The sequence below is a fragment of the Paraburkholderia sp. CI3 genome, from assembly GCF_050436505.1.
GTDB classification, from domain to species: domain Bacteria; phylum Pseudomonadota; class Gammaproteobacteria; order Burkholderiales; family Burkholderiaceae; genus Paraburkholderia; species Paraburkholderia tuberum.
Genome location: NZ_JBNDMI010000002.1, coordinates 571,693 through 687,035, shown reverse-complemented (window position 1 = coordinate 687,035; position 115,343 = coordinate 571,693). Strand labels below are relative to the sequence as shown.

The following is a 115,343-nucleotide window of genomic DNA, read 5'->3' as shown; positions in this document are numbered from 1 at the left end:
ACGGTCAGACCTACTCCGCGCATCCGGTAAGCGCCGCCATCGGGCTCGAAGTACTGCGTCTCTATCAGGAGGGCGGTCTGCTCGCGAACGGCATCGCGCAGGCACCGCGCTTTGCCGCCGGGCTCGACGCGCTGCTCGCTCATCCGCTGGTGGGCGACTCGCGTCATCGCGGACTGCTCGGCGCGCTGGAACTGGTCGCGGACAAGAACTCGCGGGCACGCTTCGATCCGTCGCTGAAGCTGCCGGACCGGATCACGGCCGCAGCCTACCGCAACCGCCTGGTGTTCCGCGCATTCGGCGACAGCATTCTCGGTTTCGCGCCCGCGCTGTGCTTCGGCGAGGCCGAGTTCGAACAACTGTTCGGCCGTCTGCGGCGCACGCTCGACGACGTGCTCGAGCAGGCGGAGGTGCGTGCCGCATTGCACGGCGCGAGCCGCGCGGCCGCCTGAGCGCGTGATAACATCGGCCTGCGCGTTGCTTGACCAAGGCGAAGCGCAACGAAGCGAAAAGCAGAACCTTCGACGGGCAGACCGATACATGACGACAAGCGGCGACACGAAGCTGGACCGGATCGACCTGCGTATTCTTTCGCAACTCCAGAAGAAAGGCCGTATCACGAACGTCGAGCTTGCGGACGCCGTGGGGCTCTCGCCGAGCCCCTGTCTGATTCGCGTGAAAAGGCTTGAAAAAGCCGGCTATATCGTCGGCTACGGCGCACATATCCAACTGCAGAAACTCGGTGACGTGCAGATCGTGTTCACCGAGGTCACGCTCGCCGACCATCGTCGCGAAGACTTCGCCAAGTTCGAGGCGGCGATCCGTCCTGTGGACGAGATCATTGAATGCCATCTGGCGAGCGGCGGCTACGATTACCTGCTGAAGTTCGTCACGCGCAGCGTCAATCATTATCAGAGCGTGATCGAAGGGCTGCTGGAGCGCGACATCGGCATCGAGAAGTATTTCAGCTACGTCATCATCAAGACGCCATTCGTGAAATCCGAATACCCGCTGGAAACCCTCTTCTCGCAGCAGCATCAATGAGGCGGTGGTGGTTTCGGCTGCGCGCGCCGGCCCGATCGGGTCGAATGCGTTCGAGGCCACCGGCGCGACGCCGGTGGCCTGTCGACTTGCAGTCAACCATTCGCGCTCAGCCATTCCCCCGGCGTTCTGCCAAGCACACGTTTGAAGTGCCGGCATAGATGGCTTTGATCGAAGAAGCCCACCTCGGTCGCGACGATCGACGGCGGCAAGCCTCGTCGCAACAGGCACTGCGCATGCCGTACGCGCACCAGCCGCACATATTGCTGCGGCGACACGCCAATCTCCGCGCTGAAGCGCACCGCAAACCTCGAAATGCTCAACTGCGCGACGGCAGCCAGTTCGGACAGGCTGATTGGCTCGGCGAAACAGGCATCGATGAAGTCGAGCGCACGCTGCACGGCGCGGCTCACGCGATTCGGCGCGCGCGTCGGATGACGGCTCGCGCCCGCAAGCTCAGGCGCGGATGATGATGAGGTTGGGCTCAGGCTCAGCATCGACGCTCCGCTCACGCAACGCGCGACGTGGGCGGCACTGTCGGTGCCGTCTCCCGACCGGTCGCGAAGCGGCGGATGTCGAACGGCTCGAGCGGCGTGCTGGTGGCGCCGGTGTCGATCAGTTCGGCCATCGCGTCGCCTACGCCCGGACCAAGCTGAAAACCGTGGCCGCAAAAACCGAACGCATAGAACAGTCCGCCGGTCGTCCCGCTTGCACCCATGATCGGTTTGTCATCGGGCATATAGCCCTCCACGCCGCTCCACACCCGGATGATGCTCAGTTTGCGCAGCATCGGCGCGACCCGCTGCAGCTGTCTGAACTGCAGCAACGTACTTGACGGGAGAACCTTCGCGCGACGCTCGTCGAGATACGCAGGCGCACGCGCGCAGCCGCCGATCACGATATTGCCGCGCGCGACCTGGCGGAAATACACCACCTCTTCGATCTGTGGCGACGACACCCCGACCACCGGCTGGATTGCATACGGCACGGGTTCGGTAACGGCCATCTGTGGACCGTTGACGGCGATCGGCACCGCTTCGCCGAACTGCTCCGACAGCAGGTTGCCCCACGCACCCGCCGTGATCAGCAGCACGGGCGCATGAAACGTGCGGCCGTCGGCGCTCGTGGCGCGAAACTCGGCGCCCTCTTTTTCCACCGTCACGACATCGCAGTTTTCGACGATCCGCGCACCGAGCCGAGCCGCGGCGCGGGCGAACGCGGGCGCCGCGAGACGCGGATTCGCGTGCCCGTCCATCTGCGAATAGGAGCCCGCCAGCACCTCCGCACCGAGAAACGGAAACCGCGCGCGCAGCGCGTCGCCGCGCAACAGGTCGAGCTTGAGACCGTAGTGCGCGGCCTCCTTCGCATAGGTTTCGAACTGGTCGGCCTGCTCTTCGCGATAACAGACGCGGACATGGCCCGACATCAGAAACTCGGCGTCGTGCTGGATCAATTCCGGCAGACGCCCCCAGATTTCGCGCGACCGGTTCGCGAGCGGCAATTGCGGCAGAAAGCGCCCTTGACGGCGCACGTTACCGAAGTTGGTGCCGCTCGCCTGCTGCCCGACGAGCTGGCGCTCGAGCAGGATCACCGAGCGGCCCCGCTGCCTCAGAAAAAATGCGGCGGACGCACCCATGAACCCGCCGCCCACGATCAGAACATCGGCTTGTGCACGGTTCACTCGGTATCCTCCACGGTTGCGATGGTCAGCGGCTTGACCGGCGCCTGTCCACGAAGTCTGCCAACCTGCTCGAGCGGCACGTTCGCCGCCGCCGCGATCACCTCCGCGCCCGCATGGCCGCAGTAACGTCCCTGACAGCGCCCCATACCGACACGGCTAAAGGCCTTGGCACGGTTCGCTTCCTGCGCGCCTTCATCGCGCACCACGCGGCGCAGTTCGCCCGCGGTGATGCCTTCGCACCGGCAAACGATCGTATCGTCGGACAGACGCGCCGCCTGCGCGGCAGGCCACGCAAACGCCTCCACGAGACCGAGTCGGAAGCGATCCATTTTGCGCTGTTCGCGCGTCAACGCGTCGAGCGTGGTCGCCGCAACGGGCCGCCCGAGATCGCTCAGCGCAGCGTGAGCCGCGAGCCGTCCGGCGACCTCGGCGCCGTCCGCGCCGAGCACGCGCGCGCCATCGCCCGCGATATAGACGCCCTTTTCGCTACTGCGACCGAGTTCGTCGATTTGCGGCACCCATTGCCGCGTGATCGCGTCGAAACGGAACGCACAGCGCGCGAGATCGGCAAGCTGGGTTTCCGGCCGCAGGTGATAGCCGAGACCGACCGCGTCGCAATCGACCTGCGCGACGTTGCCGCGCGCCTCGCGAAAGCGTACGCCAAGCACGCCGTCGTCCGGAGTGCCGAGAATTTCGAGCGGCTCGATGCCGTTTTCCACCCGCACGCCTGAGCGCTTCAATGCGGTCACGAGCGCGCGGCCCTTGCGCAATACGTCGACGCGCGCCAGCAATTTGGGCAGCGCGCGCAAGCGCGCACCGGTCTTCGACGTGTCGAGTACCGCCGCTACCCTGGCGCCCGCCTGCACATACTGGTTCGCGACCAGATACAGCAATGGGCCGGTACCCATGAAAACGACCTGACGGCCAATCGCGCAGGCCTGCGACTTCAGCGCGATCTGCGCGGCACCGAGGCTGTAGGTGCCGGCGAACTGCCAGCCTTTGACCGGCATCAACCGGTCGGTCGCGCCGGGGCACAGGATCAGCGCGTCGTAGCGCAACACGCTCGCGTGTCCTTCATGCACGATATGCAGCTTGCCTTGCGCGACGTTCCACGCCAGCGTCTGCGGACGGTAATCGATCTGCGGGCGCAGTCGCTCGAAAGTTTGATGGAGGTTCTCCGCGCGCGCGGCTTCCGTGCCGTACAGCTTCGAATACGGCCGCGTGAAGCCATCGGGCTGACGCCGGTAGATCTGGCCGCCATCGCGCCTGCCTTCGTCGACGACGATCGGGCGGATGCCGGCCGCCAGCAGCGCTTCCGCGCAGCGCACCCCTGCAGGCCCTGCGCCGACGATTACGATGCGAGGTTCGGCCATTGCGCCTCCGGTTGCGTCGTGACGACGCGCATGCCTGCTTCGACCACCGTGGTGCAGGCGCGCAGCCGCTCGCCGTCCGCGGTCCATACCCAGCAGTCCTGACACGCGCCCATCAGGCAAAAGCCCGCGCGTCGTTCCGCGCCGAACTCGGACTGCCGCACATGCCGCACCGAGCACAGCATCGCAGTGAGCAGCGTGTCGCCGGCCAGCGCTTCGACCGGCTCGCCGTTGATCTTCAGTTCGACTTTGGCGCGAACCGTCTCGCCTACGCGTACGAATCTGCCGTTCATGCCGCGGCTCCTGCCATACCGTCGGGCGCGACGTGAGCGTCGCTGCGATTGGTCAGCACGTGGCGCAGGAACTCGCGGGTGCGCGCCTCGCGCGGCGAGCCCAGCACCTGCTGCGCCGTGCCCTCCTCGATGATGAGCCCCGCGTGCAGAAAACACACCCGGTCTGCCACCTCACGCGCAAAGCCCATTTCGTGGGTGACCACCAGCATCGTCATGCCTTCCCGTGCGAGGGTGCGCATCACGCCGAGCACTTCGCCGACCAGTTCCGGATCGAGCGCCGAGGTCGGCTCGTCGAACAGGATCGCCTTCGGCTTCATCGCGAGCGAGCGCGCAATCGCCACCCGTTGCTGCTGCCCGCCCGAAAGCTGATGAGGATAGGCGTGCAGCTTGTGGCCGAGCCCCACCTTGTCGAGCAGTTCAGACGCTTCGCGTTGCGCGTCCGCGCGCGCGAGGCGCTTGACATGCACCGGCCCTTCCATCACGTTCTCGAGCGCCGTACGGTGCGGGAACAGGTTGAAGCGCTGAAACACCATGCCGACCTGGGTGCGCAACTGGTTGATGTTACGCGCGCGCTGTTCGACGCGCTCGCCGAGCAGACGAATTTGGCCTTCGTCGTATGACTCCAGCGCGTTAATGCAGCGCAGCAGGGTTGACTTTCCCGAGCCCGACGCACCGATCAGGCAGACCACTTCGCCCTGGCGGACCTTGAGCGAAATGCCCTTGAGAACGGGTACGGTGCCAAAACTCTTGTGCACATTCGTGATTTCGATCATCGCATCCTCACTTCGCACTTATCTCGCCCTGTGCCGACCGAAACGTCGTTCAAGCGTGCGGGTCATGCTCATCAGCGGCAAGCTCATCGCGAGATAGCCGAGCGCGACGAGCGTATATACCGTCAGATTCTGAAACGTCGACGACGCGATCAGTTGGCCTTCGCGCGTCATTTCGGCGACCGTGATGGTCGACGCGAGCGATGAATCCTTCAGCATCATCACGAGCGTGTTGCTGTACGGCGGCAGCGCGACCTTGATCGCCTGCGGCAGGATCACCCGTATCATCGTCTTCACGCGGCCCATGCCGATCGACTGCGCGGCTTCGTACTGGCCCGGATCGACTGCCTCGATACCCGCCCGGAAAATTTCCGCGACGTAAGTCGAGTAACCGAAACCAAGCCCAATGATGCTGGCCTGCAGCGCCGACACCTGGATGTGGATTTCCGGCAGCACGAAGTAGATGTAGAACAGCAGCACGATCATCGGCAGGCCGCGCACGACGTTGATCATCGTGCTCACACCGCGTACGACGAGGGGATAGCGCGACATCTTCAGCAATGCCCAGGTCAGGCCGAGCACGGTGCTCAACACCAGACAACCCAGCGTGATGACGATGCTCATCACCGCGCCTTCCAGCAAAATCGGTACAAAGTCGGCTATATCTTGCCAGTGCATGTCGTGCCTTCCATTGCTCTTCGTATTCGTTCAGTCCGCCGCGCCGCTGCGCGACGGACCTGGCAGGACGAGTCCCGCGTCGCCGCGGGCACGGCTCTTTTCACGCGAAGCCAATCAGCTCACCAGGTGCCACTTTTTGAGGATCGCGTCGAGCGTGCCGTCGGCCTTCATCTTCGTCAGCGCGTCGTTGATCTTCGCCATCAGCGCGCTGTTGCCCTTCTTCACCGCGATCGCGATGTCGAACTTTTCCATCGGCACGTACGCGTCGTCGACCCGCGTCCCCGCCATCGCGCCCGCTGCTTCCTGGGCCTTCAGGATCGGATAGTCGTTGAAGCCCGCGACGATGCGGCCAAGCGCGACATCGCGCGTCATGTCGGCGGGGCTGTCATACATCTTCACTTCGGTGAAGATGCCGAGTTTCTTCAACTGATCGCCGTAGTCGGTACCGGTCGGCGCCCCGACCGTCATGCCCTTCAGGTCCTGCACCGAGTGATAGACCGCCTTGTTCGTGTCCTTCACGATGATGCCTTCGCCAAACGCCGTCACCGGCTGCGAGAAATCGACCACTTCGGCGCGCTTCGGCGTCGGCGTCATGCCGGCAACGATGATGTCGATCTTGCCCGCTACCACCGACTGGATCAGCGCCGAGAACGGCACCGCGTCATACGACACGTTAAAGTTTTCGCGCCTGCCGATCTCCTTGACGACATCCGGCATCAGGCCTTCGATCTGCTGCGTCTTCACGTTCATGAACGTGGTCGGCGCGCTCGACGGCGGCGAGCCCGCGGTGAGCGTCGCCGTTTCGGCAGCGTGGGCGGCGCCGAACATCATCGTCATCGCGAGGCCCGCGCCGGCGGCAAAGCGCTGCACAGTGTTGAAGCGGACGGCGGCTGCAGGCTGGAACATGAAACGCAACATGGGGATTTCCTCTGGGAATAGTGATTTTCAATCTACGCGCTGCCCGACCATCTAACGGTAGCGATCAGTCGATCCATTCAATGCAGTACATCCTGCAACCTGTAATACGCGCCGACGAGCGGCAGAAACCACGCGCGTCCAAAATGTCCTGGAATCGCGGGCCATTCCAGCGTTCGCCACGGATTGCGCGAGGCGGCGCCGAACATCACGTCGGCCATCAGACGGCCCATGTGCACGGACATCTGCACACCGTGGCCGCTGTAGCCCATTGAATAGAACAGTCCTTCATGCTGGCCTGCGCGCGGCAGCCGGTCGGCCGTCATGTCGACGAGGCCGCCCCAGCAATAATCGATGCGCACGTCGGCCAGTTGCGGGAAATAGCGTGCGAGCCCATCACGCAGAATCCGCCCGCTTTTCTCGTCCGAACGCGGATTCGACATCGCGAAGCGCGCGCGGCCGCCGAACAGCAGACGCTCGTCCGGCGTCGCACGAAAATAGTTGCCGATGTTCAGCGTCGTCACATACGAGCGGCGCGTCGGCAACACCGCATCGAGGCGCGCCTTGCCCAGCGGCTCGGTTGCGACGATGAAGCTGCCGACGGGCGCGATGCGGCGCCGGAACCATTGCAGCGGACCGACCTGCGACGCGCCGGTGGCAATCAGCACGCGCTCGGCGCGTACCGTCCCGAGCGGACACTGCACGTCGAACGCGTTGCCGCCGAGCGGCTTGAGGTTCGTCACCGGCGTGTTCTCGTAGATCTGCGCCCCACGCCGTGCCGCTGCCGTGCCGAGACCCACGCCGAATTTGCCCATGTGCATCTGCATGCCGTTGCGTTGCACGAGGCCGCCGAAAAAGCTGTCCGACCCGATCTCGTTGCGAATCTGCTCGGGCGGCACGAGTTCGACATCGGAATCGACTTCGCGCCGCAACACCTCGTACGACTTCGCGAGCGACGCGAAATGCTGCGGTTTCGCGGCGAGTTTGATCTTCCCGGAGTGGCGCAGATCGCAATCGATCTGCTCCTCCCCGATGATCGTTTTCACCGTTTCGACGGCGCCGGCATATGCACGGTAGAACTCGGACGCGCGTTCGCTGCCGATGCGCGCGGACAACGCGGCGTAGTCCTGCGCGACGCCCGTATTGCAATGGCCGCCGTTACGGCCCGATGCCTGCGCCGCGAGTCGGCCCGCCTCGAACACGATCACCGACCTGCCACGTTTGGCCAGCTCCAACGCAGCCGACAGCCCGGTGAAGCCGCCGCCGACCACCGCAACGTCCACCCGCTGCGGTAGCGGACCCTGGACGCCGCTGGTAAAGCGTGGCGCAGTGTCGAGCCAGTAGGAGTCGAGCTTCATCGTGATGCGTTCCTGTCGGTTGGTTGCGCCGCTTTCAGCGGCGCGCGGGAAGCGATGTCGTGAGAAGGCCGGACGTGCGAATCAGAGGCCGAGCAGCGATGCCAGTTGCGGGATGCCCGACACTTCGTTGACGCCGTAATACGGGTTCAGCGGCTCGTGCCTGCGGTTGACGAACGCCTTGTGTTTGATGCCCATGTCGTACGCGGTCATCAGGTCATAGCGGAAGCTCGACGACACATGCAGCACGTCTTCCGGATTGCAGTCCAGTTGCGAGAACATGTACTCGAAGGCTTTCTGCAGCGGCTTGTACGCCTGTGCCTGCTGGGCGGTGTAGACCTTGTGGAACGGCGCGCCGAGCTTGTCGACGTTGCTGTGGATCTGGTCGTCCGACGCATTCGACAGGATCACGAGCTTGTACTTCGAGGCCAGTCGCGACAGCCCTTCCGGCACGTCCGCGTGCGGGCCCCAGCTCGGCACGGCCTCGTAGATCTTCAGTGCGGTCGCTTCGTCGAACGGCACGCCGGTGCGTTCGCAGGTGCGGCGCACCGAGTTCACGACCACGTCGCGATAGGGCTTCCATGCGCCCAGCACTTCGTCGAGGCGGTAGCCACGGAAGAACTCGACAAACTCATCCATCTTCGCCTTGTCCAGCTTGTCGCCGTAAAGCTCGCGCGCGGTCTGGCCCATCTGGAAGTTGGTCAGCGTGCCATAGCAGTCGAAAGTGATGTACTTCGGCTCGAAATCGATCATGGTCAACATCCTGTCGTCGTGGCGAACCTGGTTGCAGGCTCGGGGTTCAGTTTCGGGTTGAATCGGTGCGGTTGATGCTTGCGTATATCCGGTGTAAAGCCGTGCTTCACAGCGTTTCGAAATCGATCAGCACACTCTTGTGCCGCATGCTCGCCACCATCGCTTCGCGGCCGAGATCCTTGCCGATACCGGACTGGCCGAAGCCGCCCGTCGGAATGATCATGTCGCCGCTGCGGCCGTAACGGTTGATCCAGATGGTGCCCGCGGCGATGCGGCGCATCGCCCGCAGCGCCTGACCGATGTCGCTGCTATGGACCCCCGCCGCGAGACCGTAGATCGGATGCGCGGCGAGCGCGATGCCCTCTTCCTCGTCGGCGAATGTCTGTACCGTCAGCACCGGGCCGAATAGTTCCTCGCGCACGGCGGGCGTCTCTGAAGTCACCTTGGCGAGCAGCGTCGGGCGGTGGAAATAGCCTTCGTCGGTGCCTTCGAAAAAGCCGCCGCCGAAGATCACTTCCGCGCCGCTCTCGCAGCTCTGCCCGATAAGCGCTTCGATGCGTCGCGCCTGGGCGCCACTGATGATCGGCGAATAAGCGGTGCGGCTGTCCCACAGCGGGCCGGGCTCGATCGGCTGCAGTTGCCGTTGAATGGCGGCGATCAGCGGTTCGGCAATGCGCTCGTGCACGATCAGCCGCGTGCCGGCCACGCAGGCCTGGCCGCCGTTGGCCGTAAAGCCGCGGGCGACACAGCGCGCCGTATGCGCGAGATCCCGCACATGTTCGAACACCAGTTGCGGGCTCTTGCCGCCGAGTTCCAGCGTGACGGGCTTGGTGCCGTGCATCGCGGCGTCGCTCATGATCGCGGCGCCCGTGCGGGTCGAACCGGTGAAGCTCATCTTCGAGATGCCTGGGTGACGCGTCAGCGCGGCGCCCGCCGTCGCTCCACGGCCATTCACCACGTTGAAGATGCCGGGCGGAATGCCGGCTTCGATGGCGAGTTCCGCGAGACGCAGCGTCGAGAACGGCGTCATTTCCGACGGTTTCATCACGACCGCGTTGCCCGCCGCAAGCGCGGGACCGCACTTCCATGAACACATCGACAGCGGAAAATTCCACGGTGTAATCGCACCGATCACACCGTACGGCTCCGATGCAACAAAACCGAGACTGTCGCGTCGCGTGGCCGCGATATCGCCACCGAGCTTGTCGGCCAGCTCCGCGAAGAAGCGGATCGCCTCCGCGGTGAACGGCACATCTGATGTATAGCTTTCCGTCACCGGACGCGTCGAGCTGACCGTTTCGAGTTGGGCGAGACTCACCGCATCGCGATCGATCAGATCGGCCCAGCGGCTCAGCACCTTCGCGCGCTCGCGCGGAGAGCGGGTGCCCCAGCCGCTCGTCTTCCATGCAGCTAGCGCATTGCTGACTGCGTGATCGACGGTGGCGTCCGACGCGTCCGGCACATGGCCAAGCAGCGCGCCATCCGACGGCCGGTGAACGGCGATCTGCGCTTCGGCCGCCGAATAGTACGCACCGCCAATGAAATGCCCCTGCGGCAACGGCACGGCGGAAGGATCGAAATCGAGTGACGGAGTGGACATGTCCGGCCTGATCAGTAGGTTCAAGTGTGTGGTGCCGCGTGCGCTCACGCACTGATGACTGCTTGCACCACTCGGCACTGCTGTTCGCCATCGCGACCACCGAATGAACGAACATCGAATGAAGTTCATTTTAATGAACACCAAATGAAATACTAGTGGTCAAAAATAAACTTTTGTGAACAGTTCGTTGTGCGCTGCGATACATTGCCTGCCTCGGAGAGCACACCGCCGCACTGGTGGGCACGGGCCGCAAGCCCACACGGCTGGGGCGCGCACGAGCGAGGCGACGCGACACGCCTGTTCCGTCGTGCAACGCAAAACCGAAAGGCGAATGAGAGAAAGAAAGGCGTTGACGTCAGCCGCCGTCCGTGCGAGCCGGACGCGACGCGTCAGAGCGAGCGAGGAAAAGAGAGGGAAGACAGCGCCGCTTGCCACACGACATGCGGCTCCGGTACAACAAACAGATCAAAGATGAATGACGGGCGGCTGCGTGTTCATGATCCACAGCAAACGAGCAGCCTTCCTGCTTTCGTTACGCACGCTATGCGGTACCGTGCTCTTGAACTGGAAGCTGTCTCCCGCGCGCAGTTCGGAGCGCCGGTCGCCGACATTCAGCACGACCGTGCCTTCCAGCACCAGGCCCGCCTTCTCGCCGATGCCCACCAGCACCTCTTCGGAACCGGAGCCGGCCGGCAGCATGATGATCATCATCTGCAAATCGTGATCGCCATGCGGCGACAGCAATTCTTTCTGCATGCCGTTCTTGCCGACTTCGAACAGCGGCCGCTCGGCCGCCTTGCGCACGAAATCGCCGGTGATCGGGTCCGAGACCGCGTCGTCTTCTTCGAGCAGCGCGGTCAGCGGAACCTCCAACGCCAGGCGCAGGCGCTCGAGAATACGCACCGACGGATTGGCCTTGTTTCGCTCGACCTGACTGACGGTGCCGACCGACACGCCCGCGCGCATCGCCAGTTCGTTGATCGACAGACCCTGCGCGACGCGCAGCGCGCGCAGACGAGCGCCGACGTCGCCGTGACCCGGGTCGGCCGTGCGCTTCTTGCTGAGCTCCGTTCGCTGCATGTGTTTCCCGTTGATGACGCGGCGGCCGGCTGCCTATGTGCCGCCGGTGCGGTTGTTGTGCTGGGCGCGCACGGTCGCATCCGATGAGGCGCCAGCCGCTTCGTTACAATGAACGCCCATTCAATTTTTCAGCATTATATTGAATATAGCACCCGCGGGGTGAACGCCAAAAATACCTGTGCAATTGCGTTGCGCGTCGCTGCCGCCGTGAAGCAGACCCGACCACACACCGGCCCGAATAACAAAAAGATCGTCCTATGAAGCAGGCACTGGTAATGCCACAGTCTAGGCTGATCATGCCGCCAGCAGGAGTTTGCAGTGTCCGAATCAACCGTGAAGAAATCACTGACCTATCGCCGCTTCACTTCCGATGACATCGCCGCCGCGCACGGCCTCTCGGTTGCGGTGCGCTGGCCGCACCGCGCCGATGACTGGCGCTTCATGTACGACGCCGGCACCGGCTTCGTCGCCGAAGACAATGGCGCCGTGATCGGCACCGCGCTCTGCTGGAAATTCGGCGCGGACCGCGGCACGCTCGGCCTCGTGATCGTCTCGCCGGACGAACAGGGCCGGGGCATTGGCCGCAAGCTGATGGAACTGGTGCTCGAAGAACTGGGCAACCGCGTGACCTTCCTGCACGCAACGGTCGCGGGCAAGCCGCTTTACGAAAAGCTCGGCTTCGTCAGCTGCGGCGGACTCACCCAGCATCAGGGCACGCTCGGCAGCGTGGCCGCTGTCGCGCCGCCGCCCGGCGAACAGTTGCGTGCCGCGAGGCCGGACGACACGCCGAAGCTGATCGAACTCGCGTCGCGCGCGAGCGGCTTCGACCGCAGCGCGACGATACCGGCGCTGCTCGGGTTCGCGCAAGCCGTGGTTCTCGAACGTGACGGCGAAATGGTCGGTTTCTCGCTGTTCCGTCCGTTCGGACGCGGCTACTCGATTGGACCGGTGGTCGCGCAGCATGGGTCCGACGATCTGCGTGCCCGCGCACTGATTTCGTACTGGCTCGCGCAGCACGCCGGCGACTTCGTGCGGATCGACGTGCCGGACGACGCCGGCATCAACGACTGGTTGACCCATGTCGGCATGCCGCGCGTCGACTCGGTCGAAAAGATGGTGCGCAACGCGCCCACCGACTTGCGCGAGGTGGCCCCGGACCCGGGCTGGCGCGCGTTCGGCATCATCAATCAGGCGATGGCGTAACCGCCAATGACCGTCCTCTACAAAGCCGATCCGGTGCGTGGAGCGCTATGGGCCGAGCGCTTCGCGCAGCTGGCGCCCGAGGTGCCGTTCCGGGTGTGGCCGGACATCGGCGATCCCACGGCCGTGCGCTATCTGGTCGCATGGCAACCGGGAGACCTCGCGCTCACGCTGCCGAATCTCGAAGTGGTGTTTTCGGTCGGCGCGGGAGTCGATCAACTGGATCTGTCGCAGATTCCGGCGCATCTGCCGGTGGTGCGGATGCTCGAGCCGGGCATCGTCGAAGGCATGGTCGAATATGTCACCGAGGCGGTGCTGGCGATTCACCGCGATCTGTTCGATTACGGGTTGCAGCAGCGGGCGCGCGTCTGGCAGCCGATGCCGTTGCGCGCCGCCGCGTCCCGTCGAATCGGCGTGCTCGGCCTCGGCATGCTTGGCCGCGCGGTACTGGAGCGTTTGCGGCTGTTCGGCTTCGCCTGCGCGGGCTGGAGCCGCTCGAAGCATGCGCTCGAAGGGATCGACTGCTATGCGGGCGAGGCCGGGCTCGATGAGTTGCTTGCCCGTGCCGACATCCTGATCTGTTTGCTGCCGCTCACGGACGCGACGCGCGGCCTGCTCTGCCGGCGGGTATTCGACATGCTGCCGCGAGGCGCGTCGCTGGTTCACGTCGGCCGCGGACCGCAACTCGTCAGCGCCGATCTGCTCGACGCGCTGCAACGCGGGCAGATTCACAGCGCGGTGCTCGATGTCACCGACCCGGAGCCGTTGCCTGCTGACGATCCGCTGTGGGCGCAACCGCGCGTGCGCATCACGCCGCATATCGCGAGCGCGACGCGGCCCGAACCGGCCGTCGATGCGGTACTGGAAAACCTGCGCCGCTATCGCAGCGGCGAGCGGATGAACGGCTTGATCGACCGGACGCGCGGCTACTGATACCCATGCGCGGCCCGGCCCCCGAACGCAACCCCATTTCGCCATCCGCGCGGCGTCAGCAGACGGCGCGCGATCACGGCAAGGAGAGAGACGTATGACCCGCAAATACCGCATTGCCGTGATTCCCGGCGACGGCATCGGCACCGAAGTGATGCCCGAAGGCCTGCGCGTGCTGGACGCCGCATGCAAACGCTTCGACATCGGCATCGACTACCGCCATATCGAATGGGCGTCGTGCGACTACTACGCGCAACACGGCCAGATGATGCCCGACAACTGGAAGGCGCAACTGCAGGACTGCGATGCGATTCTGTTCGGCGCGGTCGGCTGGCCCGACAAGGTGCCCGACCATATTTCGCTGTGGGGCTCGCTCCTGAAGTTTCGCCGCGAATTCGACCAGTACGTGAACCTGCGCCCCGCGCGGCTGTTCGAAGGCGTGCCCTGTCCGCTCGCCAACCGCAAGCCGGGCGATATCGACTTCATGATCGTGCGCGAAAACACCGAAGGCGAGTATTCGTCGGTGGGCGGCACGATGTTCGAGGGCACCGAGCGCGAAGTCGTGATGCAGCAGTCGATCTTCACGCGCCACGGCACCGAGCGCGTGATGAAGTTCGCGTTCGACCTTGCACGGCGTCGGGCGAAAAAACTCACGGTTGCAACGAAGAGCAACGGTATCGCGATCAGCATGCCGTGGTGGGACGCCCGCGCCGATGAAATGGCCGCCCGCTACCCCGATGTGAAGATGGACCGTCAGCACATCGACATCCTGTGCGCGCGCTTCGTGCTGAACCCGGATCGCTTCGACGTGGTGGTCGCATCGAACCTGTTCGGCGACATCCTTTCCGATCTCGGGCCGGCGTGCACGGGGACGATCGGCATCGCGCCGTCGGGCAACCTGAATCCCGATCGGCGCTTTCCGTCGCTGTTCGAGCCGGTGCATGGCTCGGCGCCCGACATCGCCGGCAAGGGCATTGCCAATCCGGTCGCGATGATCTGGTCGGCCGCGATGATGCTCGACTTTCTCGGCCACGGCGCGGGTGTCGAGCGCGATGCGCACGACACCATCGTCGCCGCGATCACGCGGGTGCTGAAGGAAGGCCCGCGCACGGGCGACCTGGGCGGCAGCGCATCGACCACGGAGGTCGGCGCGGCGATCGCGGCTCGGGTCGCCAACCCGTCCTGATCACTCACAGAGCAGGCAGCACTGACTGCCCGGCGCGCGTCGGGCGCTCTGCCATCGCATGCCAACCGGCACGGAGACCTCATATGAGCACGAATCTCGAACAACAGGCCCGCGCGCTGATCCGCACGGAGAACTTCATCAACGGCGAGTGGGTCGCCGCCGCGAGCGGTCGGCGTTTCGCGGTCACCGATCCGGCGACCGGCAAGCTGATCGCGGAAGTTGCCGACAGCGGCCCCAGCGACGCGCGAGCGGCCACGGACGCCGCCGCCAAAGCGCTGGCCGCGTGGCGCGCGAGGCTGGCCAGCGAGCGCGCGGCGGTACTGCACCGCTGGCACGCGTTGATCGTCGCGAATCGCGACGCACTCGGTGCGTTGATCTCACTCGAACAAGGCAAGCCGCTCGCCGAAGGACGCGCCGAGGTGAACTATGGCGCGTCGTACGTCGCGTGGTTCGCCGACGAAGCCACCCGCATCTACGGCGACCTGATTCCGCAGCAGCAGCGCGGCAAACGGATGAGCGCGATCAAGGAACCGATCGGGGTCGTCGGGGCCATCACGCCGTGGAATTTTCCGCTTGCGATGATCGCGCGCAAGATCGCACCCGCGCTCGCGGCGGGCTGCACGGTGGTCGCGAAACCCGCGGAAGACACGCCGCTCACCGCGATCGCACTGGTGATGCTGGCGCACGAGGCGGGCGTGCCGAACGGCGTGCTCAACCTGATCTCGGCTTCGCGTGCGGCGGCGGCCGAGACGGTCGGCGACTGGCTCGCCGACAGCCGTGTCCGCAAGATCACGTTCACCGGATCGACGCCCGTCGGCAAGCATCTCGCGCGCGAATCGGCGGGCACGCTGAAGAAGCTCTCGCTGGAACTCGGCGGCAATGCGCCGTTCATCGTATTCGACGACGCCGACCTCGATGCCGCGGTCAACGGCCTGCTGGCCGCGAAATTCCGCAATGGCGGGCAGACCTGCGTGTGTCCGAACCGCGTCTTCGTGCAGCGCGGCGTATACGAACGTTTCTCCGCGCTGCTGTGCGCGAAAGTGGCCGAACTGCGGGTCGGACCCGCCAGCGACCCCGCCTCGCAGATCGGGCCCATGATCAATGAGCGCGCTGTGGACAAGATCGCTCGTCATGTCGAGGACGCGCTCGAGAACGGCGCGCTCGTGCTGACGGGCGGACGACGGCTCACCGAGCTGGGACCGCACTACTACGCGCCCACGGTGCTCGGTAACGCCACGTCGTCGATGGTGTTGTGCGGCGAGGAAACCTTCGGCCCGGTCGTGCCGCTGTTCCCATTCGACAGCGAGCAGGAAGCGGTGCAGGCCGCCAACGACACGCCGTTCGGGCTCGCCTCGTACTTCTACAGCGAGAACATGCGCCGCATCGAGCGTGTCTCGCGCGCGCTGGAAGCTGGCATCGTCGGTATCAACGAAGGCGCGCTCGCTTCAGAAGCGGCGCCGTTCGGCGGTGTGAAGGAATCCGGCTACGGTCGCGAAGGATCGAAGTATGGTCTCGATGACTACCTGTCGATCAAGTATCTGTGTCAGGGAGGTCTGGAGTAAACATGGAAGCCTATCCGATCGAACTCGCATTTCCGGACCTCTCGGCGCACGCCGACGGCAATACCGGCATTGCATACGTGCACTCGTTCGACTCCGGCCAAGCCGGGCCGCACGTGATGATCAATGCGCTCACGCATGGCAACGAAGTGTGCGGCGCGATCACCGTCGACGCGTTGTTGCGCAGCGGCCTGCGCCCGCGCCGCGGCAAGCTCACGCTATCGTTCGCGAACGTCGCCGCGTATGCGCGGTTCGATCCCGCGACACCAGACCAAGCGCGTTTCGTCGATCAGGACTTCAACCGCGTCTGGACCGCCGCGAAGCTCGACGATCTGGCGACCCGCTCGTCGGAACTCGATCGTGCGCGCGCGATGCGGCCGGTGATCGACACAGTGGATCTGCTGCTCGACCTGCATTCGATGCATGAAAAAAGCGCGCCGCTGATCGTCGCGGGGCCGCTGCGCAAGGGAGCCGAACTGGCCGAGCGGCTCGGCACGCCCGCCACCGTGATTCAGGACGAAGGCCATCCCGAAGGCCGCCGAATGCGCGACTACGAGGGCTTCGGCGACGACACGAGTCCGAAGAATGCCCTGTTGATCGAATGCGGCCAGCACTGGGAAGCCAGCGCGGTGACGGTTGCGCGCGACTGCACCGCACGCTTTCTGTTGCTGTCGGGCATCGTCGACGCAGCCGACCTGCCGCCCGGCTGGATCGCGCCATTGCCCGACGAAATGCGCATCGTGCGCGTGACCGAACCGGTCGTCGCCAGGAGCATGGATTTCCGTTTCGCGGGTCCTTATACAGGCCTCGAGACGTTCGACAAGGCCGGCACCGTGATCGCATGGTCCGACGGTCAGCCAGTCTCGACTCCGTACGATGACTGCATGCTGGTGATGCCCTCGCTGCGCCAGTTGCGCGCCGGCGTCACCGTGGTCCGGCTAGGCCGGATCGAACGACGTATCGACCTCCGCTCACGACAACAGGAAACAGCGCAATGAAAGTTCAGCAGATCAGGCAAGCCGCGGAAGTCTCCGCACTGGAGGATTGGGGAACCGCGGGCCTGCCCGGTACCGAACCGTCGCGCGTATCGGGACGCCAGTACGTCATTCCCGGTCACGAAGCAATCGATACCGGCGTGTTCGAGTGCTCGCCCGGCACCTATCGGCGCTCCGTCAAGCAGGCGGAGGTGATGCATTTCATCAAGGGCAGCGGCACCTTCACGCCCGACGGAGAAGACACGGTCCCCTTCGCCGCCGGCGACACGCTATTTTTCCAAGCCAACACGGAAGGACTCTGGAACATCGATGAAACGCTGCGGAAGATCTATGTGATCTTCTGACAGCGTACGCACCCGGTATCCGGCTGCTCATGTCAATCATGGTTGCTCAAACATGCTAAGAATCGACGAAGTCCCGAATAGCGAGGGGTTCCCCGATCGCTGCGACGTAGCCGTGATCGGCGGCGGCATTATCGGCGTCAGCACCGCTTACGAGCTGGCACGGCGCGGCGTATCGGTCGTGCTGCTCGAAAAAGGCATCATTGGCGCGGAGCAGTCGGGGCGCAACTGGGGTTGGGTGCGTCAGCAGAACCGCGACCTTTACGAGTTGCCGCTCGCGATGCAGAGCCTGAAGCGTTGGGGCGAGTTGAGCGACGAACTCGGCGAGGACATCGGTTTTCGGCGCAGCGGCATTCTGTACGGAAGCGAGCAGTCTGCCGATGTCGCCCAGTGGGAAGCATGGCTCGGCAAGGCGCGCGCGCTCGGCTTCGACAGTCAGCTGCTGTCGGCTCGAGAACTGGCCGCGCGCGTTCCGCATAGTCGGGCAAAGTGGGCGGGCGGCGTGTGGTCGCATTCCGATGGACGCGCGGAGCCGTCGCGAGCAGCGCCCGCCATCGCAAGAGGCGCGCAACGACTCGGCGCGCGCGTGCATCAGACCTGTGCGGTTCGCGGACTCGACAGCAGCGCGGGTCGAATCTCCGGCGTATGGACCGAGCGCGGCCGGATTGGCGCGAGCAGCGTCGTGCTGGCCGGCGGCGCGTGGAGCGCCCTGTTCTGCCGGCACCATGGGATCGATCTGCCGGCGGTCAATGTGATCGGCACCGCGCTGCGCACGGCGGAGGCGCCGGCCGTGATAGACGGGTGCTTCTCCGGCCCGAACTTCGCGTTGCGGCGGCGGCTGGACGGCGGCTACACGATCGCGGTGCCGGGCTATGGACGCATGGAGATCGCGCCACAGAACCTGCGGCACGCGGTCAAGTTTCGCCAGATGTTCCGCAGCAAACTCAACAAGAAGCTCAAATTCCGGATCGCGCAACCTTTCTTCGGCGGCCCCGAAGGAAGTGCGGACTGGCGCAACGACGACATCTCTCCGTTCGAGGTGACGCGGGTTCTCAATCCCGTGCCCGATGCCGAGTGGCCGACCCGTGCACTGCAAAACGTTGCGACGGTCTTTCCCGAACTGTCGGGATTGCGTATCGCTCATGCTTGGGCAGGCGCGATCGACACGATGCCCGATCTGGTGCCGGTGATGTCACGCGTGGAGAGCAAGCCGGGCCTTGTGATCGCTTCGGGGTTCAGCGGTCATGGATTCGGGCTGGGACCGGGAGCCGGCATGCTGGTTAGCCGCATCGTGACGGACGACGCGACTGGGATCGAGACACAGCCATATCGATTGACGCGCTTTAGCGATGGCACCCGGCTGGCGAAACCCGAGATGATGTAACACCTGACGTCGCCCCGCGAAAGCGGGCCTTCAGTGCTGTACAGCCGCACTCAGCGTACCCCGCGAAATCTCATGTTTATGGCTTGCGATCGATGAACGGTTGATCGCGCAATCGTGGCAAACACTGACCATCAAACCATTGCAGTTGAGTGCCGACCACGCTTGATCCAATCTGCGCCAGCGCATGACCGATGACACGCGGGAATCGGCTTGTAATATCCTGCTAAAAAGGTCATCCGCGAGCGGCTTTGGGCAACCCCAATCGACCTCGACGGAGCCCATGGGGGGAACAGCATGAAGGGCTTCCTTCTGGCGTTGGCTTGCGCGTGTGTGCTGTCGGCCGCCGCCGCGCAGGATTTATTGCCTGGCCCTGCGCCCGGAGCCCCGGTCGCCGCGACGGACTTCCTGGCCCTGGCCAGGCGAGTGGTCGACGCCGCTTCGCGACCCGCTGCACCCTGGAACGGGCCACGCAACGGGCCACCTGCGCAATCTGGAAAACACATCGCGGTCGTCGCCGAGGATTTGCGCAACGGCGGCATCCTCGGTGTGGTCGATGGTGTGCTGGAGGCGGCCAAAGTGATCGGCTGGCGCGTGAGGATCTTCGATTCCGCGGGTGCGGCCGACCTGCGTCTGAAGATGCTCGCGAATGCGCTGGCAAGCCACCCCGACGGTCTGATCCTCGCCGGCGGCGACGCACGCGCGCTGCTCCCCGCGCTGCGGCCGTTTGCCGAGAACAACATCCCGATCGTCGGCTGGCATGTCGCGGCCCAGGCCGGACCGGTGCCCGGCACGCCCGTGGCGATGAACGTGTCGACGGATCCGCTCGAGGTCGCGCGCGTGACCGCGCTGGCGGCCATCGTGCAGTCCGGCGGGCATGCGGGCGTCGTCATCTTCACCGATTCCAATTTCCGAATTGCGCAAGGCAAGGCGGATGAAATGGCTGCCGTCGTTCGCGCGTGCAGTGGCTGTACCCTGCTTGAAGTGCGCGACGTGGCGATTTCGCGCAGCCGGGAACTGGTGCCGGGGACGACACGCGCCCTGCTCGCGCGTTACGGCCCGCGCTGGACCTGTGCGCTGGCGATCAACGACATCTACTTCGACTACGCCGCCCCGGTGTTGACCCAGGTGGGAATGCCGAACGCTGCAATGATCATGCTGTCGGCTGGCGACGGCAGCGAGTCCGCCTTCCTGCGCATCCGCACCGGCACGTTCCAGACCGGCACCGTGGCCGAACCCCTGAATCTGCACGGCTGGCAACTGGTCGACGAAATGAACCGACTTTTCGCGGGCGTTGGCGTCACGGGTTACGTGACGCCGGTGCATCTCGTGACGGCGGACAACGTCGCCGCGGACGGCGGCGATCGTCTACTCTACGACCCTGACAACGGCTATCGCGACATTTATCGTCAGATCTGGCAACGACCGTGAAACTGCCTTTCCCACAATCGCTCACCGCTCAATTTGCGCTCGTTGTTTCGTGCCTGGCCGCGCTGGTGGTCGTCGTCGGAGCCACGACGATTTACTCGTTGACCGGTTCGGCCCACTCGATCCGTCAGCTGGCCGAAGAGCGGCTCACGCGCCTCGCGGATGCGCAGGATCTGGTACAGCACACGCTGACCATTGAACGCCTCGCGTTGCAGTTGTCTCGCGACGATACGATCGATGCCGTGCGCGAGACCCATCGGCATGTGCTCGAACAGCTGGCATCCTTCGACCGCCTGGTTGACCGCCTGGCCTCCGCGGCCGCAAGCGACGACCCAGGGGTCGACGCGCTGACGCTTTACCGGTCGAGCCAACGCTTTCGCAACATCGTCAACATCGAGGCGCAGGTGCGCGAGACCGCGCTCGGCCCCCGGGCTGCGCCGGCGGATGGGCAACGGCCGGGCGTGTCGCTGACCAGCCTCGACAGGGACCTGCGCGGCGCGGCCGAGGCTCTGGCCGTCGCGGCGCAACGGCAGTCCGATTATTTGACGCGCGACTACCGCGAAGCAGTCCAGGATCTGGCCGTTAGCGCAGATCGCACACGCAAATGGGTGGCGGGTGGAGTCGCGGTGAGCCTGCTGCTCACCTGGCTAATCGCCCGCGAATTCCTCGGGCGCCATGTCGTGGCGCGCCTGCGCCGCGTCAGTCACTTTCTGCGGCACGGCGATGCCGGGAGCACGCAAGCCGGAGTCCCCGTGCACGGCGGCGACGAGATTGCCGATATGGCGCGCGCAGTCGAGCAGTTCCTTGAAGACCGGCGCCAGCGCCGCGCGGCCGAGGATGCGTTGAAGGAGCTCAATGCCGGACTGGAGGCGCGCGTCGCACAGCGCACGGCCGAACTCAGTACGGCGCTTGCGGGTCAGGCGGCCGAGATCGCCGAACGTCAGCACGCTGAAGACGCCGTCCGGGAAAGCGAGAACTTTCTTAACAGCATCATCGAAAATATCCCGGACATGATCTTCGTCAGGGAGGCCGCGACCTTGCGCTTCGTGCGCTGCAACAAGGCGACAGAGCAACTTCTCGGTTACCGGCGCGAGGAGATCCTCGGCCGGTCCGTCCACGACCTGTTTCCCACCGAGGAGGCTGAATTCTTCGCGCTCAAGGACCGGGCCGTGCTGGAGTCGCGACACATGATCGACATACCGGAAGAGCGGGTTCATACGCGACATGGCGTACGCCTGCTGCACACGATGAAGATCCCGATCGCCGATGTGCGCGGCGTGCCGCAGTTCCTGCTCGGCATCTCACGCGACATCACGGAGCACAAGCATGCCGAAGCGGAATTGCGGCGCTATCGCGAGCACCTCGAAGACATGATCCGCGAACGGACAGCGGAACTCGCCGTGGCCAAGGAACATGCAGATACGGCCAACCAGGCAAAAAGTGACTTTCTCGCGCACATGAGCCACGAACTGCGTACGCCGCTGAACGCGATTCTTGGTTACGCTCAGATCCTCACACGCGACACGACTCTCGATCAACGCCAGATCGACGGACTCGCAGTCATCCAACGCAGCGGCGAACACCTGCTGATGCTCATCGACGACATCCTGGATATAGCCAAGATCGAAGCTGGACGAATGGAACTCAATCTTTCCGACGTTCCGCTCGAACAGTTCGTCTACTTTGTCGCCGAGACGATGCGGGTCAAGGCAACGGAAAAGGGACTCGCCTTCGCTTGCGAGATGCAGCACGATCTGCCCGCGGCTGTCCGGGTGGACGAAATACGGCTGCGTCAGGCGCTGCTCAACCTGCTTTCCAACGCGATCAGATTTACCGAGCAGGGGAGCGTGCATCTGAGCGTCGCTTTTATGCCGCCCGCGCGACTATGTTTCAAAGTGCAGGACACCGGCATCGGGATCGATGAAGGGCGCCTGGAGGAAATCTTCAGGCCTTTCGAGCAAGTGAGCGACGACCGGCACCGCTTTGGCGGCACGGGGCTCGGGCTCGCCATCAGCCGGCAACTCGTACGCCTGATGGGCGGCGAGATCCATATCGAGAGTCGTCGCGATATCGGCAGCGTCTTCTCGATCGAACTGGATGTCCAGGTGGTGGCGCCCCCGGCGGCTGTCGCCGCGTCCGGACGGATCGTGAGCGGCTACAAGGGGCCGCGCAAGGCTATCCTGGTCGCGGATGACGTGGCGGAGAACCGTGCCGTGATGGTCGATATGCTGGGGCCGCTCGGATTCGACATGGCGCAGGCTGGCAACGGATCCGAAGCTCTGGAGAAAACCCGCTCCCTGCATCCTGCGCTTGTCCTGATGGATGTGGTCATGCCCGGCATGGACGGGCTCGAAGCCACGCGTCGCCTGCGCGAGATGCCCGAGTTCCGGGATCTGCCCATCGTCGCAGTCTCCGCAAGTGCCTCGGGGACCGATGCGGCGCAAAGTCTCGCGGCCGGCGCAAACGCTTTTCTTGCCAAACCGATCGATTTCGGCCGGCTATTGTCCCATGTCGCATCGCTCATGAATGTCGAGTGGATCGACGAAGCGACCAAGGCGCAAGTCACTGGCGCGGACCACACGGCTGTACCCGCTGCCGCTCCTTTTACCGGGCCCTTGATGGCACCGCCGCAGGGCGAGATCGAAGCGCTGCACTACCTGGCGCGACTCGGCGACATGCGTGCCATCGTGCAACACGCCCAACACTTGAGCGAGCTCGATGAGCGCTATCGACCCTTCGCTGACCACCTTCGCCGGTTGGCGAAGGCTTACCGGTCCAAGGCGATCCTCAGCTTCGTCGAGCAATATCTGGAAAGGAGGCTACTGCGGTGATTCGCGCCTCAGAACGCGAACCGCATCATCCTTCGTTTTCTACTCGACGATCATGCCATGCCGGATCGCGTACCGGATCACCTCAGCGTTGTTGGAAAGCCCGAGTTTCTGCATCAACCGCATCTTGTGTGTGCTGATCGTTTTCGCGCTGAGGGCACATGCCTGGGCAATTTCATTGATGCTCCTGCCTGCCGCGAGCATCTGCAGGACCTCGAATTCGCGGTCCGACAGTACTTCATGCGGCGGCACGTCGCCGCGCTGTGTATCGAACACCATCGCATCGACGAGCTTCGGATCGATGAAACGGCCGCCGTCCGCGAGCTTGCGGATTGCCGCGAGCAGCACCTCCGGGTCACTGTCCTTGGTCAGATATCCCGTTGCTCCCGCGCGCAGCGCGCGAGACGCGACCTGAGCCTCGTCGTGAATGCTCAGCACCAGCACCGGCAACGAAGGATGTTCCGCCCGTACCCTGCGGATCAGAGCGACGCCGCTGATGCCGGGCATCGTCATGTCGAGCAATAGAAGATCGAGCGCGCACGAGCGCAGCTTGTCGATCACTTCCGCTCCTTGCGCCGCTTCCGCCGCGACGACGATATCGCTCGTGGTCGCGATGATCTGTCTGAGTCCGCCACGGACTATCGCATGATCGTCCGCAATGAGTATCCTGATCATGTTCGAGCTCCGCCATCGAGCGGAATATGAATCGAAACCATGGTGCCCGCGCCCGGCGAGCTGTCGATCGAAAGCGATCCGCCGATCAGCCGCGCGCGCTCGTTCATGCCGAGCAGGCCATATGAATAGTCGCGACTCACCACTTGCTGATCGAAGCCGCATCCGTCGTCACGCACATGCAGCAAGAGCTGTGCAGCCGTCGAAACAAGCGTCACCTCGACACGTGTGGCGGCGGCATGACGCGCGACGTTCGTCAGCGAAGCCTGTGCAATGCGGAACAGGGCCGTTGCATGGGCGTCGGACAGCGCGGGTTCGCCGCCTTCGATGCGCAATTCACACGCAATGGCATTGCGGCGGTTGAACTCGTCGACAAGCCATTCGAGCGCAGACACGATGCCGAAGTTAAGCGCCGCGGGCCGCAGATGGCTCGCGACATTGCGCACCATCGAGATCGTGCCTTCGACCAGTTGGCGCATATCGTCGGCTTTTTTTGTCGCTTCCGCGTCGTGCGCGATGCGCATTTTGAGCAGAGACACGTCCATCTTGAGCGCGGTCAGCAATTGCCCCAGCTCGTCGTGAATTTCCATCGCAATGCGCTTTCTCTCCTCCTCGCGAATCGCCTCCATGTACGCGGACAGTTCGCGCTGCTGCTCGCGCGATTCGACGAGTTCCTGTTCCATCTGCTTGCGCCCCGTAATGTCATTCAGGCCCACATAGATCGCCGGAGAATCGTCGTAAGTCGCGGCGCGCGCCGTCGCCATCGCCCAGAACCGGGTACCGTCCTGGCGCCGGAACTGTATCTCCGTGTTGCGCAAGCCACCCTTGGTCCGCAGATGTTCGATCAGACGCTCGCGCTCGCCCCGCTCGGCGTAGAAATCCGCGATATTGGCGGACGAGCCTTCGTCCATGCCGAAGAGTTCGCGCAGCGGCGGGTTTGTGTACAGGATGTGCCCATCCGGCATCGAGGTGATGCACAGCGGCACCGGACTCGTTTCGACAATCGCGCGAAAGCGAGCCTCGCTTGCCTGCAGGCGCGCGTCCGCGCGCCGCCGCTCGTCGATCTGCGCCCGCAAGTTGGCGTTGGCGCGCGCCAGCTCTTCGGTGCGCAATGCGACACGTCGCTCCAGATCGTCGCGCGCTTGCGATAGCGCGGCCTCCGTTTCCTTGCGCACGGCGACTTCCGCCAGCAGTTGCCGGTTCTGCGCGAGAACCTGCTTGTGCATCACCCGCAGCTCGAGGTGCACGCCAACGCGCGCGACCATCTCATCGACGCGCAATGGCTTGGTCACATAATCGACACCGCCCACCAGAAAGCCTTCGACGCGGTCCTCGTTGTCCATCAGCGAGGTCATGAATATGACGGCGATATCGCGCGTGCGCTCATCGCGCTTGAGGCGCCGACAGGTCTCGAAGCCGTCGATGCCCGGCATCTTCACGTCGAGCAGGATCACATCGGGCTGCGAGAAGGCTGCGCGCTCCAACGCTTCGATACCGTCGAGCGCCACCAGCACGCGAATGCCGCGCGCCTCGAAACTGTCGACAACCACGCCAAGATTCCCCGGCGTATCGTCGACGATCAGAATCGTGCCCGTATACGCGACCGGAGCGGCGAGATGGCTCATGATGCGGTGTTCCCTTCGAGATACCGCTCAGCGGGTTGCAGGAGCCCGCTCCACCATGCGTCGAAAATGTCGAGCGCCATATATCCCCGCGAGTGCCGCCGTTGTGGTCGTCCTATTCTGCACTCGATGCCGGCGCCTGGTCCATCACGCCCGCTCCGGGTTTCAAACGTCCGATGAAACGGCGCGCCCCGTGGCCTCACAGCCGCCGCATGCGTGCCTGTAAGCAGTTGCGCGCCTGGCCGGCGTTGCCGTTCGCTAGTGCGACACCTCGCCCGCCACCGCGATCAGTCGGACCGTGCGCGGCAAGGTCAGTTCGTCGATGAGGTCGGCCACCTCGCACAGCGCGCGAAAGTCATACTCGTCGATCTGGTCCGCGTGATTGCGCCGCAACTCGCGCATGGTTTCGCCCAGACGCCTGAGCGCGTTGGTCGTGCTGTCTATCAACGGCCAGCAGTGCATCAAATACGCAAGCGATGTCACGCTGCGCGTCTCGCACCAGGTGTCGAACAGTCGCAGACATATCGCGTCGATTTGCTCGATGACGTATTCCCGCTCCGATAGATAGCCGATCATGTTGCATCAATTCGACATTGCATTTCGATGGCTCATCATCTACGAGCAGAACGTGTGTCGCATTCAGCGCCCGCTGGAAAATCAGGGTGTGACTTCCTGATTCGCGTGTCAGGAAATCCTTAGTGTCATTCATGGCGAAAGCCCCCGCAGATGGGCAAGGACGCTTAAATGCCGTTCTACATGCTGTTCCGGTTCAGGAAGTCCTGACGGCTGAAACCAGTGATTCCTGAAACGACATTCCGGCCGGCGCCGATTGGACGCATGCACCGATCGCCATAGCATCGAATCATCGGGCATCGCGGGGAAAATCATGGCGGGGAACACATCGCTGCGTTCTCAGGTCGAAAAACTCATTGGCCCGACGGGGCCACGAGGGGCGCGCGTGCGTCTGCTGAACCGCTCGCGCTCGGGTGGAACATGCCGGGTGCGCATTCAAATCGATCTGCCGACCGGGGCGTTTTCACTCTTCTTCTTTCGCCATGCCGACGGCACATGGCACGTGTTTCCGCCGGGCCAGCGCCGTCCGGAAATGGGGATAGGCCGCATGGCGGCCTGATCGTTCAGCCAGCCGGGGAAATGCACATGCACGACGATGCTTCGAACACACTGCCGCAGGACGTGATAGAGCTGCGCGCGTGGCTCAACGACTGGTACGACCATGCATTCGCCGTAGGCTACGTCCATCCGCCCTTCACGCTCGATGAAGCGACAGCCGACCGGCTCGAAGGCTACTTCAAGGCGGGCCTGACGCCGGCCGAAGGCGCAATTTTGTTCTTTGGCGTCGTGCATTGAGAGGCGAGCGATGAAGGCGAAAGACGGTGAAGTCAATCAATGAAACATCACATTGTCGGGCGTTATCGCGGATTCGTCATCGAAGCGCACATTGAGCCGCGGACGGCCCGTTTGTCCGATGGAATCGCGCTGACATATCGCGTCACGTGGTCGTTGCGCAGAAGGACAAGAAAACAGCACGTCACCGGTGACTTAGCCGATGCCGTTACCTACGGGTCGGAAAGTGTTGCTCTCACGTGCGTCGACCGCAAGGCTCGCGCTCTTATCGATGCCATGCTGGCGAATCAGGAAGCGTTGAAAACCGTGGGGCTGTAACCCTGATGCCTGGAAGTCCCGCGCCTCGCGCAGCGTCACGCGGACTCGAATGGTCATGCAAGAAAAACGGCTCGACTAGCCGCGGACATCCCTGCCGAGATACGCAGCGACCGCGCCTGTCACGGCGAAGCCAGACAATTGCTCCGGCGACGCCAGATGCGCGGCGACGATCTCGCGATTATCGAGCCGCAGTTCGGGTAGGCAATCGAGGCGCAGTTCGAAGAAATGTACCCGGTCTCTTCGCCCGTCCCACATGCCGGCGGCGCTGCCTGCCGGCAGTAAGGGGTGAGACGCAAGTCCGATCTCCTCTTCCATCTCGCGCAGCGCCGCAGCAGCAGGTGTCTCACCGGCCCGGATACTGCCGCCCGGAAACCCCCATTCGGCGCGGTACGACGACTTCAGCAGCAGCAGCGACTGACCGACGTAGATTGGGCGGATTCAACCGGTCGATGCAACGCAATGAACGCCGGATGAGCGGCTCTCGGTGCAGAGGAAAACATGAGCGGACCTACGAGTAGGCGATGGACCTTCTCATGGCCGCAGACTTCAATGTGAGAGCTAGTCAGGAAGATTGGAAAGCAATTGGTCGCGCTGGCCAAACGTATCGTTGCGGCTCGCTCCGACCGGTCGGCGAGTTACGATCCACATACGTTTTCGCCCCGGCGCCCGCGTACGAGAGAAAGAGCGGCTTCATCATCGGTTGTGAGCAGGTTTGCTCCCACGAGCTTTTCCCTACAGACGGCTTTAGCCATGCTCTGACCTCGCTTCTGCATGAGCCATCGGATAGGCCACACCCGCGCGGTCTGATCCGCGGACGCAGTTACCACCCGCTGGCCGTCCAGGCTGAAGGCGGCGGAGAAAACCGGTCCCTGATGTCCGGTGAGCTTCGCGATCACCTCGCCGGTCGCCGCGTCCCACACCCGCGCGGTCCCGTCCGCGGACGCGGTCACCACGCGCTGGCCGTCCGGGCTGAAGGCGGCAGAGAAAACCGGTCCCTGATGCCCACCGAACTGGGCGATCTGTTTGCCGGTGGCCACGTCCCACACCCGCGCGGTCCCGTCCGCGGACGCGGTCACCACGCGCTGGCCGTCCGGGCTGAAGGCGGCAGAGAAAACCGGTCCCTGATGCCCACCGAGCTGGGCGATCTGTTTGCCGGTGGCCGCGTCCCACACCCGAGCGGTCCTGTCCGCGGACGCGGTCACCGCGCGCCGACCGTCCGGGCTGAAGGCGGCGGAATAAACCAGATCCTGGTGCCCGCTGAGCTGCGCGATCTGTTTGCCCGTGCTCGCGTCCCACACCCGCGCGGTCCTGTCCCGGGACGCGGTCACCACCCGCTGGCCGTCCGGGCTGTAGGCGACGGAATCAACCGGGCCCTGATGACCGCTGAGGAGCAAGATCTGTTTGCCGGTGGCTGCGTCCCACACCCGCGCGGTCCCGTCCCGGGACGCGGTCACCACCCGTTGGCTGTCCGGGCTGAAGGCGACGGAATCAACCGGGCCCTGATGACCGCTGAGGAGCAAGATCTGTTTGCCGGTGGCCGCGTCCCACACCCGCGCGGTCCGATCATGGGACGCGGTCACCACCCGCTGGCCGTCCGGGCTGAAGGCGGCGGAAATAACTGACCCTTGATGCCCTCTGAGCAGCAAGATGCCCATCGCCGCGTCCCACGCGCGCGCGGTCCTATCACGGGACGCAGTCACCACCCGCTGACCGTCCGGGCTGAAGGCGGCGGAATTCACCGGCCCCTCGTGTCCGGTGAGCTGCACGATCACCTGGCCGGTCGCCGCATCCCACACCCGCGCGGTCTTGTCATCGGACACGGTCACCACGCGCTGGCCGTCCGGGCTAAAGGCGGCGGCGCTCACCGGTCCGCGATGCCCAGTGAGCTGCAGGATCGCCTGGCCGGTCGCCGCGTTCCACACCCGCGCGGTGTTGTCATCGGACGCTGTCACCACGCGCTGGCCGTCCGGGCTGAAGGCGGCGGAGAAAACCGCTCCCCGATGCCCTATGAGCTGCGCGATGACCTGGCCGGTCGCCGCATCCCACACCCGCGCGGTCTTGTCATCGGACGCGGTCACCACGCGCCGGCCGTCCGGGCTGAAGACCGCGGAGCTTACCGGTTCCCGATGCCCGGTGAGCTGTGCGATCACGTGGCCAGTCGCCGCATTCCACACCCGCGCGGTCCTGTCCGCGGACGCGGTCACCACGCGCCGGCCGTCCGGGCTGAAGGCGGCGGAAAAGACCGGTTTCTGATGCCCGCTGAGCTGCGCGATCTGTTTGCCCGTAGCCGCGTCCCACACCCGCGCGGTCCTGTCCGCGGACGCAGTCACCACGCGCCGGCCGTGCGGGCTGAAGGCGGCGGAATAAACCAGATCCTGATACCCGCTGAGCTGCGCAATCTGTTTGCCCGTAACCGCGTCCCATACCCGCGCGGTCCTGTCCGCGGACGCAGTCACCACCCGCTGGCCGTCCGGGCTGAAGGCGGCAGAATAGACCAGATTCTGATGGCCACTGAGCTGCACAATCTGTTTACCCGTGGCCAGGTCCCACACCCGCGCCGTCCCATCCCAGGACGCGGTCACCACCCGCTTACCGTCCGGGCTGAAGACGGCGGAATCAACCGCATTCTGATGGCCGCCGAGCAACGCAATCTGCACTGATGCTTGCGCGCCACGCATAAGCTCAAGCTCTGCTTCTGCCGATCCCGGCGAGAGCCAACCGTTGCCCATCGCCAGCATCGCGAAGCGCATTGCGCGGTCATAATTTCCCGCGTCGTTCGCCGTTGTCGCGGCCGACGCCAACGCCAGGGAAGTCTGGCGTGCGACCGTCCGAGTCTGGTGAATGATCCACCCGGCAGTCACAATTAGAATGAATGCGATTGCGCCAATCAGTACCTGGATGCGTCGCTGCGCGCCCTGTCCGTGCCCGCTCTTCGTTGACATGGGCTTGATCCTCAACGATTTGTTGCAACTGCGACTCGCGCTCCGCGCGTGCAACCTCCTTGCGCCCGCAGCAAGTCCATCGATAGGAAAGGTCGTCCGCGCCGAGCCGAAAGCAATTCGCACATGTCCAATTCGCAAAGAAATCGCTCGCCCCACACCGTCGCCCAGACGTCTGGGGGCTCCCGGTCGCATCGTCTCACGCCACACCACGCACTCGATTCCAGGAAACAGCACATCAGTGCGCACCAGTGTCCGCTGACAAGGGGACTTGCGACGATCATCCGCTGCGGGCCGGCAAGCGGTTCTCAATTCAGCTATCGGTCCGGGTTCGGCCACGAACGGCCATACGCTCGAGCATTCGGACAGACACTCCAACGTCCGGTCCACTCAGATAGCGGACCTATGCCTGTCAGTCGAGCTCATTGCGTTACCTCACGGAAGCACACAACCAGGAACGGTCGCATGCCTTACGGACGGTGTGCTCAGTACACACCTGGCACGCCCGGTGGACGATTCTTGAAGCGTCGATGCACCCAGTAATATTGCTCTGGGCACCGATTGATCTGCGTTTCAAGGAATTCATTCATTCGGCGCGCGTCGATCGTCTCACTTTCTGAAGGAAAGTCGCTGAGCGGCTCGAAGATGGTCAGCTTATACCCGCGGTAGTCGGGCAATACTTCAGTCACGAATGGTACAACCCGCGCATGGGCCAGTCGAGCAAGGCGCGAAACCGAAGTGAGTGTGCACGCGGGGACGCCAAAAAACGGCACAAAAACGGAGTTGTGTATGCCGTGATCCATGTCAGCAGCCAGCATGACTGGTTTGCCTGAACGAAGTAAGCCGACGATCTTTCTGGCGCTTGTCGAACGTTCAATCATCTCGGCGCCAAATCTGCCGCGTTGCCGCTTGGCTAGACTGCAAAGGCGCGCGTTCGACATGCGTGTATATAGTGAGGCGGCGGGCACGCGCGTTGAGTAGAGTATGCAGCCGACCTCGATGCTCACGAAATGGAAGCCAAGAAAGATGGTCGGCGGAGCGTTCCTGTCTTCCAGATCGATTCGACTTTCGATGTGGACCAGCTTTCGTATCCTCTGCGCGCTGCCGAACCATTGAATGCCTCGTTCGAGATAGCTTCGAACGACGTGGCGAAAATGGTTTCTGGCAAGGTCGTCGTACTCGCACTCGCTTTTGCCCGGAAAACAGAGACGCAGATTGACGAGAGCGATATGTTTTCGGGAGCCTGGAAGTGCATATAACATTGCCCCAAGCGCGCTGCCGAACCTTGCGACGAGCGTATAGGGAAGGACTGCGAAGACGCGCAGCAGCACTACAATCAAGACATAGCCTAATCGCCCCAAGAACCTCCCCCGCTCGCGAGAATCACTCATCGCGACACGGAAAAATACGAATACTTACGGATGTATAACAAAATTCGAGATCCTGGTGGCATAGCATGGCGATGGCAGAGAAGTATCGCACGTACTGCGTTGTGACGGGCTACCCAGGTGGACGCTAGGGGTTCTCGGTTCTCCCTGGCGAAAACGACTGCGTATGGGCAGCAAGCGCCTGCACCGCGGATGCACCACCAGGCGGCCGTTCTACTTTGAAAGCCGCCGCCGAGTCCGCATTGGGGCGAAGGGCAGATCCGGGTCGCGTGCTGCCGGTCATGACACGACACTTGTCGAACGCACAACGATTGGCAAGGTTCGGCCCAGGCCGTGTGGAAACTCGACGGAGTTGCAATGCGACGGGGAAACCTGGCCCGTCGGCGCGTTTGGCTGTCTTTGGGGGTGTCGCGGCGACGACGAGACGCTGAACGTCTCTAACGCGCTCCAAACAAGTTCAAGGGGTTAGTTTTTGGACCTACGGGGTGCTCATGCACCCACCAGCCGCATCGCTTTCATCGTTTTCCTGAACCCCGGGATTCTCAGCACTCGCATCAGATTATAGGCAAGTACGTTCAGACTCATCTCGGTCCCCACGTTGGGCAGCCTGCGTGTCAGGAAATGCGTGTAGCCCATCCAGTGCGTGAACGTGCCGAAGACATGTTCGACGGTTCGCCTGCGCACTGTCATCGCGTCCGGTGTCCGGTCGAGCCGACGTTGAACTGCTTCCAGCACCGACTCATGTTCCCATCGCGTGATTCGTCGCTCTGTGCCTGGAGTGCACTGTGATTTCATGGAGCACTGAGGACAGGCACTGCTCCAGTAACGGCGCAGCTGCATACCGTGTTTCCTCCCGCGTGGAGCGGTAAATTGCCCGTTCGCCAGCAGGACATTGGTATTCGTCATCCCGTGCAATGTAAATGAAGTCGGCCCGATCAAATCGACCATGGCATTTCGCGCTTGATGTCGTGGGTTTGGGGAGCATTACCGCAATCCCGGCATCCGCGCACTCCTTGATCTGAGGACCACTGTAGTAGCCGCGATCGGCGACTGCCCGCAGTCTGGTCCTGCCCATCGCATCGCGCGCAGCCTTCGCAATAGGACTGAGCTGTGCCCGGTCGCTGCCAGAGTTTGTGACCTCGTGAGCGACGATGAGGTGGTGTTTGGCGTCTACTGCCACCTGTACGTTGTAGCCCACCATTCCTGAGCCTTTGCCGCTCGTCGCCATGGAGCGTGCATCAGGATCAGTCATCGATAGCTGGCCGTCAGGCTCAGTCTTGAGTTGCTCCTTGATCTGCTCGAGCTTTCGCATCTGCTCACGCAAGCGCGCGATCTTGTCCTGCAGTCGAGTTGTCTTCGCTTCCAGCTCAGCGGGTTGCGTACGATCAGCCGTCTCCAGCGCGTTCAGATACCGCTGGATGCTCTCCTCGATCTGCTTCTGGCGCTTATCGACCTTGCCCTCTGTGAAGTTGCGATCGCGAGTGTTGACTGCCTTGAACTTGCTGCCGTCGATGGCAACCAGCGCCTGCGAGAACAGCTTCAGCTCACGGCACAGCATCACGAAGCGGCGGCACACGTTGCGAATTCCCGCGCCGTTGTCACGACGGAAGTCGGCTATCGTCTTGAAGTCCGGCGCCAGACGACCCGTGAGCCACATCAATTCAACATTGCGTTGGCATTCACGTTCCAGCCGACGGCTCGACTGGACCCGGTTCAGGTAACCGTAAATATAGATTTTCAACAGCACGGCTGGATGATAGGACGGGCGACCTGTAGTAGACGGCATCGCGCCATCAAAGCCCAGTGATGCAAGGTCAAGCTCTTCAACGAACGCCTCGATAATCCTGACCGGATTGTCCTCGGCAACGAAGTCATCGAGGCACTCTGGAAGCAGCGTCACCTGCTTGCGATCTTCACCTTCTATGAATCGCTTCATCCGGTCACCCACGCTGAATGAGTTAATCCAGTCCAGGCGATCAGCGTGTTTTTACACAAGCTCGACCAATTTGAGACGGTCGCGAACGGCTCTGCGAGGTCGCTGAGCGGCTGCCACAAGCCCTGAGTCCGTCCCCGTCAAGTATTTCGAGGGCGGCCCGATCTGGCCAGTCTGTGCCTGGCCAGCGAGACCCAAAGCCTGATTTGAAAAGGCCGATCCGCTGGTTAGATTTGATGCCATGTCCCTCCCCAACGTAGCAAGCGGTCATGTGGATCTATACTGGGGTACCTGGAGGCTTCGATGGCTAATCAAGACAGATTGCATCCGCTACGTCCGCTCCTGAAGAATTGGGTTTGGGAGCATGGCCGAATCGGTACCCGATATCTGGACTGCACCGATGGCGAAATCAAGTTTGACGAAGGCAAGAAGTCGCGCTTCGCGGCCGAAGAATACATTCACGTGCCGCTCGACAAGGATGCTGACGACGATGCGCCTGTGGAAGGTCCTGCGATCCAGGAAGCGGGGCTCGCCCGGTTTTTGAGGGCAGCGCAGTTAGGCAGGCCCGAGGAGGCCGGCACTATCGTGGAGGTCCAGCGCGCAGTGCAGGACTGCATGGAACTCGGCCTGTTCAGCGCATATCAGTTGAGCGCCCGGCAGGCCGCCGCACGCTATGCGCAAGAACCCATGTTCGAGGATGAAATCCGCGCTGCGGTTGTCGACGATATCCGACGTATCTACGCGGGCATGCGCGAGCAATTGGCGCTGTACGATTTCAGTGTGCTTTACGGCTTGCCCACGCCCCTGCTCATCAGCGAGGCGCCGTTCATCGACTGGCGCGTGCGCGCTAGTCCGGCCCTTCCGTTTGTCTCGCTTCCTCTTGGGCCATACTGCCTGCTGGTCGGTGCGCCGTCGGGCAGGAGCAGCCGAATTGGCCCCGTGGTCTGGAAGTCCGCCGCGGCAATGGGCCCGTTGAAGGACCACAACCGCCAAATCGCGGAGCACGCACGGTTGTGGCTGGTGGCGACCACTGATGACCAACTCGTCGCGGTACAAAGCCGCTTTGCTGATGCCAGGAGCCCCAAGCCAGAGGATGCGAGGCCCTGACTGAAGTCGGCGGGAAACGCGTTGAATCGTTCGTGCTTCTGGAGACGATTTACGGACGTCCGCTCCCTGAAGCCACGAGTGTCACGCTGGGTCGATATCCGCGCGGCCTTCATAAGCAGCGGAATACACCCGCGAGCAGGGGTCGGCCCCGTCAAGCCCCCCCCCGTCGCGCGTGCCAGCCTCTGAGAGTCGCGATCGCGTATCCTGGCAGGTCAGTCCTTAGCCCACGCCGCAGCCATGGCGACGGCAAAGTCCCGATAGGATCTCGGTTGCCGTCCCAGCAACGTCGCCAGACGCTCGACGTCCGCGCCGGACGCGACCGCGCCGTCCTGCTGATACCGGCCCATCATGAGCCGCATGTCGTATGCGAGCCAGGCAGGAGCAACCGACTTGAGGCGCTGCTCAAGGACGTCGAGATCGTCGCCACCGTAGCGGACGGGACGTCCCAGCGCCTCGGCCCAGATCGAAACCACGGTCTGCGCATTGATCACGTCAGGACCGACGAGTTCGTACGTCTCGCCCGGCAGCGGGTTTGAGCCACGCTCGCGGCGCAGCAGTTCGCGCGCGGCAGCCTCGCCGATATCACGGACGTCGACCATGGAAATGCCTTTCGCGCCAATTGGCATGCCGTAGACGCCGTGCGAAAGCAGCGGGTCTTTCTGCCGGACGTCGTTCTGGATGAAATACGCGGGGCGCAGCACTGTCACCGGCAGGTCGAGGTGTTCGATCATGCGCTCCACCGTGTGTTTGCTGGTGAAGTGCGGCACGTCGACGTATTCGGCGCCCTTGAACACCGACAGATAAACCACGCCTTTCACACCCGCTTCCCGTGCGACGCTCATGGTCTGCACCGCCTGAGTCAGCTCGTCCGCGACGTTGGGCGCAAGCAGGAACAACGTGCTGACGCCGGTCATCGCCTGCCGCACCGCGTCGACGTCGGACAGGTCGCCCTTCACTGCGGTGACGCCACCAGAAAATCGCGCTTTCTCCGGTGTGCGGGTCAGCGCGCGTACCTCGGCACCGCTGCCGCCCAGATGCTCGATAACCTGCTTACCGATCACGCCCGTGCTGCCTGTAACGAGGACTGCCATGGGTATCTCCTTGAAGTGGATGGGCTGGGTCCGCCCGTGAGACAAACAATAGTCGTTTCGCTCAACAGTCGAAAGTGCCAGAATTCATACACTTCGTCTCGTAAACGGAACGATCATGGATTTGACGTCGCTCGGCGATTTCAATGCAGTTGCACTGCACGGTGGCTTTGGGCCCGCCAGCCGGGCGCTCGACCGCCCCAAGGCGACCCTCTCGCGGCGCGTGGCCGAGCTCGAGGAAAGCCTCGGCGTCAGGCTGATCGAGCGAGGCTCACGCAGGCTGCGTCTGACAGAAGAGGGCGTTGCACTTCATGAACGCACGCGGGGGCTCATGGCTGAAATTCAGGAGGCGGGTGAAGCGCTCGCCTCACGCGCCCCGGTGGCGCGCGGGCGGCTGCGCATCAGCGCGCCTGTCGTTTTCGCGCATGTCGTGCTGTGCCGGATCGCTGCGCGCTTTGCGCTCGCCTATCCGCAGGTCGAACTTGAGGTCATTGCAGAAGACCGCATCGTGGATCCGGTGGAGGACGGCTACGACCTCGTTATCCGTATCGACCCGGCGCATGGCGAGCAGCTCGTGGGACGGCGCATCCTCGGTGACGAGCGCCTCGTGGTCGCGGCGCCGGGCATGTCGATACCTTCGAGACCGGCACCCGATGCAACCGGGTTGGAGGTGCCGGCCGTTATGTCGGCCGCGGCACCGTCAGGCGCGTTATGGCACATGCGAACGGAAGACGGTGGTGCGATAGCGATCAGGCCGATGCCCGTGTTGCGGCTGTCATCGTTGCTGATGGTGCGTGACGCGGTGCTCGAGGGCGTGGGCGCGGCGCTCTTGCCCAGATTGCTGGTTGAGCATGATGTGTCGACAGGAAGACTCGCCTGTTGGGGAACGGCGGGCTCGCCCGTGGAAATCTGGGCCCTTTACAATTCGCGCCGGCTTCTGAGCGCGAAGGTGCGAGCGTTCATGACTATGCTGCAGGAGTTGCCGGGTCGGGAGCGCAAATGGGGTGGCGCTAGCAGCTCCAATGATTCTCCGCGCCGCTAGCTTTCTCTGTGGTAGCGCGGCGACGTGGTCGAGCCGTCGGGCGGCTGCTTTCGGCGACATTGAGTGGTCTCTAACGGGTCGTTCACGGTCCTCCGTTGTCGCCGGTAACGGTTGTCGGTGTAGAGAACAAAAATTACGAGGACCTGGGGCAGCGTAACGCGAAGACTCTGATGCAGATCCTCGGCGGCGACGCAATCCAGCCTTGAACGCCAGCAGGCAGCAGTCGGCCAGTTTCGGTCGTTCGACATTAAGGCATAGATCGTCGACAATCGGCGATAGATTTGCCAAAGAGGGATTTAGAGCGGTTACTTTCCACGGCTCGGAGCGGCATTTCGTACGGTGACGATCGCTGCCTGATTGTCGCCTTGAGGTACATCTTCCGCCAAAGGAAATTATGACTGATATCACCTCGCTGGGCGACTATGTACGATTTCAACTGGCAAGTCTGAATGTCAAGAATAAGCATCATACTTTTGAGGATTTGTGTCATCAATTTGCAAGGCTGGCTATCTCTCCCAATTTTTTGCCGGCGACTGGTCCTGTTAGCGCTGGCGGGGATCAAGGACGTGATTCCGAAACGTTCGATGCTGCCGTCTCGAACGTTCCGCAGATCGCCACGACATGGAGCTTTTCCGATGGCCGACGTGCTGTCTTGGCATGTTCGCTTGAAAAGAAGCCGAAAGCAAAAATTGAAAGTGACGTTAATTCGATTTGCAAAACAGGGGTAAAACCGGAGTCGATCTATTTTTTCTCCAATCAGGATATTCCCGTCGCTGCGCGCCACTCATTACAAACATGGTGCAGCAACACCCATGGCGTTCATCTCGAAATATTGGATGTTAATGCACTCGCCGAGCAATTGACACGTATTGAACTATTTTGGATAGCGCAGAAATTTCTTAATATTCCGTCTGAGATGTACCCACGTTCCGCCACTGGCGAGGATGAAAAATACAGCCATCAAAGAAATAAATGGATTGTTGAAAAAGTTCGCCCGGTATCCTTTGGCGATTTTATGGATGTGAAGTACGGCATCCGTCATGCGACGTTTACCCAAGATGCAAAAGTGGACATTCCCGACTGGATCGGTGTCCTCCGCAGCTTCATTGGACAAGGGATGCCTGATGATTTGGCGCGACGGTCACAATACGAGATTTGTGTTGCCGCTCTGCGCGGCCAGAACGACCTCACTAGCCATACATCGATTGTCAACGAATACTTCTCGAAAATAGATGTTTTGGATAGCTCACAGCAGATTGGCGATGCAGTAGTTTTGTTGAGTTACTGTTCGACAGCTCTTGTTCTTCGAGAATTTTCATTCGACCCGAACCAGTTGCATATTTGGACAAAAAAATTAATTCATCTCATTGAAAATCTGCTCAAGGACAGCCCTGGTGCTCACACCAAGTGTGAGCTGTTGCAAGATCGGGCCTACGCAGCGACATTGCCCTTTCAGCGAGGCACAACGCCAACGATAGATTGGGATTCTCCGTTCAAATGGTGGGATCGCCTTGTCCGGGAAATTAGGCACGCTCCGCTATTTGCGCTTGAAAGTTTCGCTAATCTACTTACAGAACTAGTTCCTGTCATAGGCGACGATCCCCGGTTTAGTCCCCTGACCGATCGCGTCAACGCTTTGCTTGAGGGTCGCTCGCGAGGATTTCTCGCGGCCGAGAAGTGCCGAGATAGGGCGATTGCATTCGTCGAATCAGATCGTCCAGTTCGCGCTATACGCGAATTGCATGGAGCGAAAATAAAATGGTTTGCGGAAGAAACGATACAGGGCACCGTGCTGTCAATGCTGCTGCTGTCCCGATTGTATGCGGACTTGGGGTTGATGTGGGCTGCCAAATATTACGCGCTTGCAGCCGCCTTTCTCGTACACAAACACTCTGGAGACCAGGTCAAATGTCTTCTGCCTAAGATTTTCATTCAACTGGCCAATGTATGTTACCGCGGCGGCGAATGGTTGAATTTTATCGATTTGTTACCTTTAGTCGGAGCTGCACAATATCAATTCAGATCATCGCCAGATGATTTAGAACGCCATCAGGACTTCGAAAGCGTTATCATGCACGCCCTCATTCTGAAGGCGGTAGGGGAAAGATTCGGACACGACGGCGTCAAGACTTATCTGCCGACTGTCCTCGAAAAATGGCCTTTACCTGATGGCCTTAATGACTTGATCCTAGATCCGCCGACTGATACGTTGGACTGGGTCATGAAGTGTGAGGATGATCTGGTATGGGCGCGAATTCATACCGACCTAAACGGGCAGCCCTTTTCTGACGCCGGAGCAGAGCGTAAATATGAGTGGCGTGCGCTGGGAATCTGCTGGGAGGTTTCTTGCGAAAACAGCGTTGATACTATCGTAATAGTCGAGGGGTTGGTTTCGTGCCTGCAGATTATCCTCGCAGATATGGCAGACGTTGAATTAAACCTGCTTCCAACAAAGGTTGCCATTCAGGCGAAAGTATCGGCGATCGGGAAGTTTGAAATTAAAGAATTGGATTGCAACGATGCGATGAAGTGGTCAATTAATCTTCCTTTGCAAGGTTCATCCGAAGATTTCGGAAGCTATGCCAACGGATTGGCAAGTGCAATTGTGGCTGGTTGTAGTTTGTTGCGTGACCAAGAAATAATGAAGATCTTTGAATCCTCGTTCAAAAATGGGCTCGCAGGAAAAACGTTCGTTGTCAGGCCATATCATGAGTTGTTGCGTGAGTTTGCGTCGAAAGAGCACGAAGCCATACGTCGCAGTTGCACGAGACTTGACACACCTTCGTTAGATACATGTTTGCATGAAGCTAACGCACTCGCGTGGAGAACTGGCCCGGGACCGGGCTATTCAAAAAAGCGGTCATTGAAATTTATAAAAAATCGTTATTCCCGAGCGCTGATTCCTGTTCGCCTCACATTAAGTCGACTACGGACGTCTGAAGAATTTAAATCATTTGTTGTTGAATTGAGGCATCAGGGTTATTTGGATTGGCACATTCTACTTTTAATCTGTAATGCGGCCATTAATTTTCGACTTCCCGTTCCCACCGGGGAAGGCGAAGACACACTTGCACGCAATCAAGAGGCCACCATGGAATTCATGGGCAACGAAGAGACAGCCGAAGCGATTGAAATTCCGGAGTCTGCAATTATCGGCGAATCTTTGCATATGAAACTTGATTTTCAGCTCGCCATTGTTGCGAAAACATGGGGGCTCCAACTCAAATCCAGGACTCCAGATTTTAAAGCTCTGAAAAGGGTCATGGTTGAACGATACGCTTACTTTATTGATGATGTAGAACATCAGCCATTGTTCGATTGATTTAGAAATCTGTATGAAATCTAGGAACCGTCGCCGTTATCTGTGGACGGTCTCGTCGTGGTGCCTTCCAGCTACTGCGGACAAGTGGCGGAACGGGCTTTTGTTGAGCCGAAGGCAGCTAAGGCGGTTTTAGCCGCACTGGAAGACACGATCCTCGGCTCGGTTCACAAGCGGGGTGCCGGGGAGTTCACGCTTTCCGGTTTTCTTAAGATCGTCACACAGGCCGTTCCGTCGAAGAAGAAGCGCTTCGGCACGGACCCGATCACGGGCGAAAAGCGCGGGTTCCCGGAAAAACTTGCGACCAAGCGTATCAAGGCGATACCAGTGAAGAAGCTAAGGGAAGCTGCAAAGTCATAGCGGTTCGGCCGGTTGAAGACAAGAAGCAGGCGTGCCCCGGGGACCATCCCCCTGGTAACTACGGGCGACGGAACGAATGACCGATTCGGGCTGACGCAATGGTCCGTTCAGGGTCGACACTCGACGATGGCGCCGCCATCGAACAGGCTGCGGCAGATGGTCGGTTGAACGGGCTCGTAGTCCGCAACCCAGCGGGACCCGATACCCCCTACATTTCGCTTCTTTTCCCCGGTGATCTGCTGGGTCGCCTCGAAACACTGGGGCCCAGGCAATCCGCAATCTTCGACGACACCTCCGGTGAGGGATGAACTCTTCGTCGTTTGCGCTTGATCAGGCGCCGAACAGATCGAGTCGCGCGGGCACTTCGGTCAGGGAGTTGAAAAAGCACCCGCTACTTAAGGTCTTCGGAAGGAAACGCGGTGAGGAAATCAAAGTCGCACCCTGCAGCGGCAGAGAGCACGTGATCGTGATAGAGCCGCTGGTAACCGCGCGCATACATCCCTTGCGCCGGACGAATCTCAGCGGCACGACGCGCCAGTTCGACCTCGTCGACCAGTAGATCGATCCGCTTGTCCCGGGCCGAGAGCCGGATCCGATCGCCGTTGCGCACCAGCGCCAGCGGGCCACCGAGCGCCGCTTCTGGCGTCACGTGAAGCACGATGGTCCCGTACGCCGTGCCCGACATGCGCGCATCTGAAATCCTCACCATGTCCTTCACCCCCGCCCGTGCAAGTTTCTGCGGGATCGGCAGATAGCCGGCCTCGGGCATGCCTGAAGCACTGCGCGGCCCCGCGTTCTGCAATACGAGAACGTCGTCCGCGCGAACGTCCAGACCGGGGTCGTCGATGCGCGCGGCCAGATCGTCGAGCGAGGTAAATACCACGGCACGCCCTTCGTGTTCGAGCAGTTCGGGAGTAGCGGCGGCGCGCTTCAGAACCGCACCGCCGGGCGCCAGACTCCCGTTTAGAACAATCAGCCCGCCCTCGGGACTGACCGGTTTCTCCCTCGAGCGGATCACGGCCGTATCGATCGGATCGGCAAGCGGCCTGTTCAAACGCTCCTCGAGACTGTGCCCGGCGATATCGCGACAACTCAGATCGAGTTGGGGCATCAGTCCGCGCAGAACGCCCTCCAGCCCGCCGGCTGCATGGAAATCCTCCATGTAACCGTTGCCTACCGGCTTGAGATCCACGAGTACGGGCGTTTCATCAGACAGCCGGTTGAACTCGTCGTAATCGATCTTCAGTCCGATACGACCAGCAATCGCCGCCAGATGAATCACGGCGTTGGTCGAACCGGAGACCGCGAGCAGCACGCGCAAGGCATTGCGCACCGACGCGGGCGTCACGATCCCGGCCGGTTTCGGTCCGCCATTGAGGGCCATGCGCGCAACCAGCGCTCCGGTTTCTTCGCAATTGCGCAGACGATCCGCGTGCACGGCCGGAATCGCCGCCGAACCGGGCAGCATCATGCCCAGCGTTTCCGCGATCAGCGCCATGGTCGACGCCGTGCCCATGACCGCACACGTTCCCGCCGTGACCGCCAGACGCCCCTCCACTTCCCTGATCTCCTGCGCCGAGACGTTCCCCGCGCGGAAATTCGACCAGAAGCGCCGGCAGTCCGTGCACGCGCCAAGCCGCTCGCCGCGATGTCGCCCGGTCATCATCGGACCGGCCACCACCATTGCGGCGGGCCGCTCCGCGGAGATCGCGCCCATCAACATCGCCGGCACGGTTTTGTCGCATCCGCCGAGCATCACCACCGCATCCATCGGCTGGGCACGAATCATTTCCTCGACGGCCATCGCCATCAGATTGCGATAGACCAGCGAAGTCGGCGAAAGGAAGACCTCGCCAAGCGACATCACCGGAAATACGACCGGCAATGCGCCCGCCGCGAGCACGCCGCGTTCGACCGCCTTGATCATTTCGGGAAAGTGGCGATGGCAGTTATTGAAACCGCTCTCCGAGGTGCAGATCCCGACGATCGGCTTGTCGAGCGATTCGCCGGTGTAGCCCATCGATTTGGCAAACGACCGGCGCAGATAGCGCGCGAAGTCTTGATCACCGTAGTTCGTCAGGCCATTGTCGAGGCCACGCGGTTTTTGATTCATGTCCAGTTCCTTACGATCAGGCGATGCAGCGCGGATACAGCGAAAGAAAACGTCAGATGAAACCAGGAACGAGGCGGCCTCCGACCTCGATAAGTCTAAACGACGCCTATCATCCAGATACCGCCCGGCGCCGCACGCGTGACGGGATGGGCGGGGACTCACGCTCTGAACGTGTTCGACGGTCGATCCCGGTTTGGGAGGTCACATGTCATCGCTACGCGCAAACGATCTGCTCCATTCGAAGGAAGGGTTCCGTCTGCATGGACCGGACCTCGACTGCTGGCGCCGCTGGGGGCCTTATCTGAGCGACCGGCAGTGGGGCACCGTTCGCGAAGACTACAGCGACTACGGAACCGCATGGGAGTATTTCCCCCACGAGCATGCGCGCAGCCGCATGTACCGCTGGGGCGAGGACGGCATTGCCGGATTCGGCAACGACCCACTCGACTGGTGCGTGTCGCTCGCGCTCTGGAACGGGCGCGATCCCATCCTGAAGGAGCGGCTGTTTGGCTTGACCAATGCGCAAGGCAATCACGGCGAGGACGTGAAGGAGCTTTACTTCTACGTCGATGGCACGCCGACGCACTCGTACATGAAGATGCTGTACAAATACCCCCACGATGCGTACCCGTATCAGGACCTGATCGAGGAAAACGGCCGGCGCGGCGCCGATCAGCCCGAATACGAAATCCTCGATACGGGCGTGTTCGACGACGATCGCTATTTCGACGTCTGGATCGAGTACGCGAAGCACACACCCGACGACATCGTGATGCGCGTAACCGTCGAAAATCGCGCGGATCAGCACGCGCCACTCCATCTGCTGCCGATCTTCTGGGCGCGCAACCGCTGGGCGTGGTCAGGCAAGCCCGGCAAGCCGTCGCTCACGCTCGAGCCGGAGTCCGCCGAGGGCGCGCGCGTGATCGCGGACAATCCCGCGCTGGGCACGTTGATCGTCACGGCCTCGGCGCCGCAGCCGATCGAATGGCTGTTCTGCGAAAACGAAACCAACGTCCGCCGCCTTTTCGGCATCGCCGGCGCAGGCCCGTTCAAGGATGGCTTCAACGATTACCTCGTCGATGGCGAGGAGCACGCGATACGCCGCGACGCAGGCACCCGCGCTGCCGCGCACGTGGCCCTGTCGCTCGCGCCGCACGAGCGCGCGGTGCTATATCTGCGCTGGCGTCCGGCGGCACTACCGGGCATCACGCGCGACGACGTGCCGCTCGACTTCGAAGCGCTGTTCGCGCGCCGGATCGCGGAGGCCGATGAGTTCTACGCGGCGCTCCAGCACGACATCAGCGACGCCGATGCGCGGCTCGTGCAACGCCAGGCGCTCGCCGGCATGCTATGGACGAAGCAGTATTACCAGTTCGACGTGACGCGCTGGCACGACGGCGACCCCGGTCAGCCGAAGCCGCCGAAAGGACGCCGGCACGGGCGCAATGCCGACTGGCGGCATATGTGCAACGGCGACGTCGTATCGATGCCGGACAAGTGGGAGTACCCGTGGTACGCGTCCTGGGATCTCGCGTTTCATGCCGCCGCGTTCGCCATGATGGACCCCGACTTCGCGAAGAAACAGCTGCTGTTGCTCATGAAGGAACGGTACATGCATCCGAACGGGCAGTTGCCCGCCTACGAATGGGCATTCGGCGACGCGAATCCGCCCGTTCATGCATGGGCGACGTGGCGCGTGTACGAACTCGACCGTGAAGTCACGGGCGTCGGTGACCATAAGTTTCTCGAGGTGATGTTCCACAAGTTGCTGCTGAACTTTTCGTGGTGGGTCAACCGCAAGGATGCAGAGGACCGCAATATCTTCCAGGGCGGCTTTCTCGGGCTAGACAACGTCGGCATCTTCGACCGCTCTTCCCCGCTGCCGACGGGCGGCCGCATCGACCAGGCGGACGGCACCGCCTGGATGGCCTCGTATGCGCTCGACCTGATGCAGATCGGACTCGAACTCGCGATGACGAACAACGCGTACGTCGAAATCGCGGTGAAGTTTTTCGAGCATTTCCTGTATATCGCAGAAGCCGTCGGTTGCAGCGAAGGTTGCAGAACGGGGCTATGGGACGGTCACGACGAATTCTTTTATGACGTACTGCATCTTCCAGACGGAACCCGTGTGCCGATGCGCGTTCGCTCGATCGTCGGCCTGATTCCGTTGTTCGCCGTGCATGTGCTTGAAGAACGCATATACGGCCACCTGCCCGGCCTGCGAGAACGGCTCGCGTGGTTTCTCGATCACCGGCCCAATCTGGCCAAACTCGTATCGCGTTGGACCGAACCCGGCAAAGGCAACACCACGCTGCTCTCGCTACTGCGTGGATACCGGATGACGGCACTGCTGCGCCGCGCGCTCGACGAAGACGAATTTCTGTCCGATCACGGCGTGCGCGCGCTGTCACGCGTGCATCGCGATACACCGTACGAGTTCGATCATGGCGGCGCGCATGTCTGCATCGCGTATCAGCCGGCCGAATCGGACTCGCGCGTATTCGGCGGCAATTCGAACTGGCGCGGGCCTGTGTGGATGCCCGTCAACTATCTGCTGATCGAATCGCTATATGAATTCCATCGCTACTATGGCGACGAGTTCCGCATCGAATATCCAACTGGATCGGGCAACCGGTGCTCGCTCAGCGAGATCGCCGACGGTCTCGCGCGGCGTGTGACTACCCTCTTTCTCAAGGACGAGCACGGCGTGCGGCCCGTGATGGCGGCTTATCCGCAGTTGCAGGCCGACCCGCACTCGTCTGATCTCGTGCTGTTCCACGAGTACTTTCACGGCGACAGCGGACGTGGCGTCGGCGCTTCGCACCAGACCGGCTGGAGCGGTCTCGTCGCGCTGCTGCTTCAGCCGCGTCTGATGAAGCTGGCCCACGTGGCCACCGATGTCACTGCCGAAAACGCGCCGGCAGGCGCGCCGGTCGCCGAAGATTCGCTGCCCGCGATGGCGCGATAGACGGGCATCGAAAATCCGGAATCGATCGAGACGCGATTCCCGAAACTCTATGTCCTCGACCTATCGGACCAAAGTCTGATTGACCGACCTGAAGGTCACGTGCATCGTCAAAGGCGAACCGCGAACGTTTCGGCCTCCGCTGCCGCATGAATCGTTGGAAGAGCGCAAACATGGACTGGAACCGCTGGTACAGCTTGAAGAGTTACCTCAGATCTTCCCTGTGGACGGTACCGCTCGTCGCGGTGGCGATCTATGCCGTGGTAAAGCCGCTCACTGAAATGCTGGGAAGGTGGATGATCGGACACGACATCCTCGATCCGAAAACCGGCCTTTTTGCGCTGTCCATGACTGGAGCGCGGTCACTTGTCGGCGACATCGTTTCCGCAGACCTGGCGTTTCTGGTGTTTACCTTCGGTTCGCTGCTCGTCGCAATCCAGGTCGCTGGCGGTCAATATACCCCGCGGATCATCGCGACGACCTTGCTGCGCGATAACGTGATCCGCAGCATCTCGGGACTGTTCGTATTCACGCTTCTGTTCGCCAACAGAACCCTGGGCTGGATGGGTGATAGCGAGGTGCACCAGCTTCAGGTATTCATTGCAGCGCTATTCGGATTCGCTTCTGTCGTCGCATTCCTTTTCCTGATTGATTATGCGGCGAAATGCCTGCGTCCAGTAAGCCTCGTGGCTCGGGTTGGGGAGCACGGGATCGCGGTCGTCGAAAGCGTCTATCCCGACCCCGCGACGGGCCGGACCACCCCGCCGAGACTTGACCACGAGCGAGGCATCCCTGGCCGCATTGTTCGCCATAGCGGTACATCCGGCATCGTTCTGGCCGTGAATCTCGAAAGACTTGTCGCCAAGGCGAGGCGCACTAACTCGGTTATCGAATTCGTGCCGCAAGTCGGCGACTTTGTCGCGGTGGACGAACCCTTGTTTTACTTGTACGGAGACTCTGACGCAATCGATGAAGACCGGCTGCGTACACTGGTTGCTTTTGGGACTGAACGCACGATGGAACAGGATCCTATGTTCGCGTTTCGCATCCTTGTTGATATTGCGCTGAAAGCGTTGTCGGCTGCGATCAACGATCCAACAACGGCCGTGTTGGCCATCGATCAGTTGCAGCGGCTATTGCGTGTCGTCGGAAAACGGTCTTTGTACTCCGAAGAGATGACGGATAAGTCCGGACTTGTGCGCGTCATCTATCGAACGCCGAACTGGGAAGATTTCGTGCATATCAGTTTCCGCGAGATACGTCAGTACGGCGCGGGCAGCATTCAGATCGCGCGGCGTCAGCGCGCGGCGATAGAGAATCTCCTTCAGTGCTTGCCGGAGCATCGTCACGACGCCTTGCGTGTCGAGCTGACCCTGCTGGACCGTGCGATCGGCTCGAAGCATCCATTTCCGGAGGACCTGGCGCTGGCCCGTATCCCCGACTCGCAAGGGCTTGGAGGCTCGGAAAGCTCGACAGCAAGGCAACCCGTCCTTTGAGAGGCAAACCATGCGAAAACTCATCATGGGCATCGTTGAATTCCGGGAGAAAATGCTGCCGCAATACGCGCAGCAGTTCAGCAAACTCGCGCTCGCGCAGACACCTGATGCGCTCTTCATAACGTGCTCGGACAGCCGGGTCGTGCCGGATCTGCTTGCATCGACCCATCCCGGCGATCTCTTTACGATGCGCAACGTGGGCAATCTGATACCACCGGCGACTGCGGAGGGCGTCTCTACCGGAGATCTTTCCGAGGCAAGCGCGATCGAATATGCCGTGCTGGTGTTGAAAGTCGCGAATATTGTCGTGTGTGGACATTCGGAGTGCGGCGCGATGAAGGCCGTATTCTCCAGGCACGCCAAGCTGAAATCACCAAACCTCGATAAATGGCTATGCCACGCCAACAACGCAGCGTTTCGCCTCGAACAGGAAGGTCCGCTCGACGACAGCTTGAAAGCGCACGATCAATTGTCGCAACTCAACGTACTCGTGCAACTCGAGCACCTGATGACCTACCCGATCGTCCGCCAGCAGGTCACTGCCGGGGCACTCGTATTGAGCGGCTGGTGGTTCGACATCGCGACGGGCGCCATGTATGCCTATGAGCGCACGAGCCGCTCATTCGCAGTCGTCGATCGCACAATGGCTGATCGGATGATTGCGCGCCTTGCCGCACGGGCGAGGTGACGGGTTGCGAAGCCCGCGACGGGACCGGCATGTCGCTAGCGACCAATGCAATCCCTGCGTCGCGATGCAGACGGCAAGTTCTGTTTCAATGTTCGCTTCCGCACACTTGGTTGCCAGAACGTGGCATGCAGCGCCTGTTGGCAACGGCATTGAACTCACACTGACGAGGCCTACATGACCGATTTGAACACGCTGTGGACATACATCAAAAAGCACGCGCCACCCGGCGGCATCGAGGGCATTGACGGCAGTCCCGGAAAATTTCGTGACTTGCAGCAGTACCACGAAAAAAAGGTCTCCCGATGGGAAAACGCGGGGGGCGCATCAGTCAGGAAGGCGGGTGAGTTGATTACCGATCCTCTGGCGGTTTGCGGTCTACAGCGCGAAAGCACGCTGCTTTCTACACCGGACAATCCCAAGAGAATCGCCGTCGCGGCCATGCTGCTGGCGATGTCGATCGTCCTGAATCTCGATGAGGATACGCTCAGAAAGGCTAAACCCATTCTGGAAAGGCGCGGTATTCTCGACCTCGAGATGCGGTTGAAAATTCTTCTGTCGACGGGCGATGTCTTCCAGTCGAAGCGATTTCCAAGTCTGCAGTTGAAGAACTTCAACAGTGTGTCGATCGGCTTCGAAAGTGTTCAAACGACTTTCCTCCTCGGCGCGGAAAATGCCTTCAAGAGCGCCACCGATCTGCTGACGTTGATGCATCAGCGGCTTTTGCACGCTTCGTCCGGCATACCGGAACAGTACAAGGAAACATTCACCAGCTATTTCGGTAATCCAGACGACAAAGTGGATGTCGCAGCGCTTGGATTCCAAGGCGGCTCAGAACTGGGCTTGTCCGGTAGTCAATCCAGAAGCGCGTTGGTGCGCGCGGTGCTGCAATGCGTCTGGAAGGGCATCCAGATGAGGCCAGTGCGCCTCTATTACGGTGGCGGCAGCGTCATCCCCAATGTCCGGGCCTATGCCCCCGACCTCAAGACAGTTCGCCGTGACGGGAAAATAAACATACACCTGGCGATCGACTTCTTCGGTCTCGAACAACAGGTGATTCATGACGGAACGAGCATTAGCCGTGGCGCAGGCCTTATTCACGAGTTCACTCATGCACTGGCCGGGACGATAGACGTCGACCAGGCATTTATGCCAGGCCGATGCCGGGCGCTTGCAAAGGATAGGGATTTCGGACCGCGCGTGCTCGCCAATGCGCAGAGTTATGCATCGTTCGTTGAGGACGCATTCGGCTGACGGTTGCGCAGTCGACCGCATTCAGCCGCCCGCTGTTTGGATGGCCGAGAAGGGGCCCTTATGCACTTTTGAGCGGCGCATCGAGCGGGTCTCCCGCCTTCAGGCGATCAAGCGAACGGCCAGCGCTTAGGTGCACCTTCCGTTCCATTGATCGCAAGCCCCTCACTGTTACAGCAAAGGCGTAAGCACCTGGTCAGATAGAACGAGGCTTCGGCGTCGTCAGCACAACGCTGCGATATCGCGAATTGGGTGCAGTGCCAGATTATTCGTCATCGTTCCCGTGATGATGATGGTGCTCCCAGCCCCTGTGCCAACCATGATCATGGTGCCAGTGCCTGTCACGGTCGTCGTTGTATTCGTACCCATAGCCATATGTGTAGCTCTAGTTGGCAGATAAACGTGAAGTGTCAGCCTGGTAACCGTTTGTAAGGCGCTGTGCCCTCCGGTTCTCTGCGTGCTTACGAAGCACTCAGCGAATCGCCATAGACACGCACACGCTCACCAACCTGAACGGTAGGCTGCGTGTCGTAGTTGAAGTTTCGATAACTGCCATCCTGCATTCTGACTTGCACCTGGTAGGTGGCATCTTTGCGTACGGCATGTTCGATACTTGCCGCTGGCGAGAATCACAGCAACGGCAGCTCCGGCGACCAGAGGATGAATGCGGCTGTGCGGGGACGAATCGGAAGGCAGGTTTGTGTTCATTGCTGGCTCCATGGTATGTGCCTGCAAGAACGCCAATGCCATCAAACCGGTGGACCCTGCTATTGTGAGATTTGTAAGCGGCTGTCGCTCGCCGAAACGCGTTGGCATCACCCGCTCCAACGGGCCACGATACGTCACGCGCCTGCAAGCGATCCGCGTGCGGTGCGCGCCTCCGGTAGAGTCGTGAAAAGGAAAAGTGCTTCGGCTACTGTAGACCGCATTCGGCAGTAGCCGGTCATGAAGCGACATTGGTACGGCATTGTCGAACGTCGGTTCACAGGTGCCAAAGCAGCCATTGCGGTTTCCGACTCGCTACCAGGGCAAATGCTCCTCAATGACAGATATCGACGATTAACGTTCGCGCCTGCCTGAACCGCTCCAAGTTTTCCCGGGGGCGGTTCAGCCGGTCCGGTCACTCGCACCTTCTTGACTGGACTGCCCGGCCGTCAGCCCGAGGGCCTGAATCAGCCACCGATAGAACTCTTCCTTTGTTCTCGCTTCAATTCCCGAGCTTCATCTGCACCTTGCGGCCGACGCGTCCTTGTAACTACGTCGTCGCCGCGGCCGCAATCGAAGTGCCGACTGTGGGCCCAAGGGCTTGTGCAAACTCGACGACGGTTTGAAGTTGTATGCTGTTTATCGCGAATTGGGGAGGCACGATCTTGCCTGCCTGCGACTCCACTACCGTCACAAGCTACTTCAAGTCACGTGCATATTGCCTGCCTTGGCCGTCAAATGGGTCGTCGTCTCAAGAGGAGGAGCGCAGGGCGAGCTGCGGCCGATCGGATGAATCCATGCTGGCTTCCTTTGCGCGCGGTAACCTGTTTCCTGTATCAAGCTCGTCAAGTAGGTGCGAGCGCTGCTTCACCGCTTCGCCTCCATCGGCTCGCCGAGCACGAATGGGCCGCCCTGGAAGCGTTGTGCGGGATCGTCGTGCGAGTCGCCCGGTGCAGTCGCGGGGAAACGTTCTGCGAACTGCACAGCGCTGTCGCGCGGGTTGAAGCCGAGGAAGCTGGCTTTCGTATTGTCCCACCACTTGACCGGATTGTTCGACGCGCCGTACACGACCACGTGCCCGACGCGGTTCGTGAACAGCGAACACCGCACCAGTTCGATGAAGTCGCGATAGCTCAGATACGTGACGAGCATGCGTGGATTCTTCGGCTCTTCGAACGACGAGCCGATTCGCAGGCACACCGTCTCGATGCCGAAACGATCGTAGTAATACCGCGAGAGCGCCTCGCCGAAGCACTTCGTCACGCCGTAGAGGCTGTCCGGGCGCTGCGGCGCGTCGGTGTCGAGCACTTCGGTGACCGGATGAAAGCCGATCGCATGATTGGAGCTCGCGAACACGACGCGCTTCACGCCGTGCCTGCGCGCGGCCTCATACACGTTGTATGTGCCGGCAATGTTCGCTCCGAGCAGATCCTCGAACGGGGCGTCGATGGAGATGCCGCCGAGATGCACGATCGCATCGACGCCCTCGACGAGCTGCATCACCGCCCGCCGGTCCGCCAGATCGACGATGGTCGTTTCCTCATGTGGCGCGGGTTCGCTGAGCTTCGCGATGTCGCTCACGCGCACGACGTCGGCCCAGTTGGCGAGCGCGCCGCGCAACTGGCGGCCCAGGTTGCCGGCGGCGCCGGTCAGAAGCAGACGCCGGAAGGGCTTGAGCGACGCTGTGGTTGTTTGGCTCATCAAGAAAATTCCTGAAAAATGATATTTTGGAAAACGTTTTCCAGACTATAACGACGGGCGATATACAGCGTCAATTGTCGATCACGCCGCCACCAGGTAGCGGTTTAACCTGGTGGCATTTGCCCGCTGACCGCGTTTCCTGCGACAATCTGTTAACAAAATGGAAAACGTTACCTTCCGCATGAAAAAACTTTCCCCAACGATTCGTGACGTCGCCGCTGCGGCCGGCGTGTCGGTCGCCACGGTGTCCAAGTACATGAACGGTGCGCAGCGCTTCTCCGCGCCGGTTGAGGCGCGCCTGAAGGCGGCGATCGAGGAACTCGGCTACCGCTCGAATCCGCTTGCGCGATCGATGATCACCGGCCGCTCACGCACCATCGGGCTGACCATTCTTGACATCAGCAATCCGCACTTCACGAACGTCGTGAAGGGCGCCAACCGCGTCGCGCTGCGCCACGACTACACGCTGCTGCTCGTCGACACCGACGAAAACCAGGCGCGCGAGCGCCCGCTGATCGAAGCGCTCGCGCAGCGCGTCGACGGCCTGATCGTCAGCTCGCGGATACCAGACGACGAGGCGCAGTGGCTGCTCGATCTCCACAAGCCACTCGTGCTGTTGAGACGCAGCGATGCGCTGCCGATCCCGAGCGTCGGCATCGACAACCGGCTCGCAACGTACATGCTCGCGCGGCATCTGCTCAACCTCGGGCATCGTCACATCGCCTACCTCGGTTTCGGGCAGGCGCGCATCAACGACGAGCGCATTCGCGGTGCGCGCGAGTGTCTCGAGGAAGCTGGCCTCACGCTCGACGTGTACGACGCGCACGCGCCGACCGCGCATGCAGGCGAGGACGCGTGCTCGCGCGTGATGCTCGGTCCGCGCAGGCCACAGGCGGTAATCTGCTACAACGACCTGATCGCACTCGGCTTCATGAAAGAGGCGGCGTCGCTGGGCATCAAGGTGCCGCAGGAACTGTCGGTGACCGGCGTCGACAACGTCCCGTACGGCGAGTACGCAGCGCCCGCGCTTACCACCGTCGACATCCAGAGCGAGAAGATGGGCGAGCTCGCGATGCAAAAGCTCATCGACGCGCTCGCGGGCCACGCGGTGGCCGGGCATTCGACGTTCGAGCCGAGGCTCATCGTCCGTGAATCGACCGCAGCCTGCGGCTGACACGCCTCGCGCTTTCACGCGTCGAGCTTCGCGGGCGTCATGCGCGGCGTCAGCATCTGCATGACGGCCAGGGCGACGAGGTAGGCAAGCGCGCCGATCGCGAACAACACCCAGTAGTGGCCGGTGCGTTGCAGGACCTGCCCGATCACTTCCGAAAACAGCACCGCGCCGATCGAGCCCGCCATCCCGCCGATGCCGACCACCGCGCCCAGCGCGCGCTTCGGGAAGAGATCGGACGCCGTGGTGAAGAGGTTCGCGGACCAGCCCTGATGCGCTGCCGCCGCCAGTCCGACGATCGCGACCGCGCCCCAGAGGTTGTCGACTTGTGAGACAAACGCGATCGGCAGCACGCAGCACGCGCAGATCAGCATCGCTGTCTTGCGCGCGGCGTTCACGCTCCATCCGGCACGCAGGAGCGCCGAAGAGAGCCAGCCGCCGCCGATGCTGCCCACGGTCGTCATCGCATAGATGCAGACGAGCGGCAGGCCGATGTGCTGCATGTCCATACCGCGCGACTCGTTGAGCCACTTCGGCAGCCAGAACAGATAGAACCACCACACCGGATCGGTCAGGAACTTACCGATCAGGAACGCCCACGTCTGGCGCTTTCTGATCAGTACACCCCAGCCCGGCGCGCGGGCATTCACGTTGGCGGCATCGAGCACCTCGACTTCGTCCTGCCCCTCCTCGTGGGAGCGCGGGTCGGCGGACCGGTAGAGCGCGAACCATACGGCCAGCCAGACGATGCCCATCGCCCCGATGATCACGAACGCCGCGCGCCAGCCGAACGCCAGCGCGAGCGGCGGAATGATTGCGGGCGCGAACACCGCGCCGATATTGGCGCCTGAGTTGAAGATGCCGGTCGCAAGCGCGCGCTCGCGGCGCGGGAACCATTCGGCAGTCGTCTTGATGGCGGCAGGGAAGTTGCCGCCCTCGCCGATGCCGAGCAGCGCACGCACCATGGCGAAGCCGGTCACCGAGCCGACCGCTGCGTGCAGGACTGCAGCCACGCTCCATATCAGCATGGCGAGCGCGTACGAAATGCGCGTGCCCAGCCAGTCGACGATGCGGCCGAAGCACAACAGGCCGACTGCGTAGAACGCCGAGAAGGCGATCACGATGCGGCCGTACTGCACCTGGGTCCAGCCGATGTCGTGCTGCAGCACTGGCGCGAGCAGACCGAGAATCTGACGGTCCATGTAGTTGATCACGGTCGCGAAGAAGAGCAGCGCGCAGACCGTCCAGCGGTAGCGGCTGGCGGTGCGGGCGAGCCCGATGACGGCAGTTTGCATGTAAGTCTCCGTTGCGCGGCGTCGCTCGTCGCGTCGCGCTATGTGTCATTGATGGCGAGGAACGCCGAGCCCGCGACGCATGGCACTGCGGGCGGCGTTACGTCACGAGCACGTTCAGTTAGGAAAACGTTTTTCTAGGTTAGAATATTTGCGATGCTTTTACTAGCCCCTAGTTTACCTAGTCTTGCGCATCAGGTACCAACGGTGTGACCATCCCGTCCTGACGTTTAGTTAATCGTTTTCGTTGGCGTCCGCGGCAGCCTGAGTCAGGCCGAGATGGTGGGACGTCGACGGAGATCGAGGGGACGCAGCGGGCGGAATACGGGTCGTTCATGTCGGCGCGAACAGACTGAAACGACGTGAGCGGATTTTCGTAGGGTTTTTCTGACTTCCGTCGAGCTGGTGCTCAGTTGCAAACCCAAGAGAACGAATAGCGAGACACGTTTGTGAAATTGCTAATTTCGGCGTCGATCCACTTACAATCAGGAGACAAAAATGCGTTCATCACGAAAATCATCCGTTATTTTTGCGTTCAGTACACTGACGCTTCTTCTCGTTAGTGCCTGCGGAGGCGGCGGGAATGATGGTCTGAAAAATCCAGTTTCTTCTGCAGCTACAGTTTCTCTTCATGGAATTGTCTATGGAGCGACGGATACGAGCGTCCCTTCAGGCGCAGGGGTGCCCATCACCATGATGGGACAGATGAGAGCGCTTTTTGACCTCATCAGGAAGGCACCTGATTTCACGCAAGTGGTCATGGACTTGGGCGACGGCAGCCCGGTGCACGTGCTCGATACCAACACGGGCGATAAATTCCTGCCTGGCAAACTGGCGCTCGGTCTGTCGTACATACTGATCGATATGAAGGCGAAAGGGGATCCGAAATACGCGGATTACCTCGCGACGTATCAAAAGATAACGACCGCGATGATGGCGCAGACGAGCGGCGCCAGTTACACGTACGCAAATACGTCATGGGGCGAGTACTACTACCTCGTTGCGCTCAATAATTTCAAGGCGCACGGTATGCTCAACGAGGTCTTCAGCGACGCCATGCTGGCTACGCTGCAGAATCGCCTGACCTTCTGCGATATGTTCGGCGCGGATGCAAGCGGCACGAAGAATACGTGCCCCGCCACAGGTGTGCCGATCGACGTTGCATCGCTTAATACCGCGCAGAATTACTATGCGGTTTCTTACGGCATTGCGGGGCTGAGACAGAAACTCGGGTGGAGCAATCCGACTTTCTCTTCCGCCACCGACCCGGCTGTGGCATCGATGGGCGCGCGGGACGCGCTTCTGTACACACTCACGAATCACATTAGAAAAGACTCGTCCGGCGGTTTTTCCGACGAGGCCTCGAATACCCATACCACCTATTATGATCGGGCACGCTTCGATCGATACAGCACGCTGCTCATTGGCGAAGTCGTTGAGCGAACGTTCGAAATGGGCAATGAGGCCAATCTAACACCTGAATTGAAATCCTATCTGCGCAAGTCAGTCGATCTGATTCTTCCCCAACTCAACGCAGACGGGCAGGGTTTCAACTATGGCCGCTCCATCGGCCCATACGGCGACACAGCCTTCATGGAAATTCTGACCGCGGCGGCCAATGCAGGCGTGTTGACCGCGCAGGAAATGCAGGTCGCCTATTCGTTCATCTATAAGGCGGCTTACCGCTTTGACACGTTCTGGTACGACCCGGCCCTGCCCACTCCGTCCGTGAATATGTGGGTCAAAGGCCGTGGGACCGATTCGTATCGCGGCAAACCTCGTGTGATGGGCGAGAATTTCAGCCTTTTACACCAGTACATGTATGTGAATGCCTGGTGGAACAAACTGGGTTTTGGCGGCAATGCACCCATGGCTGATTCCGACCTGCAAGCCTGGCTGGATGCGAGGCCGCATTACACGCTCACCTGGTACAACCTGCCCACGGATACGGCTCACCCTTACAGCGCAGCGCTCATCACGGTGCGCGACGGCAAGCGCGTCATCAATCTCAACCTGAGCCAGGCACCCGACTACAATTCGTACACGCCCTATTACCCGACGCCGTTCTCCGACAACCTGATTTATGGCACAACGGATCTGGGGTATGCGTTGCTGATTCCGCAAGTTTCCTATAACGGGAAAACCTACATTCCGGTCACGTATTATAAGAACCTGAACGTTCAGGAAAATAACGGCCAGGTGGTCGTCTCTTTCGACACGACCAAGTTCCGGCAGGCGGTTAAGAATGCAACCTATGCCACGGATATCGACCTGCAGGTCCACACGGTCCTAACGTTTGGTCAAGGCACACTGACGCGAGCCGATACGCTGAATTCTGGAACGTTGACCGGCAACATCGCGGTCGAGACGGACTTCACGTCTTTTGCAGATTTCCAGCACGCCACAGCGAGTAGCGATGGTTTCTCGGTTAGCTACTCCAATAGTAATGCGACCAGCTATGGCACTACGGGTTTTGACAGTTGTGTCCTGTCTAACTTCGAGATGGCGGGCGGGGTCACCAATCCGTTGTCGACCACTCCGATCGGGCAGTTGCATTCGAATTTCGCCTGTACGACGCGCCCCTTCGCACTCAACGCGGGCAGTAATCGTACGTTCACCTGGACTCTGAAGTACGCCGGTTCGAATTGATCCTGTGAAGTGCGCCGGCCTTTGTAAGGGCCGGCGTTGCCCTGCAAGGAAGTTTATTATCTGAAAAGCTTCCCATGGTCGAATTTTCCTGATGTGTAATCTGGTGTTCAACTTTCCTCTCACACAAAAGGGAGTGCTGTGCCTGTTAGTGAATCATTCGCAGACGACTCATCAGAATCTGCCTGAAATATTGATGTCGTCCGGCCGACTTCCAGATGCAGTTCGGGCAGCCCAAAGCCCGACGAAGGACTGTTCGTTACTCGAAAGCGGTCAATGGTCCGAGCGGTTCGACCGGCTGCAGTGGGTCGGGAGTGTGAGTTCGCGATGCCGGAAGCTGTCGCCCGGCTGCTCGACGCCGCTACCGTCGGCAATCCATCACATTGCCGACGTAGAATCCAGCCCACCCCAAGGTCGGCATTGGCCGAGGAGTCCGCGTTGAGTATCCGGCGGGTCACGAAGGAGCAGTCGTTCGAATGAGCGCTCGAAAATGCGGTCGAGCGGCAGAAACTGAGCCGGCTTCTGCCACAGCGTGGTCTATGGTTAGCACAACCCCACATACAACGCCCGCGCAATAGGTAGCGCGGTGAAAAGCGAACGTGTACGTCGATCCCAACGCGGGTCTTTCAGTATTCGCAGACATTTCTTCGGTCGAGAATCTGCGAGCGCAAGGTGGGATCAGCAAGGTGCTGCGTGCCCGGCGAGTGATCTTCGCGTTGCGGTACATCCGCGATGTACCGCGGCACGGTCTGGGTGGCTCGCAAGGAAGAACCGACATCTTCGACGTCAGCTCGTCGCGCCGAAGTACACGGGTTGGCCGAAATGCTGATTGCGTGGCTCGTCGATTACCTGGCGGAACTGCTCGTAGCTGAGCGCCCACTGGTCGATCGACTGGATCTGGACCGCGTTGCCGTCAACCAGACGTTCGCCTTCGATGCGCCCGACCTGTATCTGCGCTTCGAGCGGATCAAGCACGGCATCGGCAGCCTGCCTGTCACTGTCGAAATGACGCTGGGCATACAGAGCGCGCTCGACGTTCTCGTGCCAGTCGCCGCCCATCTGGTAGCGCACCTGTTCGATAAAGGCGATCACGCCATGTCCGCGCGTCGGGCCGAGATGAATCCGGCGCAGCTTCAGACCGAACAGAAAATCTTGCAGCGCCACCTCGCGCACGCCGCGCTCGATGCACTGGTCCTGCACGCCGCCCATTTCGTTTTCGAGAAAGTCCTGGGTGTGCACCGCGTCGCCTAGCACCTTGAATGAATAGGCGTACGACTGCGTGGCCAGGAACACGCCGGTGCGCTGCGTGCCGTTGACCGTGCAGGTGACGCGGGCCAGCAACACGTCGTTAGCGCGTGCCTGTTCCAGTTGGCTTCGAGTCCAGTGCATGATCAGAGCAGACGGAAATTTGAAGATCTGCTCGTCCTCGATCAGCGGAAAACCGACCGAAAGCTTCATGGTCTCGGCGACGCTCAGCACCGAGAACAGGCAGTTGTCACCCGACGCGACCCGAAAGTACATCCGGTCCTTGTGCGGTGCATGGCTGAATGGATGCCACGGCTGTCCCATGTTGTTGAGGCCGAGATCGACTCGGTTGAGCGCGCCGCCGTGCTCCCTGACCGTCGCGAAGTCGCGCCCTTCGCCGCGGCATCCGATCGGTAGGATCAGGCGGCCACCGCCCGCCGTCCTCAGCCGCAGCTTGTTGCGGAAGTAGCGCCGCACCTCGAGGCCGCGCGCAATGCCCCCGGTTGCCGGGCCGCCCGGCATGTCTTTGAAGCCGATCTCGAGGGCGAGTTCCAGGACCGCCCGTTTGTCGGCGTCGGTGTCGGGCCAGGATGCGGCCTGCTGGACCACGATGGTCGCGCCGGCCGCCTTGCGCTCAACGAAGTTCATTCTCGGCAGTGTCGGATCGCGATAGACCCTGACAAACAACGCCTTGAGTTTCTCGTCACCCGGATCTAGCCGGCCGCCCGACGCACGCGCTTCCTTCCAGAAATATGCACACCACCAGCCGAAATCGAAATCCTGGTTGCTGGCATACAGTCGTTGCAGTCCCTTGAACTGATCGAGCTGCTGCTTGGTGATCCAGTCATGAGCCATTCCGGGTGCCTCCTGCAGGCCGTATGTGATCGGGCGGTGCGATGAAGGATCGGCGCTGCCCGAAAACGCCGGTTGGCAAAATCGTGCGCGGTATCCTGGCGCAATGGCGTCATCCTCGCACAGGAGAGCGACAGTTGGATCGTCAGTACTGGGGGTTTTCTCGGCGACGAGGCACCCGACAACGATTGCCGAGACCGCACGTGCAAGGTTTGAAGGAATGCCAGGGCTACATTCAAAGGCTTTCACGCTCAATTCCGCCAAGCGTGAGGCCACGAACTTCTACGTTTGGGAATCAGAGGACGCAGCCAAGGCGTTCTTCACCGATGAGTTGCTCGACCGGGTCACCGGTCTCTACGGGGTACGCCCTGATGTCGAGTTCGTGCAGATTGCCACGTTGGTGGAAAACGTTCGAGCATGACGTCGTCTAGTGTCGTGGGTAGAGAAACGCGAGCTTGTCTACACCATGATGAATCCGTGCCGCATGCCGAGCATCACCGCTTCGGTGCGGTTGGTCGCACCGAGTTTGCCGAAGATTGACGAGAGGTGGAATTTCACCGTGTTGTCCGAGATGTCGAGGTGCCGCGCGATCTCCTTGTTGCCGAGTCCGTCGGCGAGCATCGCCAGCACTTCGATCTCTCGTAACGTCAAGGCTTCGAACGGTTCGCCGGATCCCTTCTGGCGCGACGGTCTTGTTTCGGCCAGTAGCCTTGCGAGGATGTCGGGCGTCAGCACGCAAAGGCCTGCGGCGACGGCTTCGATGGACACGACGATTTCAGCTGGCACCGCGTTGCGCGGCAGGATAGCCACCGCATCGGCGGGCAACGCATCGAAGATCCAGTCGCTGTCCGGGTCGTCGCTCAACAGGACGAGCGACGGTGACGCGGGCGAGAGTTCGAGTAGCGTCTTGAGCGCATCGCTCGCCTCCGGCGCGATGTCGGTGACGACCACATCCGGCGCCGATCCGGCGAGGCAATCGACGAGCTTTTCGGCGTCGGGCGCGCTACCCAGGAACTCAAGTGCCGGGTTCGCCTCGACAAGCGCTTGCAGACTTGCGCGCTCTTGCCACGATGCCGCGATCACTACGACCCGTAAAGGCGCCCTCCGTATCGTCTGTCCATCCGACATTTGGTCGCTTCCCGGACGTCACCTGCACGAATTCCGTTGGGGCCGTTCGCCCACCGTTACCGAACACGCGTGGCGTTCGCCGCCTCGGATCAAGGCGATGTGCAATTGCTGCCCAATGCTTGCGGAGCCCAGCGCCGCACTCACGTCACCCATATCGCGGCAAGGCTTGCCGTCCAGTTCGATCAGTACATCGCCTATCAGCACGCCCGCCTGCTCCGCAGGGCCGCCCGGCGCAAGCGAATTGATCAGCAATCCACTGCTGAACGACAGGTTCATTTTATTGACCCAGGCGTCCAGCAGGCCGACCCGCTGCGTGCCGACACCAAGGTAGCCCCGCGAGACGCGCCCTTTAGCCAACAGTTCATCGGTGACACGCTCCACGGTCATCCCCGGAATCACGATGCCGGCGCCGCGCATCAGTGCCGAGGTGCAGATGCCGATGACCTGCCCGCGCATGTCCGCGAGGGCCGCCCCGGAGAAACCCGGGCGCAGACCGCCGTCCAGTCGCACGAACGCATCGAGTTGTCCGCCTTTCCATGTGCGCCAGGGACCACCTATGCTGCCGATCACGCCAAAATCAGCGCTGACGCCGGAATCGTCCGCACGTGCGACGGCGAGCGCAAGATGACCCGGCTTCAGTGAGTGGGCGTCGCCAGAATCGATCGGGTCGAGGTCCACGCCGTCCAGTTTCAGCACGCCGACGTCGGACCCCAGATCCAGGCCCGCGAGGACTGCGGCGACCGTACGGCCGTCGGTCAATGTGACTTCGATGCCGTCCTCACGCCTGAGCGTGTGTGCAGCCGTCACGACGACGCCACGTCGCCAGATTACGCCACTCGACGGCATGCGATGTCGGCCGTGTACTGCGACGACACTCCGCCCGACTCGCGCGACGATGTCTGCCAGATTGTCCGAGAGATCCATCAAAGGATTTCCGCTCGAGGATGTGGTTTCCATTTCAAGCCCCCTGTCAATTGCGTGCGACCTGCCAGTTCTTCGCGTCGACGTTTGCTCGCCTGTCCAGCTAGCGTTATGACGACGGGTTCACAATGACAGAACGACGGGGGGCGCACACCACCCAAATGGGTAGCCGGGTAGATGCAATGCGGACTTCACGATGCAACGAGTCTGGTCTGCGACCAGCACGTCCCTGATCACACTGCGGTTAGCGCCGCCCGCTACGGCCCCATACATAGCGAACCCACCGCTGCCACCGGCTTTGCGGTGGAGCGGGCGCGTGGCGCGCAGTCTGCGCTTCGCAGTCGCGCTGGACGGACTTCTGCACCTGTTCGTGGATCTGCCTCAAACTCATGCCGCCTGGGCCTTTCAGTTTGTCGGGATCGGTAGCAGGATCGCCATCGGGATCGTCTGTCATGAGAGTCGCCTATTTGTGATGAGGCGACTTGATCTTGATACAGATGCTCAGTAGCAGCAAGTTGGACACGGATCGCCGACCGGCGCGTAGTCCGACAGTCCTTGCCGGCATGGCGTTCGTGAAGTAGATTTTTCTAATGAGGTTCGAGCCGGGAGGGACGGCCATGGAACTGAGCGTGGAACGGGTCGAGGTTTGGGCAGCTACCATCGACGATAAACCGGGAGGCCTTGCGAAGGTCTTAAGCGTCTTGCGGGATGCTGGTGTCGACTTGCAGTTCGTCGTGGCACGTCGAACGCCAGAGGCAGCGGGTAAGGGAGTCGTGTTTGTCGCTCCGCTAGAGGGAGAAAGTGCGATCCGTGCCGCCACACAGGCGGGGTTCAGCGTCAGCCCGAGCCTTCACTCCGTCCGTGTAATGGGTCTGGACCAGTTGGGCATCATCGCGCAGTTGACCCAGATGTTGGCGGATGGGGGGATCAACCTTCGCGGCGTCTCGGCTGCTGTACTTGGCACGCAGTTCATTGCGTATCTCGCGGTCGACTCGTTGGACGATGCCGAAAAGGCGATTGACCTTCTACAAAGGGCCTGAAGTACCCGTACCGGACCGCGAACCGGCTTGGCTCTTGCTGACGAGGCAAGGGGGCCGCTCTGTCTGACACGACTGCCGTCGACCATCTCAAATCCGTTGCGACAAAGCCGAGCGGCCATTTGAATGGCGAACGAAGCGCCGGGCATGGCGGCGAATCCCGTTGCCGGTAGGAGGTCGACAGTGATGAAGACACCGACGACCCGAAGGCGGGTGCTTTGGGCGCTCTCGCTTTGCATTATCGCGACTTGCATGGCAGTTGGCGGGGCATTGCTGTTCGAGCTGTCGGTGGTCGGCCATGCCGTGAGCGATTTCCGCCGGGACGCGGCCCTGGCGCAAGCGGACATCGCGCGTGGCGAGCCGGCTACGCCCGAGGAGCGCATCAACCCGCCCTATCTGAAGCGATACGGGTTGGACCGTAACCTGTACAAGGACATTCACGGAAACTTTTCGCCAACGGGTGCTGACTGGCGCCAATGGGGGCTGAGAACCAAGGTCGCAGCCACTGTGTTGTGGCTGGGTCACGATCCACCGGGAACGTGGTGGACCTACGTTCAGATCAAGTGCGTTGACCGGTTTCCTCAAGCTCACGCCGACAGCGAGCCGATCGTCGATGTTGCCGACGCTTGCCTCGGCGAGCCGCATTGATCGTCCCGTTGGTCACTTCCGATCATCGGAACGGCCAGCGCCGAGTGCCTCGAGCAACGGCCGGAGGGCATCCAGTTCCGCGCCGAAGCCGCTCCAGTCTCCCGCCTTCAGTCGCTCGATGGCGCGGTCATAGTGGACAAGTGCCTCTCGCGCGCGAGCGTCCACGGTGCCTCGGGCTGGCGATGCCGCTTGTGCGGTCTCACTGAAAAGCGCCGCCAGCGCCTCATCCAGAGTGTTCTCCATCACCACACGGTCCCCATAGGCGGCAATCACCCGCTTCAACTCCGGCAACTGACCGGACGCCGCGCGCAAATAGAGCGGCGAAACGTAGAGGATCGAGTTCTCGATCGGCACGACCACGAGATGACCGCGAATGACGCGTGAGCCCATCTGGTTCCACAACGAGATCTGCTGCGAGATCTCGGTATTCTGCTGAATCCGCGCTTCGATCTGAAACGGCCCATAGATCAGCTTGTCCTTGGGAAAGGTGTACACGACGAGCTTGCCGTACCCGGGCGGATCGCAACGCGCCGCCAGCCAGGCAATCATGTTCTCGCGCTGGCTCGGCACCATCGGCAGCATGAGGATGAACTCGGCGCGTGCGTCGCCGGGGAGTCGCATGATCGTGTAATACGGCGGCATCGTGCTGGCGGTGCTTCCGCCATCCATTCCGACCAGCTCCTGGGGAAACTGCCACAGATCCTCGCGGTTGTAGAAGATCTCCGGCGCATCCATATGATAGGCGCGGTAGAGCTGCGCCTGGATCAGGAACAGATCTTCGGGATAGCGGATATGCTTTCGCAGCTCCGGTGGCATCGCGTCCAAAGGCTTGAACGAACCCGGGAAGATGCGCTCGTATGTGCGCAGGAGCGGATCGGCGGGATCGCTGACGTAGAAATCGACCGTGCCGTTATATGCATCGACCACGACCTTGACGGCGTTTCGGATGTAATTGGCGCCATCGCCGAAACCCGGCCGGGAGTAAGGAAACCACTGGCTGACGGTGTAGGCGTCCTGGATCCAGAACAGGCGCCCATTGCTTGCGACGACATAGGGGTCATGATCGAGAGTCAGGAATGGCGCGATCGTACGCACGCGGTCCTGAATGTTGCGATGAAGCAGGATCCGGCTCTTGTCTGTGATATAGCCGCTCAGCAGGATGTTCGGATCGTCGAGCTGCCAGGCGAACAGACTCCGGCGTGCCACACTGCCGATGCTGACGCCATCGCGCCCGCTATACGTCGTGTAGGCATTAGTCGGCCGTTGGGGAAAGTCGAACTCAGCTACGTTGCCATTCACGATGACGTAGTCCTGGCGGCCTTCGCTGAAATAAAGACGTGGTTCGCGAATGGCCGGGCCGCCGTTGGAGACTGGCGGAATATCGCGCAGATAGAAAATCGGTAAGCCTTCGGTGGATTTCTCGGTGACTGGCGACATCACGACGCCGATGCCGTGAGTAAAGATAAGGTGCAGGTTCACCCAGGTTTGGGCGTTGGTCGCAAGCATCGCCGGTTCCAGTTCACGCGCCGACAGCATTACCTGTCTGTATCCGGCGTCAAGCTGATAGCGGTCGATGTCCACCGAAATAAACTTGTAGTAAGTCCTGATCTCCTGCAACTGTGCATAGGTATCCATCAGCGGTTGCACATCCCATAGCCGGATGTTGTCGATGGTCGCCCGATTGGCTTGCAGCGAGTCGAGAGTCAGTCCCTGCTCGGCCTCAAACGGTTTAACCTCGATCTTTGCGAGGCCGTAAGCCTGTCGCGTTAGCGCGATGGTGTGCTCGATATAGGGTGTTTCCAGTTTCAGCTCGCTCGGTTTGACATAGAAGCGCTGAAACAGCGACGGATAGATCACAGCGAATACAAACGAACTGCCGAATACGAGCAGCGCGAGAACGACGGGTTGCAGATGGCTCCGTCGGCGCATGTTGATCCAAAGGGCAACGGATGAGGCCGCGGCAAGGCCGACAAGCAACCACAGGACCGGCAACTCGACGTGGACATCGGTATAGCTGGCGCCGACCACGACGCCGTTGTCGCCATAGAGCAGCAGAAAGCGGTCGAGCCACCACGACCAGGCCTTCACCGCAAAGAACAAACCGAGCAGTGCCGAACCATGAGTGATGGGGGCGGCCGAGAGCGTGCGTGGTGGCCGCTCCAGCGCGATGTCACCGCGCAACCCGTAGACAGCACCTGCCACGATCGCGCTCCAGAAGATTAGCTGCAGCAGCCAGTTCTTGAGTGCGGCATACGCGGGGAGCGAGAACAGATAAAAGCCGATATCCCTGTCAAAGATCGGATCGCGTTCGCCAACAGGGACCTGATAAATGAAGCGAAGCGCGAGGTCCCAGTTCGAGACTTCGCTAGCGGCAATAACCAACCCTAGGACGACTGCGGCGCAGGCAATACTGGAGCGCCAGGGAACGTGCGGCGCGATCAGTTCAGACAATTCAACGGCAACTTCAGTCGGACCCGATCGATCAACAGATTGCGCTCGCAAGACATCGACGCGCCTCGCGTAACGATGCGCCAAAATCCCGGACAGCCATATCGCGCACGCCGAGACTGCGAACACCGCAGCAAACAGCAGCGCTCTCGCGCAGAGGATGGTCCAGAAAACGCCACCATAGCCGATCGAAGAGAACCAGAGCCAGTTGACCAGGATGCCGGTGATGCGTCCGACGACAAGCAGGCCAACGATGACGGCCGTCACCGCGATTGCATAACGTCTCAGGCGCACGCCGGACTTCACTTCCGACCGCATGGTCTCTCCTGTGCTGGCCGTCGCCCTGCCCTGCTGCGATTGCGATCCGGGTTCGGATGGCTACATTAATTCAAGCTATCTGAAGCCGCTCCACGAACCATGACGAAAGACCCTTGTGGACGTGGCGCGAGTCAAAACGGACAGTGCCCGGCGCAGCGATGCGGCAATTATGCCAAAGTTCATCCATCGCAATCGACGCTCGACGTCGAACTCTCGTTCCAGGTGTCGACGGCGGCGGCACGCCCTTTGCTGCGTTGAAACGGTTCAGTTCATCTCACGAAAAGGGACCCCTATCATGAAGCTCTACTATTCGCCTGGTGCCTGCAGCCTCGCCGACCATATCGCCATGCATGAGGCCGATCTCACTTTCGAAAGGATTCGCGTCGACTTGAAGTCCAAGGAGACCGAGACTGGGGAGCAATTCAATCGGATCAATCCAAAGAGTTACGTCCCAACCCTCGAAATGGATGATGGTCAACGGCTTACCGAGAATATCGCGATTCTTTCGTGGGTCGCACAGCGCAAGCCTGCCCTTGCGCCGAATAGCGAACCCGGCAGCCTGCGCCTGCTCGAGATGCTCGCGTTCATTTCGACGGAAATCCACAAACAGTTCAGCCGTGTTTTCAAGCCCACTTCGGATGCTGAAGCAACGGCAGCGCGCGAGAAGCTCGGTCAACGCTTCCAGTTGATCGCCACCATGTTCAAGGGCGAATACCTGTTCGGCAGCGAAGCGAGTGTGGCGGACGCCTATCTGTTCACGATGCTGCTCTGGGCCAAAAAGGTAGGCATCGAAGTGCCGGAGAAATTGCGAAACTTTGCCGAACTGATGCGCGCGCGTCCGGCCGTCCAGCTTGCCATGAAGCACGAGGGACTCGACTGATGAAACGCAGATCCTCGCCGCGCGCACCTTTAGCTGGATGATTCGTGTGCGTTCGGGCTCGCTCAATGCAGCGTGGCGAGTGCGGCGCGGATACGCATCCCCTGCTCTTCGGAGACGAGCCGATCGAGCACTTCCGCGAAATGGGGGTGATGCATACCGGAATGGAGGTACTGCCACCGGTAGGCATGATGGAAATTCGCTTCGATCGACACGGCTTCTGCCTCGACGACGGCACGCCCGCAGTTCGCGATGAAATACCGCGAGTCCGCTGTCGCCTGCCCGCGCAAAATGCCATCGATCGCAATCATCAGGTCGATGAACTCATTGACCGCGTTGTCGCGCGCCGCATCTGTCAGCGTAGCGTCGTGCCGCTTCCATTCCAGCTCATCGAGAATGGCGTGCTGACTTTCTTCCTTCCAGTGGTACAGAAATACATCCTTGAACAGCTCGGATAACTGATCGTCAGGATGAATGCTCTGGCGGTAGTGAATTTGCGAGAAGAGTTCAATATGCAGCGTCATGGCCAGCACCGCCCACGTGCTCTTGCCGAGGACCACGGCGGCAAGCGCATCGGGATCGACGTCGAAGCGGTAACCCGCGGGCAGCGTTTCGCCGATCATTTTTTCGATGCGGCGAAACAGCGCCTGGTGTTTAAGCTCTTCGTCGCTGAAACGCACGAGCGCTTCGAGTGCCACCTGATCGCCGAGCCAGTAGTCGCGGCTCACTTCCAGCACCTTGGCGTTAATGAAGCGCTCGACGAGCCCGAACACGTTCGCGTATGTGCGCCCCTGAATCTGGCTGACGAACCGCTTCTCAGCCTCCGAGAGCATGATGAAATCCGGCACCAGCGAGAGCCCGTCCGGCAAATACTTCTGGGACATGTCGAAGGTACGGCCTCCAATCACGTCACGGTCGATGTCCCAACTGACCATCTTCGAAGCGCGAATGCATCGGGCGTAGCGATCGCGATCGGACAGCCGCAATATTGCGTTCATGAAAGTTCTCCCAATATGGACCGCCACGCGGTCTAGCGTTGAGTGTCGATTCACCGGGCAGAGCCAGTCGAAGGATCTGGCTTTCCGGCACGCTCAATTTACGATTGGGAGTCTTGAAGTTCTATGATCGAGTCGCCGGACGATATGACTGAAACGCCGTTTCGTCACGTTGGTCGCACAGGTCGACAATTGAGTGGGTAGAAACAGCACGGCGCGTCGCGGCAGGCATCACTGATCCCGCAGTGCGGCAACGCCATGCGTAGGTTGCGCGTGCTGCGCTGATGTGGCCACGCCGTTCGACTTTCCTTTGCTCTTGCGCCAGCCGGCCGGCGGCATGCCGAATTCGCGTCTGAACGCGCGACTGAATGCGGCTTCCGACTCATAGCCAATCTGTTCCGCAACGGCGTTGAGCGGCTTGCTACCGATCAGAAGTTCGTGCGCCGCAATCTGCATGCGCCATCTCGCGAGGTATTGCATGGGCGGCTGCCCCAGAAGATCGGTAAAGCGTTGCGCCAACGCGGAACGCGACAGGCCCACTTTGCGCGCAAGTTCCTCGACGGTCCACGCATGCGCCGCCTGCGCATGAAGCAGCGAGAGCGCGCGTCCAACGTAGCGGTCACGCACGCCGGCGAGCCACCCGGTCTGGTTATCAGGTAGCGCTTCAATACAGCTACGGATTGCTTCGACAAACAGCAGTTCCGATAGCCTGGCAAGCACAATCGTGCCGCCCGCGCGCGAGTCGGCCGCTTCCGCGGCAGCAAGTTTGAGAGACGACTCGAGCCATGCCGCACGCGGATCCTGGCGCATGTCGATCTTGAACAGTCGCGGCAGCGATGAGAGCAGCGGATTGCTCAAAGTATCGTCGCAGGCCAGAAAGCCGCACACGATGCGCGTCACAGCGCCCCCGCCGCCATAGGACAGCGTCATCACTTCACCGGGTGCTGTCACCATCTGCCCGGCCAGTAGCGAGTCCGACGGCACAGGGGAGATATCGATCGCGCTGCCGATGATGTGCGTTTCACCCTGAGGCACCACGATCAGTTCGCCGGCATGGACGTGAATCGCCGAACCGGGATCGTCGGCCAGCTTCGCCCAGCAACTCCCCTCTATGATCAGATGATAAGAAACGACGCGCTCGGAAGGCGGCAAGTAAGCGCCGCAGAGCGATGCATCGGTGCGACCGATCAGACACCACGGTGCGGTGAGTGTCCCGTTCAGAAACACGGCGCCGCTCAGACGAACAGCGCGCAGAACATCAGAGACTGCATCCATGGATAGCTCGCGTGAAATGCGATTTCCCGGGCGAGAAACCTGGCCGCCGTTCATTCTTCAGGATGGCCAAGGGCTCCATGTTATACCCGCAACCTCACTTGATGACAATTCCCTTACTGGCGTTTTGCGCGAGGCTTATGAAGCGCTTTGCGGGTCCGTTGAAGACTCGCGCCTGGCAAAAAGCGCACCACGGAACGTGCGCTTCGCCAGGATGACAGGACGATCTTTGTGGACGCCCGCACTGCGCACGCGATGCATCGGCAAGAAGTGGACGATCGGACAAGAAAGATCGACGCACGGACAGGACGGCAATGGCTTGCCGCGGGCAGAGTTCATGACAGGAAGGAACATCACGGATCGGCGTCATCCGTACTTCGCCAACAAGCCTTCCTCGGACTCTGGAAACCTGGCGCATGACCCAACTTGCACGAATCGGTTCAAGCACAGCAACTGACCGCTTCGCGCAAACACAGTAGCGTGAGACACCGATGAAACGCCTGATAAGCCGTGCGATGTACCACCCGATCATTGCGCTATCCGTTTTCTATCTGGCCGACGTTATGCATCACGTCGATTACAGCATCGCTGGTGCATTGCTTGTTCTGACCGCGAAAACGATCTCGCGGGTTTCAAGTCTGTTCGACAAGGGATAGAGCTGCGATGCGAAGCGTTCGTCGATCAACGTCCGAGCGCGGCGCTGCAATTCAGCATTGGCATAAGAGACACTGGCTGCGATCGGCAAATCAACGAACAGAGGCCATAAAAAAGGCCTGTTCGTGATGCAGATGCACGAACATGATCGATAGAATTTCCTCTAGCACGTTACACACGGTCCCGCGTCCGATATCTGTCGGACCGCTTTCTCACATCGGATCTCCGGTTAATTCAGCATGGCACGGCTTGCACGGCACTACGTCCCCGATCAACCGCAGCACGTTATCTTGCAGGGACTCGCGGGGCCCGCTTTCATGGACGAAGGAGACTACCTGTACTTCCTCGCCTGCGTGGCAGACGCAGCGCGCGTCGCCGATCTGGCGGTCCATGCATGGGTGCTCATGCCTGATGCGGTACAGTTCCTCGTCACGCCTTCGTACGAGTCGAGCGTCGCCATGGCAATGCAGGCGGTTGGCCGACGCTATGCCGAGACCTTCAACCGCCGCCATGGACGCCGCGGTGCGGTATGGCGTGGCGAGTACCGGTCGACAGTGATCGAGCCCGACCGGTATTTCCTGCTCGCGAGCCAGGTCATCGATCAAGCGCCGGTGCGCAATGGCCTGGCGGCCGAGCCGGGAAACTACCCGTGGTCGAGCTGCGCGCACCACATCGGGCTGCGTGTCGATAGGTTCATCAAGGACCATCCACTGTACCGGGCGCTCGGCAATACGCCGTTCGAGCGCCACCAGGCTTATCGCGATCTGGGCGCACAGCCTGTCGACGAACGCGAGATCAATAACCTGATGCAATCGACGCTCAACGGCTGGGTGCTCGGCAGCCCCGCGTATTGCGAATGGGCGGCGCAGACAGCCAATCGGCGCTTGATGCCACTGCTGCTGCGCGACCGGCCGTCCACGGTTCGCACCACACGCTCGCTCGTACACGTGGGCTGAGCAAAGAACGATCGAGCTTCGCGAGATTACACGACCGTGCCGACACCGCTCGTCGCGCGAGGCCCTGCATTTCACGCACAACACATTGCCGCTCGCGTCTGCGCGAATCCCTCGCGATAGCGAGCGGTGAGGTGTGTGGCCGTGCGCCGCAGCAACGTCCGGTCGATCGTCAGGGCATGGAGCATTGCTTGCGAAAGTGCCTCGATCCCGACGCTGCCCGGCACGCACGCTGGCTCCCACGTCGCTGCAAACGCGGACTGTTTCGTCGTGTCGTTCGCGCGCGCCGGATGGAAGAAGTTCACCCGCGGCAAGCCGCACGCCAGCGCGACGATCCGTCCGTGCAGGCTGCTTCCCGCGTAGGCCGTGGCGTCTGCGATCAGTGCGCAGATGTCCCATATCTCCAGCGAACGGAAGAGTTGCGTACGTGAGACCTTCATCCGTGCCGCAACCCGCTCGTAGCAGGCCATATCGTCGTGCCAGGGCGCCGCACCCGCTCGAAAGAACACAATACCGAGCCCGCTCTCGTTCGACACGCGATCGAGCTCGCGCGCAAGCACACCGAGCGTTCCGTCGTCGCCGAAATCCGCACTGAACTGCACGGCGACATACCCCTCGGGAAACGCCCTTTGCAAATCCGCCACGCCGCTTCGTTCCTTGCACGCGCGAATGTTCGCGCCGAACAGCTCCGTCACCATCACCGCCGGATCCGGCACGAGCCGCGCGAGAATGCCTGCTGCGGCGAGCCCGTTCTGGGTGTGGATGTCACGCACGCTGACGTCGTCGGCTTGCGCGAGCTTCGACAGGACTTCTGCTCGCATCCCGGGATCCAGTCGCTCCACATCGACGCCGCCGGCCGCTTGATAAGTGACGCTCGACGCACAGGGAAACATCTCGCGAGACGTCATGTAGGGGGCAAGCGCATCGAGACGCGTCAGCGCACGTGCCCACGCGCGTCGCTCGCCGTTGTGCGTTTCCAGTCGCGCGATGATCTTCTGTGCCTGGTCCCACGGCAGCAGCATCACCGCCGCCTCCCAGTCGCCGCAAGTCAGGATCTCGCCGCCTGCGTGCACGATATGCACACGGTCCTTGCCGCGTTCGGCGGCCAGTTGCGCGAGCGCCTGAACAGCGTGGCCGCCGTGGACGCGCAGGTCGCGCTCCGCGAGCCCGGCGAAGATCACGTCGTCGCACGCAAGCAGTTTTGCGACGACGTGAGGGAACAGCAGGTCACCCAGGTTGTGGCGATCGAAGGCGCCGAACACCACGACCGCATCATGTTTTCCTGTGTCTCGCATCATGATTCGGGCCCCGACCTCCCTCGGTACGAAGTCGCCGCTCGTCGTGCCACTCCTCCACCTGCCAGGCGATGAGTCCAGGCAGAAAGACGATGATGTCACGAATACGGCGCGCACCCGCGAGCGCGAGGCAAAGCTGCGGATGGAAACCAGGCACCGTGCCGATCAGCAGAAATCCACCTTCCTGAACGCCGAGTGCGCCAGGCACAAAGAACGCGACGCTACTGAGCGCCTGGATGAGCGACTCGAGTACGACTGCCTGCAGGAAACCTGCTTTTGCCGACAGAAAATAGAGCGCGATCCATAGCTCGAGCGCCGTCGCGATGCATTGGAGTGATTGCCAGATGAGCAGGTAACGGATGATGACGCCGGGCTGATGCCAGAGCTCACTGATCGATTGATCGATGCGCACCGACTCGCCGACGAGCGAGCGGAACTTGCCGCTCGTGATGCGATTGAAAAGTTGATTGCCGAGCGGCGGCGAAGGCGGCCCACCCAACGTGTATAGGTCGTCAGATACGTTGTCTGCGCACCGGTCAGCGGACCCGTGCGAACGCTCGCAGCACGGCGTCGCCGCGCGGCGTCACGTGAGATAACCGGAAGCCCGGCCCAGCTGGCTCATTCGCAATCAACTGCAGTTCGCGGAGCGCGCCAAGCTCTGCCCGATCCGAATCAATTCGTTCAGGCGCATCCTTCAACAGCAGCAACGTGGCCACTTCGTGCGGGCTCAACATGTCGTTTACCTCACGGCGGGAGCGAAGGAACGGGTGACCAGATCCGGCCACGGCTGCATCGGCAGCACGCGAATACCGGAACCGGCAGGATTGGCGGAAGCTCGTCGCCTATCGGGTTGACGAGCGACGTGTGCGAGGCGGACCTCGTCGTTCCGCCGTGTCAGGCGTCGCCTTTTCGACGCGCTCGAGAAAGGCACGGACCATTTCCCCGACCTGTGCCTCGGCGACGGACGCGCCGTCCGGCTGCACTTCCGGCGGCACGGCCGCGCGCATCATCGCGTCGACGCCCGTTGCGCAGACCGGCAGGCCAGCGGGCCTGGTGTCCTCGTGGAGCTCACGCTCGTCGTCGTGATCGCCGCCGGCGTGGCACGGTCTGATTGTTTTAGACGCGATGTCCATCCAGCCGCGGGTGTATCCGGCGAACTGCAGGGTAAGCCAAGGCATCACATCCGCTTGACGTCTGAGGAACTGTTCAGGCGTCTGGGCGCGCAATACGCTTTCCCAGTGCAGCGCGGCACCCGTGACCGCGGACCTGTAGGTATCCACGTTCAGCCGTATCAGCGCGCAATAACCGGCGAGGAACTGGTTGGGCAGTTGCGACACGTCGGTCGGAACGGATAGGGTAAATGGCATCTGTTTTGGGCTGCTCACGGAATATCTCTCAGGTTCTCGCGGACACGGCGATCGCTGCCACTGCGATTCGTGAAGGTCGTTCCCACACCGGGCCGTTGGCCAGGCAGACGGTCTGAAGCTGTCTTAGAGCAGCCATTCTAACTTTGTTAATTCGGGTTACGATTTTTATGAGCCAGGGAGTTTCCCCAATATGTGGGAAATTGACGCCTGTGATGAGTGGAGCAAACCCCTCGCGCGCCGCACGACGCGACGGGAATACCGCGCGGCGCGCTGCGAGCCTCGTCATGCAAACGCTACGACACAGCAAACAGAACCTCAACCGCCGGCGTGAAAGCTCCGCTGAAATGTCGCCCGAGGAGCTCATTACAAGGGACGCTATCCAAAATACGAATGCGACCTGCCATGCATCTTGCCTCGCGCCGTCGAGCGCAAAAACGAACAGCCCCGTCAGCCTGGATCGCCGCATGCGTCGCGCTTCTTTTGTTGTCGCCACCCATCCTTGCCCAGGACGAAAAGCCCGGTATCGCCTTTTCCTCGATCGAGCCCGGCGCATCGCTGCCCGCGGGCTGGAAGAACATGCCGGTCGTGCGCGGCAAGCCCATCACGCAATACACGCTCGTTCGCGACGACCACACCACTGTGCTGCAGGCGGACGCGAACCGCTCTGCTTCCGCGCTGATGCACGAGGGTGATATCGACCTCGCTCGCACACCCGTCGTGGCATGGCGCTGGAAAGCGGATAGACCGATCGAAGGCGCCGATAACCGCGTGGCGTCGAAGGAAGACGCGCCAGCGCGGCTGGTGTTCATGTTTGCCGGAGACAAGAGCAAGCTGTCGCTTTTCGACCGGGCGAAGATGGGGCTGGCCAAGCAACTGAGTGGCGAAGATCTGCCCTATGCCACGTTGATGTACGTGTGGTCGACCACCGCCGCGCCGGGTACCGTCATTGCCAACCCTCGCACGAACCGCGTACAGATGATCGTGGTCTCCGGTCTGCCTGGCGATGCGGGTCAGTGGCAAAGCTTGCGCCGCAATATCGTGCAAGACTATGAGCGGGTCTTTCACGAACCGCCAGGACGAATCACAGGCTACGGGCTGCTGACCGATACCGACAATACCGGTGCCACGACACGCGCCTGGTACGGAGACGTCCAGTTCCTTCCCGGGCCTTGATCACGGGGTGCCGTCGAGTCGATCGAGCCCGTCGGCGCGGCGTGGCCGGCTGAGTGTCCCGCGCGCTTTCATAAGCGGAGATGACGCGCCTTGCCGATCACCGGCTTGCTTTGGGGCGCAGCCATCGACCCTTCATTCCTCAGGCGCTCAGATGCATTCCCGCGGTTTGTAGTACCACATGCCCAGAATCAAAGCCTGGGTGCGCAGCATCTTGCCGCCCGGGAACCGTCGATGCCTGATGCGGCTGAACACGTCGAATCGAGAAGCGTCGCCGCCGATCGCGTCCGCGAGAATTTTGCCGGCCATTCCCGCGAACACCAGCCCATGTCCGGAGAAGCCTTGCACATAGTAGAGGTTGTCGCCGATACGACCAGGATCCGGCGCGCGGTTCATCGTGACGTCGACAAAGCCGCCCCATGCACGGTCGATGTTCACGCGGTCGAGCTGCGGAAAAACGCCCGTCATGCGCCTGCGCATGCGGTCGATGACTTGCCGCATCGCTACCGAACCCGTGCCGATGCGCGTCCGCAGGCCAATGCCGTTCATGCGTACCCCATCCTGGTTCCGCCGGCTGCATGCCCTCTTCCACGAACGCGTCGACGGACCACGTATCGACGAACTCGTTTCGCGCCTTGCGGCGTTTGGCGACCTGGAAGTCCCGTTCCGCCACCTGAATCGCCTTGATGTTCAGCCGGTGCGCGAGCGCCGCGTCACGAAGATCGGGGGAATGGCCACGAGCGCAGCCGCGCTGCGGGCCGAGACGATGGTTGCCGCGCGGGAACGCGCGTTGCTCGATGTGCATCGTCAATACGAAATGCATAACGAGACACCCATGGGCTGCGTTTTTCGCGGCCGAACGGCGCGGCCTGCGGGGCGAGCGGCTATGTTCCGGTCGCGGACGAGATCGACTATCCCGCCGATCTGGAGGCCGCGCGCGACGGCCGGCAACGCAGACGTACGTGGCAAGCGTTCAGTTGTGGGAGAAAAGCGATGTCCATTCAGGAATATGCGCCGTATCGCGGCTGCAATATCGAGGTGAACGTTACGCTATCGAAGACGCATTGGCTCGGCGGCAAATATCGCCGTTATCGCGTGTCATGGACCGTGACGTTGCCCGGCAATCCGGAACAGGAACTGCTGAGTTTTCCGGAACAGTTCGATTTTCTGACCGAGCATGAAGCGTTCAAGTATGGAGAAAATCGGGCACACACCTTTGTCGATTCGATGTTGTCGACGCCTTCTCAAAGGCGCAGGCTCCGCGACGCGGTCGCTCGGCCCGCAACTCGCCAGGACGTTTTTTAATGGCTCGCGCCGGCGCGCCCTTTCGGAGCGGGCTTGATCGTGCCACCGGGTAGCGACCAGCGCGACGAGCAAGCAGCGTGCGCGCAAGCTCCGTAAAGCCCTCGCTCGCGCGACGTCGCCACCGACAGGCCGGTTCATCGATGTTTGAACACGATGCGCGCAGAGCGACAATGTTGTTCGGGGAACAGAAAGGTAAATACAATGCGACGCATGGCCGGTTTATCGTTGACGTTTTTTCGACGCAGGAGAAACATCGCACGAGATCGGAGCAGCCCCGTCCATTCCGCTGCCCCCATGTGTCGCGCTGCGCGCGGTAATCAGGAAAACATCGTCGTGGATGATCATGTGGTGGCATCTTCCATTACTGCCCTCCTGGCGGAGTCTGAATCAAGGCTGGTCGCGTCATCAACTCCTTTGCGGGTGACCCGCGGAAACGAGGTGCGAGTTGTGCCAATCCGAGCGAGCACGCATGCGGGACTCCCATGAGCCGGTAGCCGCCGGGCTTCGAAGCACGTCCTGGACGCCGACGCTCAGCGGCTCGCTGCTCGCGCTCGTGTTCTGGTGGCAGTCACTGACGCCGACACTGATTCCGCGGTCGTGGGGAACGCAAACCGTGGTCGGCGCGTTCTGTCTGGCCATCGGCTACGGGATAGGCACATTGGTCGGCCGCGGCGTGCATCGGCTGCTGGAGCGATGGGGACGCGTGGCCGGCAGCGAGGTCCGACGGCGCAGCTGGATCGTTCTGGCAGCGGCGTGGCTCATTGCACTATTCGTTGGCTCGAAGCTATGGCTCGGCTGGCAGAACGAGCAGCGTAGTTTCATGGGGATGGCGCCGGTCGCCTGGTTCGACGCCGTGCTGGTGATCGTCCTATCGCCGTTGAGCGCGGTGTTGCTGGTAGTCATCGGGCGATTGACGGCGCGCGGTGCCGCCGCAGTCAAGCAGGTCATCCAGGGCCACGTGCCCCCGATCGTTTCGGTGCCGGCAACAGCGCTGCTCATCATCGTCATTGGCATGGCGCTCGCTAGCGGAGTGGCCTTTCCCGCCCTCACCACGGTCTCCAACTTCGTCCACGGGCGGGTGAACGAGAACACGACCGAGGGAATCGTGGCCCCCACGTCGCCAACGGTGTCCGGCAGCAGCACGTCGTTCGTCGCATGGGACACCTTGGGCCGCATGGGGCGCGGCTTCGTGGCGACAGTGACAACCACGCAAGAGCTCGCGAAGTTCCACGGGACTGATGCGAGACTGGTCGATCCGGTGAGGGTCTACGTCGGAGTGCGTTCCGCGGACTCCCTCGAGCAGCGTGCGCAGATTGCGGTCCGCGAGCTCGAGCGCGCGGGCGGGTTCGAGCGGAAAGTGCTGGTCGTGTGGATACCCACCGGCACGGGCTGGATAGTCCCCAAAGCGGCGGCTTCGCTGGAGCAACTGCACGGTGGCGACACGGCGATCGTGGCGATCCAATACTCTTTCCTGCCTAGCCGACTCGCCATTTTCATGGATGCTGGTCTCGCGAACGAGGCGGGTATCACGCTCTTCAACGCGGTTCGCGCCCGATGGTCGATGCTCCCGCCGAAACGACGGCCAAAGCTCGTTCTGTTCGGCAAGAGTCTCGGCGCCGCGGGGGTGGAAGCGCCTTTCGTCGGGAAAGACGCCTCTGCCTCGGTGGCCAACATGATGGCCCGAACGGATGGCGTGCTGATCGTCGGCGCCAAACAAAGCAACCCGATCCATTCGCAACTCACTCGCGAGCGCGATAGCGGGTCGCCCTTCTGGCAGCCGATCTTCGATGGGGGGCGTTCGGTACGGTTCTTGAACCGCGATCCGCATCAGGTGGCATTGGACACCGACTGGCCGGCCCCGCGAATCGTGTACCTTCAGCATCCGGCCGATCCGGCCGTGTTCTGGAGTGCCAGTGCGTTCTGGTGGCCGCCCGAATGGCTGGCTCGGCCACGTGGCTTCGACGTGCCTGACGCCATGCATTGGTTTCCCATCGTCTCGGGCGTGCAGGCGGTGGGCGATCTGATTCACCAACTCGGCGTGCCGGCGGGTTTTGGTCACAACTACTCGTCGGAGGACTACGTCAACGGCTGGGCCAGCGTGGTGCCTCCCGAGGGCTGGACGCACGCCGATACCGAACGACTGGCGCGGTTCCTCGACCAGATTGCCGGCGATGAATCAGAGCCGTGATCGAGCTGAAGGCGAACGGATTGGGGCGGTGCCGCTGCAGCTTGCGGCGCGCACCGCAGAACATGGTCTCTAGCTAACGCCAGGCTCGTGTGAACTCGCCGACCACGCGCGCCAGATGCGCCTGCATCGCCGTGCGCGCGGCGGTCGCATCTCGCGCCATGATGGCCGCAAAGATGCGCTGATGGTCATCCTGTGACGCCGCCCGCAATGCGGGAGTATGAAAGTGCTCCTCGATCTTTTTCCACAACGGGTCGGCACGGGAGTTGTCCCACATCGCTGTCACCACGAGCCGGAGCATTTCGTTTCCCGTCGCCCGCGCGATCGCCAGATGGAAATCACGGTCGGCGGCCTCATTCGCAGCCTTGTCGTCCATGTTTTCGCGCATCGCGCGCAACGCGGCGAAGAGCCGGTCGAGGTCTGAATCTTTGCGCTCGGTAGCGGCTAAGGCCGCGATCCCGCTTTCGATCACCGCCCGCGCGCGCAGCGTCTCGATCGGGCCCAGTCCGCGCGGCAGTTTAAACATGGCGGAGCGGGCCTGCGGCGCTTCTGCTGCGCCCCGTGCCCGGCGGCTCGATCAACGAGGACCTCGCCGACGCACTGACCGGCAAGGTCGCCGGCGTCCTGCCGGCGAGCTTGCTGATTCTGCTTGCGGCGACGCTGATCGTCTGGATCCCTTTCAAACGCTCGGCGGTCGGGCGCGCGGCGTACGCGACCGGCTCGTCCGAACCCGCGGCTTTTCTGTCCGGCATGCCGATCCGCCGCGCGAAGTTCGCCAGCTATACGCTGGCCGGCCTGCTCACTGCGATCGGCGGCCTATTCCTGACGTTCTTCACCGACACCGGCGAAGCGAGCCTCGGCAGCGCCAACTCGTACACGCTGTTTTCGATCGCCGCGGTGGTGATCGGCGGCGTGTCGCTGCTCGGCGGCAAGGGCAGCGCGATTGGCGCGATCTTCGGCGCATTCGCGTTCCGCTCGATCGGCGACCTGCTGTTCGTGTTCAACGTCGATGCGCTGTGGCAGCCGCTATTCCAGGGTGTGATTCTTCTGCTCGCTGTCGCGATCGGCGCATGCGGGCTGTTCAGGGTACGCAACCGTCTGGAGTGGTTTCAATGAGCCACGCTTCAGCGACCAGCCGGACCACGTTCGTGTCGAGGCTCACGCGCAGAATCGACAAACCGATCGTGATCGCGTTCGCGTGCATCGTCGCGCTGCTGCTCGTCGGCGGGATGTATTCGCGCAACTTCACGTCGCCGGAGTACATCCTGCTGCAACTGAAGGTCGGCGCGTTCCTCGGCATCATCGCGACCGGCCTGATGATGGTGATCCTGCTCGGCCACATCGACCTGTCGCTGCCGTGGACCATCACCGTCGGCGCAATGATGGCGTGCGCGGTAGCGGGGCACGGCGAACTCGGACGGATCCTCGCGATACCGGTCGGGATTGGTTGCGGCGTGCTGATCGGCGTCGTCAACGGCATCCTCGTTGCGCTGCTGCGCATTCCGTCGATGATCGCCACGCTCGCGACCAATGCGGTCGCACAGGGCATCATGATCGTCTATACCGGCGGATCGTCGCCGCAGGATTCCGCGCCACAGGTGATGCGATGGCTCGCGGCGGGCTGGCTCGTACCGGGCGTGCCGAATGCCGTCGCGCTATGGCTCGTGATCGGCGGCGCCACGGTGTTCCTGTTGTCGCGTACGACCTTCGGCCGCACGCTGTACGCGATCGGCAATACCGAACGCGCGGCGTATCTGTCCGGCATCAATACGCGGCTCGTGACCGTGGCCGCATTCGCCGTGTGCAGCGCCTTCGCGGCGTTCGGCGGCGTATTGCTCGCCGGTTATGCGTCGAAGGCAGCGCAGTCGATGGGCGATGCCTACCTGTTGCCGGCGATCGCGGCAGTCGTGCTCGGCGGCACATCGATTCTGGGTGGACGAGGTTCATACCTCGGCACCGTGGCTGGCGCGATCCTCATCACGCTGCTGCAGTCGATCCTTTCAGTTGCGCAGATGCCCGAGGCGGGACGTCAGATCATCTACGGCGTGGTGATAGCGGCAATGTTGCTGCTGTATGGGCGCAGCAAGCGGGAAGCGTAGGTTTGAGTCGATCCGCTGGCGCGTCCTCCCGGCCCACCAACGGCAACGGCTCCAAGCCTCTCGACTACCCTGCCAAGCGCAAGCTCATCCATGAGCATCCACCCACGCGCGCGCCCAATCCAGGCCTGCATGGTGGGCTTCCTCCTCGCTATCGAATAGTCCCAGAATGCCTGATGCCTCGATCAGCTTCCCGCCTCGCGTAATGGTTCCGCTCGCCGCATAGCGCTCCGGTTGCAGGATGCCTTCGCCTTCCTGCTGAAGGATGGCATGCCCCCACAACGTGTACCCGTCGTAGTCGATCGTTTCCATTAGCGCACGACCCTGACGGATGCGGCGCGAGTCGTCACTCGAAGCATGTTCGCGCGTGCCTCTGGTGGATTCCAGACCTCAGCGTAGTCCGATGCGTGCGCGCCCGTGCAAGGCGTCATGATCAGAACCGTGAATCCTGTCTTTTTCAAGATTTCTCCTTTCCAGCGATTTTCTTCAGCGGCTCGTCGCAACTGTCACTTTGTCCGGCACATCCAGCATCCCTACCGAAGCAGGTCGGGAATTCAGGTAAAACGCAGCGAGTCAGCTGCGATGCAGTATGGCCGAGTGTGTCATTCACCGCTTTGAATCCGTTTCGATCGCCGCAGCGCGGAAAAGACGCGTGGGCATTGAGACCCTTACTTTCGGGGAGCTATCGCGGAGACTGGTCGTTCGCTCGCCGCGGTCGACGAGCGTTTCGCGCTGGTCGGCGCGGGTTGAAGATGTGACATTGTATCGTCAGCCTGCGGGAGTCCTGATAGTCGCCCCCGATAGCGTCACATCCGCTGAATATGTGTGCCAATATGTGTGCCGCGAAACGAGTCGACGAAGGAACGTTTCGTGCGAGCGCTACAGCATCCCTGGTTTCCCGACGGTCAGGCGAATGCACTCTTCCCCCGACAGGGGCACCGCGCCCCGCGCCGCACAAGGTAGTACGCACGCTGCCTCGTCGCAGCCCGCCCGCTCGTGGGCCGCCGATCTGGGGCCGGGGCTGGCAAGTCTCGGCTGCGATAACGATCCCAGCGGTATCGCCACATATTCACTCGCGGGCGCGTGGTACGGCTACGACCTGCTGTGGATCTGCGTGCTGTCGTATCCGTCGATGGTCGCGTTGCAGTTGGTCTCGGCGCGTGTCGCCGCCGTCACCGGACATGGCCTGACGGCGAACATGCGCGCGCACTATTCGCCGGTGTTCTTCTATTTGGCGGTGGCGCGGTTCGTGATTGCGAACACGCTGAATATCGCCGTCAATGTGGTGGCGATGGCCGCGGTCGTGCAACGCTTCACTCATGGGCCGCTTTGGTTGCTTGACCTCGCATGCGGTTGCACCTCGATTGCGTTGCAGTGGTTCATTCCCTATGCGCGCTATGCGCAGGTGCTCAAATGGTTGATGCTGCCGATGCTCGCGTATGCCGGCGTGCTGCTGATCGTCGATGTGCCGTGGCACACGGTCGTGCTGCGCTCGCTCGTGCCGCACGTCGAATGGAAAGAAGATTTCGTCACAATGCTGATGGCCGTGCTCGGTACGACGATGAGTCCCTATCTGCTTTTTTCGCAGGCCGAGCAGGAAGCACAGGAAGAGCATCGACAGCACGAACAGCACGCGGCGCGGGGCGATCGACGTTCGTCAGAGCAGCTTCGCCGGTTGCGCATGCGGACCTTGACGCGCACCGCGCTATCGAGCGTGGCCGCATTGTGCATCATGATTGCGGCTGCGGCGACGCTGCATGGTGCACAGACGCGGCCCGGCGAGCCCATTGAGCTTTCCAGGGTGCTCGAACCGCTAGTGGATGGCTACGCCGGCACACTGCTTGGGCTTGCACTGATCGGCTCAGCGCTGCTCGCACTACCTTCGCTTGCGGGTTCCGCTGCGCAAGCGGTCGCGAGTTCGTTCGACTGGCCCCACGGCCAACGGCGTGATCGACGCATTGCTGTTCTGCTCGTTGCGCTCGCGGGGCTCGGGACGCTGCTTGGCGTTGCGCTCGGCCTATGGCACGTCGACCCTGTCAAGGCGCTGTACTGGAGCGCCATCGTCAACGGTATGACGATTACGCCCGTGCTGGTGCTTCTGGTGCTGCTGAGTGCGAAACGAGAAGCGGTCGGCGAAATCGTCGCGCACTGGTCGTTACGCGCGCTCTGCTGGCTCGCGACCCTGATCACCGGCATGGTCGTGGTCGCGCACTTCGTGCTCGAAGTGGCGGAGCGCGTGTCCTGATGAACCCCTCACGCCCGATTTGCACCGCAGACGCGCAGGCTACCTCACGCTTTTGAGATGTTCAGCGAGGCGAGCGAACATCGCGTCACACCATCGGTATGCCCGGACAGCACGATGCCACCATGCTCTCGCGGACCGATCGTGGCGAACAGGTTCGCCTTGGTACGCTCGGCGTTATGGAACAGCTCGCTGTCCACACCTGGATCCGCGAGGTATTGCTGCACGAAGCCGATCAGTTCCAGATTGGAGTCGCGGCTGCCAGTCGCAAAACCGATCAGCCGTTCGAGCAGCGCACGGCTCGACAACTCACTCATCGCCGGGCACTCCGTAGCTCGGCGCCGCGGTTGGATTCAACGCGCGTGCGATGTAGTCCCGCATCTGCGGCCGATACGCTTGCCAAAGCGCGGCAAGTTTGCCGATCGGATCGTCGTCGGCCCAATCGACACGCAGATCGACGATCGGCCAGACGTGTGTATCGACGATCTTCAGAGCCGCCGAATGGACGGGCCCAGCTTCTCCGCCAGCTTCGGCGGCCGCATGCATCGCGTGTAGCAGACGATCGGCGAGCGCGCCTTGTGCGCTCTCGAACGCTTTCACCATCGCGTCGATCACCGGCTTGCCGGCGAGCAGATTGCCCGCTGCCACGCACTGATTTCCCGCGACGGCGTGATGCACGCCGAGTGCTTCCTTGCCGGTGAACATCGCGGTTCGCCCCTCACTGTCGACCACCGTCACCTGCCGGTATTCGCTCCATTCGCTCGCGCCTAGCGCCCGTTCGAGCGCCGTATCCGCCGCGATACGCCCGCTTTCCAGCAGATCGAGAATCTGCGGCCCGAGCGCGGGCAGCGTCACGTTCTGCGTCGCCACCGCACCGACGCCCGCGCGCGCCCACGGACACCTCGCACCCACCGCAATGCTCGACGAACTGATCGCGATACCGAGCTGACCGGTCTTGTCACAACGTCCGACGATCGAGAATGTCATGGCTAGCTCCTCACGCCTGGGATGGCTTCCAGTTGTCCGGAATCACGGCGATCACGTCGATTTCCATCAGCCATTGCGGCTGGCCGAGCGCGCTGACGCACAGCCCCGTCGAAATCGGATACACGCCCTTCAGCCACTTGCCGACTTCCTGATACACCGGCTCGCGATAACGGGGATCAGTGATGTAAGTCGTCGTCTTGACGATATGCGACAGGTCGCTGCCGGCTTCCTCGAGAAGTTGCTTGACGTTCTTCATCGCCTGCTCGGCCTGCGCGCGCGGATCGCCGAGACCGACCAGCTTGCCGTCGAAATCCGTACCGACCTGGCCGCGCACATAGACCGTATTGCCCGCTCGAACCGCCTGGCAAAGATCGTTATCGAGCGACTGGTTCGGGTACGTATCCTTCGTATTGAACATGCGGATGCGGGTATGCGTAGGCATCAGTTCACTCCCACTTCTTTGGTCTTCGGCGCGTGCGATTTGTCGCACGCGGTATCGGTTGGATTCGCGCCGTGCACGCCGCGCGCGTCCTGCCGACGCTGCGACGCGTCGCGATACGCGAGGTATTTGCGCTGCGTGACGATGTGATCGGCGATGTGCTTTGCGTCGTGCCAGACGCCCCAGATAAACGACGACGCGCGCCGCGACAACCACGGCAAGCCGAGGAAATACACGCCCGGTTCCTTCGATACACCGCGCTGATGCTGCGGCTTGCCCTTATCGTCGAATGCGTTCACGTGCAGCCAGTTGAAATCGACGGCATAGCCGGTGGCCCAAATGATCGTGCTCACACCCGCCTTCTTCAGATCCAGTTCCGGGAGCGGATGCGTCACGCACTCCGGATCTGGTGGAATCAGGCGTGCGTCGGGGTCTTCCGGCAGGTCCACGCCGTTGCGCTCGACGTAGTCGTCGGCCGCGTCCAGTAGCGACATCAGGTTTTCGTCGCCACGCTTCAGATTGGCGGCGAGGTCCTGTTCGAAGCTCGCGACGCCATTCGCGAACGATTTCGTCGTGCCGACCAGCGTCATGCCCTGATGAGCGAGCCTGCGAAAATCGATGGTCTGGCCGCCATACGCGCCGCTGACGGCAATGGTCACATGCTCGCGTCCCGGCACGGCGACTTCCTTGTCCCATTCGCCGAGTACACCCAGCCACCAGCAGAAATCGCGACCGCGATAGGCGCGCGGCGGACGGTCATGCGCACCGACGGACAGATAAACCTTGCGGCCCGCGCGTTGCAGTTCGTCCGCGATCTGCACGCCGGACGACCCCGCGCCAACCACGAGCACCGCGCCTTCGGGCAGCTGCGCCGGGTTCCGATAGTGGGCCGAATGAAGCTGCGTGAGCTCGACGTCCTGTGGCGCGATGGGGGGAATGACGGGCCGCTGGAACGGCCCCGTCGCAACGACCACGCGACGGGCTTCGATCGTGCCATCGGACGTTACGACCGTAAATCCTGCCCGGCCCTTCAGACGCTCGACGCTCGTGACTTCGACGCCCGTGCGGATCGGCGCATCGAACTTGCGCGCATAGGCCTCGAAGTAATCGGCGACCTGATCCTTGGCGGCGAACCCATCAGGATCGAGTCCTTCGAACTCCATATTAGGGAAGCGGTCGTGCCAGGCGGGACCATTGGCGACCAATGAATCCCAGCGGCAGGTACGCCAGCGTTCGGCAATGCGGTCGCGCTCCAGCACGAGATGGGGTACGCCGAGTTTGCTCAGGTGTTCGCTCATTGCCACGCCAGCCTGACCCGCGCCTATGACCAGCGTGTCGATCGACAATTTATCAGCCGACATGGCCTTCTCCTTCTGAAAAGCGCTCTGGATTCAGGTCACTCTCTCTCTTCGGTCGGACAGAATGTACGCCGCGCGGCGGGCAACAAAAACTATATTTTAAAAATGCTTTGCATCGTTTTTCGCTATGCAATCGACAATTGGCGAGCGACAATCGGTTCGACCGAACACGGAGCAACTGATGGACGGCAACTCGATACGCTACTCGTTGCGTCAGCTCAGGTATTTTGTCGTCACGGCCGAGACGCTTTCGTTCACCGCCGCGGCAAAGCGCCTGCACATTTCGCAGCCGTCTATCTCGACATCGCTCGCGGATCTGGAGGAATCGTTCGGCGTCCAACTGTTCATCCGCCATCACGCCAGCGGGCTGTCGCTCACGCAACCGGGCCGCGATCTGCTCGGCCACGCTCGCAATCTGCTTCAGAACGCCGAAGAATTGCAGCTGACCGCGAAGGAAATCGACGGCGGCATGTCGGGCTCCATCTCGCTGGGCTGCATGGTGTCGCTGGCCCCGCCGCTGATGCCAGGCATCATCAGCCGCTTCGTGCGGGACTATCCGGCGGTCACCTTCCGTACGACGGAAGCGCATCAGGACACGCTTTTGACCGGCCTGCGCGACGGCTCGCTCGATATCGCGCTGACCTACAGCCTCGATATCGCCGATGGAATCGCGTTTACCCCGCTGCTTTCGCTGCCACCGTATGTCATCCTGCCTAAAACACACAGGCTTGCACGGGCCCGCAAGGTGTCGCTGGCCGATCTGCTGCCCGAGCCCTATGTGATGCTGGACCTTCCGCATAGCCGCGAGTACTTCTCCGCGCTGTTCGACGCAGTCGGCAGCCGCCCTACCGCGGCTTTCCGGTCGTCACAGCCTGAAGTGGTGCGTGGCATGGTCGCCAACGGCTTGGGTTACAGCATACTCAACTTCCCGCTGAAGTCGACCCGAACAGTGGACGGCGAAGACTTCGTGATTAAACATTTCAAGGAAAGCGTCAATGCGACGACGCTTGGCATCGCACTATCGGGCGCCGTCAAGCCGCGCGAGGTTGTGAAGCGCTTCTCGGCATTCTGTGAAACGTATATTCGGCGCCTCCACATCGGTTAGCGGCCCGGAAAGCCTCTCGGCATAGGCTTGAGCTATGCACTGCATGCAAAAACAATATTTTACCTAGCAATTTGGATTGTTAGATTGGTGCTCATCGGATGCACACACTGATGGGGGGCCCCCTATGTCAGCCATTCTTCAGTCGACGGACGCTGAGCTCGACATCGTTCGCGCCCTGCGCGAGAACTGCGAGCGTCCGTTCGGGGATGCACACGCAATGCCGCCGGCCGTCTACACGTCGGAGGCGTTTCTCGCGCTCGAACGGCGCGACGTGTTTCGCAACGAGTGGTTGTGCGTGGGCCGCGCGAGCGCGCTCGCACAGAGCGGCGACTATCTGACCGCGCAAATCGACGACCAGCCGGTGTTCGTGCTGCGCGATGCGAGCGGTGCGTTGCGCGCATTCTCGAATGTTTGCCTGCACCGGATGTCGGTATTGCTTGAAGGGCGCGGCAACGTGCGCCGGATCGTGTGCCCCTATCACGCATGGAACTACACGCTCGATGGTTCGCTCGCGGGCGCGCCGTTGATGGATCGGCAGCCGGGCTTTTGCAAGGAACAATACAAGCTGCCTGCCGTGCGCTGCGAGACGTGGCAAGGCTGGATCTACGTAACGCTCAACGCGCACGCGCCTTCGGTGGAATCACATTTGTCCGGGCTGACGAAGCTGATCGAGCCGTACGGCATGAGCAACTACGTCGAGACCTTCCACGAAGAGCACGTGTGGGACACCAACTGGAAGATCCTCGCGGAAAATTTCATGGAGAGCTACCACTTGCCGATGCTGCATCGCGCAACGGTCGGGCCGCACTCGAAGCTCGAAGAAATGGAATGTCCGCCGGGCTTGCCCGCGTTCAACTATCACTGGATCACCAAGGAAGCATCGCTGCCGATCGGCAACGCGCATCCCAGCAATACACGTCTGCAAGGGCACTGGCGCCGTACCACCGCGCTGCTGGCGATCTACCCGACACACCTGATCACGCTGACGCCCGGCTACTTCTGGTATCTGATCCTGCAGCCGCGGGGCGTCGGCCGCGTGCATATCCGCTTCGGCGGAGGCCTCGCACAGGATTTCGTCGACGATCCGCGGGCCGCCGATTACATGGCTACGCTGAAGACGCTGCTCGACGAAGTCAACGCCGAGGACCGGCGCGGCGTCGAGGCCGTGTTTCGCGGCGTGCACGCGCCACTCGCGAAGCCTGGCCATCTGAGCCCTCTGGAACGGCCGAATTACGACTTCGCCCGCTATCTGGCGGGACGCCTGGGCGCGAAGTGATTTGCCGCCCCACGTGGACCGCCAACACTCTGCCGAGTTACTCATGTCAAGCCAACCATTTATTTCGTTCGACGGCGTCAGCAAGTCATACGACGGCGTGCATAGCGTCGTCGAGGGACTCGATCTCGATGTCGCGCACGGTGAATTCGTTTCGCTGCTCGGTCCGTCCGGTTCCGGCAAGACCACGACACTGATGATGCTCGCGGGATTCGAAGCGCCGACGCGCGGCGAGATCCGCCTCGCCGGCAAGCGTCTGGACGACAAGCCACCGCATCGGCGCGATATCGGCATGGTGTTTCAGAACTATGCGCTGTTCCCGCACATGACGATTGCCGAAAACGTCGCGTTTCCGCTGTCGGTGCGCAAGATAAGCCGTAGCGAACAGAAAACGCGCGTGACGCGCGTGCTGGACATGGTGGAGTTATCGCATCTGGCGGCACGGCGTCCGTCGCAACTGTCCGGTGGCCAGCAGCAGCGCGTTGCACTTGCCCGCGCGCTGGTTTTCGAGCCGAGCGTGGTGCTGATGGACGAGCCTCTCGGCGCGCTCGACAAACGCCTGCGTGAAACCATGCAATACGAAATCATGCGGCTGCATCGCGAACTGTCGCTGACGATCGTCTACGTGACCCACGACCAGAACGAAGCGTTGACGATGTCGGACCGCGTCGCCGTGTTTTCCGATGGACGCATCCAGCAGGCCGCCGCACCGACCGAACTCTACGAAAACGCGGCGAATGCGTTCGTTGCCAATTTCGTCGGCGAGAACAATGGACTGACCGGTCGCGTCGATTCCTACGGGACGGAGTGGGCTGCGATGCAACTCGCCGACGGCAGCACCGTGTGCGGACGCCCAGGCGTCGGGCTCGCGTCAGGCGACACGGCGGTGCTGGCGCTACGTCCCGAGCGCGCGCACATCGCCGCGACGCCGGACGCTTTGCAGGAAGCGACACGGCAGAACATGAACATCGTGCACGCGCTTGTCGAGGAACTCGTTTACTGCGGCGATCATCATCGCGTGCATCTGAAGCTCGGCCATGGCGAAAGCATGGTCGTCAAGCTGCCGAACACACAGCACCATGACCTGCCCGCGCTCGGCCGTCAGACCGCCGTGACCTGGCGACGCGACGACTGCAAGGTGCTGCCAGCAATGGCGGCCGCGCCGCAATCCACCGCCGCGTCCGGCGGCGTCGACTATTCCACCGTTTCCGTTCCCTCGTCCGCCTCGCCACTTATCGCAGGAGCCAACTAGAAATGAAAACCACACTCTCGTCCTTCCGGACCACCATCGCGGCGTGCGCGCTCGGGGTGTTTGCCACGGCCACGGTTCACGCGGCCGAAACGATTTCCGTCGTCACCTTTGGCGGTGCGTATGAAGCTGCCGCGAAAAAGGCATGGTTCGAACCGTTCACTGCGAAAACCGGCGACCAGTTCTCCACCGAGTCCTACGATGGCGGCCTCGCCAAGCTGCAAGCGATGGAACAGTCGAAGAACCCGACCTGGGATCTGATCGACCTCGAAACCAACGACGAGATCACCGCGTGCGACGAAGGCCTCATCGCCAAGTTCGACAAGAAGTTGCTCGGCAACACCAGTGACTTCCTGCCGGGCTCGATCAGTGATTGCGCCGTCGCGGCGATGGTATGGTCCACCGTCTATGCGTATGACACCAGCAAGCTGAAATCTGCGCCGACCACCATCAACGATTTCTTCGACCTCAGCAAGTACCCCGGCAAGCGCGGCATGCGCAAGTCGCCGAAGGTCGCGATGGAATGGGCCTTAATCGCCGATGGCGTTGCACCCAAGGACGTGTACAAGATCCTCTCCACGCCTGCTGGCGTCGATCGCGCGTTCAAGAAGCTCGACACCATCAAGCCGAGCATCGTCTGGTGGGAGGCGGGTGCGCAGGCGCCGCAACTGCTCGCCGACGGCGCGGTCGTGATGACGCAGGCGTACAACGGCCGCATCGACGACGCCGTGCACAAGGACAAGAAGCCCTTCAAGATCGTCTGGGATGCACAGGTGTACGACTACGAATGGTGGGCCGTGGTCAACGGCGCGAAGCATGCCGACGCGGCGCGGAAGTTCATCGTCGCATCCTCGACACCGCAGGCCTATGCGGACCTGTCGAAGTACATCGCGTACGCGCCGCCGCGCAAAGACGCCATTCCGCTGATCGACAAGGCGCGTCTGAACGATCTGCCGACAGCGCCGGAGAACTTTAAACGCCCGCTGCAAATCAACGCGACGTTCTGGGCCGACAACGCGGATGCGATCAACAAGCGGTTCCAGAACTGGCTGGCGCAGTAGCGCCAGATCGAACGAACGTCACCCGGGAGATCGAGCACGATGAACACGCAGCTGCCATCCACCGCCCCTTTTGGCCGCGGCCCGCAGGCCGCGAACCGCGAGTCGTTTCGCGCCGCGCGCCGCAAGGCCGCGATGCGCGCGTTGCTGCTGGCTTTGCCGTTGCTCATCTTTCTGCTGGTGACGTTCGTCGCGCCGATCGCGAGCCTGCTCGCGCGCAGCGTGCGAAACCCTGAAGTGCGCGCCGGCATGCCGCAATTGAGCACGGCGCTGGCCGGATGGGACGGTGCGGGCGTACCCGGCGAACCGGCCTTTGCCGCACTCGCGCACGATCTGAAGGACGCCAGCGAATCCGGCCAGCTCGGCAATATCGCGCGACGCATGAACTTCTCTCAACCAGAGTTCCGCAGCCTGCTGTTCAAGACGGCGCGTGCCACACGTTCGCAAACGCCCGCGCAATGGAAGCCCGCCCTGATCGATCTGGATGAACGCTGGAACACACCGGAAACCTGGCGGCTCCTCAAGCGTGCGTCGATCTCGCCCACGCCCGACTATTTGCTGAACGCCGTCGACGCGCAAGTCGCGCCCGATGGCTCGGTGACGTCCGTCGCGGCGGACAGCGCCATCTTCCGCGCGGCCTTCGGACGCACGGTCACGATCAGTGCGACGGTCACGCTGCTGTGCCTGGTGCTGGGTTATCCCGTGGCGTATCTGCTCGCGACATTGCCGGAGAACCAGAGCAACCGGCTGATCCTCTTCGTGATCGTACCGTTCTGGACATCGCTGCTGGTGCGGACCACCGCGTGGTATGTGCTGCTGCAACCAGGTGGTGTGATCAACAGCGCGTTGCTCCACTTTGGGCTCATCAATCATCCGTTGCCGCTGATTTTCAATCGCACGGGCGTGTTGATCGGCATGACGCACATCCTGCTGCCATACATGATCCTCGCGATCTTTTCGGTGATGAAAGGTGTCCCGCCCGTGTACATGCGGGCGGCGAAATCCCTCGGCGCGCATCCGGCTGTGGCCTTCGTGCGAGTGTATATTCCGCAAACGCTGCCGGGTGTCGGTGCGGGATGTTTTCTCGTGTTCGTGCTCGCGCTCGGTTATTACATCACCCCCGCCCTGCTAGGCGGCGCCGGCGACGAAATGATCAGCCAGCTGATCGCGTCGCAGACCAACGATCAGCTCAACTGGGGACTCGCGGGTGCGTTGTCGTGCTATCTGATCGCATTCACGGCGGTGTTCTATTTCATCTTCAACCGGCTGGTCGGTATCGACCGCTTGCGCTTCGGCTAACGCGCCGCGCAACCGACGCTAATGGGTTGTCGCTCCTTCGTATGGTTGATCAACAGGCAGACTCAGATGAAAGACGGACGAACCCGGCTACTCTCGGAACGCATCGCGGGCGCGGGACTACGTGTGCATTGCGCGCTCATTTTCTTTTTCCTCGTCGCGCCGATCCTCGCGATCGTGCCGCTGTCGTTCAACTCCGGCTCATTCTTCTCGTACCCGATGCAGGGCTTCTCGCTGCGCTGGTACGCGCAGGCGCTGAGTTCGCCGGACTGGCAACGCGCGTTGGCGAACAGCATCGGCATCGGCGCGGCGTCGACGCTGATCGCGACGGTGCTCGGCACGCTCGCCGCGCTCGGCTTGAGCCGCACGCAGTTTCCTTACCGCTCGATCATCATGCCGATCATCGTGTCGCCGATGATCGTGCCTATCGTTGTCGTCGCGGCAGGGTTTTATCTGGTCTTTTCGCCGCTCGGCCTGGTCAATTCGTATCTCGGCGTCGTGCTTGCGCATGCCGCGCTCGGTACGCCCTTCGTGGTGATCACCGTGACGGCTTCGCTGCTGTCGTTCGATCAAAGCCTGCTTCGCGCTGCGTCGGGGCTGGGCGCGCAGCCGTGGGTCGCGTTTCGTCGCGTCACGCTCCCGCTGATCACGCCCGCCGTCGCAACGGGCAGTGTGTTCGCATTCGCGACGTCGTTCGACGAAGTGATCGTCATTCTGTTCATTGGCGGCCCCGAGCAGCGCACCGTGCCGCGGCAGATGTGGAGTGGCATCCGTGACCAGATCGACCCATCGATCCTTGCCGTGGCCACACTGCTGATGGCGTTCGCCATCGCCCTGTTCGCCTGCATGAACTGGTTGCGCAAGCGCGCAGCGGCGGCCAGCCGCTCGTTTGGCTGAGCCGACTGTTGTGCCAGCGTGATGCCGTGGATATGCGACTTGATGACCTCCCTGTAACCGTCGACCGTTGCCAGCCTCGTTGCGGCAAAGCCGGAACCCTTGGCGCGGTCCGTCCTTGGCTGTTAGTTGCGCTTTTAAAAAGAAAAATATTGAGCGCCTGACTGTGTGGCGATATGCTTCGCATCGCCGCTCAACCACATGCAACGACCGAGGGTCGCGAAGGAAACGACAAAATGCGATTGCGACGCATCACCGCACGACGCTCACCAGTGCATGGCATGGGACTGTTTGCCCTGCAGCCGATCGCCCCGGGTGAACGGGTGATCGAGTACAAGGGGGAAGTGACCAGCTGGCGGCGCGCCGCCGCCCGTCAGCGAGCCGACGCGGGCCACACGTTCGTGTTTGGGCTGTCCAGCGGACGAGTGATCGACGGCAGCCGCGGCGGCAACAGCGCCCGCTTTCTGAACCATGCGTGCGCCCCCAACTGCGAGGCCATCGAGACGGGCGACCGGGTGTTCATTCATGCGCTCGCCACGATCGCACCCGGGGAGGAGCTTTTCATCAATTACGGTCTGTCAGTGGATGGCGCGGTCACCGACGACATTCGTGCCCAGTACGCGTGTCATTGCGGCGCGCCGGCATGTCGTCGAACCATGCTGGGAAATGACGGACAGTCGTCGTAGTCCTGCCGCCGCGCAGACGCTTCGATGAGCGATTCCTGCGGCGGTTCATCCGACGCGCCTGCCGCGTCTGTGGTGCGCGTCGATGTCTGGAACATGGCCTCGGCGTCGATCGCCGCATGGTCGCCCCGTCGCGCCGCGTCGCGTTTCAAGGTACAACGTCACAGCGCAAACAGCCGCCCAAGATGAGGCTCGCAATCTCCCACGCCGGCGAGCCGCAACGCGTGCCACGCCATCGCGTAGTTGCTCGATATCACCGGCTTGCCGATCGCCGCCTCTAGCTCCGGAATCAACCCGGCGATGCGCAAGCTCGTGCACGATACGAAAATCGCGTCCACGTCACGATTGCGCGCAAGTCGCTCAACACCAGTTCGCAATGACGCCGCATCGATCCGCGCCACTGCGTTATCGTTCGCATGCTCGAACGACGCCATGCGCGTAATGCCGTGACCGCGCGACTCGATATAGTCGCGCATGTAGTCGTTGATCGAACGCACATAGGGAGTAAGCAGGGCCGTACGTTGGACGCCTAGTGCGCGAAGCGCCGCCAGCGCCGCGGTGATCGGCGTAGTGCACGCGGCGTCCGCACGCGCTTCGCGAATCCGCGCGAACACCTTTTCCTCCCCAATCACCATCGACGCGGACGTGCAGCCAAACGCCACCACATCGATACGCTCGGCCGGACGGATCAGCGCGACCGCCGGTGCAATACGGTCCTCCATTTCCGCTAGCCGCTCGGGCGTGATGTCCGCCGAGTTATACACACGGCTTTCGTAGAACGCCACGCCGTCCTGCGTCAGCAAGCCCCGCCACTCATGCTCGATCGTATGATCGGTGGCGAGCACCACGAGCCCAATCGCGGCACGACGGCAGACGCCGTCGTCCAGCGTGAAATCGAGCTTCGTGTACACGTCGTCATGCGGTGCAATCGCACTCATTTCGGAGTCGTCCTGTCATGTCGCGTTCGCCGCTCGCGAGTCTCTGTCGTCATTGCCTCTTAAAGGTAGAGGATTGCCGGCGCCTTTGTGTAATGGTTTATACGCAAATACCCTATACCGTCCCAACGCACACCGGCTTCTATCATGAAAGAAGCGCTTTAGTGTCAGCGCTCCGGTGAAACCAGCAGTCACGCCGTTGACCTGGTGGGTATGAATCACACGCAATCGCCCCATTTCCGTCCGCTTTCCGATGTCACCGGTATACCCGTGTGGCGGATCGTCCGATCCCTCTCACAATAAGGAGTCTTCTAACATGTTTGCTCTGACGATTGGCTGGTCCGGTGCAAAGCGGGGCTCGCGGCAAACGGCCTTTGCGGGCATGGCGGCCGCCGTGGCCCTGCTTGTCGGCATGGCTCCCGGTTCGGCGCTAAGCCAGGGCGCCACCATCAAGATCGGCGTGCCCGTCCCGCTGTCGGGCAGCAGTGCCAATGCCGGCACGGATATTGTCAATGGCGCGAAGCTCGCCGCCGCCAGAATCAACGCGGCCGGTGGCGTGCTCGGCAAGCAGATCGAGCTGGTGCCCGAGGACGACGCCTGCGATGCGCAGACCGCGGTGCAGGCGGCACAGAAACTCGTCGATGCGGGCGTTGTCGCGGTAGCGGGCGGATATTGCTCAAGCGCGGCGCTGCCGGAATCGACAACTTTTCATCGCGCCGGGATTCCCTACGTGCTGGATGCGTCGACGAATCCGCAACTGACCGAGATGGGGTACGACAACGTGTTCCGCACGATCGGCCGTGACGACCAGCAGGGCCCATTCGCGGCAAGCTTCATGAAAGACGTTCTGCACGCGAAGCGCGTGGCGGTGATCGACGACAACACGACCTATTCCAAAGGCCTCGCCCAGAACACCGTGCAAGCCCTGAAGAAGGACGGTGTCGATGTCGTGTACGCCAATTCGATCACCCCCGGACAGATGGACTATTCACCGACGCTCACGCGGGTCTCCTCACTGAAGCCTGACGTGATCTACTACACAGGCTATTTCTCCGAAGCCGGCCTGCTGGTCAAGGAGGCGCGGCAACTGGGTCTGAAAATGACCTTCATGGGCGGCGACGCCACCAATGACCCCACCCTGATGAAGACGGCCGGTCCCGCCGCCGACGGCATGATCATCACGACGGCACCGCTCGCGCAGTTCCTGAGCGGCGCGCACGCCTACGTCGATGACTATACGAAGGCTTACGGGCAAGCGCCGGGACCGTACTCGGTCTATGAATACGATGCTGTCGGGGTCACGGCGAAAGCCATCGCGGACGCGAAATCGGCACAGCCTGCCGCGATCACGGCTGCTCTGCACAAGATCTCGAACTACCCGGGCGCGACCGGAACGATTGCCTTCAATTCGAAGGGGGACCGCAGCAAAGCCGTGTACATCACCATCATCGTGCACAACGACACCTTCGAGCCCTACCAGCGGCAGGATGCGAGCGGACATTGGGTGGCGATGAAGTAGGCGCTATTGCGCGCCCCGCGCCGTCATGAGCGACTTCTTCCAGTTCGTCATCGAAGGGCTGACGACCGGCTCGTTCTACGCGCTCGTCGCCCTCGGCTACACGATGGTCTACGGAATCATCCGGCTGATCAACTTCGCTCATGGCGACCTGTTCATGGTCGGCGCGTTCATCGGCTGGACCGGTCTGATGGTGCTTGCGTCCGCGCATCTGCCGCTCGCCCTGGCGCTGCTGATCGCCCTGGTGGCCGCCATGACGGTCACAGGCGCGCTCGGCCTGCTGATCGAGCGGCTCGCGTATCAGCCGTTGCTGCGCGCGCCGCGGCTGTCGATTCTGATTACGGCGCTGGGCGTCTCGCTGGCGCTGCAAAATGGGGTGCTGCTGATCTACGGCGCGGGCTTTCGCACCTATCCGCACGTGCTGAGCCAGGCCGGATTCGAACTCCACGGCGTGCAGATCACCTTCGCGCAGATCGGCATCATCGTGACGAGCCTGGCCCTGATGCTGGCACTGTATTTCTTCGTTCACCACACTTTCCTCGGCACCGCGATGCGCGCGCTGGCAATCGATCAGGACGCCGCGCGTCTGATGGGCATCGACGTCGAACGCCTGATCCAGCTCACCTTTCTGCTCGGGTCGGTGCTGGCCGCCGTGGCGGGCGTCATGGAAGGGCTTTACTACACGCAGATCAATTTCTTCATGGGCTTCGTGCTAGGCCTGCGCGCGTTCACCGCCGCCGTGCTCGGCGGCATCGGCAACATCCCGGGCGCGATGGCGGGCGGCATCCTGATTGGCCTGCTCGAAGCCTTCGGCGCGGGCTATGTCTCTTCGCAATGGACCGACGTGTTCGTCTTCGGCGTGCTGATCGCCGTGCTCGTGATCAAGCCGACCGGGCTGTTCGGCGAACGCGTTGTCGAGAGAATGTAGTCCATGAGCGCCAGTCAGGTCTCCGCGCGTTGGGCCAGGCCTGTCGGCGGTGCGCTGCTGGCCGCCGCCGTGGCGCTGCCCGCTGTCGTCAGCAACTATGTCGTCGATGTCGGCCTGACCATCGTCACCTATTCGATCCTGGGTCTTGGGCTGAACATCGTAGTCGGTTACGCCGGATTGCTCGATCTGGGCTACGCGGCCTTCTTCGCGATCGGCGCGTACACGACGGCATTGCTGGAAACCCTGCTGCACTTCTCGTTCTGGGAGACGCTGCCGTTCAGTCTGGCGTTCGCCGGGGTATCGGGCATCGTCATCGGCTATCCCACCCTGCGCCTGCGCAGCGACTATCTGGCGATCGTCACGCTGGGGTTCGGCGAAATCACGCGTATCGTCGCCACCAACCTCGACATCACGGGCGGCCCGAACGGCATCTTCGGCATCGCGAGCCCGAGCCTGTTCGGTTTCGAGATCAGTTCGCCGCTAGCGCTCTACGAACTGGGCATGGCGTTCCTCGTGCTGGTGCTCGGGTTCGCCATCCGGCTCGGCCAGTCGCGGCTGGGCCGCGCCTGGACCAGCATCCGCGAGGACGAGGCAGCTGCCGAGGCCGTCGGCGTGCCGACGCTGCGCGTCAAGCTGCTCGCCTATGTGATGGGCGCGCTGATCGGCGGGCTGGGCGGCAGCCTGTTCGCCGCCCGCTTCGGCACCATCGATCCGACCGGCTTCACCTATCTGCAGTCCGTCACGATCCTGATTGTCGTCGTGCTCGGCGGCCGGGGCAGCATTCCCGGTGTGCTCCTCGGCGCCATCATCGTCGCCGGCCTGCCGGAGATTCTGCGTTTTCTCAACCTCTGGCGCATCTTCGCTTTCGCGATCGGGCTCGTGATCCTGATGCTGTTAAGGCCACAGGGGTTGTGGCCAGCGCCGTTGCGCCGCGTCGCGCCGGCGCGCAAGGGCGCTGACGCCGATCGCGTCGCTGTGCCCGATCACGCCGTCACCGATGAGATCCTGCTGGAGGTGCGCGACATGCAGCGCCGCTTCGGTGGCGTGCTGGCGGTCGGCGGTGTCAGCTTCATGGTGCGAAGCGGCGAGATCGTGAGCCTGATCGGTCCGAACGGCGCCGGCAAGACCACCGTGTTCAACTGCCTGACCGGCGTCATCCGCCCGACTGGCGGCCAGATCGTCTGGTGCGGGGAACGGCTTGCCGGCGGCGCGCCTCATCGCATCGTCCATCAAGGCATGGCGCGCACCTTCCAGGGCATCCGCCTGTTCGGCCACATGACGGCCTTCGAAAACGTCCTGACCGGCATGGACCATCGGCTTCGGACACCGCTCGCAGCCGAGCTTCTGGGGTTGCCGTCCGCGCGCGCCGAGGCGGCGGACCATTCCACCGAGGGCCTGCGCTGGCTCGCCTTCGTCGGTCTTGCCGGCAGGGCGGGCGAGCGCGCCGCCGATCTGCCCTACGGCGACCAACGCAGGCTGGAGATCGCCCGTGCGCTCGCCAGCAGCCCTCGCCTGCTGCTGCTCGATGAGCCAGCTGCAGGCATGAACCCGACCGAGAAACGCGCGCTGATGGAACTGATCCGGCGGATCCGGGATCATGGCGTGACGGTGCTGCTGATCGAGCACGACATGATGCTGGTGATGGGCGTGTCGGACCGGATCATCGTGATGGACCACGGCGTCATCATCGCCGAGGGCCAGCCTGCCGCGATCCAGGCGGACCCGCGGGTGATCGATGCCTATCTCGGCACAGCCGGAAAGGACGAGGCGAGCGACGATACTGCCGGGGAGAAATCGCTGTGGGACTCCTAGAAATCCGCGATCTGCGTGTGAGCTATGGGACTGTCGAAGTACTGCACGGCATCTCGCTGGACGTCGCGGAGGGCGAGATCGTCGCGTTGCTCGGCAGCAACGGCGCGGGAAAAACGACCACGCTGCGGGCGATTTCCGGATTGATCCGGCCGCGCGCGGGCGACATTGCGATGGCTGGCCAGCGCCTGACGGGCTTGCGCGCACACCAGATCGTGGCGCTGGGTCTCGGTCATGTGCCCGAGGGGCGGCGCATTTTCGGGGCGCTGACGGTGGAGGAAAATCTGCATCTCGGCGGCTATCTGATCCGGCGCGACAGTGCGGCCTTGCAACAGCGAAGGGATCAGCTCTATGCGACTTTCCCCCGCCTCGGCGAGCGACGCAGCCAGCTGGCAGGCACGCTCAGCGGCGGCGAACAGCAGATGCTGGCGATTGCCCGAGCCCTGATGCTGCGCCCGCGTATCGTGGTGCTGGACGAACCGTCGATGGGACTCGCGCCGAAGCTGGTCCGCGCGATCTTCGGCATGATCGCCGACATCTGCCGCGAAGGCACCTCGATTCTCCTCGTCGAGCAGAACGCCCGCCAGGCGCTGCGGATCGCTCATCGGGCTTACGTGCTGGAAAGCGGGCACATTGCGCTCGCGGGGTCCGCCCGCGAACTGGCTCAGGATAGCCGGGTCCGCTCTGCCTATCTGGGCGGCAGTGCCATCTCGGCAGAGTAACCCGCCAACTGGGCAATCGACCTTGGCTGAAACGGGTCAGACGTAATGGAGGCAAAACATGTCAGAGATCGATAAGGAAAAGGTCGTTGCAGTGCTGCGTCGCCCGAGCGATGACGACGCCGCCTCGTCGCGGCACGGCGCCGGCCTGAATTCGACGGAGAATGCATCATGCTGAATTATCCTGCTGCCTATCAGTCCACCAAAGGCTCAGCGCTCGACGTCGACAAGACGTTCTATCAGCGCATCGTCTCTCAGCACGACACCCGCACGCTGGTCGAATCGATCGTCGTGCCGATCCGCTCGGGGCACGCGTGGACCGTGCCGGCCGGCCACGTGTTTCGCATTGTCACGATCGAAGGCCCGCAGGTTGCCGACCTGAACATGTGGAACCGGCACAACCCGCGCGAGCGCATGTGGGCGTCGCGCACGCGCCAGTTGCAGCAGGCGCACGTGAGCACGTTCGACCGTCTGTGGTCGACGCTGCCATTCCTGCGTCCGATGGTGACCATCACGGATGACAGTCTCGCAGGCTACGGTGTCGACGAGCACGGCGGCCGTGTCCACGATCTGCTCGGCACGCGCTGCGACCCCTACGTGAACCGCATGCTGACCGGCGAGGATTTTCATTTTCACTGCCACTCCAACCTGACGCGCGCCATCGCCCCGTATGGATTGACTGAGTACGACGTCCACGACGTGCTCAACGTGTTCCAGTGCACCGGCCTGAATCTCGAAGACAAATACTTCATGAAGGCGTGTCCGGCAAAGAAAGGCGATTACCTCGAATTCTTCGCGGAGATCGACTTGCTGTGCGCGCTGTCGACCTGTCCGGGCGGCGATCTGTCAGTGCCGATGTGGGGACCCGACGCGCGCGATCCGCTGGAAGTGTGCCGGCCGCTTGGCGTCGAGGTCTGGCAACTCGCGCCACAGATGCTGGATGGGTGGACGCCGCCGGCTGTGGCTGCCTACAAAGGGCAGCACGGAATGGTGCTGAATCAGCCGCAATGGAAGTGAGACTGCTGCCTCCTGTTCAGCAGGAATCGAGGGTGGCGCAGCACAAAAGCCGGAGCGAGACCGCGCCGCCTTGAATGCCCGCCGGCCCCCTTGTATCTGAGGACATCATGAAAGTTGTCGTGCTCGGTGGCGGGGTAGTCGGTGTGACAACCGCGTACCAGTTGCAGAAGGATGGCCATGAGGTCGTGATCGTCGAGCGGCAGCCTTTAGTCGCATCGGAAACCAGTTGGGGTAACGCGGGCATGATCGCGCCCGGGCATTCCTTTGTCTGGTCCTCGCCCAAAGCGCCGATGATTCTGCTCAAATCGCTGGTGCTGAAAGATCAGGCGTTGCGCTTCAAGTTCTCGGCGGATCCCAGGCTTTACAGCTGGTCGTGGCGTTTCCTGATGGAATGCACATCGGAAAAGGCACGCCGCAATACCCTGCTCAAGCATCGGCTTGCCGCGTACTCGCAACGCGTGCTACAGAATGTGATCGCTGAGGACGCCATTGAATACGATCGAAATGACCGCGGAATTCTGTATTTTCATCGGACGCAGGAAGCGCAGGATCGCGGAGTCGAACACATGAAGCTGCTGGAATCCGATGGGCAAGTCATCAGGGTTCTCAGCCGCGATCAGGTCGTCGCACTCGACCCGTCGCTGGCTTCGGCAAAAGACAGGATAGCGGGTGCCATTTACTGCCCGACCGATGAGACTGGAGACCCTGCGAAGTTCACCCGCGCCCTTGCGGAAAAGATTGTCGCGCGTGGCGGTACGCTTCTGACGGACACCACCATCGACGGCTTCGAAACCGCTGGGCAGGACGTGGTGGGCATAAGAACGAGTCGAGGCCTTGTAAAAGCCGACGCGTATGTGCTCGCCCTTGGCCCCTATAGTCCGGTTCTTGGCCGACGGATCGGCATCGATCTTCCGATCTATCCGATCAAGGGATACTCCCTCACGATTCCGATCGATGGCCGGCCCATGCCACCCTCCGTTGCAGTGGTCGACGAGCACAACCTGGTCGCAGTCTCGCGCTTCGCCGACCGGATCCGGGTCACCGCAACGGCGGAGTTTGCCGGCTACGACACGAGCCATAAGCCTTCTGATTTCGCGTTTATGAAAAGCGTGACACAAGAACTCTACCCGGCCGGCGCCAACTACGATCGCGCCGAAATGTGGGCCGGTCTCAGGCCGATGACGCCGACGAACCTGCCGTTTCTTGGGCGCAGGAAGTATCGCAATCTTTATCTGAATACCGGTCACGGTCATATCGGCTGGACCATGTCGCACGGATCGGCTCGAATCACGGCCGACCTGATCGCGGGACGAACCCCGGCGATTCCGATGGTGGGGCTGCTTTGCGACTGATGGCGACGCGTTTTTGCAGCCAAAACATGGGGCCCCAGCCGAACGATGCCAGCAAACTATTGCATCGACCGGTCGAATCCGCCGCGCATGACCCGTCGGTACACGTCGCGCTCAAAGAATTGCGACTTCGAGACGCGTTATCACGCGTCGGTCGCGATGTGTGACGGCATTGAAGTATCGGGAGACATTCCACCCTGATCTGTCAGACCGTTCGGCTCAGTATGGCATCATGAAGACGGGATTAAGCGGAGGCGGAAACACGGCAGCATGAAAACGCTGGCACGGCGAATGTCATCGCCAACGTAAACGCCGATTTCCTGATTGACACAAAAAACCTATATAGAATCGCAAGATGAACTCGAAGAATAGAACGGATGCAATGAAAATATTCGCATCCACCGTATGTTTAGTTTTGTTTTCAATATGGATAGTTTCTCTTAGAAAGGAAATAAACGCCGACGATGTCGTGTCATTCTCCCAAGCGAAAGATCTTATTGAGTTTGGCAGCCTGAGAGGATGGACTTACCCCGGTGCGCCATCGTTTTTTCCAGATATATTGCTATCAATACCATTTGAAATTCTTGCTCGAACTCCGTATTTTTTTCATCTGGTAACGGCGCCCGTTCAAGTACTGATATTTGTATTTGCATGCAGCCTTCTAACATCGAAGGAACGCCCTTTCGCCCAAACATACACAAATCTAACGATATCGTTAATCGCTATCGCGGCGAGCGGCCTGCTTGTGATCGGAAAAGACTTTTATTTTCTGATTGAAACGGTCTTTAGCTTCGAACATCACGGCTTCGCAGCGGTGCTAGCCGTAATCCTATATTTCTACGTAAAAAGCCATTTCAAGCTCACGGTCCTGAACAGTGCCGTTTTGGTAATCGTGATTTTTTTGCTCGGCATATCCGATCTTTATTTCGTTCTCTGGTTTGGAGCATTGTTGGCATCAGAGGCCATATTCGGCGAGAGAAAAAAATTCCTCGCCTTTACTGTGGCCTTCTCTGCTTTGGCAATATTTATCTTTCTTGTCTCGCTTGAAATTAATTCCTCGCTGACCATTCAGGCTAAAAATTCCGCGGCCGAGGATTATACTGATAAATTTAGAAATTTATTTCATATTGCCATAATTTTGTTTTTCATGATTTCTATTTTTATAAAAACAAAATCGTTCAAATATAGCAAATCACTGTGCGCAGCCGCCATTTTTTCGATCGCCGTGGTCTGTGCCGCCGGATTGATTCATAACACATATGAATTTCGCTATCTATCAATAACCTACATAATTTCTGCCTGGATGTTTCATGATCTGATAGATCGCTCAATTAAGATTAAAAATATCGTTGCCCTGACGTCGATAATATTTCTGGTCGCGCTCGTGGCAGCGCCGAAAATCCCGCAAAACGAAAACTTCCAGCGAGAAATTGATTGCCTGTCTCGCCGGGGGATAAGTGGCAGCACGGTTTATGCAGAGTATTGGCCGGCGAAGATCATATTCGAAGGAACAAATAGAGTTTTTAACTTGATACAGATCGATCGAGATTTAAACGAGACGAGCTGGAATTACAACTCAAGATGGAAATCACTGCACAACGACAATGGGGTCTCTTATTACCTGACCGACCATTTAAGTCATAATGCCACACAACATTTGATCGACATTAAAGGCTCTGAACTGATTTGTGACGGAAAGATCGTTACCGTAAAAGCGCAACAGTAGGATCTGACGGTGACCGTCACACCAGGGCTCGACTTTTGCATCTTAGCCGAGCGCGATAGCGGCCTGTCACGCGCAGTTTTTCGCCATCAGATCCACTGGAACGCTGGCGACGGTTGTGCGGCTCGTGTCGGGGTTGCTACGATCCACGCCCAGCTCAGAGCTTCCTCAAGCGCATCTGCAATTGCGGCCGAGTTGAGCGCCGCGTCAAGAGAATCGAATCTTCGGCTTGACCACACGGGTCAATTGTCGCCGCGAACGTCCTTCATCAAAGCCTTTTTAATTTGATCGGGCGCCATGGGTTGCCGGGCAGTCTGTCAGGATCGCACTCTCCCTACGTAAGCTCATATTACGATGCCGGGCCAAAAACGCTGCCCGGTACGGCGGCACACAGACCAAAAGGTTCAATGTCGACCCAGCTTTCGAATCCCACGTCACTCGCCTCAGCCTCCGACAAACCTGCCGCCGCGCGCATCGCATCACTCGGCTGGCTGCTCCCCTTCCACGCGCTGGTCTGGACGCTGGCCGCCTGGCTCGCGCGCGGCAATCTCGACATCCAGGGCGACATGGTCGAGACCTATGTCTGGGGCATCGAGTGGCAGGCCGGTTACGCGAAGCACCCGCCGCTTTCGTCGTGGGTCGCAGCGGCCTGGTTCAGCGTGTTCCCGCACACCGATCTCGCGTATTTCGCGCTGTCGGCGGTGAACGTGCTGGTCGGCCTGGCCGGGATCGTCGCGCTCGCCGGGCGCTTCGTGCCGCGCCCGATCGCGATCATCGCTGGGCTTGCGATGGCGGTCTCGCCGCTTTACTCGAATCTCGCCATCAAATTCAATCCGAACTCGATCCTGCTGTCGGTCTGGCCGTGGACCGCCTACTTTTTCGTCCGCTACGGCAGCCGGGCAGCCGCCTCGCGCGCGGCGGCGCGGCGCTCGGTCTCGGGGCGTGCGCGGCGCTTGCCGTGCTGGGCAAGTACTTCACGATCGTGCTGCTGCTCGGGCTGTTGCTGGCATTGCTCGCGCGTCCCGCATGGCGTGCGCGCCTCGTCAGCGTCGATTCGCTGCTCGCGGTGGCGGCGGGAGTCGCCGTGCTGGCCCCGCACGTACACTGGATGATGGTTAATCATTTCCCGACGCTCGAGTATGCCGCGCAACGCACCGGCGGCACGCTTCTCGCCGCGGTCGGGCGCTTTGGCATCTACACGCTCGCGCAGATCGGCTATCTCGCGCTCAGTTTCGTTTTCGTGCTGTTGATGGTGCGCACGCGCGGGGCTGCGCGGCTCATGGCGCTGAGCGTTGTTCGGAGCGCGTCGTACCCGGATCTCTGGTGGCTCGCGCTGGGGCCACTGTTCGCGGTGGGCCTGCTGTCCGTGATCGGCAAGACGCAGATGGCCTCGGTCTGGGGCATGGCGCAGTGGTTCGCAATGGTGCCGCTCTGGCTTGCCGTGCTCGTGCAAGCCCGCTTCGAGTTCGCACCGCAGCGTGCCATACGCGTCATGGCGGTGTACTGGGCGCTGGTGCTCGCGGTATCGGCAGTGGTCGGCTACACAGGGGCGCGGCGCAATTCCGACGACGCGGCCGAGCCGCGCGCGGAACTCGCGGCAGCAGCGCAGTCGGTGTGGCAAGAACGCACCAGCCAGCCGCTGTCGATCGTGGCGGGCTCGACGCATGAGGCCGCTTCGATGGTGTTCTATGACGGCGGCCGCGCCCGCTTCTGGGATCTCGACTGGCCGGCGGCAACGCCCTGGCTCACATCCGCCGATTTCGCACGCCAGGGCTCGCTGATTGTGTGCCATGGCGACGACTCGGGCTGCATCGCGACGGCATCGTCGCTAAGCCATGCAGCGCCGATTGCGCTCGAGGTGAGCAAGACCGCATGGGGACGGGAGTTGCCTGCGCGCCCCTACCAACTGTTCGTGATCGTGCCGCAGTCGTGAGCCACGCGCATCACGCCGTACCGCGCCCGGCCGGTGTGCGCGATCCCTGCTGTACCGGGTCAGCCGCATCTGGCTGATCGCCCATCGCGGACAGATGCACGACGATCCAGTGCTGTTTGCCGCGAAGGACCGCGCGAGCTGGCTCATGATCGCACTTTGCGCGGCGTGTTTCTGGATGGCAATCTAGATGGGCGCCCTGCCGCGGCGCATCGCTGGGACACGGCGTGTTCATGGCGGGCGATCATGCGTCGGATGGCCCGCGCTCATGGCCGTCCTCTGCCCTTCTGCGATACGCTCGCAATCGCCCCAAAGGTGGCGCCGATGGCCTCGACTGCCTCTCAGGGGAAGATCGGCTCGTAACCTAACCGAGCGAGTGGAAAGAGGTACCATGAGTACGCCGTCGAACGCCAGGCTCATCCGTGCCTGAGCGTGTAACGTCTCTCTGGCTAGAGGTCCTGCCATGATCCTGTATCACACCGTCCCCGATTCGTCGGTCATCGAAATATCCGTCGAAGGCAAAATCACCGACCACGAACTGCGCGAAGCCATCGAGCGCATGCGTGGTGATCTTGAACTGAACGGTAAGACCCGCGTGCTCGAACGCATCGAGCATTTCAGCGGCATCGAGCCGAAGGCGCTATGGACCGACCTGACGCTCGGCGTCTCCGTCGCCCGCAAGGTCACGCGCGCCGCCGTGGTGGCCGACGCGGGCTGGATTCGCGCCTCGATGCATTTGGCCCGGTTCTTCACGAAGGCTGAAATCAAGGCGTTCCACGTCAACGAGCTGGAACAGGCGCGAGCCTGGATCAACGCCTGAACGTCGTCTCCGGCCGGCCGCATCGGGCGGAGGCCGGCCAGTTGGAGCCGCACGACTCAACATCAGAACTGTTACTGCCGAATCAAGGACACGGAGCGCAACGATCCTATGATGGAATGAGGCCGCGCGACACGCGCGGAAAAGCGCTAAAACATGTAGGAAAACAGGAGAAGAGGAGCACATGACGAAGCGAGTGATCGTGACCGGGGGCAGCGGCCTGGCCGGAAAATGGGTGGTCCAGAACCTGGTCGAGCACGGCTACGAGGTGATGAATCTTGATCGCGTGCCGATGGCGGCGCGCACGGCGCGCACGTTGATTACGGACATCACCGATGCGGGCCAGGTATTCAATGCGCTGGCATCGAGCACCGCGCCGGGAGAATTCGCCGACGACCTCGAACCAAAGCCGATCGACGCGATTGTGCATTTTGCGGCGATCCCTCGCATCATGATCACGCCCGACAACGAGGTCTACCGGATCAACGTGATGGGCACGTACAACATCCTCGACGCAGCGTCGAAGCTTGGCATCCGCAAGGTGATCGTGGCATCGAGCGAAACCACATACGGTATGGTGTTCGCGCACCGGGATCGTAGTCCGGAGTACTTCCCGCTCGACGAGGAATACCCGGTGAACCCGATGGACAGCTACGCGACGTCGAAGGTCATCAACGAAGTGACGGCGAAGGCGTTCCACGCGCGCACCGGCTCTGACATTTACTGCTTTCGTATTGGCAACGTGCTCGAACCCAACGACTACGCGAAGTTTCCGGCGTGGCTCAAGGATCCAGCACTGCGCAAGAGAATTGCGTGGAGCTATATCGACGGGCGCGATCTCGCGAACGCGTGCCGGCTTGCCATCGAAAAGGACGGCCTCGGCTTTCAGGTGATGAACGTCGCGGCCGACGACGTGTCGTCCGACGTACCTACCGCGGAACTGCTCCGACGCTACTACCCCGGCGTGCCGCTCAAAAAGCAACTCGGCGAGTTCGAGACCCTGCTCAGCAACGAGAAGCTCAAGCGCCTTCTTGGGTGGAACCAGCAACACTACTGGCGCGACGAAGCGAAAAAGATCGTCCAGTAAGCATGGCGGGCCGGCCCCCGGCCGGCCAATCACGCCGTGCGAGTCTTCATAAACTGCTTTGCAACGACGCAGACCGGCGCAATGGCGTCGTTCCTGCAGTCGGGTGGTGGGTCTCGGGAAGAATTGTCGAACAAGCCCGCAGCGAAAATTCTCCCTGCTACGTTCAGCCGCCGGTCAGCGAGTAGTCGTTTGCAGCAGGTCGCGCGCGGTGCTTAGCATGCCGTCGGCGATCTTTCCGGAATCGACCTTGTAGCTGCCATCACGCAGGGCGGCCTTGATCGACTCGACCTTCGCCGTGTCGCTATCCGAATCGCTGGACGTGTGCATCACCAACACTGATGAGAGATTAACCGTCGAATTCTGCGCGCCGGCAGCGCTGACTTGGTGCGCGGACTCGACGGCACCCTTCGCGTCGCTGTTGATCGTTGCGCGTTGCGGACCGTTCTGCGAAGCCGCGAGCGGAAAATTGCTGGATTCAATCTTCATGGTGTGTGTTCCCCACTGGTTGAGTCCTTTAACGGTTCAGCGTTTGAAATCTTCACCCTGCCGTGGGAAGCGGAACCGTGTCCACGTTTCGCCGTGAGCCGCTAAGCCTTGCCGGGCGGGCACTCTAGCCGCCTGCAGCAAATTGCAACAAAGTGTGAGCAATACAACACAACGGCTATAAGCTGATCGAAGCGTCGACCCGCTCCGAATCAAAGGCGCAGGTATGCTTGAGAACACGACGCCGCACCCCATTTTGCTTGCTGTGAACAAACGTACCCGCCGCCCCTTGCAGCCTCGATGGCCCTTTCCGCCTAGTCGCGATGTCGCTGGTCGCGCCTTTGGCGATCTCGTCGCGCTTCAATATTGCGGCGCGGACGTGTGGCTCTGGCGATGCCGATGCGGCGGCCATGTGACTTCCGCCCTGAAGACGGTAGAGAGCGGTGCAGTGCGTGATTGCGGCTGCCGTGAGCAGCGTCGCGTGTGGCGGTCGCGACCGGGCTCACCTGCGCTGAAGAGCGGCGAGGTTTTCGGCCAGCTGACGACCGAGCGGTACGCTGGCGATGGATTGTGGGTTTGCCGGTGCGACTGCGGTGGTGAGGCGACAGTTAGCGCCGGACGGTTGCGAATGGGCAAGGCGCGCTCGTGCGGCAGGTGCCTCGTCGCTTCGACTCACCGAGTGGCGTAGCGCCGGAACGGAAAATGTTCGTTCGACTCAGGTCAAGCGATCTACACTGCAATTCAACGAATAAGAAAAGATCGCCAGCCTTGGCTGGGTCTGGACGATCGTATTCCGATTTCGCTTTGATCAAGCGTAGTCCGTACATGCTCCCCTTTCTGTCTGGAGGCGGTCATGAAAAAGGAGAGGAAGACAGCACGGCAAATTCTGTCCGGGAACCCTCGGGAGGTTATCTCAGTGGGCCCCGACGACACGGTGCTGAACGCGTTGCAGTTGATGGCCGACAAGGACGTGACGACGGTGCTGGTGCTGCAGGGCAGCAATCTGGTTGGCGTGCTGTCTCAGCGCGACTACGCCCGCAAGGTCGAGGTGCTTGGCCGCAACGCCGCGCACACCAGGGTTGGCGACATCATGACCACCCAGGTGCTTTATGTGACGCCCGAGCATACCTGCGATCAATGCCTCGCGTCGATGCATACCCGGCGGATCCGGCACCTGCCTGTGATCGAATCCGGGCGCGTCATCGGCGTGCTTTCCGACAGTGACGTGCTGGAGGAACTCCTGCAGGAGGACGAGCATTTCATCAGGATTCTCGAGGACGACATGCTCCATCTGACCATTGATACCGGTGGCGCCTATTAGCCAGTCGCGCTCGAATCAGGCGAGGTGAAACGTGAGCACGCAATCAACCGCGGGGGCGCTTTCACCGGCCATCCTTTCCCGCTCGTCCGGCAAAGTGGCGTCGGCGCGCGATGCCGTGCGCCTGATCCGCGACGGCGATACGGTCGCGACGGGTGGCTTCGTCGGCATCGGCTTCGCCGAAGACATCGCCATTGCCATCGAGGAACTCTGTACGGCGCATGACGAGGATACGTTAGTCACCCTCCCAAAGCCCGCCAACCTCACGCTAGTCTATGCGGCCGGCCAGGGAGACGGTAAGGAACGCGGACTGAACCACCTGGCGACGCCGGGACTCGTCAAGCGCGTCATCGGCGGACACTGGGGCCTCGTGCCGAAGCTACAGCAGCTTGCGGTGGATAACCAGATCGAGGCGTATAACCTGCCGCAGGGCGTGATCAGCCACCTGTTTCGCGACATTGCGGCCGGAAAGCCAGGCCATCTCTCCCGGGTCGGCCTCGGCACCTTCGTCGATCCGCGCTTCGGTGGCGGCAAACTGAACGAGCGCACCACCGAGAATCTGGTCGAGTTGATGCGGATAGGCGACGAGGAATATCTGTTCTACAAGGCCTTCCCGATCAACGTCGCGATCGTGCGCGGCACCACTGCCGACCCGGAAGGCAATGTGACCATGGAGCGCGAAGCCCTGACACTGGAGGCTCTCGCGATCGCCATGGCCGCGCACAACTGCCACGGCCTCGTGATCGTCCAGGTGGAGCGCATCGCCGAAAGCGGCTCGCTCAATCCGCGACAGGTCAAGATCCCCGGCGTGCTGGTCGATTGCGTCGTGCTGGCGCCGCCCGAGAACCACCTGCAGACCTTTGCCACACCATACAGTCCGGCGTACGCCGGCGAAATCCGGATCCCCGCGAGCAGTGTGGCGCCGATGCCGATGAGTGAGCGCAAGGTGGTCGCGCGACGCGCGGCAATGGAACTCCAGCCAAACAGCGTGGTGAATCTCGGGATCGGCATGCCCGAAGGCATCGCCAGCGTCGCCAACGAGGAAAGGATCCTCGACCTGATGACGCTGACCACCGAGCCCGGCGTCATCGGCGGCATTCCTGCGGGAGGCTTGAACTTCGGCGCGGCGACCAATGCGCAGGCGATCATCGATCAGCCCGCCCAGTTCGATTTCTATGACGGTGGCGGGCTCGACGTCGCCTTTCTTGGCCTCGCCCAGGCCGATCGCATGGGAAACCTCAATGTGTCGAGATTCGGGCCGCGCCTGGCCGGCGCCGGAGGCTTCATCAACATCAGCCAGAATGCCAGGAAAGTCGTGTTCGTCGGCACTTTCATGGCGGGCCACAGCCAGATTTCAGTCGTCGACGGCAAGCTGCGGATCCACCGTGACGGCACCGCCAGGAAATTCATCGAGGAAGTCGAGCATCGCACGTTCTCTGGCCCGTATGCGGCGGCAATGGGCAAGCCGGTCCTCTACATCACCGAGCGTTGCGTGTTCGAGCTGGGCGCCGAGGGCATGGAACTCATCGAGATTGCACCGGGCGTCGATCTGGAGCGCGATATTCTGGCCAGGATGGACTTCGCACCGATCCTGCGTTCGCCGACGCTGATGGACGAGCGGATTTTCCTGCCTGAACCGATGGGCCTGCGCTCCAATGTTTTGCGACTGCCGCTGGAAGCGCGCTTCATCTACGACGACGACAAGAACATCATGTTTCTCAATTTCGCGCGCCTCGAGGTGAAGCGTCCCGACGACATCGCGGCGATCCGGACTCAGGTATGCCGCGTCTGCGAACCACTGGACCACAAGGTTTATGCAGTGGTGAACTACGAGGGTTTCGTGTTGGACCCCGCGCTGGAGGACGCGTACGTCGAAATGGTCGAGGATATGGTGCAGCGCTACTATCTCGGCGTAACACGCTTCACTACCAGCGCTTTCATGCGCGCCAAGCTGGGTGGCGCCCTTACGCGGCGCGGGCTGTCACCTTATGTCTATGAGACGGAGGCGGAAGCGCAGGTCTACCTGCGCGAACAGTCGTCAAACCGCTGAATCCGGCTTGCATCGTGATCGCGGCACCGAAGGCCGAGTGCGCCCGCGCCGGGTTCTGTCGGACCCTCGATGTCAGTGCCCTGCCAGCCAGCGCAACTGAGGCCCCGGATATGCCGCGACCCACGTGCCGTTCGCGCTGAAATCCCACGTCGGACCGAAGCTCGCCGGCTCGAGCAACTGGGTGTCCGTGAGTCCGCTCGAACTGGCCACCGCCGTGCCCGAACCGACACCCGCCGCCGCCGACGACGATTGGCTGTTCCAGAACACGTTCGCCGCGATCCGGCCGCTGTTCGTGCCCGCGATACCGCCCATCGTCGAGTTCGCGCCCGCCGTGAGTCTGGACGCGGCATACGACTCGCGGATGAAGCCCGTATTGATGCCGACAAGTCCGCCGATAGTCGCGCCGCCGTTCAGGAATTCGTATGCATACGATCGGGTGATGGCGCCATGGTTCGTGCCGACGAGTCCGCCGACCGTGCTTTGCGCACCGGCTGTAGCGCGGCCGATCGCGAAAGACTGATCGATGCGACCGTCGTTCAGGCCGACGAGCCCACCGATCTGGCCCGCGCCGTTGATGTTCACGCCCGCCCACGAGCGCTCGATGCGTCCAAAGTTCTCGCCGACCAGGCCGCCGGCCACCGTGTTCGTGTTGCCCGTGGCATCGATGGTGCCCGTTGCGCCGACGTTCACCATGTGTCCGTAGTTGATGCCAGTCAGCAAGCCGACCGTTCCTCCCGAGGATGTCGCGGTGCCGTCCGCGAGCGTGAAATTGCGCACGACGCCGCTCTTGCCGATCACGCCGAAGAGTCCGGTATCGGCCGCGCTTGAGAGACGCAGATCCGCGGGGAGATGCCCCATGCCGTCGAACTGACCGGTGAACGGATTCGCGGCGGTGCCGATGCCTCCGAACTCCGGCGCACCCGCGAATTCCAGCCCCCTGCTGCCCAACGCATAGTTGCCGGAGAGGTTGTTATTCACCGCGCTCAGGTCCGTCATGGAGTTGACGAGCTGATAGGCCGTGAACTGCGTGACGAGCCCAGTAAACGGCGCGGGGTGCCACGATACGTTGGTGTACACGGTGCCGGGCGTGTAGCTGCCGTTCATGTCGTACAGGCCGCTGACGATGCCCATGCTTCGCGACCAGTCGATCGTGCCCTGGTTGGTCAGACTGCCGCCATTGTCGAAACCATAGGTGTCGGCGGACAGCGTGAGCGAGCCTGTGCCCCTATTGGCGATGGTCGCCTGCGGTGCGATCGTCAGCGAGTGCGCCGCGTCGAGCGTCAGGGAGGAGGCTCCGTGCCAGCGCACGCTCGCTTCGATCGCGATGTCTCCCTCGCCGGTCGCCCCGAGCTTGCCGTCCGCGCCGTTCGCGAGCACGGAGATGGACGCGCCGTTGCTCAGACTTGCGCCGAGCGTGTTGGCGGTGGGGACGTCCGCGGTGAAGTCCCCCGTGGTGATGTTCCATGCTTTCGCCCGCACATCCGCGCCGCCGACCTTGACGTCCTTGCCGGACATGTCGAGCGTGCCGCCGCTGCCGTCCGCGTTACGCGCGCTGATTTGCGCGCCGCGCGCATCGACGTTGCCGGAGTTGACGACGACCCCGTTGACGGGGGTGTTCGCGACGAGCCAGACGTGGCCGTCGCGCGTCGCGGTGCCGGTGGCGCGCAGGGCGCCCGAATGACCCGCGAGCGCGAAGATATTGCCGTCGGCCGCCTGCACGTTGATGATCGCCGCCCGTACCGTGCCTGAGTTCGTCACCGTGCCGCCGCTTCCCACCTCCACGAAGACTTGTTGAAAGTTGCCGTCGAAGAGCCGGACCTGACGGCCTGCGACGAGTTCGGCATTGCCGTTCGGCGCATCGATCGTCCCTGCGTTCGTGACCTTGCTGGCCGATATCAGGAACACGTCCCCACCCGACGAACTGATCTTGCCGAGATTGACTACATCCGCCGTGGAACTGCCTGTGTAAGCCGAGCCACCGAACACGGGCGGGTTGAGAAAGACATCGTTGGGGACGTCGAGCGTCGACGCGACGAAACGCCCTCCCGTCGACACCACGCCGCCTGGCCCGATGAGCACGCCATGCGGATTGACGAGGTAGATGCTGCCGGTGCCCTTCAGCGTGCCGTAGATCGCCGACACATCGTTACCCGTCACGCGATTGAGTGTCGCGCCCGTGCCGTTGTTGATCGACACCGTGCGGCACGATCCGATCGAAAAACTGTTCCATTCGATGATGCCGCGCGAGCCCGCTTGCGTGATGCTCATGCCGGCATCGTTCTGAGTGATGCTTCCCGAGCCGGCGACGAAATGCCCGCCTTGCGGCACGGTACCGGCCGCGTACGCGACGTGCGTCGTGGAAAGTCCGGTCAGCGAAATGACGATGGCAAATGAAATTCGCACGCTTGCATGACGGCGTTGCGATCGACGTTGCCGCAGCAGAGATGGCCTTCGAGTGCTCATACATCCCCCTTCCACGCTCGCGCGAAACGGCTGCCAACGACCCGAGGAGCCGACCGGAAACGCGTGAGTCGCCGCGTATGAAGATTAGCAGTTCGCCTCGTCGCCACTTAACGACCGTGGCTGATTTGGTCGATATTTCGGCCCGAAACGTTGTTGCGCGACCGGGACGGGATTACCGTCGCCTTCCATCTTGATAACGATTTCAATGCAAGTTTGAAATACCGTTATTACGGCAGGTTATTAAGTGACTGGTTTCAAGCGCGGTCGACCACCGTCAAGCCCCCGTGCGGCGGGCCTTGCAGCCTGGCGGCACCGTGCGCGCCCGGAGTTGCCATCGAGCAGCGCGAACCTTGCTGGGCAACAGCCGCAACGCGGCATTTCGGTATACTCGCGAGCTTTCCCAAAAACGATTATTCGCGGCCCTCCTCCCGCGCAGCGACCGCCGTTTCATAGGCGTGCCGCCCTCGCGCGACAAGCGTGCCCGCCCTGCTCACCATGTCCGATCTCTCTACGCCGTTCAGCGCGCCCCGCCGTCTCGTCAACATCAATCCGAAGCCGCTCGCCGTCGCGCTCGCGCTCGCGCTGGTCGTGCTCGGCGCGATCTATCTCGCGCAGACCGTCAGCGTGAAACAGGCCGCGCTGTACGTCCTCGGCGCGCTGCTCGGCGTCACGCTCTATCACGCCGCGTTCGGCTTCACGTCCGCATGGCGCGTGTTCATCGCCGACGGCCGCGGCGCCGGCCTGCGCGCGCAGATGCTGATGCTCGCGATCGGCGTGCTGCTGTTCTTCCCCGCGCTTTCCGCCGGCACGCTATTCGGTCATCCGGTCGTCGGCGAAGTGTCGCCCGTCGGCACGTCGGTCCTGATCGGCGCGTTCATGTTCGGCATCGGCATGCAGCTCGGCGGCGGCTGCGCCTCCGGCACGCTGTATACGGTCGGCGGCGGCAGCACACGGATGGTGGTCACGCTGATCGCGTTCATCATCGGCTCGGTGATCGGCACCGCGCACATGCCGTTCTGGTCCGCGCTGCCGCATCTGCCGCCGATCTCGCTCGTGCAGACGCTCGGCGTCGGCCCGGCGATCGCGCTGAACCTCGTGGTGTTCGCGGCCATCGCCGCGCTGACCGTGCTGATCGAAAAGCGCCGTCACGGCCGTCTCGTCAGCGACGTGGATCGAGCCCCGAACGCATCGCCGTGGCTGCATGGCCCGTGGCCGCTCCTCGCCGGCGGCGTCGTGCTCGCGATCCTCAACTTCGCGACGCTCGCGCTGTCGGGCCATCCGTGGGGCGTCACGTCGGCGTTCGCGCTGTGGGGCGCGAAGGCGTTCTCCGCGATGGGCGTCGACGTCGCGAGCTGGCATGTGTGGAGCACCGGCCCGAACGCGGCCGCCCTTGCCGCACCGATCAGCCACGACGTGAAGTCGGTCATGGACATCGGCATCGTGATCGGCGCGATGGTTGCCGCTTCGCTCGCCGGCCGCTATGCGCCGGTGTGGCGTCTCCCGCTGCGCTCGCTGATCGCGGCAATCATCGGCGGACTGATTCTCGGCTACGGCGCACGCCTCGCGTACGGCTGCAATATCGGCGCGTACTTCAGCGGCATCGTGTCGGGCAGCCTGCACGGCTGGCTGTGGCTCGTCTCGGCATTTTTGGGCAACGTGGTCGGCACGAAGCTGCGTCCGCTGTTCGGCCTCGCGGTCGAGCGCGTCAAGCAGACGGGCTGCTGAGCGGGCGGCTTCGGCCGCCTATCGGGCGGGGGCTGCGCTGCCGGCCTCCCTTGCACCCGTCTGAAGCCGTCGCGCGAGTTCGTCAGCGATCTGCTCCGCGCTTTTCCTGACCGCCGTCTTTTCATCGCGGCCGGACAGAACGACCTTCGCGGCGATCACGTAAGGGTTGAGCTTGATCACCGCGCCCGGCATATCCCTGCTCGCCCCCTCTTCAACAGTTTGATAGAGCGGCGGTAACTCCGGCGTAGCCAGGTTATCGCAGGAAACCGCGACCTGAAACTGGCTTTGGCCCGCGCCCATACCCACCATCGCGCGACGCAGCCGATTACCCTCATCGACACTGAGAAAAACGCCGCGCACCTGCCAGCCGCCGTGGGGCAGCGGTTCACCCGGCGTGACGCGGCGCGCGTCTACTCCGGCCTTCTTCAGATCGTCCGTCAGAGATTGCGCCATCAGCGCAACCATGTCTCGCGCACGCGCCTGCGGATCCTGCTGCTGACGCAGCGGGCCCTCAGGCACGAGATTGTCCAGGATGCCTCGCGCGCGGTGGCCTGGCCCGCTGTCAGGGGCGATGTTCGCGGCGTCGAGATCGAAATCGGAGACATAGACGACCGGCGGCGCGACAGGAGCCGCGAGCGCTGCCGACGAATCCGCGGCCAGACATCCTTGCGCGCTGGCACACACGTACGTCGCCAGACATACCATTCGCACCCATCGCAACACCATTGCGCACCTCCACGCTGATCGCCTGGGTACTAGTTGCATGGCAGCGACGAAATACGGCATTCATATCGCGGCCGTTCATCCAGCTTAGGTCTTTCAGAAGCGCACCCATGGCTTGATCGTCTGCATCGCGATCTGAAAATCCTATACTGGGTCGGTGCGGTTGCTGACTTCGCGCCTTGTCTGCACATCCGTTTGCACGAGTCCAATCGTCCGACATGACGCCCCTGAAACCCGGTGGACCGCGCGTTGCGTCATCTGCCTGACAGAACGGAAAACCAAGCCATGCTGACGATCGACGACATCCGCGCCGTGCCGCTGTTCTCGACCCTTCCCGACAGCGAACTGGAAATCCTCGTGCACGCGTGCGCCGACCTGCATCTATGCGCGGGCGAGTTCGCGGTCCATGAAGGCGGCGAGCGCGCGTTATACGCCGTGCTGTCGGGCAAGATGGAAGTCATCAAGACGTTCGACGGCATCGAGCGAACCTTGGGCTGGCGTCTGCCCGGCACGATCTTCGGCGAAGTGCCGCTCGCGCTGAGCTCACCGTTTCCGGGCGCGTATCGAGCGGCCGAGCCTTCGCGCGTGATGCGGGTCGACGCGCCGCAATACTATGCGCTCGCGGCGGCGTCGCCCGACGTGGCGTTCAAGATGGGCGCGCTCGCGCGCGAACGCATCGGCGGGCTGCAAAGCCTTTCCGCCGAGCCGCCGAAGGCGCGCGTGACGATCGTCGGCAACCGTTGGGACAATGCGTGCACGCTGCTGCGTCAGTTCCTCGCGCGCAATCAGATCAGCGTCGACTGGCTGGCGCCGGATGCGCCCGAATTGGCCGCGCGCTG

Annotated in this window: 96 protein-coding genes and 6 pseudogenes (2 of these 102 only partly in view); 56 read left to right on the top strand and 46 right to left on the bottom strand. The window is 61.9% G+C overall.

The window, feature by feature from the left end:
* Both OKW29_RS06000 and OKW29_RS05995 read left to right on the top strand, forming a co-directional pair.
* Positions 1 to 449: the final stretch of an aspartate aminotransferase family protein gene (locus OKW29_RS06000; RefSeq protein WP_429290335.1), read on the top strand. The gene continues 952 nt to the left of window position 1, outside the view; the window shows 449 of its 1,401 coding nt (coding positions 953-1,401); its start codon lies off the left edge, out of view; its stop codon occupies positions 447 to 449.
* An 88-nt stretch (positions 450 to 537) separates the two neighbouring features.
* Complete coding sequence (locus OKW29_RS05995) at positions 538 to 1,041, top strand: Lrp/AsnC family transcriptional regulator (RefSeq protein WP_090811115.1); 504 nt, start codon at positions 538 to 540, stop codon at positions 1,039 to 1,041.
* 92 nt (positions 1,042 to 1,133) lie between these two features.
* On the opposite strand, the gene OKW29_RS05990 is transcribed toward OKW29_RS05995, so the two are convergent.
* From OKW29_RS05990 to OKW29_RS05940, 11 genes are all read right to left on the bottom strand, one after another.
* Positions 1,134 to 1,535: a helix-turn-helix domain-containing protein gene (locus OKW29_RS05990; protein ID WP_090811113.1), complete on the bottom strand. Its 402-nt coding sequence runs from the start codon at positions 1,533 to 1,535 to the stop codon at positions 1,134 to 1,136.
* Positions 1,536 to 1,546: 11 nt separating this feature from the next.
* Positions 1,547 to 2,719 carry an NAD(P)/FAD-dependent oxidoreductase gene (locus OKW29_RS05985; protein ID WP_429290334.1) on the bottom strand — a complete coding sequence of 391 codons (1,173 nt, stop codon included), beginning with the start codon at positions 2,717 to 2,719 and terminating at the stop codon, positions 1,547 to 1,549.
* Positions 2,716 to 4,092, bottom strand: coding sequence for an FAD-dependent oxidoreductase (locus OKW29_RS05980; RefSeq protein ID WP_429290333.1), 1,377 nt, complete (start codon positions 4,090 to 4,092; stop codon positions 2,716 to 2,718). The genes OKW29_RS05985 and OKW29_RS05980 overlap by 4 nt, the downstream gene beginning before the upstream one ends.
* Positions 4,071 to 4,382, bottom strand: coding sequence for a (2Fe-2S)-binding protein (locus OKW29_RS05975; RefSeq protein ID WP_429290332.1), 312 nt, complete (start codon positions 4,380 to 4,382; stop codon positions 4,071 to 4,073). Before OKW29_RS05975 ends, OKW29_RS05980 begins: the two co-directional genes overlap by 22 nt.
* Positions 4,379 to 5,155, bottom strand: a complete 777-nt coding sequence (locus tag OKW29_RS05970; RefSeq protein WP_429290331.1) for an amino acid ABC transporter ATP-binding protein — start codon at positions 5,153 to 5,155, stop codon at positions 4,379 to 4,381. Before OKW29_RS05970 ends, OKW29_RS05975 begins: the two co-directional genes overlap by 4 nt.
* Before the next feature lie 18 nt (positions 5,156 to 5,173).
* Positions 5,174 to 5,830 carry an amino acid ABC transporter permease gene (locus tag OKW29_RS05965; protein WP_184071925.1) on the bottom strand — a complete coding sequence of 219 codons (657 nt, stop codon included), beginning with the start codon at positions 5,828 to 5,830 and terminating at the stop codon, positions 5,174 to 5,176.
* 114 nt (positions 5,831 to 5,944) lie between these two features.
* The gene (locus OKW29_RS05960) at positions 5,945 to 6,748 is read right to left on the bottom strand and encodes an ABC transporter substrate-binding protein (protein WP_184071928.1); all 804 of its coding nucleotides are present in this window, start codon (positions 6,746 to 6,748) and stop codon (positions 5,945 to 5,947) included.
* 77 nt (positions 6,749 to 6,825) lie between these two features.
* Entirely contained in the window at positions 6,826 to 8,103 is a 1,278-nt protein-coding gene (locus tag OKW29_RS05955; protein ID WP_429290330.1) for an NAD(P)/FAD-dependent oxidoreductase, read from the bottom strand.
* 81 nt (positions 8,104 to 8,184) lie between these two features.
* A complete protein-coding gene (locus tag OKW29_RS05950) occupies positions 8,185 to 8,853 on the bottom strand; it encodes a haloacid dehalogenase type II (protein ID WP_429290329.1) in 669 nt (222 codons plus the stop codon).
* Between the two features lie 106 nt (positions 8,854 to 8,959).
* On the bottom strand, positions 8,960 to 10,453 hold the full coding sequence (locus OKW29_RS05945) for an aldehyde dehydrogenase family protein (protein ID WP_429290328.1): 1,494 nt from the start codon (positions 10,451 to 10,453) through the stop codon (positions 8,960 to 8,962).
* Positions 10,454 to 10,918: 465 nt separating this feature from the next.
* The gene (locus OKW29_RS05940) at positions 10,919 to 11,533 is read right to left on the bottom strand and encodes a cupin domain-containing protein (protein WP_184071936.1); all 615 of its coding nucleotides are present in this window, start codon (positions 11,531 to 11,533) and stop codon (positions 10,919 to 10,921) included.
* Positions 11,534 to 11,851: 318 nt separating this feature from the next.
* On the opposite strand from OKW29_RS05940, the gene OKW29_RS05935 reads away from it, so the two are divergent.
* The 9 genes from OKW29_RS05935 (at position 11,852) to OKW29_RS05895 (ending at position 23,384) form a co-directional block, all read left to right on the top strand.
* Complete coding sequence (locus OKW29_RS05935) at positions 11,852 to 12,736, top strand: GNAT family N-acetyltransferase (protein WP_429290327.1); 885 nt, start codon at positions 11,852 to 11,854, stop codon at positions 12,734 to 12,736.
* A 6-nt stretch (positions 12,737 to 12,742) separates the two neighbouring features.
* The gene (locus OKW29_RS05930; RefSeq protein ID WP_429290326.1) at positions 12,743 to 13,666 is read left to right on the top strand and encodes a 2-hydroxyacid dehydrogenase; all 924 of its coding nucleotides are present in this window, start codon (positions 12,743 to 12,745) and stop codon (positions 13,664 to 13,666) included.
* A gap of 94 nt (positions 13,667 to 13,760) precedes the next feature.
* Positions 13,761 to 14,849 carry a tartrate dehydrogenase gene (locus OKW29_RS05925; RefSeq protein ID WP_184071942.1) on the top strand — a complete coding sequence of 363 codons (1,089 nt, stop codon included), beginning with the start codon at positions 13,761 to 13,763 and terminating at the stop codon, positions 14,847 to 14,849.
* Positions 14,850 to 14,932: 83 nt separating this feature from the next.
* Complete coding sequence (locus OKW29_RS05920; protein ID WP_429290325.1) at positions 14,933 to 16,411, top strand: NAD-dependent succinate-semialdehyde dehydrogenase; 1,479 nt, start codon at positions 14,933 to 14,935, stop codon at positions 16,409 to 16,411.
* A 2-nt stretch (positions 16,412 to 16,413) separates the two neighbouring features.
* Positions 16,414 to 17,406 carry a M14 family metallopeptidase gene (locus OKW29_RS05915; protein WP_429290324.1) on the top strand — a complete coding sequence of 331 codons (993 nt, stop codon included), beginning with the start codon at positions 16,414 to 16,416 and terminating at the stop codon, positions 17,404 to 17,406.
* A complete protein-coding gene (locus tag OKW29_RS05910) occupies positions 17,403 to 17,747 on the top strand; it encodes a cupin domain-containing protein (protein WP_429290323.1) in 345 nt (114 codons plus the stop codon). The genes OKW29_RS05915 and OKW29_RS05910 overlap by 4 nt, the downstream gene beginning before the upstream one ends.
* Positions 17,748 to 17,799: 52 nt before the next feature.
* Positions 17,800 to 19,128 (top strand): NAD(P)/FAD-dependent oxidoreductase, encoded by a 1,329-nt coding sequence (locus OKW29_RS05905; RefSeq protein ID WP_429290322.1) that lies wholly within the window; start codon positions 17,800 to 17,802, stop codon positions 19,126 to 19,128.
* Between the two features lie 294 nt (positions 19,129 to 19,422).
* Entirely contained in the window at positions 19,423 to 20,556 is a 1,134-nt protein-coding gene (locus OKW29_RS05900; RefSeq protein ID WP_429290321.1) for a substrate-binding domain-containing protein, read from the top strand.
* Positions 20,553 to 23,384 (top strand): ATP-binding protein, encoded by a 2,832-nt coding sequence (locus OKW29_RS05895; RefSeq protein WP_429290320.1) that lies wholly within the window; start codon positions 20,553 to 20,555, stop codon positions 23,382 to 23,384. The genes OKW29_RS05900 and OKW29_RS05895 overlap by 4 nt, the downstream gene beginning before the upstream one ends.
* A 39-nt stretch (positions 23,385 to 23,423) precedes the next feature.
* Here the strand turns inward: OKW29_RS05895 and OKW29_RS05890 are convergent, their stop codons facing one another.
* The 3 genes from OKW29_RS05890 to OKW29_RS05880 form a co-directional block, all read right to left on the bottom strand.
* The gene (locus OKW29_RS05890) at positions 23,424 to 24,056 is read right to left on the bottom strand and encodes a response regulator (protein ID WP_184071954.1); all 633 of its coding nucleotides are present in this window, start codon (positions 24,054 to 24,056) and stop codon (positions 23,424 to 23,426) included.
* Positions 24,053 to 25,678 carry a response regulator gene (locus OKW29_RS05885; protein ID WP_429290319.1) on the bottom strand — a complete coding sequence of 542 codons (1,626 nt, stop codon included), beginning with the start codon at positions 25,676 to 25,678 and terminating at the stop codon, positions 24,053 to 24,055. The genes OKW29_RS05890 and OKW29_RS05885 overlap by 4 nt, the downstream gene beginning before the upstream one ends.
* A gap of 255 nt (positions 25,679 to 25,933) precedes the next feature.
* The gene (locus OKW29_RS05880) at positions 25,934 to 26,251 is read right to left on the bottom strand and encodes a hypothetical protein (RefSeq protein WP_429290318.1); all 318 of its coding nucleotides are present in this window, start codon (positions 26,249 to 26,251) and stop codon (positions 25,934 to 25,936) included.
* Between the two features lie 310 nt (positions 26,252 to 26,561).
* Between OKW29_RS05880 and OKW29_RS05875 the strand changes: the two genes are divergently transcribed.
* Genes OKW29_RS05875 through OKW29_RS05865 form a run of 3 tightly spaced genes read left to right on the top strand, consistent with a single transcriptional unit; the run spans position 26,562 to position 27,358 of the window.
* Positions 26,562 to 26,807, top strand: a complete 246-nt coding sequence (locus tag OKW29_RS05875; protein WP_429290317.1) for a hypothetical protein — start codon at positions 26,562 to 26,564, stop codon at positions 26,805 to 26,807.
* Positions 26,808 to 26,833: 26 nt separating this feature from the next.
* Positions 26,834 to 27,043: a hypothetical protein gene (locus tag OKW29_RS05870; protein ID WP_090811076.1), complete on the top strand. Its 210-nt coding sequence runs from the start codon at positions 26,834 to 26,836 to the stop codon at positions 27,041 to 27,043.
* A 39-nt stretch (positions 27,044 to 27,082) separates the two neighbouring features.
* The gene (locus OKW29_RS05865; protein ID WP_429290316.1) at positions 27,083 to 27,358 is read left to right on the top strand and encodes a hypothetical protein; all 276 of its coding nucleotides are present in this window, start codon (positions 27,083 to 27,085) and stop codon (positions 27,356 to 27,358) included.
* Between the two features lie 75 nt (positions 27,359 to 27,433).
* Here OKW29_RS05865 and OKW29_RS05860 read toward each other — a convergent pair.
* From OKW29_RS05860 to OKW29_RS05840, 5 genes and pseudogenes are all read right to left on the bottom strand, one after another.
* A pseudogene (locus tag OKW29_RS05860) lies at positions 27,434 to 27,787 on the bottom strand (NUDIX domain-containing protein); the annotation flags it as partial.
* Between the two features lie 206 nt (positions 27,788 to 27,993).
* On the bottom strand, positions 27,994 to 30,300 hold the full coding sequence (locus OKW29_RS05855) for a WD40 repeat domain-containing protein (RefSeq protein WP_429290315.1): 2,307 nt from the start codon (positions 30,298 to 30,300) through the stop codon (positions 27,994 to 27,996).
* A gap of 482 nt (positions 30,301 to 30,782) precedes the next feature.
* Positions 30,783 to 31,688, bottom strand: a complete 906-nt coding sequence (locus OKW29_RS05850) for a lipid A biosynthesis lauroyl acyltransferase (protein ID WP_429290314.1) — start codon at positions 31,686 to 31,688, stop codon at positions 30,783 to 30,785.
* A gap of 486 nt (positions 31,689 to 32,174) precedes the next feature.
* Positions 32,175 to 32,480, bottom strand: a complete 306-nt coding sequence (locus OKW29_RS05845; protein WP_429290313.1) for a transposase — start codon at positions 32,478 to 32,480, stop codon at positions 32,175 to 32,177.
* The gene (locus tag OKW29_RS05840; RefSeq protein WP_429290312.1) at positions 32,425 to 33,621 is read right to left on the bottom strand and encodes an IS1182 family transposase; all 1,197 of its coding nucleotides are present in this window, start codon (positions 33,619 to 33,621) and stop codon (positions 32,425 to 32,427) included. Before OKW29_RS05840 ends, OKW29_RS05845 begins: the two co-directional genes overlap by 56 nt.
* A gap of 300 nt (positions 33,622 to 33,921) precedes the next feature.
* On the opposite strand from OKW29_RS05840, the gene OKW29_RS05835 reads away from it, so the two are divergent.
* Entirely contained in the window at positions 33,922 to 34,725 is an 804-nt protein-coding gene (locus OKW29_RS05835; protein ID WP_429290311.1) for a hypothetical protein, read from the top strand.
* 212 nt (positions 34,726 to 34,937) lie between these two features.
* Here OKW29_RS05835 and OKW29_RS05830 read toward each other — a convergent pair whose 3' ends face one another.
* On the bottom strand, positions 34,938 to 35,816 hold the full coding sequence (locus OKW29_RS05830) for an NmrA/HSCARG family protein (protein ID WP_429290310.1): 879 nt from the start codon (positions 35,814 to 35,816) through the stop codon (positions 34,938 to 34,940).
* 115 nt (positions 35,817 to 35,931) lie between these two features.
* Between OKW29_RS05830 and OKW29_RS05825 the strand changes: the two genes are divergently transcribed.
* The 3 genes and pseudogenes from OKW29_RS05825 to OKW29_RS05815 form a co-directional block, all read left to right on the top strand.
* Positions 35,932 to 36,855: a LysR family transcriptional regulator gene (locus tag OKW29_RS05825; RefSeq protein ID WP_429290309.1), complete on the top strand. Its 924-nt coding sequence runs from the start codon at positions 35,932 to 35,934 to the stop codon at positions 36,853 to 36,855.
* A 394-nt stretch (positions 36,856 to 37,249) separates the two neighbouring features.
* Positions 37,250 to 40,177 (top strand): hypothetical protein, encoded by a 2,928-nt coding sequence (locus OKW29_RS05820; RefSeq protein WP_429290308.1) that lies wholly within the window; start codon positions 37,250 to 37,252, stop codon positions 40,175 to 40,177.
* A gap of 78 nt (positions 40,178 to 40,255) precedes the next feature.
* Positions 40,256 to 40,534, top strand: a pseudogene (locus OKW29_RS05815) (HU family DNA-binding protein); the annotation flags it as partial.
* 391 nt (positions 40,535 to 40,925) lie between these two features.
* On the opposite strand, the gene OKW29_RS05810 reads toward OKW29_RS05815, so the two are convergent.
* A complete protein-coding gene (locus tag OKW29_RS05810) occupies positions 40,926 to 42,647 on the bottom strand; it encodes a dihydroxy-acid dehydratase (protein WP_429290307.1) in 1,722 nt (573 codons plus the stop codon).
* 205 nt (positions 42,648 to 42,852) lie between these two features.
* Here OKW29_RS05810 and OKW29_RS05805 point away from each other — a divergent pair, with 205 nt between their 5' ends.
* From OKW29_RS05805 to OKW29_RS05790, 4 genes are all read left to right on the top strand, one after another.
* Positions 42,853 to 45,618 (top strand): MGH1-like glycoside hydrolase domain-containing protein, encoded by a 2,766-nt coding sequence (locus tag OKW29_RS05805; RefSeq protein WP_429290306.1) that lies wholly within the window; start codon positions 42,853 to 42,855, stop codon positions 45,616 to 45,618.
* 170 nt (positions 45,619 to 45,788) lie between these two features.
* On the top strand, positions 45,789 to 47,111 hold the full coding sequence (locus OKW29_RS05800; RefSeq protein ID WP_429290305.1) for a DUF2254 domain-containing protein: 1,323 nt from the start codon (positions 45,789 to 45,791) through the stop codon (positions 47,109 to 47,111).
* A 10-nt stretch (positions 47,112 to 47,121) separates the two neighbouring features.
* A complete protein-coding gene (locus OKW29_RS05795) occupies positions 47,122 to 47,799 on the top strand; it encodes a carbonic anhydrase (RefSeq protein WP_429290740.1) in 678 nt (225 codons plus the stop codon).
* A gap of 174 nt (positions 47,800 to 47,973) precedes the next feature.
* A complete protein-coding gene (locus OKW29_RS05790; RefSeq protein WP_429290304.1) occupies positions 47,974 to 49,050 on the top strand; it encodes a hypothetical protein in 1,077 nt (358 codons plus the stop codon).
* A 458-nt stretch (positions 49,051 to 49,508) separates the two neighbouring features.
* On the opposite strand, the pseudogene OKW29_RS05785 reads toward OKW29_RS05790, so the two are convergent.
* A pseudogene (locus OKW29_RS05785) lies at positions 49,509 to 49,658 on the bottom strand (glycine zipper 2TM domain-containing protein); the annotation flags it as partial.
* 961 nt (positions 49,659 to 50,619) lie between these two features.
* Positions 50,620 to 51,453 (bottom strand): NAD-dependent epimerase/dehydratase family protein, encoded by an 834-nt coding sequence (locus OKW29_RS05780; RefSeq protein ID WP_429290303.1) that lies wholly within the window; start codon positions 51,451 to 51,453, stop codon positions 50,620 to 50,622.
* A gap of 160 nt (positions 51,454 to 51,613) precedes the next feature.
* On the opposite strand from OKW29_RS05780, the gene OKW29_RS05775 reads away from it, so the two are divergent.
* The gene (locus OKW29_RS05775) at positions 51,614 to 52,627 is read left to right on the top strand and encodes a LacI family DNA-binding transcriptional regulator (protein ID WP_260336517.1); all 1,014 of its coding nucleotides are present in this window, start codon (positions 51,614 to 51,616) and stop codon (positions 52,625 to 52,627) included.
* Positions 52,628 to 52,641: 14 nt separating this feature from the next.
* Here the strand turns inward: OKW29_RS05775 and OKW29_RS05770 are convergent, their stop codons facing one another.
* Positions 52,642 to 53,919 carry an MFS transporter gene (locus OKW29_RS05770; protein WP_429290302.1) on the bottom strand — a complete coding sequence of 426 codons (1,278 nt, stop codon included), beginning with the start codon at positions 53,917 to 53,919 and terminating at the stop codon, positions 52,642 to 52,644.
* Positions 53,920 to 54,414: 495 nt separating this feature from the next.
* Here OKW29_RS05770 and OKW29_RS05765 point away from each other — a divergent pair, with 495 nt between their 5' ends.
* Positions 54,415 to 56,565: a hypothetical protein gene (locus OKW29_RS05765; protein ID WP_429290301.1), complete on the top strand. Its 2,151-nt coding sequence runs from the start codon at positions 54,415 to 54,417 to the stop codon at positions 56,563 to 56,565.
* 783 nt (positions 56,566 to 57,348) lie between these two features.
* Here OKW29_RS05765 and OKW29_RS05760 read toward each other — a convergent pair.
* From OKW29_RS05760 to OKW29_RS05745, 4 genes are all read right to left on the bottom strand, one after another.
* A complete protein-coding gene (locus tag OKW29_RS05760; RefSeq protein WP_429290300.1) occupies positions 57,349 to 58,923 on the bottom strand; it encodes a hypothetical protein in 1,575 nt (524 codons plus the stop codon).
* Between the two features lie 195 nt (positions 58,924 to 59,118).
* Entirely contained in the window at positions 59,119 to 59,787 is a 669-nt protein-coding gene (locus OKW29_RS05755) for a DNA-binding response regulator (protein ID WP_429290299.1), read from the bottom strand.
* An 18-nt stretch (positions 59,788 to 59,805) separates the two neighbouring features.
* Positions 59,806 to 60,711, bottom strand: coding sequence for a S1C family serine protease (locus tag OKW29_RS05750; RefSeq protein WP_187630596.1), 906 nt, complete (start codon positions 60,709 to 60,711; stop codon positions 59,806 to 59,808).
* Positions 60,712 to 60,952: 241 nt separating this feature from the next.
* Positions 60,953 to 61,162 carry a hypothetical protein gene (locus OKW29_RS05745; protein WP_084754273.1) on the bottom strand — a complete coding sequence of 70 codons (210 nt, stop codon included), beginning with the start codon at positions 61,160 to 61,162 and terminating at the stop codon, positions 60,953 to 60,955.
* 163 nt (positions 61,163 to 61,325) lie between these two features.
* Between OKW29_RS05745 and OKW29_RS05740 the strand changes: the two genes are divergently transcribed.
* Together OKW29_RS05740 and OKW29_RS05735 are read left to right on the top strand one after the other, a co-directional pair.
* The gene (locus tag OKW29_RS05740; RefSeq protein WP_184039462.1) at positions 61,326 to 61,748 is read left to right on the top strand and encodes an ACT domain-containing protein; all 423 of its coding nucleotides are present in this window, start codon (positions 61,326 to 61,328) and stop codon (positions 61,746 to 61,748) included.
* Between the two features lie 183 nt (positions 61,749 to 61,931).
* Entirely contained in the window at positions 61,932 to 62,393 is a 462-nt protein-coding gene (locus tag OKW29_RS05735) for a hypothetical protein (protein WP_429290298.1), read from the top strand.
* Between the two features lie 12 nt (positions 62,394 to 62,405).
* Here the strand turns inward: OKW29_RS05735 and OKW29_RS05730 are convergent, their stop codons facing one another.
* Positions 62,406 to 65,159 (bottom strand): UPF0182 family protein, encoded by a 2,754-nt coding sequence (locus OKW29_RS05730; protein ID WP_429290297.1) that lies wholly within the window; start codon positions 65,157 to 65,159, stop codon positions 62,406 to 62,408.
* Between the two features lie 295 nt (positions 65,160 to 65,454).
* Between OKW29_RS05730 and OKW29_RS05725 the strand changes: the two genes are divergently transcribed.
* Positions 65,455 to 66,039, top strand: a complete 585-nt coding sequence (locus OKW29_RS05725; protein WP_090811025.1) for a glutathione binding-like protein — start codon at positions 65,455 to 65,457, stop codon at positions 66,037 to 66,039.
* Positions 66,040 to 66,101: 62 nt separating this feature from the next.
* Here the strand turns inward: OKW29_RS05725 and OKW29_RS05720 are convergent, their stop codons facing one another.
* Positions 66,102 to 67,034, bottom strand: coding sequence for a hypothetical protein (locus OKW29_RS05720; protein WP_429290296.1), 933 nt, complete (start codon positions 67,032 to 67,034; stop codon positions 66,102 to 66,104).
* Positions 67,035 to 67,262: 228 nt separating this feature from the next.
* Positions 67,263 to 68,306, bottom strand: coding sequence for an AraC family transcriptional regulator (locus OKW29_RS05715; RefSeq protein ID WP_429290295.1), 1,044 nt, complete (start codon positions 68,304 to 68,306; stop codon positions 67,263 to 67,265).
* A 488-nt stretch (positions 68,307 to 68,794) separates the two neighbouring features.
* Here OKW29_RS05715 and OKW29_RS05710 point away from each other — a divergent pair, with 488 nt between their 5' ends.
* Both OKW29_RS05710 and OKW29_RS05705 read left to right on the top strand, forming a co-directional pair.
* Positions 68,795 to 68,959 (top strand): hypothetical protein, encoded by a 165-nt coding sequence (locus OKW29_RS05710; protein WP_167368794.1) that lies wholly within the window; start codon positions 68,795 to 68,797, stop codon positions 68,957 to 68,959.
* Between the two features lie 237 nt (positions 68,960 to 69,196).
* Positions 69,197 to 69,913: a transposase gene (locus tag OKW29_RS05705; protein ID WP_184068447.1), complete on the top strand. Its 717-nt coding sequence runs from the start codon at positions 69,197 to 69,199 to the stop codon at positions 69,911 to 69,913.
* Positions 69,914 to 69,984: 71 nt separating this feature from the next.
* Here the strand turns inward: OKW29_RS05705 and OKW29_RS05700 are convergent, their stop codons facing one another.
* From OKW29_RS05700 to OKW29_RS05685, 4 genes are all read right to left on the bottom strand, one after another.
* A complete protein-coding gene (locus OKW29_RS05700; RefSeq protein ID WP_429290294.1) occupies positions 69,985 to 71,208 on the bottom strand; it encodes a polysaccharide pyruvyl transferase family protein in 1,224 nt (407 codons plus the stop codon).
* The gene (locus OKW29_RS05695) at positions 71,183 to 71,617 is read right to left on the bottom strand and encodes a lysylphosphatidylglycerol synthase domain-containing protein (protein WP_429290293.1); all 435 of its coding nucleotides are present in this window, start codon (positions 71,615 to 71,617) and stop codon (positions 71,183 to 71,185) included. Before OKW29_RS05695 ends, OKW29_RS05700 begins: the two co-directional genes overlap by 26 nt.
* A gap of 124 nt (positions 71,618 to 71,741) precedes the next feature.
* Positions 71,742 to 71,939, bottom strand: coding sequence for a hypothetical protein (locus OKW29_RS05690; protein ID WP_429290292.1), 198 nt, complete (start codon positions 71,937 to 71,939; stop codon positions 71,742 to 71,744).
* Positions 71,940 to 72,047: 108 nt separating this feature from the next.
* Positions 72,048 to 72,590 carry a phasin family protein gene (locus OKW29_RS05685; protein ID WP_429290291.1) on the bottom strand — a complete coding sequence of 181 codons (543 nt, stop codon included), beginning with the start codon at positions 72,588 to 72,590 and terminating at the stop codon, positions 72,048 to 72,050.
* Between the two features lie 384 nt (positions 72,591 to 72,974).
* Between OKW29_RS05685 and OKW29_RS05680 the strand changes: the two genes are divergently transcribed.
* Positions 72,975 to 73,745 (top strand): DUF3047 domain-containing protein, encoded by a 771-nt coding sequence (locus OKW29_RS05680; RefSeq protein WP_429290290.1) that lies wholly within the window; start codon positions 72,975 to 72,977, stop codon positions 73,743 to 73,745.
* 147 nt (positions 73,746 to 73,892) lie between these two features.
* Here OKW29_RS05680 and OKW29_RS05675 read toward each other — a convergent pair.
* A pseudogene (locus tag OKW29_RS05675) lies at positions 73,893 to 74,240 on the bottom strand (NAD(P)/FAD-dependent oxidoreductase); the annotation flags it as partial.
* A gap of 495 nt (positions 74,241 to 74,735) precedes the next feature.
* Between OKW29_RS05675 and OKW29_RS05670 the strand changes: the two are divergent.
* Positions 74,736 to 75,047 carry a hypothetical protein gene (locus tag OKW29_RS05670; protein ID WP_184069668.1) on the top strand — a complete coding sequence of 104 codons (312 nt, stop codon included), beginning with the start codon at positions 74,736 to 74,738 and terminating at the stop codon, positions 75,045 to 75,047.
* A 469-nt stretch (positions 75,048 to 75,516) separates the two neighbouring features.
* Positions 75,517 to 77,235 carry an alpha/beta hydrolase gene (locus OKW29_RS05665; RefSeq protein ID WP_429290289.1) on the top strand — a complete coding sequence of 573 codons (1,719 nt, stop codon included), beginning with the start codon at positions 75,517 to 75,519 and terminating at the stop codon, positions 77,233 to 77,235.
* Between the two features lie 73 nt (positions 77,236 to 77,308).
* Here OKW29_RS05665 and OKW29_RS05660 read toward each other — a convergent pair.
* Positions 77,309 to 77,755: pseudogene (locus OKW29_RS05660) on the bottom strand (FadR/GntR family transcriptional regulator); the annotation flags it as partial.
* 38 nt (positions 77,756 to 77,793) lie between these two features.
* Here OKW29_RS05660 and OKW29_RS05655 point away from each other — a divergent pair.
* Both OKW29_RS05655 and OKW29_RS05650 read left to right on the top strand, forming a co-directional pair.
* A complete protein-coding gene (locus tag OKW29_RS05655) occupies positions 77,794 to 78,348 on the top strand; it encodes an ABC transporter permease (protein WP_429290288.1) in 555 nt (184 codons plus the stop codon).
* The gene (locus OKW29_RS05650; protein WP_429290287.1) at positions 78,345 to 79,331 is read left to right on the top strand and encodes an ABC transporter permease; all 987 of its coding nucleotides are present in this window, start codon (positions 78,345 to 78,347) and stop codon (positions 79,329 to 79,331) included. The genes OKW29_RS05655 and OKW29_RS05650 overlap by 4 nt, the downstream gene beginning before the upstream one ends.
* Positions 79,332 to 79,415: 84 nt before the next feature.
* Here OKW29_RS05650 and OKW29_RS05645 read toward each other — a convergent pair whose 3' ends face one another.
* Positions 79,416 to 79,640, bottom strand: a complete 225-nt coding sequence (locus OKW29_RS05645) for a hypothetical protein (RefSeq protein ID WP_018422453.1) — start codon at positions 79,638 to 79,640, stop codon at positions 79,416 to 79,418.
* Between the two features lie 601 nt (positions 79,641 to 80,241).
* Between OKW29_RS05645 and OKW29_RS05640 the strand changes: the two genes are divergently transcribed.
* Entirely contained in the window at positions 80,242 to 81,573 is a 1,332-nt protein-coding gene (locus OKW29_RS05640; RefSeq protein WP_429290286.1) for an NRAMP family divalent metal transporter, read from the top strand.
* Between the two features lie 86 nt (positions 81,574 to 81,659).
* Here OKW29_RS05640 and OKW29_RS05635 read toward each other — a convergent pair.
* The 4 genes and pseudogenes from OKW29_RS05635 to OKW29_RS05620 all read right to left on the bottom strand — a co-directional run.
* A pseudogene (locus tag OKW29_RS05635) lies at positions 81,660 to 81,887 on the bottom strand (acetylornithine deacetylase); the annotation flags it as partial.
* Entirely contained in the window at positions 81,880 to 82,557 is a 678-nt protein-coding gene (locus OKW29_RS05630; RefSeq protein ID WP_429290285.1) for a DUF1028 domain-containing protein, read from the bottom strand. The gene OKW29_RS05630 and the pseudogene OKW29_RS05635, both read right to left, overlap by 8 nt.
* Positions 82,558 to 82,567: 10 nt before the next feature.
* Positions 82,568 to 82,999 carry a RidA family protein gene (locus OKW29_RS05625; protein WP_429290284.1) on the bottom strand — a complete coding sequence of 144 codons (432 nt, stop codon included), beginning with the start codon at positions 82,997 to 82,999 and terminating at the stop codon, positions 82,568 to 82,570.
* A complete protein-coding gene (locus OKW29_RS05620) occupies positions 82,999 to 84,357 on the bottom strand; it encodes a flavin-containing monooxygenase (protein WP_429290283.1) in 1,359 nt (452 codons plus the stop codon). The genes OKW29_RS05625 and OKW29_RS05620 overlap by 1 nt, the downstream gene beginning before the upstream one ends.
* A gap of 178 nt (positions 84,358 to 84,535) precedes the next feature.
* On the opposite strand from OKW29_RS05620, the gene OKW29_RS05615 reads away from it, so the two are divergent.
* The 7 genes from OKW29_RS05615 (at position 84,536) to OKW29_RS05585 (ending at position 91,915) form a co-directional block, all read left to right on the top strand.
* Complete coding sequence (locus tag OKW29_RS05615) at positions 84,536 to 85,459, top strand: LysR family transcriptional regulator (RefSeq protein ID WP_429290282.1); 924 nt, start codon at positions 84,536 to 84,538, stop codon at positions 85,457 to 85,459.
* Positions 85,460 to 85,583: 124 nt separating this feature from the next.
* Positions 85,584 to 86,735: an SRPBCC family protein gene (locus OKW29_RS05610; protein ID WP_429290281.1), complete on the top strand. Its 1,152-nt coding sequence runs from the start codon at positions 85,584 to 85,586 to the stop codon at positions 86,733 to 86,735.
* Between the two features lie 43 nt (positions 86,736 to 86,778).
* Positions 86,779 to 87,984 (top strand): ABC transporter ATP-binding protein, encoded by a 1,206-nt coding sequence (locus OKW29_RS05605; protein ID WP_429290280.1) that lies wholly within the window; start codon positions 86,779 to 86,781, stop codon positions 87,982 to 87,984.
* Between the two features lie 2 nt (positions 87,985 to 87,986).
* Entirely contained in the window at positions 87,987 to 89,042 is a 1,056-nt protein-coding gene (locus tag OKW29_RS05600) for an ABC transporter substrate-binding protein (protein ID WP_429290279.1), read from the top strand.
* Between the two features lie 39 nt (positions 89,043 to 89,081).
* Positions 89,082 to 90,338 (top strand): ABC transporter permease, encoded by a 1,257-nt coding sequence (locus OKW29_RS05595; RefSeq protein ID WP_429290278.1) that lies wholly within the window; start codon positions 89,082 to 89,084, stop codon positions 90,336 to 90,338.
* Between the two features lie 66 nt (positions 90,339 to 90,404).
* Complete coding sequence (locus OKW29_RS05590; RefSeq protein ID WP_090810989.1) at positions 90,405 to 91,232, top strand: ABC transporter permease; 828 nt, start codon at positions 90,405 to 90,407, stop codon at positions 91,230 to 91,232.
* Between the two features lie 233 nt (positions 91,233 to 91,465).
* Positions 91,466 to 91,915, top strand: a complete 450-nt coding sequence (locus OKW29_RS05585; RefSeq protein WP_090811862.1) for an SET domain-containing protein — start codon at positions 91,466 to 91,468, stop codon at positions 91,913 to 91,915.
* 158 nt (positions 91,916 to 92,073) lie between these two features.
* Here the strand turns inward: OKW29_RS05585 and OKW29_RS05580 are convergent, their stop codons facing one another.
* Positions 92,074 to 92,850 (bottom strand): maleate cis-trans isomerase family protein, encoded by a 777-nt coding sequence (locus tag OKW29_RS05580; RefSeq protein ID WP_429290277.1) that lies wholly within the window; start codon positions 92,848 to 92,850, stop codon positions 92,074 to 92,076.
* A gap of 313 nt (positions 92,851 to 93,163) precedes the next feature.
* On the opposite strand from OKW29_RS05580, the gene OKW29_RS05575 reads away from it, so the two are divergent.
* From OKW29_RS05575 to OKW29_RS05530, 10 genes are all read left to right on the top strand, one after another.
* The gene (locus OKW29_RS05575; protein WP_429290276.1) at positions 93,164 to 94,366 is read left to right on the top strand and encodes a branched-chain amino acid ABC transporter substrate-binding protein; all 1,203 of its coding nucleotides are present in this window, start codon (positions 93,164 to 93,166) and stop codon (positions 94,364 to 94,366) included.
* Positions 94,367 to 94,391: 25 nt separating this feature from the next.
* The gene (locus OKW29_RS05570) at positions 94,392 to 95,291 is read left to right on the top strand and encodes a branched-chain amino acid ABC transporter permease (RefSeq protein WP_018422469.1); all 900 of its coding nucleotides are present in this window, start codon (positions 94,392 to 94,394) and stop codon (positions 95,289 to 95,291) included.
* 3 nt (positions 95,292 to 95,294) lie between these two features.
* Positions 95,295 to 97,103, top strand: a complete 1,809-nt coding sequence (locus OKW29_RS05565) for an ABC transporter permease subunit (RefSeq protein WP_429290275.1) — start codon at positions 95,295 to 95,297, stop codon at positions 97,101 to 97,103.
* Positions 97,091 to 97,822 carry an ABC transporter ATP-binding protein gene (locus OKW29_RS05560; RefSeq protein ID WP_184069643.1) on the top strand — a complete coding sequence of 244 codons (732 nt, stop codon included), beginning with the start codon at positions 97,091 to 97,093 and terminating at the stop codon, positions 97,820 to 97,822. The genes OKW29_RS05565 and OKW29_RS05560 overlap by 13 nt, the downstream gene beginning before the upstream one ends.
* 168 nt (positions 97,823 to 97,990) lie before the next feature.
* The gene (locus OKW29_RS05555; RefSeq protein WP_429290274.1) at positions 97,991 to 98,836 is read left to right on the top strand and encodes an urea carboxylase-associated family protein; all 846 of its coding nucleotides are present in this window, start codon (positions 97,991 to 97,993) and stop codon (positions 98,834 to 98,836) included.
* A gap of 107 nt (positions 98,837 to 98,943) precedes the next feature.
* Complete coding sequence (locus OKW29_RS05550; protein ID WP_429290273.1) at positions 98,944 to 100,188, top strand: D-amino acid dehydrogenase; 1,245 nt, start codon at positions 98,944 to 98,946, stop codon at positions 100,186 to 100,188.
* Positions 100,189 to 100,540: 352 nt separating this feature from the next.
* A complete protein-coding gene (locus OKW29_RS05545) occupies positions 100,541 to 101,911 on the top strand; it encodes a hypothetical protein (RefSeq protein ID WP_429290272.1) in 1,371 nt (456 codons plus the stop codon).
* 404 nt (positions 101,912 to 102,315) lie between these two features.
* Positions 102,316 to 103,020 (top strand): glycosyltransferase family 39 protein, encoded by a 705-nt coding sequence (locus tag OKW29_RS05540; protein WP_429290271.1) that lies wholly within the window; start codon positions 102,316 to 102,318, stop codon positions 103,018 to 103,020.
* Between the two features lie 1,281 nt (positions 103,021 to 104,301).
* Complete coding sequence (locus OKW29_RS05535; RefSeq protein WP_184024102.1) at positions 104,302 to 104,658, top strand: STAS/SEC14 domain-containing protein; 357 nt, start codon at positions 104,302 to 104,304, stop codon at positions 104,656 to 104,658.
* Positions 104,659 to 104,839: 181 nt separating this feature from the next.
* Complete coding sequence (locus OKW29_RS05530) at positions 104,840 to 105,742, top strand: NAD-dependent epimerase/dehydratase family protein (RefSeq protein ID WP_184005658.1); 903 nt, start codon at positions 104,840 to 104,842, stop codon at positions 105,740 to 105,742.
* A 174-nt stretch (positions 105,743 to 105,916) separates the two neighbouring features.
* Here the strand turns inward: OKW29_RS05530 and flgM are convergent, their stop codons facing one another.
* Positions 105,917 to 106,228, bottom strand: coding sequence for a flagellar biosynthesis anti-sigma factor FlgM (gene flgM / locus OKW29_RS05525; RefSeq protein WP_429290270.1), 312 nt, complete (start codon positions 106,226 to 106,228; stop codon positions 105,917 to 105,919).
* A gap of 850 nt (positions 106,229 to 107,078) precedes the next feature.
* Between flgM and OKW29_RS05520 the strand changes: the two genes are divergently transcribed.
* Complete coding sequence (locus OKW29_RS05520; protein ID WP_429290269.1) at positions 107,079 to 107,546, top strand: CBS domain-containing protein; 468 nt, start codon at positions 107,079 to 107,081, stop codon at positions 107,544 to 107,546.
* A gap of 31 nt (positions 107,547 to 107,577) precedes the next feature.
* A complete protein-coding gene (locus OKW29_RS05515; RefSeq protein WP_429290268.1) occupies positions 107,578 to 109,593 on the top strand; it encodes an acyl CoA:acetate/3-ketoacid CoA transferase in 2,016 nt (671 codons plus the stop codon).
* 72 nt (positions 109,594 to 109,665) lie between these two features.
* Here OKW29_RS05515 and OKW29_RS05510 read toward each other — a convergent pair whose 3' ends face one another.
* Positions 109,666 to 111,996, bottom strand: a complete 2,331-nt coding sequence (locus OKW29_RS05510; RefSeq protein ID WP_429290267.1) for a filamentous hemagglutinin N-terminal domain-containing protein — start codon at positions 111,994 to 111,996, stop codon at positions 109,666 to 109,668.
* Positions 111,997 to 112,551: 555 nt separating this feature from the next.
* On the opposite strand from OKW29_RS05510, the gene OKW29_RS05505 reads away from it, so the two are divergent.
* Entirely contained in the window at positions 112,552 to 113,781 is a 1,230-nt protein-coding gene (locus OKW29_RS05505; protein WP_429290266.1) for a YeeE/YedE family protein, read from the top strand.
* 18 nt (positions 113,782 to 113,799) lie between these two features.
* Here OKW29_RS05505 and OKW29_RS05500 read toward each other — a convergent pair whose 3' ends face one another.
* The gene (locus tag OKW29_RS05500; protein ID WP_429290265.1) at positions 113,800 to 114,507 is read right to left on the bottom strand and encodes a DUF4410 domain-containing protein; all 708 of its coding nucleotides are present in this window, start codon (positions 114,505 to 114,507) and stop codon (positions 113,800 to 113,802) included.
* A gap of 282 nt (positions 114,508 to 114,789) precedes the next feature.
* Between OKW29_RS05500 and OKW29_RS05495 the strand changes: the two genes are divergently transcribed.
* Positions 114,790 to 115,343 carry the start of an FAD-dependent oxidoreductase gene (locus tag OKW29_RS05495; protein ID WP_429290264.1) on the top strand. 1,099 nt of this gene lie beyond the right edge of the window, so the window shows 554 of its 1,653 coding nt (coding positions 1-554); it begins with the start codon at positions 114,790 to 114,792; the stop codon falls past the right edge of the window.

Coding starts and splice junctions, on each gene's coding strand:
- OKW29_RS05995 (WP_090811115.1), top strand. CDS start 538: ATGACGACAAGCGGCGACACGAAGCTGGACCGGATCGACCTGCGTATT.
- OKW29_RS05990 (WP_090811113.1), bottom strand. CDS start 1,535: ATGCTGAGCCTGAGCCCAACCTCATCATCATCCGCGCCTGAGCTTGCG.
- OKW29_RS05980 (WP_429290333.1), bottom strand. CDS start 4,092: ATGGCCGAACCTCGCATCGTAATCGTCGGCGCAGGGCCTGCAGGGGTG.
- OKW29_RS05975 (WP_429290332.1), bottom strand. CDS start 4,382: ATGAACGGCAGATTCGTACGCGTAGGCGAGACGGTTCGCGCCAAAGTC.
- OKW29_RS05970 (WP_429290331.1), bottom strand. CDS start 5,155: ATGATCGAAATCACGAATGTGCACAAGAGTTTTGGCACCGTACCCGTT.
- OKW29_RS05965 (WP_184071925.1), bottom strand. CDS start 5,830: ATGCACTGGCAAGATATAGCCGACTTTGTACCGATTTTGCTGGAAGGC.
- OKW29_RS05960 (WP_184071928.1), bottom strand. CDS start 6,748: ATGTTGCGTTTCATGTTCCAGCCTGCAGCCGCCGTCCGCTTCAACACT.
- OKW29_RS05955 (WP_429290330.1), bottom strand. CDS start 8,103: ATGAAGCTCGACTCCTACTGGCTCGACACTGCGCCACGCTTTACCAGC.
- OKW29_RS05950 (WP_429290329.1), bottom strand. CDS start 8,853: ATGATCGATTTCGAGCCGAAGTACATCACTTTCGACTGCTATGGCACG.
- OKW29_RS05945 (WP_429290328.1), bottom strand. CDS start 10,453: ATGTCCACTCCGTCACTCGATTTCGATCCTTCCGCCGTGCCGTTGCCG.
- OKW29_RS05940 (WP_184071936.1), bottom strand. CDS start 11,533: ATGCAGCGAACGGAGCTCAGCAAGAAGCGCACGGCCGACCCGGGTCAC.
- OKW29_RS05930 (WP_429290326.1), top strand. CDS start 12,743: ATGACCGTCCTCTACAAAGCCGATCCGGTGCGTGGAGCGCTATGGGCC.
- OKW29_RS05925 (WP_184071942.1), top strand. CDS start 13,761: ATGACCCGCAAATACCGCATTGCCGTGATTCCCGGCGACGGCATCGGC.
- OKW29_RS05920 (WP_429290325.1), top strand. CDS start 14,933: ATGAGCACGAATCTCGAACAACAGGCCCGCGCGCTGATCCGCACGGAG.
- OKW29_RS05915 (WP_429290324.1), top strand. CDS start 16,414: ATGGAAGCCTATCCGATCGAACTCGCATTTCCGGACCTCTCGGCGCAC.
- OKW29_RS05910 (WP_429290323.1), top strand. CDS start 17,403: ATGAAAGTTCAGCAGATCAGGCAAGCCGCGGAAGTCTCCGCACTGGAG.
- OKW29_RS05905 (WP_429290322.1), top strand. CDS start 17,800: ATGCTAAGAATCGACGAAGTCCCGAATAGCGAGGGGTTCCCCGATCGC.
- OKW29_RS05900 (WP_429290321.1), top strand. CDS start 19,423: ATGAAGGGCTTCCTTCTGGCGTTGGCTTGCGCGTGTGTGCTGTCGGCC.
- OKW29_RS05890 (WP_184071954.1), bottom strand. CDS start 24,056: ATGATCAGGATACTCATTGCGGACGATCATGCGATAGTCCGTGGCGGA.
- OKW29_RS05885 (WP_429290319.1), bottom strand. CDS start 25,678: ATGAGCCATCTCGCCGCTCCGGTCGCGTATACGGGCACGATTCTGATC.
- OKW29_RS05880 (WP_429290318.1), bottom strand. CDS start 26,251: ATGATCGGCTATCTATCGGAGCGGGAATACGTCATCGAGCAAATCGAC.
- OKW29_RS05875 (WP_429290317.1), top strand. CDS start 26,562: ATGGCGGGGAACACATCGCTGCGTTCTCAGGTCGAAAAACTCATTGGC.
- OKW29_RS05870 (WP_090811076.1), top strand. CDS start 26,834: ATGCACGACGATGCTTCGAACACACTGCCGCAGGACGTGATAGAGCTG.
- OKW29_RS05865 (WP_429290316.1), top strand. CDS start 27,083: ATGAAACATCACATTGTCGGGCGTTATCGCGGATTCGTCATCGAAGCG.
- OKW29_RS05855 (WP_429290315.1), bottom strand. CDS start 30,300: ATGTCAACGAAGAGCGGGCACGGACAGGGCGCGCAGCGACGCATCCAG.
- OKW29_RS05850 (WP_429290314.1), bottom strand. CDS start 31,688: ATGAGTGATTCTCGCGAGCGGGGGAGGTTCTTGGGGCGATTAGGCTAT.
- OKW29_RS05845 (WP_429290313.1), bottom strand. CDS start 32,480: ATGAAATCACAGTGCACTCCAGGCACAGAGCGACGAATCACGCGATGG.
- OKW29_RS05840 (WP_429290312.1), bottom strand. CDS start 33,621: ATGAAGCGATTCATAGAAGGTGAAGATCGCAAGCAGGTGACGCTGCTT.
- OKW29_RS05835 (WP_429290311.1), top strand. CDS start 33,922: ATGGCTAATCAAGACAGATTGCATCCGCTACGTCCGCTCCTGAAGAAT.
- OKW29_RS05830 (WP_429290310.1), bottom strand. CDS start 35,816: ATGGCAGTCCTCGTTACAGGCAGCACGGGCGTGATCGGTAAGCAGGTT.
- OKW29_RS05825 (WP_429290309.1), top strand. CDS start 35,932: ATGGATTTGACGTCGCTCGGCGATTTCAATGCAGTTGCACTGCACGGT.
- OKW29_RS05820 (WP_429290308.1), top strand. CDS start 37,250: ATGACTGATATCACCTCGCTGGGCGACTATGTACGATTTCAACTGGCA.
- OKW29_RS05810 (WP_429290307.1), bottom strand. CDS start 42,647: ATGAATCAAAAACCGCGTGGCCTCGACAATGGCCTGACGAACTACGGT.
- OKW29_RS05805 (WP_429290306.1), top strand. CDS start 42,853: ATGTCATCGCTACGCGCAAACGATCTGCTCCATTCGAAGGAAGGGTTC.
- OKW29_RS05800 (WP_429290305.1), top strand. CDS start 45,789: ATGGACTGGAACCGCTGGTACAGCTTGAAGAGTTACCTCAGATCTTCC.
- OKW29_RS05795 (WP_429290740.1), top strand. CDS start 47,122: ATGCGAAAACTCATCATGGGCATCGTTGAATTCCGGGAGAAAATGCTG.
- OKW29_RS05790 (WP_429290304.1), top strand. CDS start 47,974: ATGACCGATTTGAACACGCTGTGGACATACATCAAAAAGCACGCGCCA.
- OKW29_RS05780 (WP_429290303.1), bottom strand. CDS start 51,453: ATGAGCCAAACAACCACAGCGTCGCTCAAGCCCTTCCGGCGTCTGCTT.
- OKW29_RS05775 (WP_260336517.1), top strand. CDS start 51,614: ATGGAAAACGTTACCTTCCGCATGAAAAAACTTTCCCCAACGATTCGT.
- OKW29_RS05770 (WP_429290302.1), bottom strand. CDS start 53,919: ATGCAAACTGCCGTCATCGGGCTCGCCCGCACCGCCAGCCGCTACCGC.
- OKW29_RS05765 (WP_429290301.1), top strand. CDS start 54,415: ATGCGTTCATCACGAAAATCATCCGTTATTTTTGCGTTCAGTACACTG.
- OKW29_RS05755 (WP_429290299.1), bottom strand. CDS start 59,787: ATGTCGGATGGACAGACGATACGGAGGGCGCCTTTACGGGTCGTAGTG.
- OKW29_RS05750 (WP_187630596.1), bottom strand. CDS start 60,711: ATGGATCTCTCGGACAATCTGGCAGACATCGTCGCGCGAGTCGGGCGG.
- OKW29_RS05745 (WP_084754273.1), bottom strand. CDS start 61,162: ATGACAGACGATCCCGATGGCGATCCTGCTACCGATCCCGACAAACTG.
- OKW29_RS05740 (WP_184039462.1), top strand. CDS start 61,326: ATGGAACTGAGCGTGGAACGGGTCGAGGTTTGGGCAGCTACCATCGAC.
- OKW29_RS05735 (WP_429290298.1), top strand. CDS start 61,932: ATGAAGACACCGACGACCCGAAGGCGGGTGCTTTGGGCGCTCTCGCTT.
- OKW29_RS05730 (WP_429290297.1), bottom strand. CDS start 65,159: ATGCGGTCGGAAGTGAAGTCCGGCGTGCGCCTGAGACGTTATGCAATC.
- OKW29_RS05725 (WP_090811025.1), top strand. CDS start 65,455: ATGAAGCTCTACTATTCGCCTGGTGCCTGCAGCCTCGCCGACCATATC.
- OKW29_RS05720 (WP_429290296.1), bottom strand. CDS start 67,034: ATGAACGCAATATTGCGGCTGTCCGATCGCGATCGCTACGCCCGATGC.
- OKW29_RS05715 (WP_429290295.1), bottom strand. CDS start 68,306: ATGGATGCAGTCTCTGATGTTCTGCGCGCTGTTCGTCTGAGCGGCGCC.
- OKW29_RS05710 (WP_167368794.1), top strand. CDS start 68,795: ATGAAACGCCTGATAAGCCGTGCGATGTACCACCCGATCATTGCGCTA.
- OKW29_RS05705 (WP_184068447.1), top strand. CDS start 69,197: ATGGCACGGCTTGCACGGCACTACGTCCCCGATCAACCGCAGCACGTT.
- OKW29_RS05700 (WP_429290294.1), bottom strand. CDS start 71,208: ATGATGCGAGACACAGGAAAACATGATGCGGTCGTGGTGTTCGGCGCC.
- OKW29_RS05690 (WP_429290292.1), bottom strand. CDS start 71,939: ATGTTGAGCCCGCACGAAGTGGCCACGTTGCTGCTGTTGAAGGATGCG.
- OKW29_RS05680 (WP_429290290.1), top strand. CDS start 72,975: ATGCATCTTGCCTCGCGCCGTCGAGCGCAAAAACGAACAGCCCCGTCA.
- OKW29_RS05670 (WP_184069668.1), top strand. CDS start 74,736: ATGTCCATTCAGGAATATGCGCCGTATCGCGGCTGCAATATCGAGGTG.
- OKW29_RS05665 (WP_429290289.1), top strand. CDS start 75,517: ATGCGGGACTCCCATGAGCCGGTAGCCGCCGGGCTTCGAAGCACGTCC.
- OKW29_RS05650 (WP_429290287.1), top strand. CDS start 78,345: ATGAGCCACGCTTCAGCGACCAGCCGGACCACGTTCGTGTCGAGGCTC.
- OKW29_RS05645 (WP_018422453.1), bottom strand. CDS start 79,640: ATGGAAACGATCGACTACGACGGGTACACGTTGTGGGGGCATGCCATC.
- OKW29_RS05640 (WP_429290286.1), top strand. CDS start 80,242: ATGCACTCTTCCCCCGACAGGGGCACCGCGCCCCGCGCCGCACAAGGT.
- OKW29_RS05630 (WP_429290285.1), bottom strand. CDS start 82,557: ATGACATTCTCGATCGTCGGACGTTGTGACAAGACCGGTCAGCTCGGT.
- OKW29_RS05625 (WP_429290284.1), bottom strand. CDS start 82,999: ATGCCTACGCATACCCGCATCCGCATGTTCAATACGAAGGATACGTAC.
- OKW29_RS05620 (WP_429290283.1), bottom strand. CDS start 84,357: ATGTCGGCTGATAAATTGTCGATCGACACGCTGGTCATAGGCGCGGGT.
- OKW29_RS05615 (WP_429290282.1), top strand. CDS start 84,536: ATGGACGGCAACTCGATACGCTACTCGTTGCGTCAGCTCAGGTATTTT.
- OKW29_RS05610 (WP_429290281.1), top strand. CDS start 85,584: ATGTCAGCCATTCTTCAGTCGACGGACGCTGAGCTCGACATCGTTCGC.
- OKW29_RS05605 (WP_429290280.1), top strand. CDS start 86,779: ATGTCAAGCCAACCATTTATTTCGTTCGACGGCGTCAGCAAGTCATAC.
- OKW29_RS05600 (WP_429290279.1), top strand. CDS start 87,987: ATGAAAACCACACTCTCGTCCTTCCGGACCACCATCGCGGCGTGCGCG.
- OKW29_RS05595 (WP_429290278.1), top strand. CDS start 89,082: ATGAACACGCAGCTGCCATCCACCGCCCCTTTTGGCCGCGGCCCGCAG.
- OKW29_RS05590 (WP_090810989.1), top strand. CDS start 90,405: ATGAAAGACGGACGAACCCGGCTACTCTCGGAACGCATCGCGGGCGCG.
- OKW29_RS05585 (WP_090811862.1), top strand. CDS start 91,466: ATGCGATTGCGACGCATCACCGCACGACGCTCACCAGTGCATGGCATG.
- OKW29_RS05580 (WP_429290277.1), bottom strand. CDS start 92,850: ATGAGTGCGATTGCACCGCATGACGACGTGTACACGAAGCTCGATTTC.
- OKW29_RS05575 (WP_429290276.1), top strand. CDS start 93,164: ATGTTTGCTCTGACGATTGGCTGGTCCGGTGCAAAGCGGGGCTCGCGG.
- OKW29_RS05570 (WP_018422469.1), top strand. CDS start 94,392: ATGAGCGACTTCTTCCAGTTCGTCATCGAAGGGCTGACGACCGGCTCG.
- OKW29_RS05565 (WP_429290275.1), top strand. CDS start 95,295: ATGAGCGCCAGTCAGGTCTCCGCGCGTTGGGCCAGGCCTGTCGGCGGT.
- OKW29_RS05555 (WP_429290274.1), top strand. CDS start 97,991: ATGCTGAATTATCCTGCTGCCTATCAGTCCACCAAAGGCTCAGCGCTC.
- OKW29_RS05550 (WP_429290273.1), top strand. CDS start 98,944: ATGAAAGTTGTCGTGCTCGGTGGCGGGGTAGTCGGTGTGACAACCGCG.
- OKW29_RS05545 (WP_429290272.1), top strand. CDS start 100,541: ATGAACTCGAAGAATAGAACGGATGCAATGAAAATATTCGCATCCACC.
- OKW29_RS05540 (WP_429290271.1), top strand. CDS start 102,316: ATGTCGACCCAGCTTTCGAATCCCACGTCACTCGCCTCAGCCTCCGAC.
- OKW29_RS05535 (WP_184024102.1), top strand. CDS start 104,302: ATGATCCTGTATCACACCGTCCCCGATTCGTCGGTCATCGAAATATCC.
- OKW29_RS05530 (WP_184005658.1), top strand. CDS start 104,840: ATGACGAAGCGAGTGATCGTGACCGGGGGCAGCGGCCTGGCCGGAAAA.
- flgM (WP_429290270.1), bottom strand. CDS start 106,228: ATGAAGATTGAATCCAGCAATTTTCCGCTCGCGGCTTCGCAGAACGGT.
- OKW29_RS05520 (WP_429290269.1), top strand. CDS start 107,079: ATGAAAAAGGAGAGGAAGACAGCACGGCAAATTCTGTCCGGGAACCCT.
- OKW29_RS05505 (WP_429290266.1), top strand. CDS start 112,552: ATGTCCGATCTCTCTACGCCGTTCAGCGCGCCCCGCCGTCTCGTCAAC.
- OKW29_RS05500 (WP_429290265.1), bottom strand. CDS start 114,507: ATGGTGTTGCGATGGGTGCGAATGGTATGTCTGGCGACGTACGTGTGT.